This window comes from Aurantivibrio plasticivorans (assembly GCF_055392955.1).
This window is the reverse complement of the sequence record NZ_AP036020.1, coordinates 1,960,833-2,076,175: the sequence shown is the minus strand read 5'-3', so window position 1 is coordinate 2,076,175 and position 115,343 is coordinate 1,960,833. Positions and strand designations below refer to the sequence as shown.

Here is a 115,343-nt window from a genome sequence, read left to right as displayed (position 1 = left end):
TTCAACAATATCGTTGTATAAATTCAGTATAGACAGCTTGGGGTACGGTGCTATTGAAAAGCTTAATGAGAGCACCAAAGTGGCGCTCTCGAAAGGAGAATTAGTGATTGCCCCTACAGGAGAGGCTTTTCACTGACAATGACCCCATTGTTATCTGCGTAAACGTATTCGCCGGGCGTAAATGTGACGCCACCAAAGGTCACGGGAACGTTTAAATCACCGATGCCACGCTTTTCGGTTTTTAATGGGATAGCCGCAAGTGCTTGAACGCCTAGATCGAGTTGCTCAAGTGCATCAACATCACGTACGCAACCGTAAATGACTAGCCCTGCCCAGCCATTTTTAACCGCTTCCTCGGCTATCATATCGCCCAGCAATGCTTTTCGAAGCGACCCACCACCGTCAACCACCATCACTTGGCCATCTCCGGGTTTTGACGCATTTTCTTTCACGAGCGAGTTATCTTCGAAGCATTTTATGGTGACAATTTTTCCACTGAAGGATTCTTTACCGCCAAACGTTGCAAACATCGGTTCGCAAACACGAACAAGCTCTGGATTATCATCACACAAGTCTGGAGTGCAAAACGTCATTTATAAGTCCCCGCAATTAATATTGAATAACGCAACTGAAAGAGTGGCCTAATTTAACAAGCACAAACAAAAAAGCCAGCATGAAGCTGGCTTTTTACGTGTTTTAAAGCAATTTCATTAGATCTTAGATTCTAATTCTGGAACAGCTTCAAACAGGTCAGCAACCAAACCATAGTCTGCAACTTGGAAAATTGGCGCTTCTTCGTCTTTGTTGATCGCAACAATCACTTTACTGTCTTTCATACCCGCCAAATGCTGGATAGCACCGGAGATACCCACAGCGATGTAAAGCTCAGGCGCAACGATTTTACCGGTTTGACCCACTTGCATATCGTTAGGAACGAAGCCAGCATCTACTGCTGCACGTGATGCACCAACACCAGCGTTAAGCTTGTCAGCCACTTTGTACAACATTTCAAAGTTGTCGCCATTTTGCATACCGCGACCACCAGAGATGATGATTTTCGCAGAGGTCAATTCTGGACGTTCGCTCTTCGCTAGCTCTTCACCGACAAATGCAGAAACGCCTGCATCATGTGCAGAACCTAATGCTTCAACTGCAGCAGAACCACCTTCAGCAGCAACAGCATCGAATGCAGTACCACGCACAGTGATTACTTTGATTGCATCCGAACTTTGTACAGTCGCGATTACGTTACCCGCGTAGATTGGACGCTTAAACGTATCAGCGCTTTCTACACCGCTGATATCAGAGATCGCTTGAACGTCAAGCAATGCTGCAGCGCGTGGCATGATGTTTTTGCCAGTTGTTGTCGCTGATGCAAGAATGTGGCTGTAATTTCCGCCAATTTCTGCGATCAATTGAGAAACATTTTCTGCTAGCTGGTGCTCGTAGGCAGCGTTGTCAGCTACCAATACTTTGCTAACGCCGGCAACTTTTGCCGCTTCTTCACCAACCGCACCACAGCCAGAACCTGCAACTAAGATTTCGATGTCGCCACCGATAGCTTGTGCTGCGGCAACAGTGTTTAGCGTTGCGGTTTTGAGGCTTGAATTATCGTGTTCTGCAATTACTAGAATACTCATTAGATCACCTTCGCCTCATTTTTAAGTTTATCGATCAAGGTATCAACGTCAGGTACTTTAATACCTGCGCTACGCTCTGCTGGAAGCTCAACTTTCAACAAGCTAACGCGAGCCGCCGTATCAACACCTAAATCAGCAGGTGTAGTCGCATCAAGTGGCTTTTTCTTCGCCTTCATGATGTTAGGCAACGACGCGTAACGTGGCTCATTCAAACGCAAATCGGTAGTAACGATTGCAGGAAGGTTAAGCGCAACAGTTTGCAAACCGCCATCGATTTCACGAGTAACGTTTACTTTGCCGTCTTCAACTTTCACTTCAGACGCGAAAGTACCTTGAGGCATACCAGTTAATGCGCCAAGCATTTGACCCACTTGGTTGTTGTCCGCATCAATTGATTGCTTACCAGTGATCACTAGATCAGGGCTTTCGTTCGCGATAACTGCTTTAAGGCACTTAGCTACTGCAAGTGGCTCAAGACCAGCGTCGGCTTCAACGTGAATACCGCGATCAGCACCTAACGCTAGCGCAGTACGAATTTGTTCTTGCGCTTGTTTAGGGCCGATAGAAACCACGACGATTTCGCTAGCAGTGCCAGCTTCTTTTAGTCGTACCGCTTCTTCAACAGCGATTTCACAAAAAGGGTTGATAGACATTTTAACGTTAGCTAAATCTACGTCAGTGCCATCAGCTTTTGGGCGTACTTTAACGTTGTAATCAACAACGCGTTTTACGGCTACAAGTATCTTCATGGATAACCCATTCAGTTAGCGATTGAAAGGAATTCGGAGGCGGAGATTTCCGCGATAAATGTGACTTGTGAGGCATTTAGCCTGGCTAAATCACAGCCCATGTACGGGCGAGGCCTCACGAGCGGCGCATATACTGAAGGTTTCGTCGCGTAAAATCAATACCCACTCGATTGACAAGTCCCTGTATTTGCTGACTTTCCGGTATTCACTGGCGAAATATCAATAACCACTTTTTCCGCTCGTTTTGACTAAAAAACAGTCAGAAGGTGTTGAATGCACGGGACTTTTCTATAGAGATGAGTCAAAACCCGCTATATAATGCGCCCACTTTCAAAAAGGCTCGGTCTGGCTGAGCCTGCCTGATTTTACTCAAATCCAGGCTCCCACAGCCGTTTGCGAATCCGGCTTTACATAGCATTAGAGGAGAATATTGTGGAAAGAGAAAGTATGGAATACGACGTAGTCATCGTCGGTGCTGGCCCTTCTGGTCTGGCTGCAGCTTGTCGACTACGCCAACTCAACGAAGAGCTCACTGTGTGTGTGGTTGAAAAAGGCTCTGAGGTTGGTGCCCATATTCTATCTGGTGCTGTTCTCGAACCCACCGCGCTTAATGAACTCTTCCCCAACTGGAAAGAAATGGGCGCGCCATTGAATACGCCCGTGACTCGCGACGAGTTACACGTGTTTCTTACGCAGAAGCACACAGTCAAAATGCCTTACCCCATCATCCCACCAGCGATGCATAACGAAGGCAACTACATTGTCAGCCTAGGTAATGTCTGCCGTTGGTTAGGCGAGCAGGCGGAAGCACTGGGTGTAGAAATTTTCCCAGGCTTTGCGGCGTCTGAGGTCCTCTACAACGAAGACGGCTCGGTTAAGGGTATCGCAACAGGCGACATGGGTATCGGCATGAACGGCGAACAAAAAGACTCCTACATGCCGGGTATGGAGCTACACGCCAAGTACACCCTATTCTGCGAAGGTTGCCGCGGCCACCTTGGCAAACAATTAATCGCCAAGTTCAACTTGGACGCTGATAGCGATCCACAGCACTACGGTATCGGTATCAAAGAGCTGTGGAAGATCCCTGCTGACAAACACGAGCCTGGCCTTGTACTCCACGGCGCTGGCTGGCCTCTAACTGAAAGTGGCACCATGGGTGGTGCATTCTTATACCACCTGGAAGACAACCAAGTCGCCTGTGGTTTGATTACTAACTTAGATTATGAAAACCCACACGTAAGCCCTTATGACGAATTCCAGCGTATGAAGCATCACCCCGCTTTTGCGCAATACCTAGAAGGCGGCGAGCGCATTTCGTACGGCGCGCGCGCACTCATCAAAGGCGGCATTCAGTCATTACCTAAGATGACATTCCCTGGTGGTTTCTTACTGGGTGATGACGCGGGTACTTTGAACTACATGAAGATTAAAGGCTCTCATACGGCCATGAAGACTGGCATGCTGGCCGCCGAACAAGTTGTTAAAGCACTTGCCGAAGAGCGTGCAAACGACGAGGTTACCTCCTTCAAGACGGCGTATGAGTGGTCTTGGGCATACAAAGAGCTCGAGAAGCAACGCAATATCGTTCCTGCACTTCACAAGTTCGGGTTCTGGCTGGGTTCTGCATACACCTTTATCGATCAAAACCTGTTCTTTGGCCATTTGCCTTGGACGCTGCGTGACAAAAAGCCTGATTATGCGGCTTTAAAACCTGCGGCTGACTGCAAGAAGATCGATTACCTTAAGCCCGACGGCAAACTGAGCTTTGATAAGTTGTCATCGGTTTTCCTATCGAACACCAACCACGAAGAAGATCAGCCCTGTCACTTGAAGCTTAAAGATCCTTCGATTCCGCTTGATAAAAACTTGCCGCTATACGACGAACCAGCGCAACGTTACTGCCCTGCTGGTGTTTACGAAATCGTTGAAGAAGATGATGGCAGCAAGAAGTTCCAGATCAACTCTCAGAACTGTGTTCACTGTAAAACGTGCGACATCAAAGACCCGGCCCAGAACATTACTTGGGTTGCACCTGAGGGCACCGGTGGGCCGAACTACCCTAATATGTAAGGCCACCGCCAATTGAATAGCTAAAGCGCCTTTCGGGGCGCTTTTTTATTACATTTCAAAAGCTTAAATTTCATATTTGACGTAACACTTTAACAGCCTCTATTGCCTCACCCCTATATAACGATTGATTTGAACCTCACTCCATAACAAAACTTGTCGATCTCAAAAAGCTCTGCGATACTCCCACCCCGACTCGATTGGAAAGCGTGGGGAAACTGGCAATGGCTAAACGGAAAGACCACAACTGGTTGGAATTCTGGAAATGTCGCTGTGGCTGGGTCGGCTCCACCAAACAGCTATCAGTACTCGTTCAAAACAATACTATTGCCTCTAAAATTTGCCCATCTTGCAGCTCCAAACACGTCAGCAGCCTTTCTAAAGTAACGCCTGTTAATACAACGGGTAGCGAACTTATCCATTAGAGCCCTTAGAAAACTTTCTGCAATTATTCATAGCCAACTTATCTCACCTCGTATGATCACCAAATCACAACGGCGTGTTGTGCTCATTGCAGATTCAAGCTGGGAATCATTTCCCTTAGTTTTTCGACTGGTGGATGTGATTCGCGCTTATGAAGTTTACCTTGAGGGTGGACACGCAGGTTAAAATCTAGAAAGATCCCATGAACAATAGCATCACAAAAGAGACGAGATATGAGCACTGAGCCTACTAACAACGAAATGGACGAGGCGCAAGAAACTGAAAAACCACCAACCTTTCTCCAAATACTAGCCAGCACACTGGCCGCAGCTTTTGGCGTTCAAAGCAACAAGGCACGGGAGCGCGATTTTAAATACGGTAGCATCAAGGTATACGCCACTGCGGGCATTATATTCACAACCATTTTTGTGATTTCACTTATCTTTATCGTTAAGCAAATTCTTAAAAGCGCGGGCGCCTAAACCTGCCTAACTTTTAATATTATATTAGAATCAATAATAGCCTAGACACTCATATTGCTTAAAACCCCCTATAAAAGGGAAAATATTCCCGGCACCCACTTTTAAAAGGTGAAAAAAAAGCCAGCGAAAGCTGGCTTCAAAGTTAACCGTACTACAAATTCGGCTATAGGGGGTTTACTTACTTCCAGAGAGACAAACTGTCAATTCCACTGATTCGAAGCAATTTTTGGATGTTACCTTTAAAGCTTCTGTGCTCAGTATTCGGTAACGCACTCAAAAAATGATCTTGGTGCTCCTGTGCTAACTCATTGAGTTCTTCGATCAACTTGGCGCCTTGGGATGTCATTTTGATGATCACAGAGCGCCTATCTAACTTGTCATGAAGCCGTTCGATAAGCTGTTTATTCTCCAACCTATCCAATAACCTGGTGACCGCAGAACGGTCAATACCAATTTGCTCCGCAATACTCGCTGGTGTCTTTGCGGTCCCTTGGTCCAGTACGTTTAGTACCATCCACTGCGGCCAAGTCACATCTAAGGGCTTAAGACGCTGATTGAATTGATCCTGCAGCGTATTCGCCAGGCGCGAGATCCAAAACGCATAACTGTTGTGCAATACAAATTCGTCTTGCACAGCTGGCTTTTTTCTAAACAAATCCACGGACAGCACTTCCACACCATTAACGTTGTGGGTAGAAATTAGTTGCCTGGAGAATTTGGGTCAAGAAGGTGGAAACGAAGGGTTATTTAGAGAGATGAACGTACGAAAAAAGTATTACACACGACTATAAACGGGTCATTTTTTAATACCCAGGATTCATAAAGGTAAGGCATAAAAAAGGCCCCACCTGATAATCAGGCGAGGCCTTTGACGTTACCTCAAGCAGTTTCTATTGAGAGCTAACCCAAAAAACAACCGTCGTGATGATAATCACTAACAATCCAGCAGCGGCCAATGCATCGTACAAACCATTGCCACTATCTTTTGCAGGGTTACTTTCGTCGGACATTGAATTACTCCTTCTACCCAAATCGATTTTTGCACCCAGTGGTGCTGACCTAAATAATTTCGGCGCACATGATAACCGGTTTTCACACTTTTGGCATACTCAATGGCGTATTTTTATGCCTTTTGGCTATCTAACGATACTTTTTAGTGATTTTACACACCACCGGCTTGGTGCTAATTTACTGCGCTTAGAAATTATCTAGCCGTATCGCCCGATAATCACATTTAGTGTATCCTTCGCGCCTCTTTTTTCACGGGGTACCGGGTGTTTTCTCAGCCTTTACGATAGTTGGCCTCCGCGCTAGTACTCTGTTTTTGTTTTATCAACTTGGGTAGTCAAACGTAATGTACGTATACGATCAACATGATCACGACATCTTGTCACAGCGAATTGCACAATTTCGTGATCAAACACAGCGCTACTTGGCCGGTGAATTGCGCGAAGAAGAGTTTCTTCCGCTGCGGCTACAGAATGGCCTTTATGTTCAACGCCTCGCCCCTATGCTCAGAATCAATGTCCCCTACGGCATGTTGAACACTGAGCAGCTACGACGCCTTGCATACATTACGCGGCATTTTGACAAAGGCTACTGCCATATCAGCACGCGCCAAAACGTCCAATTGAATTGGCCCGAATTGGCGGAAGTACCAGATATACTGGAAGAGTTATCTAAAGTACAAATGCACGCAACACAATCCAGCGGCAACTGCATTCGTAATGTAACGTCAGACCAATTTGCGGGTATTTCTCCTCACGAAATTATTGATCCTCGCCCTTACTGCGAAATTATTCGTCAGTGGTCGAGCTTCCACCCTGAATTTGCATTTTTGCCCCGGAAATTCAAGATTGCTGTCACTGGCTCGCCACAAGATCAAGCCGCGGTTCAGGTTCATGATATTGGTCTACAGATGGCTAAAGACCAGAACGGAAACACTGGTTTTCGTGTGCTTGTGGGTGGTGGTCTTGGTCGCACTCCAGTCATTGGAAGCGTTATTAAAGAATTCTTACCCGAGCACGATATCCTCACTTACCTTGAAGCAATCTTACGAATCTATAATCTTCACGGCCGCCGAGATAACAAATATAAAGCACGGATTAAGATACTTGTTAAAGCGATGGGCGCCGACGCGTTTGCTGAGCAGGTTGAAGCTGAGTGGCAGCATTTAAAAGCCTCTGACAGTGTTCTAACCGCTGAGGAGTTAGCGCGTGCCAAAACCTTTTTTACCGCGCCAGACTATCAGACATTGGATGACGCTTCCCTCAATGAGGAGCTACAAGCTAAGGCCAAGGAAGAAAAAGCATTTGAACGCTGGTTAGAGCGCAATGTAAGTGCTCATAAAATTCCGGGTTACGCAATCGTCACACTATCGCTGAAACCTGCCGGCATTCCACCGGGTGATGTGACCGATGTGCAACTAGAGACGCTTGCTGATTTAGCTGATCAATACAGTTTTGGCGAGGTGCGCACAACACACGAACAAAATATGGTGTTCGGTGATGTCTCGAAGGCTGATCTGTATCCACTTTGGCAATCCCTAAAACAAGCCGGTTTTGCTACACCGAACATTGGCACACTAACAGACATCATTTGCTGCCCTGGTGGCGATTACTGCTCTTTGGCTAATGCTAAGTCAATTCCTGTTGCAGAGGCTATTCAAAGAAAATTCGATGACCTTGATTACATCTATGACTTGGGCGATCTCGACCTCAATATTTCAGGTTGTATGAATGCCTGTGGTCACCACCATGTCGGCCATATCGGTATCCTAGGTGTCGATAAAAAAGGGCAAGAGTTTTATCAAATTCAGCTCGGTGGTAGTACAGGCAGCGAGACTGCCCTTGGCGCGGTTCTTGGCCCATCGTTTGGTCGCGAACAAGTCACTGATGTATTGAGCACGATTCTTGGTGTCTACGTTGATCAACGCCAAGCTGAAGAACTATTTATTGATACCTATCGCCGTATAGGCTTGGCCCCCTTTAAGGAGCGTGTATATGCGAAAGCTAATTAAAAACGGCGAACTCCACACTGATGAGTGGACACTACTAGACCAAGAAGATCTTTCTATTGATGCCCCACCTGAAGGGCCGGTAATCGTTCCGTTAGCTGTTTGGCAAGAGAATGCCGCTGTGTTATCAAGTCGTGGCAATGTATCTGTATGGCTTAACGGGCACGATGATATCAGCGAAGTCAAAAACGACCTTCTCTCTCTGCCAATTATTGCCGTTAATTTCCCAGCGTTTATGGACGGCAGAGGATTTTCAACAGGTCGATTATTACGCGAGCGTTATGGCTTTACCGGCGAACTAAGGGCTGTAGGTCAGTTCATTCGTGACCAACTCTGTTATTTAAAGCGTTGTGGCTATAATGCCTTTAGCTTGCCAGAGGATATCGACGTTGAAGGTGCTTTAAAATCGCTCAATGACTTTTCTGAGTATTATCAGGCAGGTGTCGATCAACCAACTCCCCTATTCCGCCGACGCGCTTAAGTCGCTCAAGCCTCTTATGTTAGATTTAAAAGCCGCACAATTGATTTTGAGCGGCTTTTTCCTTTCTACCCCCTAAAAGTAAGTAAGGGGCTATCTTAAAGTATTGTCTCGTTTCACAAAGTCACCAAACTCGCATACACTGAGCACATATCTGTGATTAGCGAGAGCGTATGCTCTCACCCCGCGACTCTTATAGCCCAAATATGGAAGCAAACCTTTTTCACTCGTTTTTTCTTATTTTCACTGGTGCCGCGCTAATTGCGTCGCTCGCACTGTACTCTCGACAGCCACTTCTGGTTGCCTATATTTTACTCGGTATCTTACTTGGACCACATGTATTGGGCTGGGTCGACAATGTACCGATGTTGACCGAAATATCTCGCATAGGGATTATTTTTCTTTTGTTTCTATTAGGGCTGGATATGCAGCCAAAATCCTTAATGTCCGTTTTGAAAGAAGCTACATTCGTCGGCTTGATCAGCTCGGCTATTTTTGCCATATCCGGATATGGACTTGGAAGAATTTTTGGCTTTAGCCATACGGATTGCTTAGTAATTGGTATGGCGCTAATGTTTTCTAGCACCATCATTGGCATTAAACTCTTACCTACAACTGTTTTGCATCATCGACACACCGGTGAGTTGATGGTCGGTCTATTATTGTTTCAAGATTTCTTGGCAATCGTCTGCCTTCTCGTGCTGCTCAGCGGAGATCTAGGCACCGTTGATGTGAAAAAACTAGGGTTTGCTTTTCTTCAACTTCCTCTAGTTGCTGGTTTTGCGTTTCTATTCGTTCGGTACGTTTTATTAAAACTTATTTTAAAATTTGATCGAATACATGAGTATGTTTTTCTTGTTGCACTTGGATGGTGTCTTGGCTTAGCACAGCTGACTCATGCTATTGGTTTGTCCGCTGAAATTGGAGCCTTTCTCGCTGGCATCACACTTGCCACGAGTCCTATCGCACAATACATCGCCTTGAGCCTTAAACCGCTGCGCGATTTCTTCCTGATTTTGTTCTTCTTTTCGCTGGGCGCATCCATGAATATGGATCTCGTTGGAGAGGTTTTATTAGCCGGTGTTGTTATTGCCAGCGTAGTAATCTTGGGTAAACCCGCTGTTTTCCGCGTGCTGCTTTCAAAACAAAGTGAGAAAAAGCTCATGTCTTGGAATGTTGGATTCCGTTTAGGGCAGATCAGTGAATTTTCCTTATTAATCGCGTTAATTGCGCTAAATGGATCACTCATCTCCGAGCGCGCCTCGACCTTAATTCAGGTAACTGCCATTCTTACATTCCTGGTGTCGAGTTACATTGTTGTGCTCTATTTACCCACTCCCATAGCTGTTAAGGATGAGCTTCGAAGAGATTAAGCTCAGTATCAATAAAAGATAACGACACAAAAAATAATAATTGTATGTCAAATTCAGAAGCCAAACCTAAACCATCCTCAACCGTTGTAATTATGCGCGAAGCAGAATCTCAACTGGAAGTGCTGCTAGTGAAAAGAAACACTCAGCTGAAAACAAATGGTGGGGCCTGGGTATTTCCGGGCGGAGCAATTGACTCTGCCGATCAAACCAGCATTAAAGATGACATTTCAACGGCAGTGAATGCAGCGAGACGAGAGGCACTCGAAGAAACAAATATTGATCTAAGCGCCTCTCGGTTCGAGTCTTATTCGCACTGGGTGACACCTGTCGGTATTCCTCGGCGCTATGCTACGTGGTTTTTTCTATCAAAAGTTCCTTTCGATACGCCCGTGACTGTCGACGGTAGTGAGATAGTTGACTACCACTGGCTTACACCCAAAAAAATATTGACGCAACACCGCGAAGGAAAACTTCAACTAACGCCCCCGACATTTGTTACATTATCAGAGTTGCACTGCTGCGACACACCTGATGCAGCATTACAGTTTGCCGCCTCGAGGAATCCACCAACCTACCGACCAAAGTTGGCGCAATCAGGTCCGATACGAATCATATTATACGAAGACGATGTCGCTTATGACGACTGTGATTTGACATCAGACGGCAAATACCATCGACTAGTAATGAATGGAAACGACTGGCAATACCAAAGACTTTGATACTATTCTTCCACTAGGCTTCATTATTGATAAGGTTTACGGCTCCCAACAATGACAATCAAAGAACAATTCGTAGATTACTTGGACCAAGAAACTGTTTGCGAAGGTTACTCCGTAACACACGCCGATAAAGTACGCCCCACTGTGTTGATCTGTCATATGTGGGGAGGCTTAGGAGATTTCGAAAAACAAAAATGCCGAGAAATTGCAGAACTTGGCTACAACGCGTTTGCCATCGATATGTATGGAAAAGGGATACGCGGTGCGACACTCGACGAAAACCGAGCGTTGATGGCGCAGTACATTGAAGATCGTGAAAATCTGCAACAACGTATTATTGCCGCACTCTCAGCCGCACGCTCATTGGCAACAACCGATACGAACAACATAGCAGCAATTGGATACTGTTTTGGTGGGTTATGTGTTCTAGACTTAGCCCGAACTGGAGCCGATGTGAAAGGTGTTGTGTCTTTCCACGGCTTGTTCGATGCACCAGGCAATACAACTAATAATAAGGTGCATGCTAAAGTGTTAGCGCTTCACGGATTCGAAGACCCAATGGTGCCATCGGAAAAGCTGACGGCATTAGCCAATGAACTGACAAAGGCTGGGGCTGATTGGCAAATACATGCATACGGAAATACCTATCATTCTTTTACCAATCCAGCGGCAAACTCACCCGAGAATGGATCGGCCTACAACAAAGAGGCTGATTCACGATCATGGGAGGCAATGAGTTTTTTCCTTAAAGAAATATTTGCTAGCGATTAGATCTATTCATTCGAGAAATAGATATCACCGTAGAAACTGTTGACAAAACTACTGGTATCATCGGTATCTGTCATTAATGCAATACCGTCGATATAGCGAACGTCAGGCCCTACATATTTTTGTAGATCCTGCAGGACATTCCGTTTTTCGTTATACCAACGCTTAGGGTCATCACTTCCGTCACGTGCGGCAATCATGACAACGTTGTTCCCTGCATACGCATTTGGCCAAGCCGAGCCCTTGGCAAGATTATAAGACCACACGTAATTAATGGCTTTGCTTTTCCAGAATTTCAACCCGCCGTCGATGATTAGATAAATACGAACAGGATAGTCATCACCCGCCTTGGTTTGGTGGTCCCTCTCTGGTAGGCGGTTATTAATCATCCAACTCCAATTTAGGTATGGGTATTGCCACAGGTCTATTCGTACTTTTTTGGTTAAACCAGAGGCGCTAGCACGGCTACTCGCTTGCAGAACGGGAACCCCTAGCTGCTCGACGATTAAGTATTCGGTGTTTCCGCTGAAAGACTCTTCATCCCAACCGACGACTTGCCCACTGGAAAAGTCCCCGACAACGGTTTGTTTTGGTGGCGCTGCAAGTGCCGTTACGGCGATGACTAGAATGAAGGTGAATACACTTATTCGCTGGAGCATCGTATATCCTCAGTAGAAGTAGTCATAGTTTGCACTATGACCAACACGATAGAAAGCCAAGCAATAGTGTCACTGTGCTATACATAAGATAGGTACAACACACTGAGAGGCTATGGCCAATGCTTGAAGAAATTTGGGTGCGCGACTGCATGACCGCCGATGTGATTAGCTGCTCTTTTGATACGTCACTTGAAGAAGTCGTCGCAGAACTCAAGGACCGCCTCTTTTCTTGTTTAGTAGTAGCTGAGAACAACGAACCAATTGGCATCATTACAGAGCGAGACCTAGTTTCCATATTTTCAACACTGCTTGGAAAGGCAGACTGGTCTCAATTGAAAGTCTGCGACTATATGACGAAACCTGCCAGAACGCTTTATGAAGACCTCACCTTGTTAGAAGCCGTGGATCAAATGCGCCTCGATAAAATCAGACACGCCCCTATTGTTGATCAGCAAAATCAGCTCGTTGGCATACTTACACAAAGCGACATAATCCGAGGTTTTCGGCGTACTTTTGGCGAGCTCGGCCAAACCACCTAAATAAGCGAACACTAACGATAGCCAAAAACACGTTAGTATTCACTCAACCGCCTGAATCAATACCCACGGCGCAACAACAACCGCCCAAAAAGATTCTTCCGCCCGCCCATATTCTTCGGCTTGGCCCTCTTGAACACGCTCGAGCTGCCCGCTTTCTAATAGAGCCTGTATTTCTTTGGCGTTATCTTTAGCAAAATGAATAGCGACTTGAACGAGGTCAGTGCCCGGCGACACGACCACTAAGGATCCCATTGCATAATGAGGTTCAAGTCCCTTCCAGTCGATTTTAGCTGTTTCACGATTAAGCTTTTCGAAAAGCTCCGTATCAGAATCTTTATTCATCATAGCGTTTACTATCTGGACTAGCGGTTCATCGACTTACGTCTGTTAGCGGTATTGTGATGGCGTACTGGTCTAATATTGAACGCGCATCAGTCGGTATGGGGTACGCCTTCCCTTCACTGACGTATACCAAGGTGGCATCGCTGGTTCCCACGCAACTACCTAACTGAAACATCGCTGACGACATGGTGTATGAGGAATTCCCTATTCGACTAATACCCACCCCAATTGTCACAGCGTGAGGAAAATGCACCTCTCTTAGGTAGCTAATCCTCATCTCGGCTAATACTTTACTCAGTACGGGACCGTTCCATGGCTGTTTTCGTAAATCACGGAAAATCTCGCGATGACACTGAACTCTAGATTCTTGATAAAGCCCGGCTATAGAGACATTGTTGACATGGCCTTGGGTATCCAAGTCCTCATAGCGTATGGGTAACTCAACTTTAAACGGATAAAAATCGAGCGAATGCTGGGAGTTACTACTCATGGAACGGACCTTATGCACCTGACTGTGCAACTACTCGAGGATTTACTGGATAGAATGATTCGGGGGCGTAAGGGTACAAAAAAAGCCGCCCGGAGGCAGCTTTTATTCAACAGTTTTGATTTAAAAGACGAGCGTATTACGCGGGCGTCGTTTCTTTACTGCTCATGTCGAGCACTACGCAATCAGGTTGGTAGTTTCGATTTAAAATTTGCAAGTAAGCCAACTGTTGGGAATAGACGTAGTTTGGCTTTTTAACCCTGTCCATTTGAGGATTGCCACCACTATCATTGGGAGCCCAGAGCGTCTGCTTCTTTTCGTTAAGTCCCACCCAGCAGTTAGCCGGGGCAAAATAAACCATTTGGCAGATGCCGTAGCGAAAATGGAATATTTCACGAATTTTCAAGCCGTAGGTATCGTTCATATAAGTGACTCATTCACTATGGCAGTAGATACTGCATTAACAGGTGATGCTTCCAGCATCCATGAAAGACTCGAATTCACATTGTGTAGAAAAAAGTTGATTTATACCCCAAAAATGTGAACTAGTACGCCAAATTATAACGGGTTTTTAGAATTGTGTTAGTTTTATATCATTTATTTATATAACGTTTAGCAATCGTTACTAATGCTCTTGATTGCATATTATTTCTAAGAAATGCGACGCGTTTGCGGGAGATGGTGTTAACTAATTGAATTTAAAGAAATTTACGGAGGGAGATATTACGTTAGTAGGCACTTGAAGCACCCACTAACATGTCTTGCAATCATAACAAGCTCTAAACTTAGGCCTATTCATTTAATAATGCAGTGTTTTCCATAATCGGCTGCTTCATTAAAGGACCAATCACCTTTTGGTTTTTCCTCCAACTGCTTACACCATGCATCCGATCCAATCTCCGGCGCACACGCTGTCAGCATCAAGCAGGTAAACAAACCCACAAAAATAGGTAAGAATTTCACCTTAACACTCCTCTTGAATAGTTTTTGCCAAGCGATCACTAAGCAAGCCAGTCAGCTATCTCTTCAGCAAAATAGGTCAGGATTAAATCAGCACCAGCGCGCTTGAACGCTATCATCGTTTCAAGAACGACTGCTTTTTCGTCAATTGCGCCCTGCTCTGCTGCAATTTTGATCATCGAATATTCGCCACTGACGTGGTAAACCGCCATAGGCAATGAAGAATGCGCACGGATATTTGCCACGACGTCTAGGTAAACTGTGGCAGGCTTCACCATCAGTATATCTGCGCCTTCAGCTTCATCTTGAAGGGACTCGGCCAAGGCCTCTCTACTGTTAGACTTGTCTAGCTGATAAGAATCACGAGTACCCTTTAAATGAACATCCACCGCATCACGAAATGGGCCGTAGAACGCTGATGCGAACTTAGTGGAATACGACATGATGGGTATCTGCGAAAAACCATGTTGATCTAGAGCGCCACGTAACGCGCTGATCATTCCATCCATCATGCCTGATGGTGCGATCATATCGACGCCTGCATTGGCCGCAACCACCGCTTGTTTTTGCAGATTGGCAAGCGTTGAGTCGTTGTCGACATCACCATCAACCACGACACCACAATGCCCATGATCCGTATATTCGCAAAAACAGTTGTCGCTTATAACAAGCATTTCAGGTTCTGCTTCTTTGGCAATACGGATGATTCTTGCCATCAAGCCATTGTCATCCCAAGAATCGCTACCGACCCCATCTTTGCAGTGCGAAACGCCAAATAAGATAATTGCTTTTATCCCTTTAGACCAAACGCGTTTTACCAATTCCGCCAGTTCACTCTCTGGATAACGGAACACACCTGGCATAGTCGACAGCTCGACTTTGGTATCGATACCTTCTTCTACGAAAATCGGCAGAATTAAATCATCGGTGCTGAAATGTGTTTGACGAACTAAATCGCGTATAGCGGGCGTTTTTCTTAAACGACGAAACCGGTGTTCAATTGCAAAGCTCATTCTTACCTCGTTATTGAATTTTTTATCTTAGCCGAAGCTCTCATGGGTTAAGCGCGCTTCCAACTCGTTCCCTCACGGCTATCTTCTAGAATAATACCCTGTGCTTTGAGTGATTCTCGAATTTCATCTGCACGGCCATAATCTTTATTATTTTTGGCGGCAACTCGTTCTTCAATCAATGCTTCGACATCCTCTGCACTGATTACATCGCCACTTGCTGCTTGAAACCAGGCTTCAGGGTCTTCTTGCAAGAACCCCATAAACTCTCCTGACTTAAGCAATAGCGATTTGATCTTTGCTTTATCCTGGTCTGCTGCCTTGTTTAATTGTTTTCCCAGTTGATGCAATTCACTAATGGCGATAGGAGTATTTATATCGTCAAGAAGTGCTTGATAAACTTTCGATTCGCTCAAGTCCACATCGATCAAAGGAACATCTTTAGCTTCTCTCAGTGCTGTGTACAATGAATCAAGACTGGACTTAGATTGCTCTAACAAGGCGCCGGTGAAATCAAGTTCAGAACGATAGTGCGCAGACAAAATAGCAAAACGTAGCGCTTCCCCGGTGTGGCGTTCTAGCAATTCATGAACTGTTTTGATGTTACCTAACGACTTCGACATCTTTTCGCCTTCTAAATTTAGAAAGGCGTTGTGCATCCAGTAACGCACATAGGTATCACCGTCATGCGCGCAATGACTTTGCGCTAACTCATTTTCATGATGAGGAAATACTAAGTCTTTGCCACCACCATGAATATCAATCGTGTTACCCAAATGCGCTTCGATCATTACCACACATTCGGTATGCCAACCTGGTCTTCCGCGTCCCCAGGGGCTATCCCAACCTGGCTCATCATTAGAGGATGGCTTCCATAACACGAAATCGCCCGGATGTTTTTTATAAGAAGCGACCTCTACCCTAGCACCCGCCAACATGTCTTCGAGGTTTCTATTGGATAAGCTTCCATACTCAGGCATGGAATCAACCGCAAACATGACGTGTCCATCAGCCACATAGGCGTGCCCTTTCTCAACGAGCAAGGCCATCATTTCAATCATTTGAGGTAAATGATCAGTTGCGTGGGGCGTTATGCTTGGAGGTAAGGTATTTAATGCACCCATATCTTCATTGTAGGCTTTTTCATAGCGATCAGATATGGTTTTTATATCAGTCCCTTCGGCTTTTGCAGCAGCCATAATTTTGTCGTCAATATCCGTGATATTACGAGCGTAGATGACATTGTCATACAAACTCTGTAATACGCGAAAAAGCGTGTCAAAAACGACGACTGGACGAGCATTACCAATATGAGCGTAGTTGTACACCGTTGGACCACAAACATACATCGTAATACGATTAGGGTCTGCAGGGATGAATTCTTCTTTTTGTCGCGATTGCGTGTTGTATAAATATAAAGTCATTTGATTTATTTACATAAAACCTTGTGTATAAAACACTTTAAAAAATTAGCTATCAGCAATTTTAGCCCAAGTGTCACGCAAGCCTATTGCGCGATTGAACACTGGCTTTTCATTCGTTGAATACTTGCTGTCAATTGTAAAGTAGCCTTCCCTTTCAAACTGAAAGTGGTCTCCGACACTGGCGGTAGACAAACTTTTTTCTGCTTTGCAGTTCTCTAATATGGTTAAACTATCAGGGTTTAATAGCTCTAAAAAGTTCTTCCCACCCGCATCCGGGGCTTCATCCACAAATAATCGGTCGTACAACCTTACTTCACAATTAACGTTTTCTTTCGCGTCGACCCAGTGAATAACACCTTTAGGTTTCGTACCGTCTTCTGGATTTTTGCCTAACGTATCTAGGTCGCAACGACAATGTACTTCAATAATATTGCCACTCTCGTCTTTCAGAACGTCTTCTGCCGTAATCACATAGGCATTACGCAAACGTACAGATTTACCTAATACTAAACGTTTATATTTTTTATTGGCGGATTCACGAAAGTCATCTTTATCGATGAAAATCTCACGTGAAAACGGTAAAGCACGTGCTGGGAGGTCGTCTCGATTGGGATGACCCGGTGCAGTGACGGTTTCAGTTCTGTCTTCTGGATAATTAGTTAGAATAATTTTAAGTGGGTTTAACACACACATAGCGCGAGGCGCATTTTTATCGAGATCATCACGAATGGCGTGTTCAAGCATGCTGACATCGGTAATGCCCAACGAACGCGTAACACCGGCGGCATCACAGAAATTACGAATTGACGCCGCAGTATAGCCCCGACGCCGCATTCCAGAAATGGTAGGCATTCGTGGATCATCCCACCCTTCGACATGGTTTTCATCTACCAACTGTTTTAGTTTTCGCTTGCTGGTCACTGTGTAGTTTGGATTTAGTCGTGAAAACTCTGTTTGGTGTGGCTCACTCGGGACTGATAGGTGCTGAATCAGCCAATCGTATAACGGGCGATGATCTTCAAACTCCAGCGTGCACAATGAGTGCGTTACACCTTCAATCGCATCACTTTGACCATGAGCAAAATCGTAAGATGGGTATATGCACCATTTATCGCCGGTTTGGTGGTGGGACGCTTTTTTAATGCGATAGATGATCGGATCACGAAGATTGATGTTAGGCGAACTCATATCAATCTTAGCCCTTAGCGAGCATTGCCCTTCCTCAAAACCGCCGTCACGCATTTTTTCAAACAATGCCAAGTTTTCTTCAGGTGCACGATCGCGATAGGGGCTGTTTTTACCCGGTTCCGTTAACGTCCCTCGGTATTCCCTAGCCTCTTCAGCAGACAGATCACACACATACGCGAGCCCGTTGTTAATCAGTTCCACGGCCCAATTGTAGAGTTGGTCAAAATAGTTAGATGTATATCTAACATCGCCATCCCACTTAAAACCTAGCCATCGGATATCTTCTTGGATCGACTCGACAAACTCCTGATCTTCTTTTGCAGGGTTTGTGTCATCGAAACGGAGGTGGCACTTCCCTTGGTACTTCTCTGCCAGACCAAAATTTAAGCAAATTGATTTGGCATGTCCGATATGGAGATAGCCATTTGGTTCAGGAGGAAATCGCGTGACCAGCTGATTAATCTTTCCAGCTTCTAGATCAGATTTGACGAGTTGCTCGATAAAGTGCAGGGGTTTTTGGTTGTCTGTCATTGGATGCTTATCGTTTAAGAATTGAGCTCTTAGGTGAATTGGAATGTGATTATTTCAGCATCAGGTGAACGTTTAGGTGCGCTAAATCGGCGTGATAACACCCGTTTCGGCGTTTCACTAATAGAGCCACGCACCTCGGTTCGACTATACTTGAGAATCATTTTGAACGGCGTATTATAGCCCGCTCTTTTAACCACAACATCACCTAAATCTAAGATTTTTGGAGCTTTTTTATGATTACCCTCCAGACCAACCAAGGCGACATCGTAATCGAACTGGATTTCGAAAACGCCCCCAAAACAGCCGCAAATTTCAAACAGTATGCTGAAGAGGGTTTCTACGAAGGCACTATTTTCCACCGAGTGATCGACGGTTTTATGATCCAGGGTGGTGGTATGGATGCTGATATGCAAGAAAAGACCACTCGCGAGCCCATTGAAAACGAAGCTGATAATGGCCTAAAAAATGACCTTGGAACGCTTGCGATGGCTCGAACCATGGATCCACACAGCGCCACTGCTCAGTTTTTCATCAACGTTAAAGATAATGGATTCCTCAATCACACCGCCAAGAACAGCCAAGGCTGGGGATACTGCGTCTTTGGCAAAGTAGTTGAAGGTATGGATACAGTTGAGAAAATTAAGGGCGTTGCAACTGGCAACAAAGGTTTTCACCAGGATGTGCCTAACGACCCCATCGTTATCGAAAAAGTAACTGTTAGCGAATCCTAACTTTCGAAGGCATTGATATTGGGTGTCGATATGATAAGCCTGATTGCAGACCTCCATCTCGACGCTCAACGTCCCCATGTCACCAAAGCCTTCTATCAATTCTTAGAAGAAAAGAGCCAGGAACCTGGCGCTTTGTACATACTTGGCGACTTGTTTGAGTTGTGGGTGGGCGATGATGATGACTCCCCTCTCGCACTGGACGTTCAACACCACTTAAAATTAGCGGCACAGCAAGGGCTAAAAATCTATTTTATGCCCGGGAATCGCGACTTTTTGGTGGGTGAAAGCTTTGCCAAGAATTCTGGTACAACGTTGCTTTCAGATCCCCATATCTTAATTCACGAAGGTAAAAAATACTTACTCGCTCACGGCGATGCCTATTGCACTGCCGATACCGCCTACCAATCCTTCCGCCAACAGGCTCGCTCCCCAGTTTGGCAAAACGAAATCCTCTCCAAATCACTGGAAGAAAGACGGGCGCTCGGTCGCCAGATTCGGCTACAAAGCAAAACCATGAATAGTCGTAAGCCAAGCGATATTATGGATGTAACCGACAGTGCGGTTGTCCAAGACCTCATTGCTCACAACACAGATATACTTATTCACGGTCACACGCACAGGCCAAACACGCACAAGCTCTTGTCTGATGACGGTAAAAAACAATTTAGCCGTGTTGTACTTGGTGACTGGGAAACCAGTGCCTGGTGCGTAGAGATAAACGGATCAGTTGAACTGAAGTCTTGGTTAATAGATTCAGATTAGAGCATTTTATTTCGTTCGTATGAACCAAGCAGGAACAAGGACGCTTCAGCCACAACGTAAAAACTCACTGAATGTTTGCGCTTTTTGTGTAATAGGCATGAAAGGCCGAGTCACTTTCTGCTGAGGCCGCCCGAGTAAAAACCCCTGAGCAAAATCAACTCCAAGCTCTACCAACGTATTGAGTTGCGCTTGATTCTCAACGCCTTCGCCGATGGTTTTACAGCCCACCTCTTCTGCTATCCACAAAATAGAGGAAAGAATTTTCTTTTTAACCGGGTTGCTATCAACGTTATTGATAAAATGTCTATCAATTTTGACAAAATCGGGCCTCAACTCTTCCCACAGTCTAAAACTGCTGTAACCTGCCCCGAAATCATCTATCGCTATACCGAATCCTTGATCACGATAAAAATGTATAGCATTTTTAAGGCTATGAATGTCACCCATTGGGTACTGCTCAGAAATTTCGATAACGATTTGATTTGCCGATAAACCGTAACGAGCAAGCACGTCGGATCTAAAAGATGCAGCATAACCCTGGTTCAAGCTCATAGGGCTCGCGTTAAGAAATAGTAGGCAGCTCTCATTTTGGTTACTGAAACTTTTTAGAGATTCATGTCTCGACGCATACTCTAACTGTGAAAGTAACCCACATTGAGAAGCTGCTTCGAACAAACGATAAGGAAAGTGAAAATTAGTGTTGATGGGGCCTCGTATCAAGGCCTCGCACGCGAAGAGGTTTCCACCGTCTAGCTGGACAATCGGCTGAAACAATGCCGATAAAGCATTGTCATTCAATAACCGAATTATTTCTTTTCGTATATTGGTTATTTGTGTTGCCATTTCATACACCTATACCGCTTTACATCAACGTAACACCTGTTGATACCAGTTTACGCTTGTAATATTAAGTGAAGAACTATACCTGACTTCTATGGAGTCACATTCCCGCATGTTTGCGATACTGATTCATCGAATGCATTAGCGATTAATATGCCACATTTACCCGTGAAGGATTAAAGTAATAATTTTGAGTGAAAGATCACAATTCGATTCGACTAGAAGTAAAAATGTCGCTCAAGTTGTGCCAGAACAGCGCAGCTTTATATGTTCGAACTAAAACTAAGACAATGTCATGCGGCATTATTGTGCTGAGTTAGTTGAATTGCCCCAGAATACAACATCCAAGCCGGTTATCATTACGCCTAATTATTTCCACAATATTTCAATAAATATACACCAGATAAATCTTTTCGCATTTTTAGTACGCTGATATAAGCACTCAACCGCCTAAAAGCATGAGGTGGCGCACACATCCAACTCGCGCATAATGTATTTCTATGCGCCACTTATCTAAAACTTGGCTGCAGGTCATCATCTTGTCGCCGGTTTTTTTGATCTTAATCGTTTTAACAATACCTAGAAAGCCAGTCATGGCGTCGTTATCGAGCCACCTAAAATTACTCACCGTCACATAGTTACTAGCAATAATTTTATCGGACACGTAGACAGGGAAGTTTTTGTGGATACATTTAGAAGTGAAGATTAGGAAACGCACTGCCAACAACCAATTATCGATTTCAATCGAGTTGTTGTGATCTTCTACGCTATGGGTTAAATAAATCGCGGAGGTATTAACGCGATTGCTTCAATGACGTCAGAAGCAATGACCAATGTTGTTTTCAGCCGCTGATTAGCCTTTTCACTGGAGTAAAATCTCAAACAAAAAAAAGCCCCTTTGCAGGGGCTTATGACGAGCACGAACAGAATATATTAAAATCGGTAAGAGAGATTCAGGTGGTAGGCGCGCGGTTCGAAGATGTGGAAATGTAAGTCTTCTACAGGGCTTGCTTCAACGTAACCTGAGCGTGAATCATTAATCTGTGATTCATAGACATATTGAATATCTTTATCTTCTGAATTAAACAAATTCAACACATCAAGTGAGAGAGATAACTGCGACGTAATATCATAGTTTAATCGTAGGTTGACAATACTGCTCGCGTCCGCTGTCCTGCCGCCATCCAATGGATACTCATCAAAATATCGCAAGCGAATGTTAGTGTAAAAACTATCGCTCCATTTAGTATTTACGCCGGCACTGATAACATGTTCTAACGCTCCAGGAATATCCGTTGAACCATCCACTGACTCTACAAACGCCGCGTCGCTGTAGGAATATTCCATATCGAAAGTCCAGGCTTCATTTAAATAGTAGTAGCCAGTCACTTCAACACCACGGCGTTCACTTCCCACGCCAGTATCTTCAGTTGCACCCGAATCACCAATAAACACAAGCTCAGAATCAATATCCAATGCCCATAGGGCAATCGATGCATTGAGCTTGTCGGTAAAAAATGCGCGCAGCCCAAATTCATAGCCAAGCGTATCCACTAGTGGATCAACTTTTTCGACTTGCACACTTGCATTCGTTGGGTCGACTTGGATAGTCGTACCGCGCGCATCATTACTATGAAATCCCTGACCAATACTTGCATAGGCTTCTACTTCGTCATTGAACGCATACATCAAGCTCAATGAACTTGTCACAATATCATCCGATGCGTTGCCCCCATTTACTGCCAGAGACGCAGAGTCACCCGCTTCAATTGGATTAACTTCAAAATCGTAATAATCGTAACGAACGCCGACTACGGTACGGAATTTTTCAGTCCAGTTAATTTCGTTTTCCCAGTACAATCCGGTGCTCCATTCATCAACGCTGTCGATACGAAAAACATCGTAGCGCTGCTGTGCCTCGGTTCGATAAATACCAACTTTTGCTATGTCGTCATAACGCATTTGTGTTCCAAAGGTATTCGCCATATCTAAACCAGCTACCTTTGAAAAATGACTCCAAGCTACATCCCACCCGTAGATTGTTCGATCATCAACTTGATTATGTTGATCACCGAGGATTGGGTTATCTAGAAAATAGGTGAAGTCTGCATAGAGGTCTAATTCATAAGCAACCGTATAAACACTTGCGTCCAAACGAGTGTTCTTCGTTTGACGTGACCAATTACCCGATATGCTATAGCGACTGGACTCACCGCCAGAGGTTGTATTCAACGAACCATATTCCGTGATAATTCCCAAATCGACTGCACGCTCAGGAATTTGATCTGCAGAGTTCCAACTATTGTCGTAGGCCATGAACGTGAGTGCAAAGTCACTATCGCCTTGACGCCATTGCTGTTTTAACCAAATATTCTTCTTTTGTAGGTCGGACTCGATATCATCCCAATGGCCATCGGTCGTTTCATACTCAACGCCATAAATAAATTGACTGTAGTCGCCCGTTTCAGTCTGGCCCCAAGCTAGGAATCGATTCCAATTTTCACGGCCAAAATCACTACCAACCTTCATTTGGTGGCCACCTAAAGAATTCGTCGACGCCATTCGCGCCGTACCCGTTCCAGAAAAATCCCCAACGCCTGGGTAGTAAGTGCCTTTTTGATAAACAATCTCGCCTACCAATTCAGGGATAATAAAGTTGAGATCGGTATAGCCCTGACCATGACCATGAGTGCGCATATTCACCGGCATTTTATCGATCACCGTAGCGAAGTCAGTACCATGATCGAGGTTAAATCCGCGCAGAAAATACTGGTTTGCTTTACCGGGGCCAGAATGCTGTGTGGCGACCAATCCCGGTACGGTTTCTAATACTTCACCCGTTCTGAGCAGAGGCCTAATTTCAAGCTCCGCCTGCGAAACCACGCCTTCAGAAGCAGACGATGCCTCTCCGACGAGATTCTGCTTTCGGCCAGTCACTAGGATTTCTTCCATTTCGTTATCTGAATAAGAAGAACCTTGAGCCCACGTGTGGCCCGCTGAGAAAAAAGCCGGGGTGACTAATATAATTACGCCAGTACATCTGGCCACACTCATTAGCATTTTGCGTCCTCTATAAGATCTTTTGATTTAAGTGAAACAAGAAGGCGCAACGTGTTGACAGAAACTACTGCTTGATTAATACCAACGCGTCACGATGCGGCAGCTATTCTGGCCAACGACGCGAAAAGGACACACAGAGGAAATGACAAGTTTTGTTAGCAAAAAACGCCTTTTTTGCTAACACAAGAAGAAAACAGTTGTTGAAACCGTTAATAAAACAGCGCTAAACGTTAATATGTGCGCAAAAAAACGTCGAAAAGACTACCTTATATCCTATTTTGGCGGATCCAAGTTTTCGCCGATGGTTGCGTTAACACGATACCATCCCGTAAGACTGTAACGACTTCGACTTGCAGGTAGTACTTCATGCGGAAAAACTTCACTCAAGAAAATCACCACACGCCCCCAAACCGGCTCAACATTGATAAACGGCTCAGCGACTGAAGGTTGGTACATCGCTAGTTCTCCACCGTCCTTCACATTCCATTGCGGATTCAAATAGAGGATGGTTGATAAACGGCGGTTGGACTGGCCTTTGAACGCGTCTACATGCTTTTTATAGAATGCGCCTTTCGGGTAATGGGCAAAGTGGCATTCGTAATCAAACAACCCAAGAAATAAATCACGGTTAATGCGTTGCCGTAGCGTTTCGATCCATTCGAAATAGCTTTGCGTCTCATCAGGCCCTTTTTCTAACCAACAGATGCGATCACGGCGGGTAAACTCGTTGATTTGAAACCCATTGGCGCGCCCCACACCTGCAGGATGAAACTCATCCTTGTTAATGTCTTTCAGGTAAACAAACAGACGGCTTAACACCTCTTCAGGGAAAGCATTATCGAGCACAATGTACCCTTGCTTTTCGATGCTTTTGATTATCCGGGTGAAGATATCACCATCGCCTTCGGACGGGCCAGTGGGTAGGACTAAAGCGGTCAAGGGGTATGTGCTCTCAAACAAATGCCGGGACGGCTTTATACGCCTATTTTTCCCAACAGCAAAGAATTATCTAAGAGTGCGAGGCCGCCAATTCTAGACGCCGGATACGACTGGCCCACTATGGAAGCGAAACTCAGTATCAGCGCTTTCAATCAAAGACCTTTCTTTGTCTAAGAATTCATCAACACGAGGCGAGATGTCGATAGAAGAAGCCTGTTGCGCTAGATCAAGGTAGTCTTTGAAATGCCGTGACTCAGACTTTAGTAATGACAGATAGAACTTTTCTAGTTCAGCATCCAGAAATGGCGCCAACTTAGCAAACCGCTCGCAAGACCTAGCCTCGATAATCGCGCCAATAATCAGCGTATCAATCAACTTTTGAGGCTCGTGAGTCGCCACCATTTTGTGTAGATGAGCGGCATAACGTGCAGCCGTAATTTGGCGGTACGGAATTCCACGCGCCTCCATAATTGCAATTACTTGCTCAAAATGGCGCAATTCTTCTCGCGCCAGGCGCGACATCTTATTCAGCAAATCCATATTATCGACGTATCGATACATTAGATGCAGCGCCGTACTTGCCGCCTTTTTCTCACAGTTGGCGTGGTCAATCAGCAAAACATCGGGGTTTGCTAGCGCGTTTTGTACCCATTGATCGGGTGTTTCGCAGCGCAAGAATTGGTGGATAGCGGATAAAGACATACTGAATTTGGACAATAAAATGCGCGCTCACGATGAAATGAGCGCGCAATTTTTAGCGACGCAACGAGCTTAAACTACACTCGCTCAAGAATTAATGCGATACCTTGGCCTACGCCGATACACATCGTGCAAAGCGCATACTTACCGCCGCGCTTTTCTAATTCAAGGGTCGCAGTGGTTACTAACCGAGCACCAGACATGCCGAGTGGGTGCCCAAGAGCGATCGCACCACCGTTCGGGTTCATGTTTTCAGCATCATCTGGAATGCCCAGTGCACGAGTGACTGACAACGCTTGAGCCGCAAACGCTTCGTTCAATTCGATCACGTCCATTTGGTCAATGGTTAAACCGGTTTTCGCCAATAGCTTTTGCACAGCCGGTACTGGGCCGTAACCCATAATACTTGGGTCGACACCCGCAACTTGCATACCTACTACACGAGCACGAGGCTTAAGGCCGTGCTTTTCAACACCCGCTTCCGAAGCCACCAAGATCGCGCAAGCGCCATCGTTAATACCGGATGCATTACCTGCCGTTACGCTACCGTTTTCGCGGAAAGGTGCAGGCAATTTAGCCAAACCTTCTAGCGTGGTGCTAGCGCGGACATGCTCATCTTTATCAACGATTAATGGGTCCTGCTTACGGCGAGGGACTTCAACTGCCGTGATTTCTTCAGCGAGACGACCATTTTCTTGAGCTGCGGCGGCGCGCATTTGGCTGCGATAAGCAAAAGCATCTTGGTCTTCACGGCTGATATTGAATTTAGCCGCGAGGTTTTCTGCCGTTTCAGGCATGGTTTCAACACCGTACTGCTTTTTGAGCAACGGGTTGATGAAACGCCAGCCCATTGTGGTGTCTTGTAACTCATATTTGCGGCTAAATGGCGCTTCACCTTTACCCATTACGTAAGGAGAACGAGTCATTGACTCAACACCGCCAGCGATTACTAAATCCATCTCGCCAGTTTTGATACCGCGTGCTGCAGTACCGACTGCGTCAAGGCCTGAGCCGCACAGGCGGTTAATGGTCGCTCCAGCCACATCTACTGGTAGGCCTGAGAGCAAACCTGCCATACGAGCAACGTTGCGGTTATCTTCACCAGCTTGGTTAACACACCCCATAATCACATCATCGATAAGGGTCTGGTCAACTGAAGTATTGCGCTCTAAAAGACGCTTGATGACCAAGGCCGCCAGGTCATCTGGACGAACCGGACTTAATGCACCGCCATAGCGACCAATTGGCGTACGAATAGCATCACAAATAAAAGCTTGGGACATGTTTATCTCCGGGAAATGCAGTAGATAATAGGGGCTGGCCCTGGAAAAGGCCGCATAGTGTATAGGACTGACTGGTTTCTGTTAAGGTTTTCGCTGAGTTTTAGCCGCCTAGGCACTTAAAACAATCTCTCCAGGCATCGATAACTGATACAGCAAAGCATCAAAGCAGAACAGTTTTTTCCTTTAAATTTCAGATAGTTGAAGGACAAAGTTAAAGTATGATTCAGCAGCCAGATATCTCCTCTTTAATCGAGCTTCTCGGCCTAGAACCACACCCATTAGAAGGTGGTTTTTTTAGACGAACCTACACGGCAAAGGTTCACGGAGAGATCAACAATAAAAAGACGCCCATTGCTAGCAGCATCTTTTACCTGTTAACCAGCGACGCACCGTCTGGTGTACTGCACCGGAATAGATCCGACATTATCCATTGTTACCATGGCAAAGGAGCGATCCGGTACTATTTAGTATCTCCCTCTGGGCAATTATCAACTGTGACACTCGGGTGGGATTTAGCCGCTGGAGAACAATTACAACTTGTCGTGCCCGGTGGGTACTGGAAGGCATCCATGTTAGTGAGCGGAGATTATGGGTTGATAAGTGAGGTGGTTGCACCCGCATTTGACTTTGCGGATCATGAAGTAGCCAATTCCACCACCATTCAAAACCTTTCAAAACAGGCTCGCGAGCTACTCAGCCCCTTTGTTTTGGGTTAGTGAAACCACACCCCGGGACTTATTAATAGCAACGTAAGGAAGCACTACACGGTCTGACCGGGAACGACATAACGCTCGTAATATGCGCAAGAAAGCTCGTAAAATTCGTTATCGATTTGCTGCTTTAAATCGACAAGCGACGCATGTTGATATTCTTGCTCTAGTCGAACACCAAATAGCGACAAATCAGTAATCTGCCCTGCTCCAGTTCGGATCAACTCAAACACCCACCAATAGGGCACTTTCGTAAAGTCGCAGCGAATTTGCTGGAATTGAATCTGCTCTTTGAGTAATGCTTCATCGAAAATACAGAATTTGCGCTGCAGGACCTGAATGAGCAACGCGTTGAGTCTGTCCACAACCGCTTGTTTTTCTGCATTACTGTAACCATTCCAGTGAATAACCTCACCAGTGAAGCGTTTGCAGCCTCTGCAGACTTCGTCGCCGATGGCTGTAGAGCAAATTCCAATACAAGGAGTTTTAACTGGAGCGGACATAAAATGGTGTACAACATTAGAATTATCGTCGAGGCGATGCATGATAACCGCTCGATGTGGCCTTTCCTACTAACATTTGGAGGTGATTCTATCGTGCAGCGGGATAGCGCGTCATCAACGCACTAAATACTCGCTATTAGTCAGTAGCGGCTAACTTAACACGCTACACCTGTTGTTGTAGAATACGCGCCCCGAATGAGAGATCGGTGTCACCGTTACTTTCATAAAACCCCTCCCTCTGCCATCGATGTGGGTCATCGATAGCCTCTTTCGTCGGAGATCCCGCCGAGAGAGTAACGAATTACAGAAGGAACCATTATTGTGTTAGAAGCTTATCGCAAACACGTTGCCGAGCGCGCCGCCGAAGGCGTCGTACCAAAGCCACTAAACCCAGAGCAAGTCGCTCAGCTGGTTGAGTTATTAAAAAACCCACCCGCTGGTGAAGAAGAGACGCTACTCGACCTAGTGACTAACCGAGTACCACCCGGTGTTGATGAAGCGGCTTATGTAAAAGCTGGCTTTCTAACCGCAATTGTTAAAGGCGAAGCCACTTCTCCTCTCATCGACAAGCCTAAAGCTGTTGAACTTCTCGGCAATATGCACGGTGGTTACAACATCTCCACACTTACCGAGTTGTTAGACGATGCTGACCTAGCTCCGTTAGCGACCAAAGAGTTGAAGCACACCCTACTGATGTTCGACGCGTTCCACGACGTCGACGAAAAAATGAAAGCGGGCAACGCATTCGCAAAAGAAGTGATGGAGTCATGGGCCAACGGCGAGTGGTTCACTGGCCGCAATAAAGTGCCAGAAAGCATTAAGAGCATCGTGTTTAAAGTGACTGGTGAAACAAACACCGATGACCTTTCACCCGCACCTGACGCCTGGTCGCGCCCTGACATCCCTCTACACGCCAAAGCGATGTACAAAGTACCTCGCGAAGGCATTCACAATGCAGAAGAACAAATCAACGACCTCGAAAAGTCAGGTCTTCCAGTTGCCTTTGTGGGTGACGTCGTGGGTACCGGTTCTTCGCGCAAATCAGCGACAAACTCTGTACTTTGGTACATCGGTGACGATATCCCGGGCGTACCTAACAAACGCGGTGGCGGTATCTGTATCGGCGGTAAGGTCGCCCCTATCTTCTACAACACAATGGAAGATGCTGGCGCGTTGGTTTTCGAAGCACCTGTTGAAGAGCTCAACATGGGCGACGTCATCGAAATTCGTCCCTACGATGGCAAAATCTTAAACGAAGCTGGCGATGTCATTTCTGAATTCGAATTAAAATCAGACGTTCTTCTCGATGAAGTACAAGCTGGCGGCCGCATACCTTTAATCATTGGTCGTGGCTTAACTGCAAAAGCGCGTGAAGCTTTAGGCCTACCCGCTTCTGATCTATTCCGTACACCTGAGCAACCAGCAGACTCTGGTAAAGGCTATACCCTTGCACAGAAAATGGTCGGTAAAGCGTGCGGTGTTGAAGGCGTTCGAGCAGGTACATACTGCGAGCCAATGATGACTACTGTCGGGTCACAAGATACCACTGGCCCAATGACACGCGACGAGCTAAAAGACCTCGCATGCCTCGGTTTCTCTGCAGACCTTACCATGCAATCTTTCTGTCATACCGCGGCTTATCCTAAGCCTGTTGATATCGATACTCAGCACACCCTACCTGACTTCATTATGACTCGTGGTGGTGTTTCGTTACGCCCAGGCGACGGGATCATTCACTCTTGGTTAAACCGTATGTTACTTCCAGACACTGTAGGTACTGGTGGTGATTCGCATACGCGTTTCCCAATGGGTATTTCTTTCCCTGCGGGTTCTGGCTTGGTCGCGTTCGCAGCAGCAACCGGTGTAATGCCACTAGACATGCCAGAATCAGTATTGGTTCGCTTTAAAGGTGATATGCAACCAGGTATCACTCTTCGTGACTTGGTTAATGCGATTCCTCTATACGCCATTAAGCAAGGCTTGTTGACTGTTGAGAAGAAAGGTAAGAAAAACATCTTCTCTGGCCGCATCCTTGAAGTTGAAGGATTACCAGATCTAAAAGTAGAACAAGCATTTGAAATTTCTGATGCATCCGCTGAACGTTCTGCCGCCGGCTGTACCATCAAGTTAGGCGAAGATTCTGTTAAAGAATACCTCACCTCTAACGTCACCATGTTGCGCTGGATGATCGAGCAAGGTTATGGCGATGTGCGCACACTTGAGCGTCGTGCGCGCAAAATGGAAGAGTGGTTAGCGAACCCTGTGTTGATGGAAGCTGACGCGGATGCCGAATACTGCGAAGTCATCGAAATCGACCTCAACGAAATCAAAGAGCCAATCGTTGCCTGCCCTAACGACCCTGACGATGTAAAAGTACTGTCAGAGGTAGCTGGCAACAAGATCGACGAAGTATTTATTGGTTCTTGTATGACCAACATTGGTCACTTCCGTGCAGCTGGTAAATTACTTGAATCGACCGACGATGCATTAGCGACTCGCCTGTGGATTTCTCCTCCCACAAAAATGGACGAGCACCAGTTGATGGAAGAAGGCTACTTCTCGATTTACGGCCGCAAGGGCGCTCGTACCGAGATGCCAGGATGCTCGCTGTGTATGGGTAACCAAGCGCGTGTAAATCCAGGAGCGACGGTTGTATCAACGTCTACACGCAACTTCCCTAACCGTTTGGGTGATGGTGCTAACGTTTACCTCTCATCTGCAGAGCTTGCTGCTGTAGCGGCGGTCATGGGTAAATTGCCAACCCCAGAAGAGTACTTAGCGTATGCCAACAAGATTGACAGCATGTCGTCTGAAATCTATCGCTATCTAAACTTCAACGAAATCGAAGCGTTCCAACAAGCTGCCGATGAAGGGAAGCGTATTGCGGCTGTCGAAATACGGGAAGTTAGTTAAGCCCAGCGCTAGCTTAACTTCAGACTGTTGAGAAAAACCGCAGCTTAGGCTGCGGTTTTTTTATGCGCGTGATCTCTTGAAAATCAGTTTTTCCTTACAGCCATTTTGCGCAACACCTTGCTCGAGAAATATTACCGACTATCTGCGACTACTAGCAGATAATGACTTACCAGGAGAACATGACCGTAGCAATGAGGAATGGCGATAGCGGCCTAAATTTATCCCAACATAAATCGGCCAGCCATAGAAGTATAAATTATCGATTGCATTCGAAATGCTAAAAAGAATTATAACTACGCATTTGTGTTTTCTCAGAGCTTATCGCTACGCGTCGTACTTATCCGGAGAGGAATAATGGAAATACAAGCCAATTTCCAATTCACGAAAGAGCAAATTGAAGAAATTAAAAAATTAGAAAAAAATGGATATTCTGATATCCCTTCAAGCTCGGTATTAACTACCGTTTTCGAAGAAATCGTCACTGAGATTTTATTAGCAACAAAGTTACAAACAGATACGACAACAATCGAACAACCAATATTACGCCTCGTTAGGTAAAGTGCACCGACCACTCCACTCATTGTGACAAAGGCCTACAACAACGCTACCAAACCTTACAACGTCTCGGTTAAAGTCCAAAAAAACCCTGGATCGCTTCCTTCTCCCACATCGCATCCTGGTAACCCAACTCAATAAGCTCGTCGCAAAAGGCTTTCTCAAACAGTAAGTAACTTGCAGCTGCTGAGCCGCCACCCCTTGCAGTTGCTCCCGTCGCGCCCATAAAAAAACGCATACTGCTGGGTAGATAACGCACCTTCCGGCCGGCAATTTTATCTAACTCTTTTGAAGGGGAAATGACTAACGTTTTCACCTCTTTGAGAACAGCCCCACTATCGGTCACCACATCGCCCGGAATCATAGATAGAAGCTTATTAACGCGCTCCAAGTGTTCTATATCCCCTTCCAAAGAATCAATAAATGCGCTGTTAAACATGTGGCCGAGGATCTGCGCCATGGATGGTGAGTGTTTAGGTTTGATGCGTCTTTTCGCCCAATGAGCTGGGTTGCGGTTTCCACTCACACCAATAACTAAAACGCCGGTGGCCCCCAAATGTAAAGCTGGACTTATCGGAGCGAGCTGACGCATCGCTCCATCACCAAAATATTCTCGATTAATTTTGACTGTTGGGAAAATAGTGGGGATAGCAGATGAAGCGAGCAGATGATTCACAGTCAATTTAGTTGGCTGCCCTACCCGCCGATGTCTACGCCAACTCGCTAACGACTCTTTACCCTCGAAAAAACTGACGGATTCACCTGAGGTGTAGCCCAACGCCGTAACACATACGGCATCTAGATCACCAGCATCGATACCTTTCTGGATATTCTCAAACTCTAGAATCTCCAGTAAAAGCTCTTTTAAAGGTGTATTATCAAGTAAAGACAAGGGCCGATCTTTGCCAACCCCTTGGTTAAAAAGGGATGCAAATATCCTCCCCAAGTCTTTAGTATGTTGCCACCAACCAGTCCTAAAGACTTTTTCGATTGCTATTTGTCGCCAAATCGAATCGAGATCACTGGCGGCCTCTCTAAAACTTCCAGTATGCGTGGCAAGCGCCAGTGCATTAATTGCACCAGCGGAAGTACCACAAATAATTGGGAAAGGATTATGGCAATTACTTGGAAGGATCTCATTTATCGCACTTAATACGCCGACTTGATAAGCAGCACGCGCACCACCCCCTGATAAAATAAGCGCATTTTTACTGCCAGGCCCTGCCACTTCCACTGATTACTCAGCTCCTTCCAGTGCTTTTAACTCGCGACGCAATATTTTACCGACAGCAGATTTTGGCAAACTATCAGTAAACACCACAGTCTTGGGCACTTTGTACCCTGCCATGTTTTCTTTGCAATATTCGCGAACGGCTTGGGTTGTCAATTGAGGATTACTACTAACGACATACGCTTTTACAGCTTCGCCACTTTTATCATCGGGTACTGCGATCACACCAGCTTCAACGATATCAGGATGCTCGCACAACACATCCTCTACTTCATTCGGATAAACATTAAAACCTGATACTAGAATCATGTCTTTTTTACGGTCAACGATTCGAACGTATCCATCCTCAGCAATGGTTGCCATGTCACCAGTTTTAAACCAACCTTCTGCATCTAGCACTTTCTCAGTTGCTTCAGGGCGCTGCCAATAACCTTTCATCACTTGAGGGCCACGAATGCATAACTCGCCAACTTCACCGGTGCCGAGGGTTTGCCCTTCTTCGTCTATTACCTTTAGCTCGGTATCTTTTACGGGTAAACCAACTGAACCAAGCTGAATAGCCTCAGGAGGGTTCGCACAAGCAACGGGTGATGTTTCCGTTAAACCATACCCTTCCATTACCGTGACGCCCGTAACTTCTTTCCACCGACGCCCAGTGTCCGTCGCTAGGGCCATGCCACCAGAAGAAGTAATATTGAGGGCTGAGAAATCCAGGCCTTTAAACTCCTCATTATCCAACAGCGCATTAAACAACGTGTTTAAACCAACAAAGCCGTATACTTTTTCGGTTTTAAGCGCTTTTACAAAAGCGTTTATATCACGTGGATTAGGGATTAATAAATTATGATTACCGTTGGAAAAGACGGACATCGCATGCAATGTAAATGCATAAATATGGTAAAGAGGCAAAGGCGCTACGTAAGTATCGACACCTGGTTTGATTAACCCACTTTGACGCTCAAGCAACTGGTCTTTATTTGCAACCAAGTTGGCATGAGTAAGCATCGCTCCTTTTGCTACACCCGTGGTTCCGCCAGTGTACTGCAGCACCGCGATGTCTTCTGGGCTACGCTCTACGCGCTGAAATGAAGAGCTAGGTGTTTTTAAGGTATCGAGAAAAGATGTAAATTTCTTAAAGCTAAAAAGCGGGACTTCTTTCAAAACGTATTTCAGAGCAAAATTCATTGCCATGCGCTTCAAGAGTGGGTGAAGGTCGGCAACCTCTGTCACTACGATATGCTCTATTCCAGTTTCTTCGACAACTTCTGCTAAGGTGTGGGCGACGTTCGCTAGCACCAATATACCTTTCGCTCCAGAGTCATTGAGCTGGTGCTTAAGTTCTCTTGGGGTATATAGCGGATTGACGTTAACGATCACCAGGCCAGCTCGAATCGCACCGAAAAGAGCGACTGGGTACTGCAAGATATTAGGTAACTGGATTGCAAACCTGTCACCTGGTTTCAAGTTTGTTTGCGTTTGAATCCAAGCTGCAAAACGTTTAGATGCCTCATCGACTTCCCCATAGGTAAGTGATTTACCTAAACATGTAAATGCACGATTATGTTTATAATCTTTGACGCTCCTTTCGATAACGTCGAGCGTAGTTTTATCATCAGACATTCAAATTCCAACCTCGTAGTTTTTATACTATAGCGTTAACTATTATTATTCTTTTTTGATTCAATTCTGGCGAGCACCCAACGCACAAACATCGCGAATAGCGCGGCAAGCGCAATCAGTACAACAACCAAAATAACAACAGCCATCAGCTGAATAAGTACCGTATCGACTGAAAAGTTAAAGCTCTTGATGGATAGTACAATGAATCCGATACCCGCAATGGCAGCGATGGAAATTATTGTTAAGCGAGACAACCGATTCGATTTCATATATTTGTTTAATTGAATACCTTATTCAAATAAAGACTGTATTGCATTGGCCACACCATCATCGCCAGCTCGGCCCGTCACATAATTTGCCACTTCTTTAACCTCTAGCGGAGCGTCACCCATTGCAATGCCCAACCCTGCTTTCTTAATAAAAGCAAAGTCAGATTGAGCATCACCAAATGCCATAATCTGACATGATTTTATGCCGTAATAATCGGCTATGCGCTCAATAGATATCTCCCTATTCACTTCTCCGCTTAGGACACTAGCAAACTCCCAGCGTGGGTGAGAGGCCATTTTTGCATAGGCAAAATTGAACTCCGGGTGCAACGTTTCTATAGCCTTAAGTCTAGAACTGGCAGACTTTCCCTCTACGTCTTCGGCACCGATAAGTATCTTCATCACCGGTTGGTCTGCTATGACCGACTCGATAAACGGGCTAACTTTGGGTTTTACCCTAAGTATTTCGCTGTGAGCGCGCGCGACTTCTGAGTCAGAATCGACCCAATATTGATTCTCAGTATAAACCTCAAGATACAATTTATCAGCCTTGACTGACTGGACTATGGAAGAAAGTTCGTTATTTAACGGGTGATGTACCAGACAATACCCCGAACTGGGCTCAAAAAGCATCGCGCCAGCGTAGAATGAGCCCATTGAGGTAAGGCCCAGTGCTTTCTGGAGGTGATGTGTACCGAAAGGTGGACGGCCACTGGCAATAGCCGTACTGACTCCCCTCGACTGGAGGACGCTAATGGCATTCTTGGTTCTTGGCGAAAACTGCCCATCGGGGCCAATTATGGTGCCATCAACGTCAAAGAGCGCGAGACGAATGTTTTGCGCTTTTTCGCGAAGTTGATTCATTGCTAACACGCCGGAGCCTCTGATTATGACAGAACGCTAAAAACCTACTGCGTTTTCTTGGCTCCATTCGCAGTGAACGTGCATATCCGGATCACCGGGGGTGTGGGAATCTTTCAAACTTTGCCAAGTGAATGTGTGCGTACCACTAAGCTCTGTTTCTAAATGGACTGTTGCAGATACCCAGTACATGTTTTTCAGTAGCTCCTCGAATTTCTTTATCCACAACTCCCACTCGTACTCAACCGCTTTATAGGAAGCGCCAAAGTGCATGACTTCGGTTTGATACTGACCGTAATGGCCTTCGACTTGAGGAATGGAAAACATCTCCTGACTTAAAAACGGCCACTCATCCGCATGAGGAAGGCTTAGCATTGCATCACGGTTTACACGGCGGCGTTCCGGCTCGTTATGATAATAACCTGCATCTTTGATGCAGCCATAAACGATTGATTCTTGGTCCATACTAATCCCCAGAGAAAGGCACAAGTCCTAAATCACTATTCACACATAATAACTAAAATGGCCACCAACCATCGCTGTCGAGATCTTTACGGCAAGAGGCTAACTGCGCACCATACTGTTGAGATCGACGCTGCACTTTACTCGCTACGTTTAGCAGCCACTGTTTATTCTTATAGGTTCCTCGAGAAAAACCACCATGTCCTTCGTGATAAGCGAGATACAAACTATAAGCGTCCGTTTTAGATAGCCCTAACTTTCTATGGCTTTGTACATTGTACCAAGCAATAAAATCCATGGCGTCTGAAAAATCGTCGCGATCTCCCCACCCGTTGTCTGCATCTTTTTGATACCACTCCCAGGTTTCATCTTTTGCTTGAGGGTAACCATAAGCACTACTTTTTCGTGGCCCCGGAAAAATCCAAAGAAATTTCGTTCGAGGTGGCTTTGCGTCCGCAACAAAACGAGACTCCTGATATATAAATGCCATCGATACTGGTATTGGCACACCCCATTTTTTTTCCGACTTCACCGCATGCTTATACCAATGATCATGCTCGTAAAATATTTCGCATAAATTATTTTGATTTTTTGGTGGCAAGGTAGTACAGCCGACAACGATGAATAGAAACACCACCATCAACCCGACCGTGAACTTATTCATCAAAGACAAACTCTTCGGGGGCCTCGAGTAAGCGCAGAAACGCGCCCTCATCAATTACCTTAATACCTAGAGATTCTGCCTTCGTTAATTTGGATCCAGCACCTGGCCCAGCAACAACAATACTGGTCTTTTTAGATACACTACCAGACACTTTGGCACCAAGGGATTGTAGTCTTTCTTTCGCTTCGTCGCGCGACATAGATTCTAACGTACCCGTCACCACAAACGTTTTATCATCAAAGGGTAAACCATCAACCGCCACCTCAACATCCGACCATGTCACACCTTGATCTATCAACGCTGCGACAGCTTCTCGACTATCTTGCTGCTCAAAAAATTCTTCAACAAAATGTGCAACGACAGGCCCAATATCCTTAACCGCCTGCAACTCGTCACTGTTCGCTGTCATCAGTTTATCCAGGCTACCAAAAGCAGCCGCGAGGTTGCGCGCTGTAGTTTCGCCAACTTCACGAATGCCAAGGGAGTACAAAAACCGAGCTAGGGTTGTCGCTTTGCTGCGATCGATTGCAGCAATTAAATTCTCTGCTGACTTTTTCCCCATCCGTTCAAGGCCAGCCACCTGCTCTGTCGTCAGCTTATAAATATCTGCTACAGAATGAACCAAACCTTGATCGACAAGCTGCTCAACTAACTTATCTCCTAGACCATCAATATCCATCGCTTTCCGTGACGCGAAATGGCGAATGGCTTCTTTTCGCTGAGCTTCGCAAACTAAGCCGCCAGTACAGCGAGCGACGGCTTCACCAGGAACTGTTTCAACTGGTGATTCGCATACCGGACACAGGCTAGGAAACACGATAGCTTTTGTTGTGTTAGGACGCTTCGACATAACAACAGCCGCAACTTGCGGTATAACGTCACCTGCTCGCCGAACAATTACGGTATCGCCAATGCGCACATCCAAACGTTTAATTTCATCTTGATTATGTAACGTTGCATTCGATACCGTAACGCCACCAACGAACACCGGTTCCAATCGAGCGACGGGTGTTATTGCTCCGGTTCGCCCTACTTGAAACTCTACATTCAACAAAGTGGTCATTTCCTCTTGTGCGGGAAATTTTCGCGCAATTGCCCATCGTGGCGCTCTCGCAACAAAACCTAGTGTTCGCTGCTGCTCCAACTGATTAACTTTATAGACGATACCATCGATATCAAATGGTAGGCTGGCTCGAAGCGATTCCATGTTCTTGTAGTAGGTTATGCACTGTTGAATATTTTCAACAACAGCCATTTGATCGCTAATTCTAAAACCCCAACCCTTTAAATCTCTGAGTGTGTCCGCGTGCGTGCCAGGTAGATCTCCGCCCTCCACCCTACCGACGCTATAGGCACACATTTCTAAACGGCGGCTTGCCGTTATTGATGAATCAAGCTGACGTAAACTCCCCGCTGCGGCGTTTCGAGGATTAACAAATGTTTTTTGCCCGGTACTTCGTGCTTTTTCATTTAAAGCGTTAAAGCTTTCTTTTGGCATGTACACTTCGCCCCGCACTTCAAGTAATCGAGGGTAACCCTTACCACGGAGTTTTAAGGGTATTGAGCCTACTGTTTTTATATTTTGCGTTATATCTTCGCCAGTCTCGCCATCGCCCCGTGTCGCACCTTGGGTTAATACACCATCGACATATAACAAGCTAATAGCGATACCGTCGAGCTTTGGTTCACAGGCGTATTCAATATCACCAGCAAATTTTAAGCGGTCGCAGACACGCTTGTTGAAGTGTACTAGTTCTTCATCTGAAAAGGCGTTATCGAGCGATAACATCGGAAGCTCGTGCTTCACCTGTGAAAATGCGGCCAGCGGTTCTGAACCGACCCGTTGGGTTGGGCTATCAGGTGTTAGAAGTTTGGGGTATTCCCTTTCTATCGACTGAAGCTCACGCATTAGCCTGTCGTATTCAGCATCGGGAATATCAGGGTCGTCTAGAACGTAGTATCGGTAGTTGTGCTCATCAATTGTTTCGCGCAAAGCATCAGCTCGTTGCGCGATGTCTTTGGGAAAATCAGCGGAAGAAGAGTTCGCAGTCAACGATAACCTCAAACGATAGTGTCGTACAACAAATGTTATGCCGGTGCTTTGGATAGCTGTTTACGTTCGAATTCTTTGATTCGACTTCGGTAGTGCTCAATAGTCTGCGAGGTCATTACACTTCGGTTTTCATCTTTCAGCTCACCCCCGAGCTCTGTCGATAACGCCTGCGCAGTATTTAACATTGCCTCAAAGGCTTTTTTACTATCACCTTCGTTTGGCAGTGTCATAAATAAACTCACGCCCGGCGTTCTAAAGGTGTGCATCTCGTTTAAATCAAAAACACCCGGCTTTACGATATTTGCCATACTGTAATAGATTTTTCCTTCACCGCTAGCGGACTCGTGGTGGTGAAAGATATTCATAGAACCAAACCGCATTCCATTGGCTAAAACCACTGAAAGCAGGTCATCGCCATTAAAAAACTGGTCATTTTTTGACATGACATTGAGCACTAAAACATCCTCTGGCTCTGGCAAAGGGTCACTATCCTCTTGAGCAAATAAATCTTCTTGCTCGTCGTTTACCGTGGATCGAGGCCGAGAAGATGACTTTGGCGGCGCTGTTTTTTCCGTTGTTTTAGGTTTTACCTTTTTCTCTTCTTGCGCTGGTTCATCATCATCACTCAGCGCCGGTTCAACGATATCAACATCACTTAATTCATCATCGACGGCACTAAAAGAGGGCTCGATGCGAACATCTTCAGTGTGAGGAGCCTGATTATCTTCTGGCTCGTGCTCTTGCGCTACTGAGTCCATCAGCATTGGCACATGCTCATCAAGATTTAAAGAAACTTGCTCGGGGATTCGGTAGGGTCGCCCTGTGCGACTTACCTTTTCTTGACGTTCAGATTTGACACGATGATTTGTTTCCTGCGCGTCGTCAGGTTTTCGTACAGTGACCACACGCGCGCCACCATTAGGCAACTCACTGCCATAACTATCGAGATCATCTTTGCTGGTGCCTTGATGCATACTCAACGACATTTTGATTGCAGATCGCCGACTATTACGCATGCGACGCAAGCCGTCTAACACCACTGTGACGATTAACAAAACAATAATGACTGTTAACCATTCGCGCATCGTCTAGAATCCTTACTAAACAGCTGCCAACTGAGCAGCTTCGTCGATATCGACTGTTACCATACGAGAAACACCTGGTTCATGCATGGTAACCCCCATGAGTTGGTGAGCAATTTCCATCGCAATTTTATTATGCGAAATATAAATAAACTGTACGTTCTTCGACATTTCTTCAACCAACGCCGCATAACGGCCGACGTTTAAGTCATCTAGCGGCGCATCAACCTCATCGAGCATACAGAATGGTGCTGGGTTCAAGCGGAAAATAGAGAAAACTAACGCAATAGCCGTTAACGCTTTTTCACCACCGGAAAGCAAATGAATAGTACTGTTTCGTTTGCCTGGAGGACGCGCCATAATCGCGATGCCAGTATCCAATAAGTCGTCGCCGGTTAGCTCTAAATAGGCGCTACCACCACCGAATACCTTTGGAAATAGCTCTTGTAAACCTGAATTCACCTGTTCAAATGTTTCCTTGAAGCGGTTACGTGTTTCGTTATCGATTTTACGTATTGCCTCTTCAAGCGTCGCGAGCGCATCCTGTAGATCTTCATTTTGTGTATCTAGGTAGGTTTTACGTTCTAACTCCACCTTGTACTCGTCAATTGCAGCTAGGTTAATAGCACCTAAACGCGAAATCCGCGTCGCAATCTTTTCTAATTCTTCAACGATAAAGGGTAAAGTGATATCGTCAGACAACTTAGACAGCACTTCGTCGTAGGATAAGTCTTCTTGCTTTAATTTCTCATCAGCATTTTCACGCTGCACTCGGAATGTTTGGGCTTCAATACGGGCTTTTTCCAGCTGTTCCCGCAAATTTTGCAATTGCTGTTCAACTTGATGTCTGCCTTGTTCGACTGCGCGGAGCTCATGTTCGACTTCTTCCATCGCACGCCGAGCATCATTTAATTCGCTTTCAACATCCACACGTTTATCGAGCAACTCGGCCAATTCTTCTTTGTTTAGAGCTAAGGGCTCTTGCAATTCTTCCAATGAAATTTGTAACGTTTCACGTCGTTCGGTTAAACGTGTCGATTGCTGCTCTAAACGTTCGATACCTTGCTTGATAGACTCAAGCTGTGTGTGAATCGATTGCGAGCGCATCGCTAGTTCGTGTGCTTTATCCTTATCGTGACGTGCCTTCTGCCGAGCTTGATCTAACGTAGACCTAAATTGATCTCGCTGACTCATTAGGCGCTCTCGCTCGCCGTTGTTTTTCTCCATCTCTTCAATCGCTTCAGAAAGGATGGCGCGAGCCTGACTTAGATTTCGCCCTTCGGACTCCATCTGCTCCCTAGCTTCCTGAATATCTTGTACCAGACGGCGATGACGGTTAAGAGATTCTTCGATACGGACCTTCTTGCCCGAATAGTCTGAGCGAAGTTCGCCTAACTGACTACCACCGACGTCAATTGCTTCGCGCAATTCACCTTGTTCAAGTTCAGACGCACGCAAACTCTCGCGAATCGAATCGCTCTTCTCTTCCAGTATTGCAAGTCCATCTTCAGATTCGGCAATAGTTGCTTGGAGCTCTTCAATTGCTTGTTTGCGTTCTAAAATACCTTGTTCTGCATCCTTACTTTTCGCAACACGCAACCAGTTTGAACCAAACCACAAACCTTCGCGGGTGATAACTGACTCGTTAGCACTTAATCCTTGCCGAAGCGCTATCGCGTCGGCTATAGATTCAGCAATATAAATTCCAGCTAGAAAACCCGACAGATCCCATTGACTAGAAATTTGATCCGATAAGCGCGCGCTCTTTTCAAAGCTACCGCTCACAGTCTGGTTTCCGCTTTCAACGAAAGCAACAGAGCCTTTTTCTAAACTACTACTCAATTCGGCAAAGGGGTCAACACCGTCGACGCATACTGCCTGCAACGTGTCTCCAAGAACGGTTTCAACCGCAACATCCCAACCATTGTTAACGGAAATGCCTTCAGCGAGGCGCGGCTTATTTGCGACACCCTGCTGCTCCAACCAATTGGAAACGGTTTTATCCGATTGCCCTAATGCCGCTTGCTGTAACGTCTCAAGTGAGGTCAACTTACCTTGCAAACGCTGTAAATCGCCACGTTTCGCGTTCGCCGCTTTTTGAGTTTCTTGGGATTCACTCCGTAACTGTTCAATTTTATCGGCAATACCTGATAATTTTTCGCGCTTTTCCTCAAGCTGCAATTCAAATTCTTCTATTTTCGCTTCTAAGGCTTCTAAATCTGTATCAGTTTCGTCAAGAGATATATCGGACTTCTCTGCTTCGAACTTTTCAATCCGCTCCATTAATCGTACTTGGACTTGTTCGATGTGCTGGATTCGCGACTGCTGCACTTCAGCATTTTGTTGCGGTAACGCGGCTTGCTGGTTAAAGCTATCCCACTCTTGTTGCCACTGCTGCATTGAATCTTCTGCTTCTAACAAGAGCTCTGTTGACGATTCTTCGGCCTCTTTAATTAACTCTAACTCGGGCTCGATTTCTAAAAGTTCAGCCTGCCAGGCTTCGGCTTTTTGCTTATCTGATGTTAAATTTTCACTCGCTTCTAAAGCATCACGGCCCGCTTGCTCGATATCTCTTTGCAGTTGCTGTGAGCGCTCTTCTGCGTTTTGGATGCTCTGTTCGATACGCGCAATATCAGCACCCGCTGCGTAGTAGCGGCCCTGCACTTCATTGAATGTATCGTTGAGCTCCGTGTGATTAGTTCGAAGCTTTTCAATATTGGTGTCTTTACCCACTTGATCAGTGACCATAGCCTCGATCTTCAACTCGAGTTCGGTAACTAAATCTTTTGTCGTTTTGGAATGGTCTTCGAGCTGTCTAATCTCCAGAGCCAGTTTTTGAGCTTTAAGCCAACGCTCCTCTTCTTTGTATTCAGTATATTTTTCAGCCGCTTTCGACTGACGTTCTAATCGAGCGATCTGGCGTTCAAGTTCTTCACGGATGTCCGTGAGTCGCTCTAAGTTTTCTAACGTACGATGGATACGGTTCTCTGTATCTCTGCGTCGCTCTTTGTATTTTGAAATACCCGCAGCTTCTTCGATGGTTGTACGCAATTCTTCCGGTTTGGCATCAATCAATTTACTGATCATGCCCTGCTCGATAATTGCGTAGCTACGAGGACCAAGCCCAGTACCTAGGAACAAATCCGTAATATCTTTACGACGACATTTGTTACCGTTTAAGTAGTAGGTATTTTGACTATCACGGGTTACTTTGCGTTTGACGGAAATCTCAGTGAACGTCGCAAACTCTCCAACTACCTTGCCTTCGCTGTTGTCGAAAACAAGTTCGATAGAGGCCTGACCGACAGGCTTCCGCCCACCGGAGCCATTGAAGATAACATCGGTCATATTTTCGCCACGAAGGTTCTTGGCGGACGACTCCCCCATAACCCAGCGCACTGCATCAATAATATTGGACTTCCCGCATCCGTTAGGACCGACAATCGCGCAGAGGTTGCTCGGAAAGGACACATTTGTTGGATCGACGAATGATTTAAAACCCGCCAACTTAATCGATTTTAACCGCATAAACTAGATTCACTTTAATCTTTAACTGCTTGATTTTTTTGATTTTTATTGGGATATCAACAAGCGCTTCCATTGCTCGTATTGGTGCGAGATATCGCTTCACGATAAGCGGAATAGGCTGCCCCCTAAAGGGCTGAGATTTTACACTTTTGTAACACCTTTAGCACGGCTAAAGGTGCTTTTAAGCTAAGGAATTTGTTGGTTAATAATCAGCTCAACTTTCTGGTTAGGAGCTGTTTTGACGGGGCCTACGGTGGCTTGCCAATCACCCGATTGTGCCTGGGCGCTGCCTTGTAGCGACACTCTGGCGACGACCTCCAACTCTTCAAACTGCTTGATTGTCATCTGTGGAGCCATCGCCATCGCTTCGGTTAGCTCGACTTCAGTAGGAAGGTCTTTCACTTGTAAACGCGCCATCGCAAGAGGCATTTTCGCTCCCCGCCAGGCCCTTGCATAGACAAAAACGGTGGTATTTGGATCAAGGCTACCTAAAGCGTCGCCTGCAAAAGACACCTTAACAGCCACGCTAGGGGCTGATGAGCCCTCCCCTTCACCAACAACAGCCTCATTAGAAGCGACCTCAACACCGGTCTTTGCTAGCTCTGATTTCGCTCGAGCGATGGATTGCTGCCATGTCGCGTAACTGGGGTCATTAGGCGGAAGCATTTTGAGTACCGCCTGCCAGTAACTAATTGCGTTCTGGAAATCGCCTGCCTGAAAGGCATCGAAGCCAGCTAGGCCGGGGATTTGGGTGTTAGTCGGATCTAACTCTATCGCTCTATCGAACAGAATTTTTACTTCCCTAGAAAACTTTCTACCCGACCCCAAAAATACGACTTGCGCTAATTCGGTTAACACTTGGGGCGAATCCGGTTTTTCGTTCAATATGGCTTGATAAGCTTCTATGGAACGCGATAGCTCACCAACTTCATAGGCGTTACGCGCCAATACAATCCAATTATTGAGGTTATCAGGGCGTGCATCAGCACGTGCCGATAGCTTTTCATAAAGTTCAAACGCAAGTGGTGAAGGCTCAGTGCGTTGCGCTGTGGTTGATTGCTGGCTATCGAGCAGTGCTTTTTGCTGCAGAAGTTGATGGATTTCCCAATCCGGCGCAGCACCATAGTACCAATAGAGACCAGCGGCCAACAACGGGACGCATATAGCCATTACCACAATACCTACATAAGGACGGCTTGGCGTGTAGCGTTTAGTGACGCTGCTGATATCGTTATCTTGTTCCAATTGTTTGGTTGCTTCATTGACCAACCGATCAGCCTGATCATTGTCAAGCTCTCCGGTTTTACGCTGCGCTTCAATGTCTTTAACGCGCTCTCGATATAGCGCCTCATTAAACGCAAGCTGCTCTGCGATCCCCTGCTCCGCATCACTGTCTGCGTTTTTTTGACGAAAAATAAGCGGCCAAAGAATTACGATAAGCGCTACAGCTAACAGGGCTATAAACCAAAGACTATATTCGAACATTCAAACTTCCAGGTACATCGAGCCGTACGCATGGGCCCCAATGTAATTATTGATTTAATTACTCTTCAGTGGATTGTGCTGACATCTTTCGAAAAAGGATCCACCCAAACACACCAAGTCCAATCAAGATTAAAGCGAGCGGTCCTAGCCACAACAACAGCGTATTACTCTGGAATTGTGGCCGGTATAAAACAAAATCACCGTAACGCGTTACCATAAAATCCAGAATCTCATCGTCCGTTTTACCATCAATGATTAGGCGATGTAGTTCTCGCTTGAGATCTTGCGATATCTGGGAATCAGATCCTGCCAAATTTTGACTTTGACATTTGGGGCATCTTAATTCGTAAGTAAACCGATGAAAGCGTTCACGCTCCGCTTCATTGCTAAAATCGTAGACTTCCTTAGCCAGCCCGGATTGACTGCCAACAAACACAACAACAATTAGGACCGCCTGAAATATGGCTTTCATCTGAATTCAATTCCTTACGGATTAATCAGCGGGATAAAGTCACGTTGCCACACTTTTTCGGTGAGCACGCCAGCGAAACGGTGCAGGACCTGCCCTTCGCTATTAATTAAAAAAGTTTCAGGATAACCATAGACGCCTAAATCCAAGCCAAGCCTTCCCTCCGGATCAAAAGCGCTAAATTTATAGGGGTCACCGCGTTCTTTAAGCCATTGCTGTGCAAGCTCTAATTCATCCTTAGCGTTGACGCCGAATATCGGAAACCCATTATTCGCCAACTTAACCAGAAAAGGATGCTCTTGCCGACAAGGGCCACACCAAGTCGCCCAAATATTAATGAGCGCAAAGCCGTGCCCCTTTAACTGCTCCTGATCAACGATACGAGTCGTATCCTGTACCGTAGACAATGAAAAGTTAGGCACTGGCCGGCCTACCAGCGCAGACGGCATTTTATGTGGATCGATACCGAGCCCTAAAGTAAACAAAATCGCCAACAACACAAAAATGATAAGAGGTATAAACAGCTTTAATCGCTTCATCACAGCTACCCGATTGCACCTTGAACAGTGTTTGTCGACGACGTTTTGACTGAACCTGCTACACGGGAACGATAACGTTTATCCCACAACGCCATAAAACCACCACCAGCGATCAACAACATACTAATCCAAAGCACGCCAATAAAAGGTTTCACATAGACTGTGATAATCCACCCACCGGCTGATTTTGGCTCGGCCGCTTCACCCAAAGAGACATATAAATCACGCCATAAATTTCCTTCAATGGCCGCTTCGGTTGTGACCATTGCGCCTGACATGTAAAAGCGCTTTTGTGGATTCAAGGTAGCAACACGCTCTCCGTCGCGCACCACGTAGATGGTTCCTTCTTGAGCTGAGTAGTTATCTTTTACAAATTCACGCACACCATCGAACCCCCAGCTGTAACCGAATAACGGTTTTTCCTGACCTGGCAGTAAAATAATATTGCGTTCATCAGAGTAAATTGAGGTAAGCCCAGCTGAAAGTACCAGCAAACCCACTCCAAGGTGAGCGACTAGCATCGAATAAAACGACAAAGGTTGCTGTTTAACTCCCGCGAAAAAGCTCGGAGCGTTCCGCGTTTGTTTCAAAAGCGCCGAAAAACTCACGGCAAAAATCCATACCGTCACTGCAACTGTCAAAGCACCACCGAGATGGTATTTCTCACCATAGAAAAATGGGAAAATTCCACCGACAATTAGACTAATTAAGAGCGAAGGAGTGAGGTACTTTTTAAAAATACCGGGTGACGTTTGCTTCCATTGTGTCAACGCACTGATTGCCATCAACAACGTTAACGGGATGGTGAACAAAACCCAGAAAAAATTGAAGTACGGGGCTCCCACAGAAACCTTACCCCAATTCATGTAATCAGCCAGCATGGGATACAAAGTCCCTAATAGAACTGTTGCCATCACAACGGTTAACAACACATTATTCAACAACATAAAGGTTTCGCGCGAAGACGGTTTAAAGCGCGACAAGCTTGCCACTGTCGGCGCGCGAAGTGCGTACAACAAAAAGGAACCAGCGGCAATTATCACTATATAAGCCAACAAGTAGGCGCCGCGCTCTGGATCATTTGCGAACGCATGAACAGAATTCACGATGCCAGACCGGGTTATGAAAGTACCAAACAAGACCAAACAATACGTGGTAATCGCTAGCAGGATAGTCCAGGTTTTAAATAAACCACGTTTTTCCGTCACGGCCAACGAGTGCACCAATGCGGTTGCCGTTAACCAGGGTATTAGCACATTGTTTTCCGTTGGGTCCCAACCCCACCAGAAGCCCCAACCTAATTCGTAATAGGCCCACCAACTCCCCATCCCCATGCCAAGGGTGAGAAACGCCCAACCAACATTGGTCCAAGGCCGCGACCAACGAGCCCAAGCGCTATCCAAATGGCCCGACAACAATGCGGTGATTGCAAAAGCAAACGGTACAACCAAGCCACTGTAGCCGATGTACAACAAAGGGGGATGAATGATGAATCCAATGTCTTGTAATAGAGGGTTAAGGTCACGACCATCAGGCGGAGGTCCTGGCAAGAGTCGCAAAAAAGGATTCGATGAAAGTAATGTAAATAAAATTATACCCGCCGTTGCCAACGCCATAACAGACAATACGCGTGTACGAATAACCAGCGGTAAACTTCGCGCAAATAGACTGACAGCAAACAGCCAAATACAAAGGCAGAAAATCCACAACAACAAGCTACCTTCATGGCCGCCCCAAGTCGCTGTCAATTTGTAATGTAAAGGTAGTATTTTGTTTGAGGTATTCGCAACGTACTCTACCGTAAAGTCGTCTTGAACAAACGAATAGACGAGAGCAATAAATGATACGCTAACAAATACAATTAAACCTATCGATAGAGAATGCGCTGATCGCATTAACATAACATTGTTTGTGTACGTACCGTAAAGAGGAAATACAGCAATCAGTAAACTAAAAATTAACGCCAGTATAAGCGCGAAGTGACCTAGCTCAGGAACCATAGTCTAGGCCCTCACACGTTTTCGCATGATCAACCTGCCCTTTCATACTATCGGCAACTTCAGGCGGCATGTAGTTTTCGTCATGCTTTGCGAATACTTTTGTCGCAACAAACTCACCGTCGCCATTCAATTTACCCGTCAACACAACTGATTCACCTTCTCCGAACAAATCGGGCAAAATTGCCTCAGTAGAAACCTGCAGCTGGGCCGCACCGTCGGTCACGCGAAAAGACTTTTTCAAGCTGTTTTCATAACGGACGATAGTGCCTGGAATCACGCATCCTCCCGCTCGAATTTGCTTATCTATAGGTGCTTCACCCGCTACAATTTTCGACGGGGGATAAAACAAATCGATATTTTCTCGCAGAGAATAGGCCAACAGCCCAACCGCGATGGTCGAGAAAACAATAATAAAACATACAAAGACTAGACGTTGCTTGCGAACCGGGTGCATCGCCATGAATACACTGACCTCTTAAACTACTTTATTGAACGTTGTCGAATTTACTGCTTGTTTCGCTGCGCTATCTGCTGCTCTTGAAGCTGAATTCTTTTTTGCTGCTTAACAAACTGCTTGAACTGCCAATTCGGTCGGAAGCCGAAATACAGCATGCCAATCAATACAATTGCGTAACTAATCCAGACATACATGCCATGCCCTTCCATACTGAGCAACGCACTGAACGAATCGAATTGAAATTTCATGAGCTACCTATTATTTGTTTTCCGCGGCAATTATTTGTTTCACCCAATCAGTCCGATATTCTCGCCGGAGGATCTCGATACGAATAGCTTTAATGAGTGCCCAGGCAAAAAAACAGTAAAACCCGACCATCATGACAAACAATGGGTACAACATAGAGCCATGCATAGTTGATTCTTCGGTCAACTTTATCGTTGCAGGTTGGTGCAACGTATTCCACCAGTCCACCGACCATTTGATAATCGGAATATTGACCATTCCCACAAGTGCCAACAAAGCACTAAATCGATCGGCCATTTGCTGGTTCTGATAGGCATTTTGTAGCGCCACAACACCCATATAGAGAAAAAACAAAATCAGGGTCGATGTGGTTCGACCGTCCCACACCCAATAAGTGCCCCAGGTCGGTTTGCCCCATAAGCCCCCGGTCACAAGGGCTAAGAATGTGAATGCAGCTCCCATTGGCGCGATGCAGCGCATTGACATATCAGCTAGCTTCATTCGCCAGATAAGGCCAATTGCACCACTGATGGCCATGGCATAGTAGCCACCCATCGCCATCATTGACGTAGGCACGTGAAGGTAAAAAATCCTAAAGCTGTGGCCCTGCAAATAGTCTTTGGGCACAAATGCCATGACCCAGAAGATAGTCCCAGCGATAATCAAAAAAGCCAACCAACCTAACCAACGCACCCAAGCCTCGGTTTTTTGATAGAACCAACGAGGAGAACCTAATCGATGAAACCACTGCCAACCCATTAATCACTACCCATTTAAACTGATTCTCAATGCACTTGCCGTCACCATCGGGGCAAATGCGATAGAAAACGCCAAAAAGGCGCCCATGATAGACATCAAACTCATAAAGGGAAAGCCATCTATAGCGTAAGTAACCGCTCCGGTGCCAAGCACTAAAATTGGGATATAGAGTGGCATAATGATCAGCGAGATTAGAATCCCCCCCTTGCGTAAGGTGACTGTTAAGGCAGCGCCAATTGCACCAATGAGGCTTAAACAGGCGGTGCCAAGTAAGAGCGAGAGAAACAACGGCATATACCCCTCTGCGGGCAGCGAAAGCCACATACCCAAAAGTGGTGACAGTAGCGCCAGCGGCAATCCGGTAATCAACCAATGCAGCAACACTTTGGCGAGCACCATGAGGTACAACGGGTGTGGAGTGAGTGAGAGTTGTTCAAGCGTTCCGTCTTCATAATCTGCTCGAAAAAGACCATCAACCGATAGCAAGGTGGCCAACAACGCCATTACCCAAATGACACCAGGCGCAATAAGGGATAGCAGGCTGGATTCTGGGGATACACCCAAGGGAATCATGGCGACCGCAATGAGGAAAAACGTTAATGGGTTAAGCAATTCACCTCGGTTTCGGAAGGCGATTAACGCATCACGTTTAAATTGAGCACTCAACGCTGGCAGTAAACCCGGTGAAGCCATGGGTGAGCTGTTTTCATTCATCGCTCACACTCCAAAAATCTTGCAAGTTTAGATATTTAACGTCTTTTATATCTAGCTCCTGATGGGAGGTCAGGATAACAATGCCGCCGCCGCTGGTGTGTTCAGTAATACGGGCTTGAAGCATGGCAACGCCGCCTACATCAATCGCGGTAAAAGGTTCATCCAAAACCCAAAGCGGCGCTGGCGTAAGAAACAAGCGCGCGAGATTAACTCGACGCTGCTGCCCTGCTGACATACTCTGACAGGGCACATCTTCGTATCCGGCGAGGCCAACCTCGGCTAATGCTTCTGGAATACTAAGTTGCGGTACACCGGCATGAAAACGAGCGTACCAATTGAGGTTTTCTTCGGCAGTTAAAGCCTTTTTGATGCCCGGTAAGTGGCCTATGTACAATAACTGACTACGAAATGCTTGGAGGCTTTCCCGGAGGTCGCGGCCGCACCACTGAATTCGCCCTAAGTAGTCCGACGATAAACCCGTGAGAATTCTAAGAAGTGTTGTTTTCCCTGCACCATTTGGACCACGAATCTGTAATACCTGGCCAGCTTCGATCTCCATAGACAACTTGGAGAAAAGAAGCCTGTCGGATCGTTCGCACGAAAGGTTCTCAATTAAAATTGAGGGCTTAACTACCAAATCGGACAAAATTCAACCCACTCCAAACAGGATATCGGCACTGCCTCCGTCGGAGGTCCGCGCCAGTGTCTATACTCAAGCTATCTATCAAAGATGGGCGATTATACCTGCTATGACCCCATTTGGTCAGTGTTAGCGACGCACAATGACTCTCAGCTTTAAAAATGGAGGGAGTACGCGGTGATTATCGACCCACGCAGCCTAATTCCCCTCCGTAGCAAAGGGACTTCTGCCCCAGACCGTTCAGCTACACAGCTCAATAATTCCACAAAACTTACCACTGCCTCAGCTGCAACTGCTGCAACTGCTGCAACTGGTGCAACTGTTACAACTAAAGCATCACCAGCGCCAAACACGCCGCTTCTAACGGCGATCAATTTCCTGCAGCAACAGCGGCAATCACTAGTTTCCGCTAGCCACATAAAAAGCCAAGCAGCCATGGCGACCTCGGTTAACGTTGTCATAAGCGAGAGTCAGCAAGTCTCACCGGAACAAGCAACGAGGTGGTTGAGCCAGTATAAAAACCTACCCACTGACGTGAAACAATTGCTCGCGCAACCACGCGCTTTTTTATTGACGCTCAAATCGGGTGAAAAGGTCATCACTAATACGTCGCTGACTCCAGGCGATGCGACACTGACACTGTCATCAAGCACGGAGAAACACAGCTTAGCTCGCGTTTTGTTAACGCACTATACTCAATCAAAAATCAGCACTGACCCAGCGCAGGGTAATACAATATCGAACAGAACTAACGCTCAATCTGCAGAGAATAGTATTGTCGCCACAAACGCGTTGCGGACACTCCTACCAAACGTAAGAAGCGATACAATACCTAAAGCATTCAATATTGCTGACAAACTCCTGCAACTACCGCAGCCGTTACAAAATAAATATCTCAGCGGCAATGAGCAACTTTTAACGAAGCATTTTCTATCACTAGCAAAAGCACCTAGTGAGCTAAGCAACCCGTTGTCAGTGAAGCAAAGCATTCGTGATTCAGGTTTATTTCTTGAAAACAGGGCGCAATTGTCGTCAGCTAACGGCGGTAGTAGCTTAAAACTGTCTTCTGCGCCTCAGACACCACAGCCCACTGTATCCAATTTATTACAGTCTATTCTCGACAAGATTCTCCCGCGCACGATGCTGGCAGATAAATTTGGCGACCACTTTACGCCAAACAAAGCAACAACCAACAGCTCACCTAGAACCAATACTGCGCAAGGCAATTTACAGCCGAATGTAAACGACCACGTTCAACAACCGATGGAAAAAATCACCTCCAAAGACCTAAAGGCTGCACTATTAGTGCTAGCCAGTGAATTAATCACCCCAAACGCAAATACAAGCAACGCAACTCTTCCAAATAAAGCCTCGCAAGAGGCCTCAGTAGAAAAATTACTGAAGCAAATTCTGTTCTCGAAAAAAAAGAACACTAGCGTAACAGCAGCGAGCATCAGTAGCACAACTGAAAAATTAAGAAACCAACTTCAACAACACGTTTCTTCGGCTATTTCAAAAATACTGTTAAACCAACTACAAACGCTTACTGGGCGATCCTCTGTAGGGAATGAAATAACCGCGTCATCTCCAATTAATCTGCAACTTGAAATCCCTATTCGCTATCAAGAACAGTTCTTCACTCTTCAACTTTTTATCGAAGACGAATGGATAGAGACAGATGAAAAGGAAAACAACGAAACAGAAAAGAAGAGACTATGGAGCGTCATGTTGTGCTTTGATTTGCCTAATGAGCAATCTTTTTACGCGCAAATTCGATGCGTAGAAAGCCAGGTAAACATTAAATTTTGGACACGACACACTGCACTACTAAAGACGGCGAAAGAGAAGCTAGTTTCTTTAAAATCACAACTACAAGAGCAAGGTGTACAGGTCAATGAAGTACACTGCATTGCAGGCACCCCGCCAATCAAAGAAAACAAAATCGATTATTCATTAATCGATATAAAAACCTAAGATTACAGTATGTCAAATAATCAGATTGACCTAGATGAAATTGAGAAAGCGATTGCACTCTACTACGATGGCGAATCTGCACCGATACTGACAGCCAAAGGAACTGGAAGCGTCGCAGAACAAATTGTCAATATTGCAAAAGAATCGGGTGTACCACTCTGTGACAATGAAGGTCTAGCAGATCTACTGATTCAGCTAGATATTGGCGATGAAATCCCTGAAGCACTCTATTTAAGTATCGCCTACATCATTTCATTTGCGTATCAACTTCAAGGAAAAGAACCAAAGAGGTAACAAAAGCTCTTGGAAAGCAGACCTACCGAGTAAAACATCAGCAAGCCTGCTACGCATTACCGTGCAACTATGCCGGTGTTTTTAATAAACGATAGAACTCTTGCTCTTGTTCATTTAGCACCAAGGCCTTAAGTGTTGCCAGCGACACCGTAGGAATCACAACGAGCGGAATCCCGATTGCCGCGTACAGCACCATGGTCATATCGGTTTGAACATAAAACGTATTTAAAAACCATGTACCCACAATACCGGTAAACGCTAGCAACACTCCCCAGAACACGCCTTCATTAGTCGTAGCAGGCATAAACCTCAAATAAACCTTTCCGATCATCAATGGTGCGGCAAGCGCAGCGAGATAAATGATCATATCGTCAGATGACACTCCAGCAAGCTTGCTAATAGCAAAAACAGCTAATAGGCCTGCAGCAAGCAGCACAAAACTTCGAATAATCGCTTTATTCGCATGTTCATTTTTTTCCGCTTGAGCCCACAGCGACATATTCGGAATGAGTACCAATGGAATTAATGTTGTGAAATAAGCGGCAACGTCAGATTCAGACTTGAACACTAGGTTATTTGCTGACCAAGCAATCAATCCTAATGCATAGCCAATCACTATGCCCCAGTACACGGAAGATTCCGTTGTCGCTTTCACATAGAAAATGTAGCCAATTGCGATCGCTGGGGGGACGACCATGGCGTACCCTAGCAGCAGCCATTTTAATACCGATGCAGTACCCACTACGTAGCCAAAGTAACAGGCGATCACGGCAGCAACAAGGCCATATATAACGGCGGTAATACGATACGCCTTTAGTTTTTTATCCGGTGAATAGTCCTTTGAAGAAGGAATCCAGTCGTTAACAAACATTGTCGAGCTTGCCAACAAAATCGGGCCACCGGATGAAATCAAAGCAGCGAGGACAGCCGCTAGCGCAACGCCACCTATAAACGGGCCAGCATCAATAGCAATTTTGGTAATACTGTTGTAGCCGGCTATACCTGAGTTTGATCCATATTTAGCGAGCGCTTCCACGCCTATGACAGCCGATAAAAATGGCATCGTCGCAGCAACGACCCCGGCCAACAAAAACGCAGGCAATAAAATACTTTCACGTTTGGCAGAACTGGAATAATTCACGTATACCGACGCCGCTGGCGTATGGATTGTCGCAGAGAAGAACATGGCAATGATGGGAAACCACCCTAAACCAATGAAACTCCACCAACTAGAAGAATCTTTTCCAGACTCAGCTAGCGCCGCATTGGCTTTATCGATCACGGCACCCCATCCTCCCAACTGGCCTGCCACAACAACACCTACAGTAGCCAAACCAAAAATAATCACAAAACAATGGATTATATTGGTCGACGATGTTCCTTTTAGTCCAGACGATGCTGTTGCAGCGATAATAACGAAAGCACCGATGAAAATTCCCACAACAAGCGGAATTCCTAAAATATTACTGACAATAACGCCAATCAGTAGTGGTTCGATAACGTTGACGACAAGGTATTCGGTCTGAACACACAAACTCGTAAACCAACCACTACGAGATTTACCGTAACGCTTTCCAAATAGCTCGGCTACGGTAGTTAAACCCAAGCGGCGATACGGGATGGCAAAGAAAGCGCCAACCAATGCCAGTGCAAGGAATGTGTTAACCCCATACCATACATTCCAAATACCAGTATTCATTACATCGCCCGCTACGCCGTATGAACCAGCTCCACCGATGCGCGTACCAGCAATGCCTGCGGCAATCATAATGACACCCATCCCGCCTGCACCTGTGGCCCAATCGGATGAACTTTTATTGCGCCTTGCCAGCAGTGTGCCCACACCGGTAACAACTAATAGATAAACAATAACGGTAATGGCAGAAGTACTCATGCGTTCCTACTTAATACTCTTGAGTGGGTGAATTTACAAAATAAAGTCTAGAACCCGGTTGTCGCTTTCAAAGACACCGTGTATTCCAGTGCTAGCAATGCCAGACTTGAGTTTGCTGACAGAAAAAATAAAACGTGAACGCCTTTTTATAACGACGCCATTCTCTTGACTTTTAACAGTTACACCAGCGAGGTCCCATCGTGTACCATCGCTTTCAATACCCCGTAGCCCTTGCAGATCGACATTTGTCATCGAGACGATTGACAACTCACTTTGTATTGCAGTGCCGCCAGCGTTGTTTACACCGACATTAACCATTGATACTTGCGACCTATTCATAATAATTTGGTTTGCGGTCAGGTTTACCAGTGTGACGCCCTGGCAATTCTCAATATATACCGCTTTATAATGCCCTGAATAACGACCACCGTGCTGATCACGACAATATAAAATGTTGCCTGTATGGCTTGCCGGTACCGGCGATGTTGCAAAACGTTTATTTAAATCTGGCTCAGAGTTTAAAGCCGTTTCTAACAACATCTGAAACATCTTTGGGTGCGTTTTCATTGGCACATGCGCCGCACCGTCTATAACGCGCAGCTCAGCTTGCTTTAGCCTTCCCAACAACAAGCGACCTGTTCTCAGTGGCGCGACAGTATCGTTTCTTCCCCAAATCAACCAAGTCGGTTGCTCTACACTATCAATCGCGCTTGAAAAATCATGCATAATCAACGCTAGGCCAGCATTCGCATTGACACGCCCTTCAAACAAAAAGCGCCACGCCTCATCGCTCGCACTAATTGCCGGGATTGGGTCTGGCGTAGTGCTAGTCCACTCTACAAGCGATTTAGCAAACTGATTAAGCTTTCGTGCGAAGTTTGATATCGGACTAGGCGTTCCTTTGGGCACCACCGGAAAGTTAACATTCTCTTTCAACAACGCAGTGCGTTCGAGCACCCCAGCCGTATCAACAAGCACGAGTCGCTGGACCAGGTCCGGATAGTCTGCGGCGAACTGCAACGAAATCGCCGCTCCCATTGAATGACCTATCACTACGAGAGGTGACCTCGCTGCCTCATCGGAAACCCAATGCAAAAACTTTGAATAGTTCTGAGGCGAAAGCTGGGTTAATGGTTCTTCTGAACGACCAAACCCAGGCAGATCCACTGCAATAACATGATACTGCCCAGCCATGAACTTAATCACGTCAAGCCAATCAGTAAATGATCCGCCTATACCATGAACCAACAATATACTTTGCTTATGCTGCAAGCCTGCCTGCACAACGAAACTTTGGGTTTGCCATATGGGCTCTTCCACATAAGACCAGTGCCAACCTGATGGCAAGGTGGAGAGATCAAACTCTGCCTCTTTAGCTGGTTGCTCAGCCTGCCCGCAAACGCCAATCGACAATACAGCACAAAAAATCATCGAGGCTAAACGTATTGCTTGCCTAAAGCGGCGCGCGATTATACTTATGCTTTTCTGAGGTTTCTGCTTATAATTCAATGATTTACAAAACATAACAATATGCCAAGGAAGCTAACTGCAGGAGCGAACGATAGCGACTATAGATTGCCAGAACAAGAAAGTGCATCAAACAACAGATATTATTACAATGCGCGCGCCACCGATGGGATTCAAACGGAGACATACGTGCTTTGAGCACTCACACCAGTAACAGGTTTAACTTAACCTCTTTACCCCTGCCATATACCGACGATGTCAGCGATTATTTTCTGCGCATCAGGCATTTACCTTACGCCATATGGCTAGACAGTGGTCGCCCCAGTGGCAATTTCGGCCGCTACGACATTATTAGTGCAGCTCCACAGAAAATCCTCAGCGAGCAACTCACAACCACAACTAATAGCCCAAACGTCCAAGCTGCCACACAAATTTTTGATGAACTGGATGCTGCGCTAGAAGAATTTGGCCACCCTGCTTCAGCCTCAGATCTTCCTTTTACAGGAGGTGCTATTGGCTACCTCGGCTACAATATGGGCTCAGCAATAGAACCCTCGGTGGGCAGCAAGCAACGCGACATAGCGCTTCCCGATGCATGGTTTGGCATATACAACTGGGCGATAATTATCGATCACCCGTCCTCGACGGCGACTCTAACATTTACCGACCACTGCTCAACCTCCCTTAGGTCCGAAGTGTCTGATGCCCTGAGGAGCGAAACGTTTAATCCCCTCAACAAATTTTCCTGCGAACCTCCCCAAGGAGAGCTAACAAAAGGAGACTACCTCCAGCAAATCAACCGCATACAACACTACATTGAGGCTGGTGACTGCTATCAGGTGAATTTTGCACAGCGGTTTAAAACCGCCTTCCAAGGTGATCCCTTAGCACTCTATCTCTATACGAGAAAGCGCCTTCCCTCCCCCTACTCTTGTTACCTTGAATTAGAGGGCAACGCGGTGTTGTCGTTTTCACCGGAGCAATTTCTAACTGCGGACAAATCACGCGTCGAAACCAAACCGATTAAAGGCACTGCGCCACGAAAAAAAGAAATCAAAGATGACGAGCTAAGCGCCCAAATACTGTTGAGTAGCAGTAAAGATCGAGCTGAAAATATCATGATCGTGGATTTACTGCGCAATGATCTGAGCAAACACTGCGAGCCACATTCGGTTAATACGCCACAGATCGCGTCGTTAGAGAGCTACGCTAACGTTCACCACCTAGTCAGTCGAGTGACGGGCATACTTAAACCAAACTGCAACCACACACAGGTTCTGCGCGATTGCTTCCCAGGAGGCTCCATCACCGGGGCCCCCAAAATTCGGGCGATGCAAATAATTAACGAGTGCGAGCCTGTCGAACGGTCGATTTATTGCGGAAGTATTGGCTATCTCAGCTCAAATGGAAAAATGGACACTAATATCGCTATCCGAACCATGGTGCTCTGCGAGGGCGATGTGTATTTTTGGGGAGGAGGAGGAATTGTTGCCGATTCTGACGCCGATGCTGAATATCAAGAGACGCTAGACAAGGTGAGCCCCCTGTTCGAAGCGCTCACCTACTTTTCTAATACAAATTAGTACACGGCTAATAGAAGACGGGGTCCTTACAGAATTAAGTCCCGATTGCTCGCCGCGATAAACTCTTTCTTCAAGTCTTCGTAAGTATGCACGGCTGGGAACTGAGGAAACTCATCGATCACATTCTGTGGAGCTTTAAATAGAATACCGGCGTCCGCCTCACCGAGCATCGTAGTGTCATTATAGGAGTCACCCGCTGCAATCATGCGATAATAAAGTGTTTTAAGCGCAAGAATCGACTGACGCTTAGGGTCTTTTTGGCGCAACGTGTAATCGACCACTTTACCACCTTCTCCGATTTCGAGGCGATGGCAGAACAACGTCGGCCAACCTAACTGGCGCATTAAAGGTTGAGAGAACTCATAGAAAGTATCAGACAGGATAATGACCTGAAAGCGCTCTCGTAACCAATCCACAAACTCCCGAGCCCCTTCTAGCGGCGTGAGCGTCGCAATCACCTCTTGGATTTCATTAATACCAAGACCATGCTTATCAAGAATAGCCAGGCGTTGCTTCATCAGCACGTCGTAATCTGGAATATCCCTTGTCGTCGCTTTTAGCTCCTCTATACCCGTTTTTTCCGCAAAAGCTATCCAGATTTCTGGGATCAACACACCTTCAAGGTCTAAACACGCCAATTCCACGATCTTCTCCACACCTTAATTTTAAAAGGCGCCAATCTACAGATAGGCCCAATTAAGTGCAAGCACCGCCCCCTAAATACTTCACCTACAAAGCAACAATTACCACTCCAACTAAAGTTATCCACTTAAATAGACAGCTTATTCACAACGTTTTCACGTGGAACACTTAAAGTAACACTTTAACTTTTGTACGCAACTAACACATAGCGTCTAGCGCCCAAACGGCACAGACCCCCTTGATACACAAGAAAAATAACCACATGTGGTGCTAAAGCGATTACTAACCGAGCACATATTGTGCGCCGTTTAGGCAATTAGATAAATTAACCGTCAATGTTCCACGGGAAGTTTTTCCGCGCTGTGGATAACTTTCACACTCACACGCCACCTAGTTTTCGCTATAAGCGTATCGTTATTGATTATTTCTATCCCCTGCTATTGCCTGCTATTATGCGCGCCCCAGGAGTAGAACGCCTTGCCCTCGCCATAAATCGCGGCAAGCGCACACAACCTGGAATCCCATCGAGAAACCTAGGACTTACGAAATGCCAGAGTTAATCAACACCCTCGACGTTGATACCCAGCTTCAAAAGGAGCCGCCTCACGCTATCCTTCAATATGCGCTCAATAATTTCGACAACATAGCAATTTCCTTCAGCGGAGCTGAGGACGTAGCGCTAATAGACATGGCATACCAAATTCGTTCTGATATTCAGGTTTTTTCACTGGATACTGGCCGCCTCCACCCCGAAACTTATCGCTTTATCGAAAAGGTTAGAAAACACTACGGCCTGAAAATTGATGTGTTAATGCCTGACGCAGCTGCCGTAGGGGACCTGGTACGCGAAAAAGGTTTATTCAGTTTTTATGACGACGACCATAAAGAGTGTTGTAGTATCCGCAAAGTAATGCCGCTACGTAACAAGCTGCTAACCATAGACGCTTGGATTACCGGACAGCGTAAGGATCAAAGCCCAGGTACACGGACCGCTATTCCGGTTATTCAGGACGATCTAGCTTTCTCACGCCCCAATGAAAAGCTCGTTAAGTTCAACCCGTTAGCGAATTGGAGCTCGCGGATGGTTTGGGACTACATTCGAGGCAACCAAGTGCCATACAACGAACTTCACGACAAAGGCTTTGTGTCTATCGGTTGTGAGCCCTGTACAAAATCATTGGGCCCCAATCAACATGAACGTGAAGGACGATGGTGGTGGGAAGCAGAAACTCAAAAAGAATGTGGATTACACGCAACCAACCTTGAAGACAAATAAGGGTTGTATCCCCACAAATTGACGGTAAAAATAGCCGGGTAGTTACATTTACAAACAGCCATTAAATTGCCATTAGCCAGGAGACACTATGAAGATCACCTTAGTTAAAAAGATTCTCGCCGATGGTTCTCCCTGTAAAAAGTGTGGGGATGTACTCGAAAAGCTAGAGAGCACTGGTAACATGGAGCGCATTAATGAAGTGGTGGTTGCCGATGAAAGAGATCCTGATAGTCCGGGGTTGGCGCTGGCAAGAGAATACAACGTTGACCGTGCCCCCTTCTTTGTCGTCGAGGAAAATGGCGCTCCGACTCAGATTTATACCGTATACCTTAAATTCGTCAAAGAGGTTCTCGATCAAGAACAGTCGGCAAAGGACGAGGCAAGAGAGATTTTAGACAATAGTGCAGACCTCGATTTTATTTAAACACTGGCATTTTGGTTAGTAAAAACAAACCCCGGTAGGTCGACCTACCGGGGTTTGTTTTTACTAACAATAGAGCAGACAACTTAGTAAGTTGGCAACTCGACATTCTGGAATAACTCTTCCAACTCAGATCGGCTATGTCGCTCGTACGCATCGTTGACCATATCCTTGGTTAGATGCGGCGCAAACTCTTCGATGAATTCATACATAAAGCCGCGCAAGAAGGTGCCGCGACGGAAACCAATCTTAGTAATACTGGATTTAAATAGATGACTCGCATCTAGCGCTACTAAATCGCTATCCTGCTCCTCATCGAACGCCATCTTGGCAATAATTCCGATACCGAGACCTAAACGCACATAAGTTTTAATGACGTCAGCATCAGCGGCGGTAAAAACAACTTTAGGCGCCAATCCTTTATCGAGGAATGCTTCATCTAATTTAGAACGCCCGGTAAAGCCGAACACATAGGTAACGATGGGGTGTTTAGCCACCTCTTCTAACGTTAAACTCGAAAGTTGACATAAAGGGTGGTCTTTCGGCACCACAACGCAACGATTCCAACGATAGCATGGCATCATGATAAGGTCTGAAAACAGTTCCATTGCTTCTGTCGCAATAGCAAAATCGACGGTCCCGTCAGCTGCCATTTCGGATATCTGCATCGGTGTACCTTGATGCATGTGCAAAGAAACATCCGGGTAACGCTCAATAAATTTCTCTATCACCTGAGGTAACGCATAACGTGCCTGAGTGTGGGTGGTCGCGATAGAAAGCGTCCCCTTCCGCTCGTTACTATATTCTTGAGCAACCTGCTTAATACTTTCGACCTTACGCAGGATCTCACCAGCAGTCTTGAGAATAGCTTCCCCGGCTGGAGTAATGCGAGTGAGGTGTTTACCACTTCTTGAGAACACTTCGACACCCAGCTCATCTTCAAGCAGGCGGATTTGCTTGCTAATACCAGGTTGTGATGTGTACAAACTTTGAGCGGTTGCCGACACGTTGAGATCGTGGTGTGCAACTTCCCAAATGTATCTTAACTGCTGCAGTTTCATATGCCCTCCAATTGGCCGCGCAGTGGGTGGCTTTTAAATTATATAAATATAAGAAATTATTCTTTTGCAGAATAGTAACAAATCCCTATATTTACCAGTCGAATTTCATTCTTTTACCGTTAGACCTCGTTAATATAACTGTAGCGCAATATTATGGACTTTATAATCTATATTCTAGCGGGAGCTGCTGTCGGCGCTGCAATTGGAATAACGGGCGTTGGTGGAGGCTCATTAATGACCCCACTGCTAATTTTATTTGGATTTCCATACCACGTTGCCATCGGCACTGATCTGCTTTACGCAGCCGTTACAAAGAGCGGTGGCGCAATCTCACATTATCGACGAGGTAATGTTCGCTGGGATTTGGTTGGCATACTCGCCGCAGGCAGTATCCCTGCGGCCTTTCTCACTACCCTTTTGCTCAGTACCGTTTTTGGTAGTCCAGACGAATACAAGCCTGTATTGACTAGTGCATTGGGCGTTATGCTAATTCTGACGTCAGTTGTGTTACTACTGAAAAAGAGAATAGAGAGATTTACTCAAAGGAAAGAACTTCAGGACAGTGAACCTTGGTTTAGGCACCACGCGAAAGCAATTACCTTTGTCAGTGGCTTATTGCTCGGGACCTTTGTCACATTGTCGTCGGTAGGAGCAGGTGCATTTTGCGCAGCTTTACTTCTTATTCTATACCCAGCCTTACCAGCAATAAGAGTTGTGGGAACAGACATAGCCCACGCAGTACCTCTAACCCTAGTCGCTGGTTTGGGGCACCTTATCTTTTTAGGCAACGTGGATTTCGTCTTGCTCGGATGCCTCCTAATCGGCTCATTACCCGCAATTCACGTTGGCACCTATCTCGCAGCAAAATTGCCCAACCGCGTTATGCACCCGCTGCTTGCTTCTTTGCTGCTATTACTTGGATGCAAGTTCGCGTTTTTTTAGCCCGATAGCGTTTTAGATACCGCCACCAGCTTGAGATAAACCAGACCTGTTGTGCGCTTTGGGAAGCATAGGAACGGTGTAAACAGGCACTTTTGACAGCTGTAAGACTCTATTTGCAACTGACCCCAAACTATAACCATGGACAAAATCCGGACTATGAGTGCCAACCATTATCAGGTTAGCATCTCTGGCTTCTGCAACTTCCAAGATGACATCGGCAGGTTTTCCCGGAACGACCACAACTTCCGTGTTCTGAGAATACTGAGCATCCGCATCTAAAAACTCGTCTGCAATAATGTCTATGATGCGTTCGCGAAGAGAGCTAATCACCTCCATAGTTCGAGCATCTTGCGACTGAAGGTCTTCGCTTTCGGGGAGGTAATTTTTCACCATAGCGGCACCGAGAGTCCCTAAGGGCTCGATCGCATGTACAACGACAACTTTCGCCTGAAGCCTTTCGGCTAGTTCTAGAACGTGGTTTACGACGTAAGGAGTAAAAACGCAGAGATCCGTTGCGAATACAATGGTCTGGATCATATATCGGGATACCGCTACTACTTAATCTCAATCGTGATCAACCGAGCCAGACTCAGTAAACACGAAGCCTGCCAGGTTAATCATCCATAACTTTGAGCATAGCAGCGGCTTGGAATAAGGGTAATGGCACTATTGCAAAGAATGGCTTAAGAGGTCGCTTTTATATTGGCAATACCATGCGGTACATGGCCCGATGCGACGTGCTCGCTGGCAATATCACAGTGTTGTCGCTGATCATCGAAGAAAACATCCGCGCCATAGGCTTGTAAAAAAGGCCCTTTGGTTAGCCCGCCAAGAAACAATGACTCATCGATTCGGATATTCCATTCACGTAACGTCCGTATAACCCGCTCATGCGCTGGTGCAGAACGCGCCGTAACCAGCGCCGTTCGGATTGGGGGGTGCTCTTCGTCCTTAAACTCCGTTTGAATGCCATGTAACGCCTCAAGAAAATGTTTGAACGGCCCAACTTTCAGCGGTTTTTTCGCAGCCGCTTTTTCACTGGTAGTGAAAGCTTCTAGCCCTTCTCGCTTGAAGATCTGTTCTGCCTCATCTGAAAAAAGCACTGCATCACCATCAAAGGCAAAGCGTAGCTGATCGCCATGAGAGGCTCGAGGCTCTTGATTCGTCCTAGATTTGGGCGCAATCAGCGTGGCAGCCGCGACACCGTGATCTAAAGCGCTGCGAACATCTTCGCCGTGTGTGGACAAAAAGAGGTGACAACCGAACGGTTGAACATAACGATATGGGCTTTCTCCACTACAAAACACAGCCCGAGTTACCGTTAAACCGTAGTGCTCAATGGAATTGAATACCCTCAAACCAGTGTCCGCGCTATTCCGTGACAATAGGATCACTTCAACCCGCGGCTCCCCGCCCAGTCGCTCATTAATCCTCAATAGCTTTTGAACCATTGGGAAAGCATCCCCGGGCTCCAAGACATCATTCTCATGAGCCACTTGGTAAGCCGAATAAGCAGCTAAGCCTTCTTGCTCGTAAACATTATTGCTGTCACTCAAGTCAAATAACGCGCGTGATGAAATAGCAATAACAAGCTTGTTACCAAAACCTGCGGGCATGATAATATTCCTCAACTGCTAACGTTAGCAGGCGTTAACTCTAGATCGCCGAGTTATTAGAAGTTTCGTGCAGCGACCCAATAGCGCTACCTCTCATTCCTACACCTTAGCTCAAAAACCACTGTATAGACAACCACTATGACACAGCAGCAAAGCGCTTTACTTCAGCGGCTGGCATCGCACTTCAAAGATCAACCATTATCACTCACACCATTACACGGCGGCGATATTAATCGAACCTATAAGCTACAGGCCGATTCAGACGTATTTTGCCTGAAATTTAACGAGCACTGTCCAGCTGACTTTTTTCACGCTGAGGCCCATGGCTTATCTCAATTACAAACCCACTCGCCGTTGCAAGCCCCCTCCGTCATCATTGCTGAAGCTGATTTCCTGGTACTTGAATATATCAATCCTGCACCGCGCTCTAAAGATTACTGGCGCGCGCTCGCTGAAGGGTTAGCTAAGCAGCACACCAGCACCAGCGGTAACTTCGGCTTATCACGAAACAACTATTGCGGATTAACACCGCAACCCAACAAGATGATGAATAACGGCTATGATTTTTTTTGTGAAATGCGGCTTGGTTACCAAACGAGAATGGCATATGACGCCGGACGATTGAGTTCTGCAGTGAAAAACAAACTCGACAAACTGATGAATAACATCGACGCCGTAATACCAGCACAGCCAGCTTCCTTGCTCCACGGTGACCTTTGGTCTGGCAATATCCATAGTAATTCTATAGGAGAACCTGTCTTAATCGATCCGGCTGTGTATTTCGGCTGGAGGGAAACAGACCTCGCCATGACACATCTATTCGGCGGGTTTGGTGAGGAGTTCTACGAAGCTTATCAGGAAATTTATCCTATGGACGATGACTGGCGGTCTCGACTCCGCCTTTACAACCTTTACCACCTCCTGAATCATCTAAACTTGTTTGGAGAAAGTTACCTACCTCAGGTGGAACAGATCGTAAAGCGATTTACCTAAGTGCTCGTTAATGTTGTTTGCAACTTTGTGCAACCCATTCCTTCAGAAACACACAGTCCAGCCGATATGCTTCATTGTGAGAGCAACATTTATCAATATAACGAACCTGACTCAAACTTATGATTAACGTTGGACAACCTATTCGTGACTTGGGATTGCTTCTTTCATCGAAGGTTGTTGCTGTACCGTTAATATTGTTATTGCTTTTCAAACTCTATACGTTAGACAACAGCAGCGTCTTCTACGCAGTCACTCTAGTAGTTTTAACCTGCTTAGGTTCGATGCGATGGTGTATTCATCTCATTGCAAAAAACAAACTAGAGTTTCTCGGTATCTACCGTTCAATTCAACACCAACAAAAATCACGCTAATTATGCGCCTCTTTTTGCTTAGCTTTGAAATATTCTCTGGTCAGTTTTGCCACGACGCTAGAGAGAAGAATTAAAGCAATAAGGTTTGGCAACGCCATGAAGCCGTTTAACGTATCGGCTATAACCCAGACTAGATCTAGACCGACCACACAGGCGCCCACGGGGACCATTAACGTCCATAAAATTCTGAACGGTTTTTCGACCTTAGTACCAAATAGAAATTGCGCACAGCGTTCGCCATAATAACTCCAGCCTAGAATTGTTGTGAACGCAAAAAATACGATACCTATCGAAATTATGACTTCTCCGTATGGCAATGAAGCCCCGAACGCAGCCTGAGTCATCGCAGCACCTTTGACGCCATCATCCCAAACACCGGTAACGACAATCGCCAACCCCGTGATAGAACAAATAACTAAGGTGTCGATAAATGTACCAAGCATAGCGATTAAACCTTGACGAACAGGGCTATCAGTTTGTGCAGCTGCATGCGCAATAGGAGCACTCCCCAATCCAGCTTCATTAGAAAACACGCCTCGTGCGACGCCAAACTGCAAGGCCATCATAATGCTCGCGCCAGCAAAGCCTCCCGTCGCTGCCACAGGGTTAAAAGCGCTTTTAATTACCAAGGCAACCGCAGCAGGAATTTGAGGAAAGTTCAAAATCAGAACCAGTACTCCGGCAGCGAAATAGGTAATACTCATAATGGGCACAACTTTTTCAGCAACATGCGCTATCCGGCGAATACCACCCAGTAATACCGCCCCTACCAATAACATCAAAATTATCCCAACGACTAGCTTGTCTGCGTAGACGCCCATAATTTTATATTCGGTTCCAATGACAGTATGGATGGCATCGGCAACTGAATTTGCTTGTACCGCATTACCAATACCAAACCCCGCCAGGCTACCAAATATTGCGAAAGCTACAGCGAGCCACATCCAATTTTTACCCAAGCCATTTTTGATGTAATACATCGGACCACCCGTGTGCATTCCATCTTCATCTGTTTCTCGATAATGCACTGCACACACTGCCTCAGCATATTTGGTTGCCATACCCACCAGTGCGCTACACCACATCCAAAACAAAGCGCCAGGTCCACCTAAGCCAATTGCTGTTGCCACACCGGCAATATTCCCAGTGCCTATCGTTGCAGAAAGCGACGTCATTAACGCCTGAAACGGTGAAATATCCCCTTCTCCACACCCGTTTCTTCCCTTATACAAGAGTGAAAAACCATAGCCGATCTTTCTCAACGGAATTGCACCTAAACGCAGCATCAGTAGCGCGCCCGTTCCGAGAATGAGCCCAATCATGTATGGGCTCCATGCGAACCAATTAAGAGTGTCTAAAAAAGCCATTAAGTTGCCTTATCTTTATTGTTCCTGTGAACTGTTAAGGAGCTAAAGTACTTTATGTTCAAAGCCGAAACTGTGTCTCTGCGCCATTAAACCGAATATGCCACCAGTGTGGACGAAAACAATATCGTCTCCTTTCCTAAAGCTCCCGCGCTGGATTTCTTTTACCAAACCATGAAAAGCTTTACCGGTATAAACCGGGTCGAGAACTATCCCCTCGTTTTGCGTCAACCACGAGATAGTATCAAAAACTTCTTTTTCAGCTTTCGCATAACCCGGTCCGATATAATGATCATTTACCCGAACCTTCTCAGCGGGTATAGCCTTCTGAATGTTATATCGCTGCTGCCATTTTTTGATATCACTAGACACTTTGCGCTTAAAATATTGCTCATCATCACACACTGCAATTCCAAGCACCTCTGTCCCCATACCACAAAGGTGAATACCGGCAGTTAAGCCAGCTTGTGTACCACCTGAGCCAGTCGCAACAACAATAGACGCTGGCTCAAATCCGAAAGATTCGCAGTTCTTCTGTAGCTCGTAGGATGCATTGATATAACCCCAAATACCAATTTCATCACTGGCACCCGTTGGAATGATAAAACCCTTACCGCCCGCCTCGTCTGTTAACGTTTTTTGATCTATTAGTAGATGATCTAATCGCTTGCGATATTCTCTCGGCGGAAAGATATTAACTTCAGCTCCGGCTAAAAAATCGAGAAACAAATTACCATCGGCATTTAGCTTGTCCCCCAGGTCGTTCCTCAAGACCAATTTTACTTTGAGACCGAGTCTTGCCGCAGCCAACGCCGTTGCTCGGCAATGATTACTTTGTACACCGCCACAGGTAATTAATGTATCGCAACCATCAGCGATCGCTTGCGCAATTACAAATTCTAGCTTTCGGACTTTATTACCACTCAAACCTGAGCCAGTAAGGTCATCACGCTTGATCCAAATTCTTGGTCCGTTCAGTTCTGACGACACGCGCTTTAGTTGTTGCAAAGGTGTTGGCGTTTGAGCAATCTGTGTGTACGGAGGAGGACGACTTACAATGTCGTTGAGATGTGAAAGGTGGGCCATGTAATCTCCGATACGTGACGACGATGGCCCTTAGGATACGTAAGTTTGGTAGATCCGTGTAGTGGAATTGTTCCGTTAATCACAGATCCGAAAATTAAAGAAAAACTTATATTTCTTTAATGGTGCCCTTGGGAAGAACAGCATGGACGGCAATTTTCTGAAATTTAAGTTGGTTATTGTTGCCGGCGTCCAAGGTGACATAGCTGTCATCAACCTTTTCGATCTTACCGACTAAACCACTGTTCAACACGATTTCGTCACCCTTCTTCAAGGATTCGACTAATTGTCGATGCTCTTTTTGTCGCTTTTGTTGTGGACGAATCATGAACAGATACATGAATACAAAAAGCCCGCCCATCATAATTAAGAAAGACCAAGAACCTTGCTGACCTGCAGCGCCTTCTGCCTGCGCCATCGCTGCTGGGATGAAGAAATCCATGAATAACCTCGTATATTAACTTATTGGAAAAGCGCACTGTAAGCCCGCTAGAAAGCGGCAACTCTACCTGTTTTGAGCAGTGGGGGCAATTGAAATGGCCGCTTTTGAAGCGGCCATTGAAGGGGGGAATCGGAGAGTATTAGGGTGTTATGCGTAGTCGCGAAACAGCTTTCTAAAAGTACTAGGCGATAGGTTCGTCCATCGCTTAAAAGCGTTGGTAAAGCTAGTTCGATCTGAAAAATCCAACGCATTCGAGATCGCATCGATGCTCATAGTATTGCGCACTAAATAATCAATTGAAAAATGGAACCTTACCTGGTCTCTAAGTTGAGCAAAGCTAACATTTTGTTGCTGCAAACGGCGCTGCAACGTACGCTTTGATAAATTCAGTTCTTCCGCAATATGGTCAATTGCCAGTGGATGCTCGCCAATGCGGCGCTGCAACACCTCTATAACACGACCAGACACGCCATACGCTTCAGGAAGGCGCGCTTGGTTTACATACTCTTCAAGGGTTTTCAAACCGGGAGTAGCGAAACCACGGATATCTTCTATGCGATTTTTTTCTTGTGTGTTTTGGATATCAATCATCCTGGCTACTCCTTCTGCCATCAGTTCTATTGTTTCGAGGTCGTTCGGATCCAACTCAAAACGGTGAGATGTGTAAAAGCAGATAACACCACAGCGGCTACCGCTCAACACGACGGGTATACCCAAAAACCGAAGAGTTTCGCGAGAATTATATGCCACGCTGCCTCTTTTGGCACCTTTCACAGGTGCTGAATCCGTCAGATCGTGACAAGGGTCATAAATCTGATCAAAAAGTGTTTGCTCAATCTCACCCAAACGAGTTTCAAAACGCTTCTCGGTCTTGTTAAACACCAAGGCATTTCGATACAGAGAGCCACAGCTTGATGCAATAAAGCCCGCTTCACAGTTGAACATCTCCACCCCGCCCCGAAGGTACAACTCAGACTGCCGATTTATATTGTTTTGGGGGTTAGCAAGCACTTTATGAAGAAATTTAAGTCGGCCAGCGAAGCTCGAGAAGTCATAGCCTTCTAGCGCAGAATGTTGATGAGTTGTATGTGTTAAATCCATGCCGTTTCGTTAGTACTCGTTTAGTCTGGAGGACACTAGCTATGCTATAGCTACTTTTATTTATTATATTGACGCCTTTTCATTTAAGAACTGTAAACTATTCCCAATTGCGCCTGAGTTCTATCCCTGTAAACGTCAGTTTGTTTATTAGAGCGACAATAGTTATAACTGGCGACGATTTCCGCAACTTTTCCCTGAGCGTAGATTACATAATGATCATTCTGTTGTAACTAAGCTAGGGCATTACCAGAAAATTCTGGTCACGCCGCCTCGTTATAATTAAAAGTTATTTTATTAGCGGCGCATGTGCAATTAAAGATTTACTAAAACAGATACTGAATCGAAATAAGTCTTGGGGAGTTTATTATTAATTGTTAGAGGAGGTATATACCTCCTCTCTGTGCTCATCAACGCTTGGCTATTGAACCCCCAGTTCGTCTAATTCAACCAACAATGTTTCATGATGGGATTTCGTTTTAAATTTATCCATAACCTTCAGTAACCGCCCATCTTTTCCGATAATGAACGTGGTCCGAATTAAGCCCATAAACTCTTTACCCATAAACTTCTTAAGCCCCCAACAGCCGTACTTGTCGGCAATCTTGTGGTCTTCATCAGACAATAAAGTGAAATTAAGCCGTTGTTTTTCAATGAATTTAGGCAACCTTTCGACCGGATCCGGACTAACCCCAAGCACTACAACGTCACGCTTATCGAAGTCCTTTTTATGATCTCTGATACCACAGGCTTGCATAGTACAACCAGGTGTCATGGCTTTGGGGTAGAAATAGAGGACTACTGTGTTCTTCCCCTTAAAATCTTTTAAGCTAACTTTGTTGCCATCTTGATCTTTTAGTGAGAATGCCGGTGCCAGGTTACCGACTTTGGGAAACGTCATACCAATACCTCTCGTTGGTTAATGCTGATTTTACATCTTGAAGGCAAAAAAAAGCCGCGATATTCGCGGCTTATCGGGTTAATAACTACTTCTTAGTTAGGGAGCAACTCTGCTACGCCATCACGCTCTTCAGAAAGCTCTGCTTCGGTTGCTTCCATTTTCTTACGCGAGAATTCGTTAATTTCAACGCCTTGAACGATTTCCCAGTCGCCGTTTTTGCATACACATGGGAACGAGTAGATAAGACCTTCAGATATACCGTAGCTGCCATCGCTGTATACACCCATGCTCACCCAGTCACCTTCTGGTGAACCTAATGCCCAGTCGCGCATGTGGAAGATCGCTGCGTTCGCGGCAGAAGCAGCAGAAGACGCACCACGAGCATCAATGATCGCTGCGCCACGTTGTTGTACAGTTGGGATGAAGTCATTTTCGTACCAAGTTTGGTCGATAAGGCCCATTGCATCTTTGCCATCAACCAACGTTTGGTGGATATCAGGATATTGAGTTGAAGAGTGGTTGCCCCAGATAGTCAACTTAGTGATGTCATTGATTGAAGTACCAGTCTTTTGAGCCAACTGAGTCAACGCACGGTTGTGATCCAAGCGAGTCATCGCAGTGAATTGACGTGGGTTGATATCTGGCGCATTGCGTTGTGCGATCAATGCGTTGGTGTTTGCGGGGTTACCAACAACCAACACTTTAATGTCACGTGATGCGTGGTCGTTAATCGCTTTACCTTGTACAGAGAAGATTGCTGCGTTGGCTTGAAGGAGGTCTTTACGCTCCATGCCTGGCCCACGTGGACGAGCACCTACTAACAGTGCGTAGTCAGCATCTTTGAAAGCAACGTTTGGATCATCGGTGCAAACCATACCCGCAAGTAGTGGGAATGCGCAGTCATCCAATTCCATTGCAACACCTTTAAGGGCGCCTAACGCTGGTGTAATTTCAAGCATTTGAAGGATTACTGGCTGATCTTTACCCAGCATTTCGCCGGCAGCAATACGGAACAACAATGAGTAACTAATTTGGCCGGCCGCTCCAGTGACGGCAACTCGAACTGGTGCTTTCACAGATATATCTCCATAGTCAGGGTGTAGAAGAATTCGATACGGCGTCGGCCTTTTTGGGGAGAAATGATCGGTCGAGTCGTTGGCTAGACCAGGAACCCGCCGACGCGGTGCGCATTATAGGGAATCGGCTAGTTTTTTCACTATCTAGCCGTACTTTTTCGTTAATTATTCACCAATTAACGTGGTTTACGCCGGGGCAGTTTCGTCATAGCGCTCTTTTAAGGCGCTGTAGAGACGATCTTTGTAATCACTCGCAGCTGAATCGAGACTACTACTGAGCTCCACCAGATGCTCGTTATCTTCTCTGCCGCCCCACTCTTTACGATAAGAGCCATCTTTATAGCCGTGATCTTGTCGGAAAAAGTTGAGTACGTTTTTACCGACATAACGCACATACAGCTCATCGAAAGACAGGTTAATGGTGTTCATCAATGCTGCAAAGCCTTCGATATCAAAGCTTTTGGTTTGGAGCGTCACCGCCACGAATTGCTCTAACGCTTCACCAAACTCTTTATCGCCTGTCTGGCTGAGGCTGGTTTGCAGCTTCGCTTCGATAGCATCAGCTTTAGCACCTTCAAGAATTAGGATGCTCAGCCCAAAATGCCAGATATCCACGAGTTCAAGCACCACCTGATCAATATCCGGCGTTTGCTTTTTCCACCACTTCCAGCCGTAATGATCGAGCATTTCTGCACTTTCAATCCAGATAGCACGATACCAGGCAAAACCTTTAGTCACCCAGTCGGTATTGACCTTGGTGTTCATGTCATTTTGCATGGAAAGCATGATTTCAAGCTGCTGTTGCATTCTGGGTGTCCTGTTGGTGTTCGCTATTGGTGTCTGGCTTAGCCATTACCGACTGGCGCAAGGTGGGTTTTCGCCTTGGGAAATAATCGAAAGTAGTTATCGGCGGTTATTGTAATCAGTTCTTCGTAGGAAATGCCGCGCAGCTCTGCAATAAACTCTGCCACCTGACGAACATAAGCAGGCTCATTGGGTTTACCACGGTATGGAACCGGCGCCAAATAGGGGGAATCGGTTTCAACGAGTAAACGATCGAGAGGCATCTGATTTACCACATCACGAATCTGCTCAGCATTTTTGAAGGTCACGATACCAGAGATGGAAATGTAGTAGTTCATGTCCATGGCACGCTTGGCCATGTCCCAATCTTCAGTAAAACAGTGCAGCACACCCGCGATGCTTGGATCGCCATGCTCTTTGATCAGCGCTAAGGTGTCTTCTTTTGCGGAACGCGTGTGAACCACCAGTGGTAACCCGCTGACTCGAGAAGCCTCAAGATGGATAATAAAACTATCTTGCTGCTGAGTTTTAGTGTCTTCGGAATAATAGTAATCGAGGCCTGTCTCACCGAGCGCCACGACTTTGTCGTGTTTTGCCCATTCAACCAGCTGACCAGCCGTAGCTAACCCTTCTTCGACATCTAACGGATGCACACCAACCGATGCAACCACATCGGAATAAGTCTCAGCAATACGTACCACATCCTCTTTATTGCCGAGACTGATACCGATACACATCATTCCCCCGACACCCGCTTGGCGCGCGGCTTCCAAGGCTTTGACAAGTTCTCCGTCGTAACGACCAAGCTTCAGCCGATCGAGGTGGCAATGCGTATCAATTAACATAGGGGAATGACTACGAAGTACGACAACTACATGGTGTGAGTGGGACGATCTGACTCTAAAGAGCCCGCGAGATAAGTCTCTATCTTACTGGTAGCGTTGTTATCTTGATCGTTGAACTGAACACCAATACCGGCAGCGCGATTACCTTGAGCGCCTTTAGGTGTGACCCAGACCACTTTACCAGCGACGGGGATTTTCTCGGGCTCGTCCATTAGATTAAGTAACATGAACACTTCATCACCAAGCTTGTAGCTTTTGTTGGTTGGAATAAACAAACCGCCATTTTTGATGAAGGGCATATATGCTGCATAGAGCACTGCCTTATCTTTAATGGTTAACGATAGTATTCCGTTGCGAGCTCCGCCGCCTAGCCCTTTCATAGCCACCTGTATTTATTTTGTGAGGGGTCAATACCCAAAGTATAGTCGGGATTCAGTTCCGACAGTCCCTATTGTATTCCAATAGTCTGTATTCAACCAAGCAGCCAAAGACCGAGAAACGACCGCTAAAGAGGTCGAGCCTTCTTATGGGTACGCATTTTGTAGCTATTCACTTGCTGCCCCCAATCAATCATTAAATCTTCAAGCGCAAGCTGAGGGTTAGGGTTAGCACCGCTTAGTAGCAGTCGCTTGGTCTCCAAAATCTGGGTTCGCATGTCAAATAACAGCTGCTGAGGAATGCCGTTAAGAGCATCGCTCGTGGTAACGGAGGTACCAGAGACCTCAGCTCGTATTTTCGACTCAAGCCACACAAGAATCGCTTCAACAATCTGCGGGGGCTGGTACTCCAGCAGCTGTTTCGATGCCGCTGGAACCGCTATCTGCCCTTCTAAACAGCCACTAAACACCGCCTGAATATCGCCCCAAATGTCCAACCAATTCTCTCGAAACGCCTGCTCCGCACGCAAAGGCGCTCCATAGGTCGCATCGAGCAATGGTCCCGCCTCATCACCTACCTTGGCTTTCAACCAAGATAAAGCCTCTTCTCTTGAAGGCGTCGGTAATGCCACTTGATGGCAGCGGCTCCTGACCGTCGCTAACAATCGACTAGGCTGAGATGTCACGAGTATTAAGATAGTCTCGCCTTGTGGCTCCTCCAAAGACTTTAGAAGCGCGTTGGTTGCACTCACATTCATCGCATCGGCAGGCGAAATGAGAACGACCTTTCTTCCGCCCTGTTGAGCCGTTTGTGAAAGGAAGATGGTTAATTCTCTAATTTGACTGATTTTGATCGCTTTGCCCTTGTCTTCGGGCGCAACAGATAAAAAATCAGGGTGCGTCGCGGCAAAAAATAACTGACAACTTTTGCATTCCCCACACGGTGCAACTTCACCAGAAGAACAAAGAAGTGCGCGAGCGAAACGCTCAGCAAATACAGCTTTGCCAATACCTTCCACACCTTTAAGTAACACGGCATGCGGAAGTTTTTGAGCTTTACGCATATTATCCAGCTGTTTCCAGGTGTGAGCCAACCAAGGAAACACTATGCCCTGCCCTTCGCTATTCACCTAGTCAACACCCAATAGTTCATTCAGTGATTGCTTAATCGATGCCTGAACCTTCTCTAAGGCAGGCGCAGCATCAATCAAAGAGTACCGTTCAGGGTGTCGGGCCGCCAAAGACTTATAGCCATCTCTGACGCGCTCAAAAAAATCAACCCGCTCTAATTCAATACGGTCCAGAGCGCCACGGTTACTTGCCCTAGACAAACCCGTCTCGACATCTACATCAAGAATAAAGGTATGATCGGGTCTGAGGTCTCGCTGAACGAGCTCTTCAAGCATTTTAATAACATCTATCGGCAAACCACGCCCATGGCCTTGGTAGGCATAGGTTGCATCAGTAAACCTGTCACTCAACACCCAGTTACCGGCCTCTAAATTTGGCTTTATCAAAGCCTCAAGGTGTTGAGCACGAGCGGCAAACACCAACAGCAATTCAGTAAGGTGTGACATAGGCTCGTCACGGGCAGCCAGAATAATTTCTCGAATATTTTCCGCTAATGGGGTACCACCTGGCTCGCGCGTGACGACCACGTTCACACCGCGTTCTCGCAAGTAACCTTCTATAAATGACAAGTTACTCGATTTACCGACACCTTCAGTGCCCTCAAGCGTTATAAATTTACCTAAACGACTATTCATTTTAGATTTTGACAAAGTACAATTAATTTTGAGGTGCAGACTGGTAATTCTCTACACGTTTACGCACCTGATATTCCTGAACCGCGTTATTATGCTCTTCCAAGGTCGTGGAGAAATGGTGACTACCATCGCCTTTTGCAACAAAGTATAACGCCTCTCCTTCCGCAGGGTGAAGTGCTGCGTAAATCGCTTCACGCCCCACCATCGCAATAGGTGTTGGCGGCAAGCCTTTTATTACATAGGTATTGTAGGGTGTAGCCTGCCGCAAATGAGAGCGTCGAATATTCCCATTGTATTTATCGCCTAGTCCGTAAATTACAGTTGGATCGGTTTGTAGCCGCATATTTTTTTCAAGACGTCGAACAAAAACGCCGGCTATTTGTTCTCTCTCAGACGGGGTTCCCGTTTCTTTTTCAATAATTGAAGCCATGGTTAGTGCTTCGTAAGCATTTTCATACGGTAAATTACTAGCTCTACCTTCCCACTCTGTCGAGAGGACATCACGCAATCGATTATGGGCTCTAATTAATATATCTGCATCAGATTCACCCTTAACAAAGTGATAGGTATCGGGAAAAAACCACCCTTCAGGATTTTCGTTAGGAAGGTCTAACTGGGATAAAAAATCAGCGGTCGCATCTTTATCTACCAATGTGGGTACTAGGCTTTCCTCTTGCTTTAAATCTACTAAAGCTTCATTAAATGTTTTACCTTCTATTAAAGTAACCGAATAATGAATAACGTCACCGTCATTCAACATATCCAAAAATTCTTCCGGGCCAACACCCGAAACCAGTTCGTACTCACCCACTTTAATATTGGTTTGGTCTCTTAATCTACCAAGCAACACAAGTAAACGTGGCCACTTTAATGCCCCCTGAACTGCAAGCTGTTGGCTAACGCTATGAAGAGAAGCTCCCGGCTCGACTACGAACACCGATTTCTCCTCACTAAGGGATAGAGGCGTGCTTAGCCAACTCACAAACATAACACCTACTACGATAGCTACGCATAGAGAAAAAACAGTCAATATGTAAAAAACCTTCTTCATAAACTCGATTAAAAGTCCAACTAAACTGGAAACAGTAATTCAATTAATTATAGCCATACTTTCTTGCTAAGCATTCTCTTGTCGCTGCTGTAATAGGCCTACTGACTGGGAGAATGGCTGCATCAATTGCACGTACAGGCCAAATACCCGTTACACTATTACATAAAAACACTTCGTCTGCGCTAACAACATCATCTATTCGAATATTTTCGACGTAGCAAGACAGCCCCAGCTCATCGCATACCTCTATCAGAACACGCTCTCTAAGCACACCCAACACACCGCAATTTTCTATAGGGGGAGTATACAAACAACTATTTTTCACCACAAAAATATTACGACTAGTCGCCTCAACGATGTTGCCCGCCTTGTCACAGAGCAAACCTTCCTGAAAACCCTCGGCTCCCCACTCTTTCGCGGCGAGCACATACTCCAGTTTATTTAAATGTTTAATACCTGCCAGGCTTTTACTACTTGACAACGTGTTCGAACACACCGTTATATCCACGCCTTGCTCGACATAACAAGCAGGAAATTCTGGCTGAGAAAAAGTTGCGATTACTGTGGTCGCATTATCGCAACCTACGGGACTATATCCGCGACCACCAACACCACGGGTTAAAATCAACTTTATAACTGCATCTGATACTTCAGAGCGCTGAAGAAAATCAATCGCTTTAGCTAAACGACGCGAGATAAGATCACGATTGAAAACAATTGAGAGTACGCGACAACCCCTTTCAAGTCTTGCTAAATGAGCCTCTAATAACGGAACTTGGCCGTGACTAAAACGCATAGTTTCAAACAAACCATCACCATAAGCCAAACCTCTGTCGAGGGCTTTGATGTTGTCTGACAGATCGTCATCAACCAAAATAAAGGAATTATGTTCCATGGTCTTTTAGCAATCGGTTAAAAACACAATGTTAAATATATTGCACAAAAAAAGGGGCGTTAGCCCCTTTTATCAAACGTTATAGCCTTTAGCTTACCTTTGAAAAAATCAGCGTTCCGTTGGTACCACCAAAACCAAATGAATTCGACAAAGCAATATTGATTGGCTTTTCTTGTGCGGTTTTAGGCACGAAATTCAAATCGCAACCTTCACCAGGATTGTCTAAATTGATTGTTGGAGGCGCCACTCCATCACGGATCGACAAAACGGCAAAAATGGCTTCCACAGACCCTGCTGCGCCAAGTAAGTGGCCAATCATAGATTTTGTGGAACTTACCGCGAGGTTTTCTGAATTAGCGCCGAACACGCTTTTCACTGCAGTACACTCCGCTTTGTCACCTAACTGAGTGGACGTACCATGCGCATTAATATAATCAACCGAAGACGCGTCTATTTTTGCATCGTTGAGCGCGTTGGTCATCGATAGCGCGGCACCTGCGCCACTTTCTGCTGGCGAAGTGATATGGTAAGCATCACCACTCATTCCGAAGCCTGTAAGTTCTGCATAAATTTTCGCACCACGGGCCTTAGCGAACTCATATTCTTCCAACATAAGCATGCCTGCGCCATCTCCCAGCACAAAACCATCTCGATCTTGATCCCATGGCCGACTTGCGGCTTGAGGGTCATCGTTGCGCGTTGACAAAGCACGTGCGGCGGCAAAGCCACCAAGCCCAGCAGGTGTTGTTGCCATTTCGGCACCACCTGCGAGCATGACATCAGCGTCGCCATTCATAATCATACGAGCGGCCATACCGATGTTATGCGTACCTGTGGTGCAGGCAGTAACGATCGCAATGTTCGGCCCTTTGAAGCCGTATTTAATTGAAAGGTTACCCGCGATCATATTAATAATCGCGCCTGGCACGAAGAACGGAGACAGTTTTTTAGGCCCTCTGGTTTCTATGGTCTTAGTTACTTCCTCAATAGAACCAATACCACCGATTCCAGCGCCGATAGCAGCACCCACGCGTGGAGCAATTTCTTCAGTGACTTCCAGACCAGAATCTTCAAATGCTTGGATACCCGCAATCATTCCATATTGAATGAATGGATCCATACGTTTAGCGTCTTTTAGAGGTATGTACTTACCTACGTCGACGTTTGTAACTGAAGCGCTAAAATGGGTGGTGAATGCGGTTGCATCAAATGTCTCTATCGGACGAACACCACTGCGGCCGGCAAGAATACCTTCCCACGTGGACTCCACTGTATTGCCCAGCGGGCTAAGCATACCTAACCCGGTTACAACAACGCGTTTACGTGACAAAGCGACCTCCTAAAATTAACCTTACTCAAGCTGCACGGAATATATGCACCGAGAGCCAACGATAGCGGTTATTTAATCCCGATTACAGCAACCGATCAATTGAAACTTGTGCAACAGACTGTCCCATTTTGGAACAATAAACTGTATATGCTGGGAACTGAACGAGCGACGCGAATGTCGCCACCCAGAAAGTACAAAAGCCGCTCTACTTTCGTAGATACGGCTTTTGTGACACGACTTACACTCTACGAAATGTAGCGTATATTAAATTACGCTAAGTTTTCGTTGATGTAGTTGATAGCAAGCTGAACAGTAGTGATCTTCTCAGCTTCTTCATCTGGAATCTCTGTTTCAAACTCTTCCTCTAGAGCCATAACTAGCTCTACAGTATCTAAAGAATCCGCACCCAGGTCTTCAACGAAAGATGCTTCATTCTTAACATCTTCTTCTTTAACACCCAGTTGCTCAGCAACGATTTTTTTTACGCGTTCATCAATGCTGCTCATAATAGTATTCAACTCCTAGTCGATGGAAACCGGCTAACGCCGCCAAAAAATTTAAGTTAGTTCGGGTTAATCCCCAGGGGCGGCCCAATTTGAGCGCGCATTTTACATCTATTTTCCCCAGGTTGTAACGCATCACCTTAAAAAACTTGAGAATTATGTGCTTTTTTCTTATTTATCAAGAAGTTAGCACATATATAAACCGCCATTTACCTGTATAGTTTCACCCGTAACGTAGCTTGCTGCGTCACTTGCGAGAAAATTTACGACACCTGCGATCTCAGCTGGATCACCAAGTCGCCCCAAAGCGACCTTTTTTAAAAGCTCTTCTCTTTGCGATTCTGGAAGCTCTTTTGTCATATCGGTATCGATAAACCCTGGTGCAACGGTATTTACTGTGATACCCCGAGACCCCACTTCTTGCGCCAAAGAGCGGGCAAACCCAGCCACCCCAGCTTTAGTTGCGGAATAATTTGTCTGCCCAGCGTTACCCATAGAACCAACAACAGAACTTATGTTAACAATGCGTCCCCAGCGCGCTTTCATCATACCTCTCAAGCATGCTTTGCTCATTTTAAACACTGCGCTAAGATTTGTACCAATGACATCGTTCCATTCATCATCGCTCATTCTCATCAATAAATTATCACGCGTGATACCGGCATTGTTCACAAGAATTTGTGGCGCACCAAACTCATCTTGCACCTCTTTTACCAATGCTTCAGCAGCACCCGCTTCGTTTACATTGAGCACCTTACCTATTCCGTTAATGCCCTTCTCGGCAAAACGCGCAGAGATGGCAGTGGCACCATTTTCAGAAGTCGCCGTGCCAATAACAGTTGCACCTGCTGCGCCTAGGGTATCAGCAATTGACGCGCCAATTCCTCGACTTGCCCCAGTAACAATCGCGACTTTTTCCTGAATGCTCATAATGTAGTTCCTAATCAGTATGCTTTTTTAAATTGAAGTTTGAACGCGTTTCTGCAACATGTGAAATACACCAGATGCTCTGCCAACATACGTTTCACCAGCATAAAATGTACACGTCACAAAGGTTAGCCTCTTACCTTTCTTTTCTATATTGACATGTGCCTCTAACCAATCGCCCACGGCGGCTCGCCCCAGATAGTCGACAGTTAATGAAGCAGTAACCGCCGACGTCGGCGGTTCCTCACTAAAAGCGACATTATAACCCATTGCGGTATCAGCAATGCTACTTAGCACTCCTCCATGTACGTCCCCGCGCGTATTACAGTGTTTTTCCGCAATTCTTAGGCCAATAATGTGACCAGTACCATCGCGCTTATGATAGAGCGGGCCAAGCAACTGGACATAATTACTCTCTCGATAAAGGTTCTCAAAACCTGTCGGTACTTCTCGTTCAGACATAATGAATTAATCAGATAGGTAGGCGTTTAAAAAGGCTAGTTATACAAATTTGTAAACTGGGCGTTAATTTTTTGAGGGATTTGATTTTCAACGTGACGCACCGCCATTTCGATAGCGTAGTAGAAGCTGAGTTCATTTGCGGCTCCATGGCTTTTAATAACGGTACCTTGCAAACCAAGCAGAGAAGCACCATTGTAACGCGCCGGATCAAATTTCGCACGAAACTGATTCACAACTGGAGCTGCCAACAACCCCATAAAGCGTCCGTACCACTGGTTACTGAATAGCCTGTGAATACTTTGCGCTAAAAATTTGGCTGCCCCTTCACTGACTTTAAGTGCAATGTTACCCAAAAATCCATCACACACCACCACATCCACATTACCTGTGTAAATATCATCTCCCTCAACGAAACCAACATAATTAATTTTTTCGTTTTGCTGGAGTAGCAGAGCGGCTTCTTTAACAGGCTCAACACCTTTGATATTTTCTTCACCGATATTTAACAAACCTACTTTCGGGCGCGCACAACCTTCAGCGACTTGCGCCAATACCGCCCCCATTGTCGCGAATTGCTCCAGCTGCTGTGCAGTACAATTTATATTTGCCCCTAGGTCTAATAAATAGCACCGCCCGTTAGTAGCAGGCAGGGGCTTACAGATGGCAGGTCGGTCAATCCCCGAGTACGTTTTAAGCAAATGCCTTCCAATAGCCATCAACGCGCCGGTATTACCAGAGCTTACACACGCATCTACTTGTTGCGACTTGACTAACTCCAGCGTTTTCCACATCGACGATTGTTGGCGATGACGAAGAACGGTTGCTGGCGTATCGTCCATCAAAACGATGTCACTCGCATTGAATGTTGAGAGGTTTGTTGGCAGGTTTGATAACAGGCTGATATCTAACGCATCGAGTTGCGCCACGAGAATGATATCTATTTGGGGGTGAGAGGATGCGAAGCGCCGGGCAGCTGACAGGATAGGATGAGGACCAAGGTCCCCACCCATAGCATCAATCGCGATTCGGATTTTAGATGCTGGACTCAAACTTATTCTGAATCAGTCTCAACCACTTTTTTGCCACGATAAAAGCCATCAGCAGTCACATTGTGACGACGATGCTTTTCACCAGTGGTTGGGTCGACAGACAAAGTTGCTTGAGATAGCGAATCGTGAGCGCGACGCATACCACGCTTAGAACGCGTTTTCTTGTTTTGTTGAACGGCCATGACAAACTCCTGGAATATAAATCAAACTTTTAACACAGCTTACTCAAGCTGAAATGTATCTAATACCGCCAGCCAATTTAGCTATCGGTCGTATTCTTTAGATTTTTCAACACATCAAAGGGGCTTGGTTTTTCTTCCGCCTTTTCTTCAACGACCTCGTCTCCACTAGAGTACAAACTATCGTCAATGCATTGATAATCGTGATAAGACACCATCGGCAAATCTAACAGTAGCTCATCTTCGATGACTTCGTAGAGGTCGCAATTACCCTCTACGTCGGCCAACAACCAAGGCTCAATATCTCTTGGTAGTTGCTTTGCCTCGTCTTCACTAGCGACCACACCGACTAATAGTTGGCCTTGTATAGACAGGGGCACGCTTTCCATGCATCGCTGGCAAGTCACCTCGACTTCAACGTTAACCTCACCGGACACAATACGATGTCGGCTATCATCAACTGAAAATTGAAGTTTTGCATGCACGGGCTGTACAACTTGAACCACTGCATCGGCCAAACGCGAGAGCTGATCACGCGCTATAAAACCCTCCATTTCAACGCCCTGATATGCAAATTTGCGGGCATCTACCCAGCGTGGTAAGGCTTGTAATTTGGGGGCTTCCGACATAGCGGCGCAATAATAGGGATCGACCTTAAGTCTGTCAAAGGTAAATAGCCCTCGGAGTGCAAAAAATCACCATATTTAGTGGTTTTGGGCACCTCTCAAGCTCGTGAGGGCGATTATTGTATGGAATTGACGCTCAATGGGTCCAAACCGACGGATTGCAACATACCCGTCAATGCGATGAGAGGTAACCCAATAAGGCTCGTCGGGTCATCGCTTTCTATACCTGTAAACAATGAAACCCCTAACCCTTCGACCTTAAAGCTTCCTGCGCAATCAAGGGGTTTCTCACGGTGGATATAGTTTTCTATCTGCGCCCGCGTCAGCTCACGAAAGCTAACTTTGGTTGAGCTGATGAAAGCATCAATCAGTTTGGCATCGACACCCGCACCCAAGGAATACAAACACAAGCTAGTATGAAAACACACTTGGTGACCGCTACATCGTGACAGCTGTTCGATTGCCCTTGGGACACTGTTTGGCTTACCCAAAAGCTCCCCGTTTAAGCTGGCCACTTGATCAGAGGCAATGACCCAGGCTGTCTCAGCTAGGTCAGCCCTGTCAACCGTGAAACCGCTACGGATTGTAGAAATCACGCGCTCTGCCTTGGACCTTGCGAGCCGATCTACAAGCGCTTCTGGCGCTTCACGAGGAAACGGAGATTCGTCGATATCGGGGCTTAAATGTAAAAAAGGCAAACCTAAACGGGATAACAGCTCTCTCCGATATACCGAGCTGGAGGCCAACACCAAGGAAGGCTTTTGATCCCCAAAATTCACCTGCACTACCCTTTCCAGGCCAAGATTTCGTCAAACTGGTCCATACACAATACCGGTTCATAGGGGATAAGCCTATCGATACTGTGAGCGCCGTAACTCACCGCGATTCGGGGCATATCAAGCTGCTGCGCCATTTCCATATCGTACTCTGTATCTCCTACCATCACCGCCTCCTCTGCTTTCATCGATAATTCCTCAAGCAACTCTTCGAGCATGAGCGGGTGAGGCTTTGATTGAGTTTCATCGGCGCAACGCGTTCCATGGAAGGTGCCATCTAAACCCATCTCTACCAGCACTCTATCGAGGCCTCGACGACTTTTCCCCGTAGCCACCGCTAGGTGATGTCCATCGTCCAGTAATTTTCGTAATGTCTCCTCCACCCCGGGATAAAAATCAAGTGGTGAATGAGTATCTGCGCGGAATTGGCGTGAGTAGGAATCTACCATCGCCTGCATCAATACTTCAGAGATCCCTGGGAAAATGCGTTGGATAGCATTTGGCAAGCTTAAACCGATAATCTCCTTGACCGCATCCTCTTCGGGTACAGGAATCCCCAACTCTTGGGCGGCAATTTGTGTGCACTGCACAATTTTATGTAGTGAATTACACAGCGTTCCGTCCCAGTCAAAAATGTATAACACTAGTCATCCTCGCCGCTAAACAAATTCCCCATTTTTAGAGCAACTCTAATGGCTTGAGCAACTCCGCCGGCAACGGCGCCTCGACCGTAAACGGTTTGCCGCTGTCTATGTCAGTAATAGTTAGACTCGCCGCATGCAAAAATAGTCGCGCAAAGCCTTTTTCACGCATCTTCTTATTTACATCCGCATTCCCGTATTTGTCATCTCCCACAATCGGATGCCCTGTGAATTGGCAATGAACTCTTATTTGGTGAGTTCTTCCTGTTACCGGGCTTGCCTGCAATAACGTCGCCTCATCGAAACGCTGCAAAATTTTAAAGCGTGTTACAGAAGGCTTTCCAGACTGGGTTACCTGAACCATACGCTCACCGCTTTTTAGCTGATTTTTGAGCAACGGCGCGTTGACCTCAACCACATGCTTTGGCCAACTCCCTTCAACTAGCGTTTGATAATGCTTTTGGACAGTTTTAGCCCTAAACTGGTCTTGCAATTGGTTTAATACACTTCGTCGTTTGGCAAGTAACAAACAACCTGACGTATCACGGTCGATGCGGTGCACTAGCTCTAATTTCTTAATACCAAGGGCATAGCGAAGCGTTTCAACCACGCCCAAATTTATCCCGCTACCGCCATGAACGGCTATGCCGCTCGGCTTGTTTATGATCAACATTTGATCATTCTCAAACAACACGGAACCCAACAACAACTCACGAAGCCGTTCGCTAGGGACAGGGGCTGGGGCAGTTTCAGACGTACGAATAGGGGGAATACGAATCGAATCTCCAGAACACAATTTATACTCCGGCTTAATCCGCCCTTTGTTAACCCGAACCTCACCTTTGCGTAAAAGGCGATAAATCCTAGATTTAGGGACACCTTTTAAATGGGTTAACAAGAAGTTGTCGATTCTTTGCCCTGCTGAATCCGGCTCCACTTCGACAAACGATACCCGTAGTTGATCTTTGCTATTCGTCATTCAGGCATAATACCAACTAGACTCTTCTGACGCTTGAATTTTCTAAGTATTTGAAGGACTTATAATTTAGTGCTATAGTCAGGCCGCTATATGTCTCGAGTGTCAAGCCAGAAACGCACTCCTTTCGATGGCGCATCTGATTAGCACATCTCTTTCGCTAGCCAGCTCGCGCGAACTTAAACATCAAAAGGATCCATTCTTGACTTTCGTGCAATAGCATTCAGATTCGGGAAGACTGCAAGCACTGGTTGTTGCTCTTCAACTCTGTTCTGTAAAGCCTCACAGATTAAGGCCTTGTTACAGCCGAATAGAAAAAGTTCTAAATTACGGATTGCTTTAGCAGCATTTAATAAAGGCAAAGCAAACCCTCGTTAAAAATGATGCGCGAGTTAGCGCGGTTAAGACAGAAAGAAATTTTAGGTATATAGAAAGTATTACGACGACACGTTACTACCAATTTAAAAGTGATCAAATTTACGCGTTATTCGTAACTAGATCCACGTGTTGTTCCACAGGTAGCATTAAAGACAATAGTTAAGTTATACACGTTGTGTTTGCTTAAAACATAACAACTATTAATAAACAAGCGTTTACGGCTTTATTACAGATGCGGTTAGCAACGACATTGAAATCCAACACTAATACACCATGCACCTATGTGCTCTTGGTGTTTTTTGTGTTTTGGGGATTATTTGCCTAATGCATACTGCCGCATCACGTTAAAAGTCTGCGCTAACGTTTTTCCAGCGCCTGTTGATACCTTCATCGCTCCCCGATTAATCGTCGATTAATCGCGCCTAAATTCCTATCATTTTAGCCTTCTACTCGTGCCTAATGTTATGAGTTAGTCACATGAAAAGAATGTTAATTAATGCCACCCAGCCAGAAGAGCTACGTGTAGCGCTCGTCGATGGACAGTGGTTATATGATCTCGATATTGAAAATCGCACCAGAGAACAGAAAAAGGCCAACATTTACCTCGGTAAAATCACACGAATCGAACCTAGTTTAGAGGCCGCGTTTGTCGATTACGGCGCAGAGCGCCACGGTTTCCTTCCGCTAAAAGAAATTTCACGCGAATATTTTATAAAACAACCTAAGGATATCGAAGGTCGCATCAAGATAAAGGATGTCGTAAAGGAAGGCCTTGAAGTCATCGTCCAAGTTGATAAAGAAGAGCGCGGGAATAAAGGTGCTGCACTGACAACCTTTATAAGCTTAGCTGGTCGTTACCTAGTATTAATGCCAAACAATCCACGTGCGGGAGGCATTTCACGACGCATCGAGGGTGAAGATAGATCCTCTCTCAAAGAAGCCTTGAGTAGTGTAGATATCCCTTCTGGGATGGGTGCGATAATCCGTACAGCGGGTGTAGGGCGTTCCTCTGAAGAGTTACAGTATGACCTCAATTGGCTAATTCGCCTCTGGGACGAAATTAAGAAAGAAGCAACTGATAGTAAAGCGCCGCACTTTCTGTTCCAAGAAAGCAATGTCATTATTCGAGCGATTAGAGATTACCTTCGCGAGGATATCGGCGAAGTAATCGTCGATCAGCCAGATGCTCACAATCTCGCGTCGGCATTCATCCAGCAGGTAATGCCTGATTTCAAAAGCCGCATCAAAATTTATGACGACGACGTCCCTCTTTTCAACCGCTATCAAATAGAAAGTCAAATTGAGACAGCCTTTGAGCGCGAAGTAAAACTGCCATCAGGTGGTTCTATTGTCATAGATGTTACAGAGGCCTTAATCTCGATAGACATCAACTCTTCGCGCGCGACAAAAGGTGGGAGTATCGAAGACACCGCCTTACAAACCAACCTTGAAGCAGCAGATGAGATCGCTCGTCAGCTACGCTTGCGAGATATGGGCGGTTTGGTAGTTATTGACTTTATTGATATGCAGTCCAGCCGCAACCAGCGAGAAGTCGAAAATCGCATGCGGAACGCATTAGACATGGACCGTGCGCGCGTCCAGGTAGGCAAAATCTCTCGCTTCGGCTTGCTTGAGATGTCACGCCAACGCTTGCGCCCTTCGCTCGGTGAAACCACCTCAAAAGTCTGTCCACGTTGTAGCGGACAAGGCACAATTCGCTCGACGAAATCGCTAGCACTTTCGATTTTGCGTTTAGTTGAGGAAGAAGCACAAAAAGAGCGTAGTGCGGAAATTCGGGCCATTGCCCCCGTCCCCGTTGCGACCTACCTGTTAAATGAAAAGCGAAAAACGATATCGAGCATCGAAAACCGTAACAATATTCGCGTGGTAATCGTTCCCAACAGTGAAATGGTTACACCTCACTTTGAAGTGCTCCGTTTACGCGACGATGCCACCGACACCCTAGAGACGAGCTATAAAATTTCTAGCACTGCCGATGCTGCCGAGGAAAAAGCAAGCGAAACAGCACCCACCGCCCCGGCGAAGGTGGCGCGACCAGCGATCCAGCAGGTAGCTCCCGAGCAACCCGCGCCTAAACCTGTAAAACCCGCAAAACCAAGCCTGTTATCGCGACTATTCAAAGCACTCGGAGAATTATTTAGCGATTCAGACAGCAAAGACTCAAAGAAGAAAAAGCCACAACAAAGGCGCTCAGGTAACCGCCAAAATAACCGTAACCAGCGCAACCGCAGCGGCAACAGAAACCGTCGCCAGAACAACGATAGTCGCGAAAACGGCAATCGTAGCAACAATCGCAATAATCGAAGTGGTAATCGCGATGATAACCGTCGGGACGACAACCGCCGCGATAATCGCAACCGTGGACAAAATCAGCGCGATGAGCAACAGCGCACACAGGCGGTTAATGAAAAGTCAGCCGGGTCGCAGAACGATTCGACTGAAAGCGCCAACAATCCACCAAAGCGACCCGCAAACAAACGTGGCCGCCCGCAACAACGTCGCAAAGGTCGCCGTGAAGACTTAGTTCAATCGGCGGAGGCCAACACCAACGAATCCAGCTCTGCGGAAAATAAGCCGGCGAAAGCGCCCGCCCAGGAAACAGCAACAGCGCCCGCGCAGACTCCACGTAGCGATAGCCCAGCGCCATTAGCAGCCGACGCTAAAGTGGCCTCAGAGGGAACGCAAGCAAAAGCTACTGATATGTCTGAAGCTACAAAACCCAGTCAGCCAGTGGCCACAAAGCCGGCAGAAGGGGCACAGCCTTCACCAGCATCGGAAGCTAACGCTTCTACCAAACCAGAGGTCCAAACTGAAGCGACCAGCGTGTCGTCAGGCACAACTGATAATGACATAGCTAAACTGAGTGCTGAACCAGCTGTTGCAGCTAAGCCAAGCGGAGATATCACAGCAGAACCGTCTACTGAAGAGAGCGTCCAACCAACTCCCGCTGTCGCGGAAGACGAAGAGGTTAGCATAGCGCCAGCTACCGAGGCTGCCAGCGATTCAGAAGCGGCCGATAAAGCGTCATCCTCGGCAGAAACTCCCCTGCAAAGCGATGAGGCCGCTATTGCCGCGGCGAGCACTGAATCTTCAGAAGATTCCGAAGCAACCCCAACAGCGCAGGACAATTCGAGTCAGACTCTCGAACCTCAACGAGCAGCGAATGACCCGCGACTCAACCCGAAGCCGGTTACAATGGTGAAAATTACAACCCATAACGTGACCATCCCTGCGAGCCGAGCATTAGACACTTCGCTTGAATCGCCGGTACCGCATAATCCACGCCCCATAGCACGTCCGGCCAATGATCCAAGAAATCAAAAGCAAGGGCTTACTGAACAGGAAGGTTAATGCAATTAAAATAAGGCGTTATAAAAGCCTTATAAATCATCAATTTGGTGCTGATATAGACAGTTTTTCTCGCTCGCCGGAAACTTAGCATTTTCGGACTTGCGAGCGAAAAGGATAACTGTATAATCTGCGCCTCTTCCGGTGGGGTGGCTGAGTGGTCGAAAGCGGCGGTCTTGAAAACCGTTGAGTGTAACAGCTCCCAGGGTTCGAATCCCTGCCCCACCGCCATATTCAAAACCCGGCACCTGCCGGGTTTTTTTATGGCAGTTTGAGGCGTGAAGACCGCCCTTCGTTTCCACACGCTCGTGGCAGACAAAACGCCCTGTTTGTTATGCCTGGTAAATACCACAACGCGCCTAGCAATTTGCTCTGAGGGCATCGCAACGAGCAGGTCAGCACGAACACTACAGGGGCTAAACGGCAGCAACCTGTTTAGGTTAATCTCTACCACGATAGAACACATTAGAACGCCGCTTCTGAAGCGCTTGTCTGCGCAGTGTCTATTTCGAAAAAACATCCTTCAGAGATAGCAATAGCGATTAGACGCTAATCATCACACATAATTGTTCCAATATTTCGCCCTCACCTTGGTGCAACTATGAAAGCGATAGTACCCCCTACTTTTATCCGGTTTTAATGCCGATTTGCCACCTTTTATCAATATCCCACTATCAACAGCTAAAATTAGAACCATTATTTCTACGTACTTCTTGAAACCAAACAGGTCCGCCACAATCTAACCTGCAGTGAGTCCGAAATTTCCAACTAATTGTTTGAAATTAAAGGCGAACTTTGTATCATGCTAGAAAATTGACTACGATTTCAGAATCCATCTGAATCTCAAACGGAGACTTACATGCAAGAACTCTACACTCAAACGGCAAGCACAGAAGCAAGCTCGCTTGAAATCAGTAAAGTACTGCGCAATACCTATACCCTGCTAGCACTATGCTTTGCATTTAGTGCGGTTACAGCGACCATCGGCAGTATTGTCGGTATGCCTCATATGGGTCTTCTTTCATTAATCCCCTACTTCGCACTGTTATTTGCCGTTGAGAAAACCAAAAACAGTGGCTGGGGATTAGTATGGGTATTTGCATTAACCGGCTGGCTTGGCCTAACCATCGCTCCACTCTTGAGCTTTGTTGTTGCTACAGCAGGTATTGAGCCTATTTTGATGGCGCTTGGCGGGACTGCATTAATCTTCTTCGGTTTATCTGGTTATGTACTGGTTAGCCGCAAAGATTTAACCTTCATGGGTGGTTTTTTAGTCGTTGGTATTCTGGTTGCGTTTATCGCCGGGATTGCCAATGTGTTCTTCAATATTCAAGGTCTTCACCTTGCAGTGAGCTGCATGTTCTTGTTGCTCTCTTCCGGCATAATTGCGTGGTATACCAGTGTCATTATCCATGGCGGTGAAACCAACTATATCAGCGCAACAGTCATGTTATTTGTTGCCATCTATAACGTGTTCGTTAGTTTGCTACAGTTGATTTTAGCGTTTTCCGGTGACGATTAAGCGACGGTTGCATCGTGACACACAAAAGCCCTGCTATATGCAGGGCTTTTTGTTGGGCGGCACTATATCTTCATCTTCGCTATTCATTACTGCCCATGAAAAGTTAAGCGCAATTCAAGAAAAATGTCGGCTACAGGTTATCAATGATCTACGCGATTAATATTTTTTGTGAGCCAACAACACCAGCCTCATCAATCGCAGCGCGGTTTACAAAGCAAGTGATTTCAGAAGGCCATGGTGTTTATCGGTTATTCTTTTACGGGGACGGCGTGTCAAATCTATTACAACGAGAAAATCCACTCGCTAGCATATGGTCTGAGTTAATAACTCAACACAACATTGATGCTGTAGCTTGCGTCTCATCGCTTAACGCAAGACACCCAGGTGCCGATAGCGCGCAACCAGAGACGCTCATCCCCAATATTTCGGTATCAGGCCTTGGTCAGTACATCGACAGCCTTCTTCAAGCCGATCGTGTAATCAATTTCGGCGGATAATACAATGCAGCAATTCGCTATACTTATCCGCCAATCAGACAACGCCAACAAAGCATTAGAGTCTCTCGATGTATTAATCACAGCCTGTTTATTTGACTGCTCGGTTAAGGTCATTTTTTTTAAAGAATCTCTTAGTTTACTAAACACCGCCCCATACAAAGAAAAAATTTCGCAACTTCAAGATTTGGGTGACACATCATTTTTTAGCGTCGGCGATAAGATTCCCCACGTAGCACCCACGAACGAATTTCTGCAAATCTCAAATATATCTGACAGTTCTTTTCAATCGATCATACAAGCTGCCGATAGGGTTATTTCGCTGTAATGTTACATATTCTTAATTTAAACAAACATTCTCTACGCAATGTCAAGGATTGTAGAGCTGCCTTAACTCCCGGAGATGAGGTAGTAATACTCGATTCTGCTGAAATCGGCTGCAATCAACACGTCATAGATACGATTGCAAAGGTGGAAGGTAATAAGATCTATTGGCTAAAAAGCGATGGAGAACATAACCGCTTCAATACTTTAGAGTGGGAAATGACCGCCATAGACATGAAAACCTTTGTAAAGCTAACAGAGAGTCACACAAAAAGTGTCAGCTGGTTTTAATATGAGCTCATGGAATCAAAGAATAAATTTCACCAGCACTAAACACGTTGGCACTCTCATTTTCGCCTTCTGATAAAGCCTGCTCAACGAGTTCATAGTAAACGTTGCGATTAATTAATGCGGGGATGTTTCGACGTACAGTGGCATAGGGTGCAAGGTCAGGTTCGGCAGAGGCACGTTGGCTATTTCTTTCTTCTACCCATAGCGGGTGCTCTTTATCAACGATGAATTGATCGTCCATATTTGTCGTTAACATTATGATTGGCTGAGATTGCGCCGAACCATTAACCGTCGCATGAGAAAACTCACATTTCGTCACGACTAATGGGGCATCTTCAACCTGGATTCGCCACTTTTCAACAGGCGTTACAAGAAAATAGTCATCCCCTTCCCGCTTTAAGATCCCTGCAAACAATTTTTTTAGCGCATAACGGCCAATCGGATCGCCTTGGTAAAACCACTCTCCACTGCGATCAATTCGCATATCTAAATCCCCGCTCAGCTCAGGGTTCCAGCTGTCTACCGGTGGTAATCGCGTCTCGTATTGAGCTTGGAGTTGCTCAACCGACTTCAAAAAATCAGACATAGTAATAATCAGGAAAGGCTTAAAGAATGGATGTAACTGTTATCTTATATCGCCAACTTAGTGGTAGCAAAGGAAAGAATGCGCATTACTGCTGAATAGCTACACTATCAACATAAAGTCGAATTGACTTCTGAACCAAGTCACTTGGACTACTTGCCGCGAAAGACAAGAAAGACGTCCGACTGGTGACTAAACTGGTATCAACAAGCTGAGCAGACCGCACATCCCAAATGGACACTTTTAGTCCTAATTGATCAAACCCTAAATCGGAGAATTGATCGACCCCATTGTCAAAATCTCCAACACTCGCAACTTGGTCCTCATCTAGCACCACGTCTAAGTCAAAGAGAAAATCGCAACGTTGTCTCGCCGCGTTTAACATGGCCTCTCGGTGAGAGGAAGCCATTTGCGGACCGTCTACCGATCGATATAAATAACCAAGCTCCTGCGCAAGTACTTGGCTTGCTTCTGCGCGTAAATCTGCCGGTGTTAATGTAAATGGACGACTGACACAGACGCGATTGAATCGTGGAATAGTATGTCTGCGGAGGCTGGTTACGTTGTGGTGAGACTTCAATTCTAAGCGCTTCAACCACTCATCGGTTGAGCTGTTCATATAATGATAGGAGCAAGCTCCTAACGGCAAGAGCAAAAACAGAATAAACGGAGTTTTGAAAATAGCGGAAAGAAATCGATTCATTGTTTCACCTCCTCTTGTATATCGGCCAAGAGGAGGTGAAATTGAGTAAAACTTTACTTGTTCTATGAGCGCCGCTTGTCACCCATGTGGACACCGACCTCCATGATAAACCGCATGAGATCACCACCGCTTTCATCGATTTTGGAGAACGTTTTCGAATGAAACAACTCAACAGCTCCCTGGGTCAAGGCCCAGTAGGTATAGTAATAGAAGTGTGGTGGTACATCTTCCATGTAGCCTTCTTGAATGCGCCTGGTAAAGAGGTCGTTCATCGACTCCATGATGTCATTCCGCATCTTGTGGAGTTCCTCAATCATCTCAGGCGCTTGCTTTAGAGCGATGACTTTCTCCTCCAAACGTTGGAAGAGACGATCTTTGGTAGGGTCTGACATCCGAGATTCAAAGTACGCCCTAGCCGGTGCCGCATAGTTCCCCGCTTCTGCCTCCCGTATCGCATCGCGCAAACGATCAGCCAACTGGCTTTCATAATCCAACAAGAGGCGCATGTAGATCTCGACCTTTGATGTGAAATGCTTGTAGATCGTGCCTTTGCCAATATCGACATGATTTGCAATTTGTTCGACAGTCACGGTTTCTTCACCGTGTGTAATAAGAAGCTCAAGTGCCGCGTCGAGAATTCGTTGCTCACGCTGCCTAAATTTTTCGATCTTACGTTGAGTTTTTTCCATACCAAACCTCGTGTAACGTGGAATACGTCTTATTGGGTCTCTCTCTCCTCCTTTTGCCAGAACAGTCACTAGCCATTGGCGCTAGCAGACTGAAAGGTAAGGAGAGCAGTATCTACACACAAATAACAAAAGGGGTAGAAACGTGACCGCTTTATTAAATTTGGTTACGAATCTAGCACTAGACATCATCAGCCGCAAGCGCTAACAGACGTGAGGTTCCATATTTTGGAACCAACCTAGAGCCACCAATCGGGTCGTCGTACTTGTTATAATCTTACGTTCTCAAAAATCTCAATTCTCGAACTATGAGCTTTCAATCCTATGTTGCAGCTCCCTCCAGGTGTTATTGACGCCTAAACGTACCTATTCGTTCTATATATACCCCTGCCTAGGCACTGTTGTACAAAAATATGACAAATAGTTTTAAAAAAAAGCAACCAGGACCTGGACGGATCGCAAATTTGTACGATACTTACAAATAAGTCGGCGGCACACATCCCCCCAAGTGTTAGTGGCGCTGGCTGGATCATGAAGATGATCCGAACTTTAAGGAATGTATCCTTAATGTTTCACTCCTAATGGTCTTGACCCGATGCTCTCCCCCAGGTCATCGGGTTTTTTTTGCCTGCTTGGTCCCTACCTCGACCACACTTAACGTTTTTACCCCGGCCCACTATAATCTCAAGCAAAACGCCAGGGGCCATCATGACTAAACCGAAAGACAAGACAGTCTCAACACAAGTCTCTAGTCAACAAGACATCACGCAGTTTATCGATCAGATTAATAAGCTCCCCGTTACGGCAAGTGAAAAGCCCGGGCGTATTATCTTTGCCATTGACGCCACAGCAAGCCGCCAGCCAACCTGGGATACCGCGTGCCAAATACAGAGCGCGATGTTCACACAAACGCAAAAGCTAGGCGGGATTCTTACTCAACTATGTTACTACCGAGGCTTTCACGAATTTCAGTATTCTCCTTGGCATCGCCAATCTCAAACGCTCATGCGTGATATGCAAAGTGTCAATTGCCTTGGCGGTCATACGCAAATTGGCCGCCTGCTACAACACACCCTTGACGAGTCTAGGCGGCACAAAGTTAATGCTTTAGTATTTATCGGTGATGCGGTGGAAGAAGCAGCAGACCGACTCTGTGATCTAGCAGGGCAACTGGGATTGGTTGGTGTCCCGATTTTTATCTTCCACGAAGGCGGAAATCCGAATGTTGGCAATATATTCAAACAATTAGCCACATTATCTCAAGGTGCATACTGCCCATTTGACCGTCATAGCCAACGTCGTCTTGAAGAATTGCTTGGTGCCGTCGCAGTGTATGCAAGCGGCGGAATGACTGCGTTACTCAATCTTGCAGAAAAATCACCCGAAGCCGTAAAGCTATTAACCCAGCAAATCGCGAAATAAGTTTTCAGTATGATTCTACGCACTCTTCTCGCCGCACTAGTAACCCTTATTTTTTTCTACGGGTACTACAAATATAGCAATGCGCCGAAAGCACAACGCAAGACCATCTTAATCCAATGGGGTGGAGCCCTACTCGCGTTTATTTTACTGACACTCGTTGCGTTTGGTAAATTACACTGGATCGGTGCTGTTTTTGCTGCCCTAATTCCAATCGCTCGCGCTCTATTCCCGCTACTAATTAAAGCGTTCCCGATCCTTCTGCATACGCTTAAACACAAAGCATCTAGTACAGTTCACTCAGGCAATAACTCTCAAGTAAAGACCGCTTACCTAACGCTAAACCTTGATCACGATAGCGGCGATATTTCTGGCGAAATGACAGACGGATTATATAAATCACGTACTCTAGCCTCGCTATCCATTGCAGAAATAAAGAAACTATTAGGGTATTACCAAACAAACGATCAAGAATCATTCCGATTATTGATGGCTTACGCGCAAAGAACATATCCTGATGAAACATTCGAGGGCAGCACGAACAACAGCGCAAGAGCACCCGCATAAAACGAAATGAATAAAAAAGAGGCTCTTGAAATACTGGGCCTCGTAGATGGCGCTTCAAAGGAAGAGATTACGCACGCACATAAAAAACTTATGCAACGACTACACCCAGACCGTGGAGGAAGCCACTATCTAGCAGCTAAAGTCAACGAGGCCAAAGATTTTTTGCTGAAAACACACTAACCGGGCTTGCGTAGCAAGACATGAATATAGCGACCTAAACGCATAAAAGGCATAATGCGAGAATATTCCAACTCGAGCTCTAAAACTTTTTCGGGCTCTCTTTCCCTATCGGTTTTGTTAAGAATATAATCGTGAAACGTACGAATGCCACTTTCACAGATGAATTCAAAATCAGATTCATCGATCCAACGCATCACAGTCTCAGGTTCAAGTGGGTTTGACGGCGTTAAACTTCCTCTATATCCACCCCATTGTTGCTTGGCAAATTTTTTGAAATTTGTTCTCAATAAATTTTTATAATGAGACCCATGAATATTGTAGTAACTGAGCGACAAGTAGCCTCCAGGTTTAAGGCACGTTAAGCAATCGTCGAGTAATTGTTGAGGCTCATCCACCCACTCCATCACGGCATGACATGTAACCACATCAAAGTGCTGAGGGAATTGCTTCGCTACATTCTGTATAGCCAGCTGTTTTATTTCAATGCGAGAATCTAAGCCAAGCTGCTTGTTCTCCTCGTCCGCAAGTGCCAACATATTCTCGGAAATATCACACAATGTCACGTTATGCCCGCGCGTCGCAAATAGCCGCGCCATCTGCCCTAACCCGCCGCCCGCATCGAGAACAGTGATAGGTTCTTCATCTTGTGAACACTCGAAAATCGGCAAATATTCGCGAAAATCTCGCTGAAGAATAGCTAAACGAATCTCCCCTTTTAAACCTGAATATACATTTCGCTGAAAACGATGGGCTAAATCATCAAAATTTCTATCTGCCATTTTGCGTCAATTCTCACTATGACTACTCAAAAACCGGGCTGCATTGTGTTGACTCTTCTCTAGCATTGCAGCGCCTAGATCAATACCAGCTTTATCCGCCAAGACCAACAGGTAGATAGCAATATCAGCCATCTCCTGTGCTACCGCGTTTTTACTCTCAACGATGGTGTCGAAACCTTTGTCATCTGACCATTGAAACAACGCCAACAGCTCTCCAGCCTCTACACTAAGCGCTGCAGCCAAGTTTTTAGGTGTGTGATTAGGATGCCAGTTTTTGGCATCGGCTATCGCATAAAAATTGTCTAAAAGCTGCAACTTTTCATTATCATTGAATACTGCGTTTGACATTCCCAAGCCTCTTTTCTGATACTATGAGATCAAGTAGCACACCGGACGCCGTAATAATCGCTGCTCCAGAAGCTGATAGAAAGTGACACCGTAGCGACCACTTATTTTTGCATGAAGTTTAACCGCAAATGCTAGAAACCCGACAGTTACCCTCAACCCGCTGGTTCATTTATATTCTCGAAACCCATTCTGGCAAACTGTACACAGGTATTACCACAGACGTCACACGGCGCTGGGAGGAACACTCCTCGGGGAAACGAGGCGCGAAGTCTTTGCGTGGAGACAAACCGGTAAAGCTCCTGATGGTTGAGTCTTCAACTGACCGAAGCAGCGCGAGTAAACGGGAAGCAGAGATCAAACGGCTAAGGCCCCTGCAAAAACGTCTTTTGATTAATACTCAAAGCCCGGTATCTTTGCTGAGCTGACCGTTATCTGCTTTCTGGTTAACAGATAACCAATGCATACCTATACCGCGCTAGTATAGGTTCGCCTCCAGGTCCTATAACACCTATAATAGTTCTCCATACATTCATCACTAATTTGCGAACACAGTACTTATGACACATTCTGCCGCTCAGCCGTTTCACCTAGTACGCAGTCAGGAAGTTGCTTCTTTAAACTTAACCATTGAAGAGTATCAGCATAAGGCAACCGGCGCCCAGCATATACACTTAGCGTCTGACTACGACGAGAATGTATTCTTGGTGGCACTGCGCACGGTACCCAAAGATTCAACCGGTGTGGCTCACATCCTTGAGCACACGGCCCTATGCGGTAGTGAAAAATACCCAGTTCGCGACCCCTTTTTCATGATGATTCGGCGCTCGCTTAATACCTTCATGAATGCATTCACCAGTTCCGACTGGACGGCCTACCCGTTTGCAAGCCAAAACAAAAAAGACTTTAACAATCTTCTGGACGTTTACCTAGATGCAGTATTTTTCTCACGTCTAGACCCTCTAGACTTCGCCCAAGAAGGACACCGTCTTGATTTTAGCGAGGCAGGCAACAGCAAATCTGACCTAATGTACAAAGGTGTAGTGTACAACGAAATGAAAGGAGCAATGAGCTCCATCAATTCTCAACTATGGCAGACCTTATCGAAATATTTATTTCCGACAACCACCTATCACTACAATAGTGGCGGTGACCCAGAAAGTATTACCGATCTTAGCTATGACCAACTGTTAGCTTTTTATAAAACACACTATCACCCTAGCAATGCCATATTCATGACTTTTGGCAACATTAGTGCAGCTGAGCACCAAGCAAAATTTGAAGCTCAAGCTCTCAAACGTTTTGAAAAACTAGAGGAGCATATTTTTGTTCCCGAAGAAAAGCGCTATTACTCACCAGTGCGTGTTATGGAGGGCTACCCCTACAACGACGCCAAAGAGCAGGAAACAGAGTCGCCCCAAAGCCTATCAGAAAAAACCCACATTGTTATGGGATGGCTGTTAGGTAAATCCACTAATCTAGTCGAGGCTTTAGAGGCGCAATTGTTATCAAGTATTTTATTCGATAATAGCGCCTCACCGTTGCAACATGTATTAGAAACTACGGATTTAGGGAATTCACCTTCGCCTCTTTGTGGGTTAGACGATTCACAACATGAAATTAGTTTTGTTTGTGGAATTGAAGGAAGCGACATTGACAAAGCGGATGCCTTTGAACAGTTGATCCTCGATACCTTGCAACATGTTGCCCAAAACGGTGTACCGCAAGAAGATCTTGAAGCAGCCTTGCATCAACTTGAATTGCAACAACGCGAGATAAGTGGTGACAGCTACCCTTATGGGTTACAACTCATTTTGACAGCGTTAAGTGCAGCAACACATCGTGGCGACCCAATTGGTTTACTCGATATCGACCCGGCTATTGTTAAATTAAGAGACGCCATCAAAGAGCCTGACTTTATCCAAAACTTGGTACGCAAATTACTATTAGACAACCCTCACCGCGTCCGCCTAACACTAGCGCCCGATGAACACATCCAAGAGCGCAAACAAGCTGCCGAACGTCGTCACCTAGATGAATTAAAAGCGTCGTTAAACGAGCAACAGAAACAAGCTATTATCGATCAAGCGAAAGCGTTAGAAGCTCGCCAGCAACAAAAAGATGACATGTCTGTTTTACCCAAAGTGGGGATAGAAGATGTACCGGCCAACATGCACCATGTTACCGGGGACTTTAGTACAACGGAAAACTTCCCTGTTGCCTCTTACCAAACTGGAACAAATGGGCTAGTGTATCAACAGGCTATTATTGACATCCCGTCTTTAACCGATGAAGAATTGCAAATACTCGGTATTTATTCAGCGTGTCTCAGTGAGCTAGGCATCAACGAGGAAGACTACCTCAGCGTACAAAAACGTCAGTCTCAGATAGTTGGCTCACTCAATTGCTTCACCTCAATAAGAAGTGATGTACACGACCCGCAAAAAAGTCGAGGCCACATCATCCTTTCTGCAAAAGCACTTGCCAAAAATCATATCGCTATGACTGACTTGATGGCGGAAACATTACATGGCGTTCGATTTGACGAACATAACCGTATCAGAGAGTTGGTTGCTCAAATGCGCGCCCGCCGAGAGCAAAGTGTGACGGGCAGCGGTCATAGCTTGGCAATGTCGGCAGCTACCGCGAACATGTCTCCGCTCAGTAGTTTGAATCACAGAGTCTCTGGTCTTGGCGGAATTCAATTTATTAAGTTACTGGATAAACAACTGCAAAATCCAGAGGGAATGGAGAAATTTTCTGCCACATTACTCAACCTGCACAAAAAAATTACCCAACAGTCGATGCAGTTTCTACTCGTTAGTGATGAAACTAACCTGCCCGCACAACATTCCCAATTAATCGATAGTTGGCGTAAACACTATACGATACAGCCCGCTCGCATGGATGGCGGTGAAATCGAATTACAACAACCCGATACCACGAATGTTCGTCAGTCGTGGTTAACCAATACGCAAGTAAATTTCTGCGCAAAGGCATTTCCAACTGTCGCTATGACTCATGCGGATGCTGCACCACTGACAGTGCTGGGTGGATTTTTACGTAACGGTTACCTTCACAGAACTATCCGCGAACAAGGCGGTGCGTACGGAGGTGGAGCCCAACAAGATAGCAATTCTGCCGCGTTCAGATTCTATTCTTACCGAGATCCTCGTTTATCCGAAACGCTCGAAGATTTCTCTCAATCTATCCAGTGGCTAAAAGATACCGACCACGCCTGGCTAAGCGTTGAAGAAGCCATTTTGGGGGTCATAAGCTCAATCGACAAACCAGGCTCCCCTGCAGGTGAAGCCAAGCAAGCGTTTCATGCTGAATTAAATGGACGCACAATAGAACTTCGCGAGACCTTTAGAAAGCAAGTCCTGGAAGTCAAAGAAGAGGATTTAAAACGCGTAGCAGATAAGTATTTATCCAATGACGATACAGCAAGTATCGCAGTCATTGCGCCGCCTGAAAATAAACAACAATGTGAAGATAATGGCCTTGCCAGTCTTAATTTATAAGGCGACTAATTAATTGACCATTACGGCAGGCGCATAATAAAGCGCCCACCGCCTAGCGTCCCGCCATTAGCTAGTGAAATGGAGCCGCATTGGTCATTTTGGACATGTAGTGCAGCGACTTTCGAGGCAAAGTACAAACCAAGATTTGTACTGCCGCTTTCAAAACTAACACCGCGGTCCTCATTAATCGGAGCGTCAATCATCGCTGAAGGATAGCCACCACCGTCATCTGCAATCTCAATACATAATTGGTTGTTTTCAACGACGGCAGCTAACACTATTTTTTCACGAGTATAGCGGGCACAGTTAATGAGAATGTTGTGGATCACACCGCCGACAAGCTCATTGTCGTAATACCAACGTAAGTTATCATCACACTCAACATCTACCTGAATACCTCGCGTTTGAAATAACATATCATTGCGTGCGATTTGATCATCGAATGTATCCATCACAAAATTTTCATCAATTTGCACTGGCAGACGTTGATCCTGCATGCGATAGATAGACAGCAACTGGATTAACTCTCCGCTTATACGAGAACCTTCATACTGTAACGTCGCAATTCTTTTTTCTTGAGCAGGATCAGTCTCGTCTGATTCGTGAATATACTCTTCTAAGGAATTTAATAACATCCCTACTGAGTTTTTCATGTCATGAACACTGGACGCCAAAATTAGGCTAAAATCCAGTGATTCTCTGGAGTTTTCCATAGTCAGTTCCTTTATACCTCTCGACTGTGTGCACCAATCATATCCTGCAACTGTAAGTATCGATCGTACTGCGGATGATCACCGGTAATGTTTCGCTTAACGATGTCAATAATTCGCATCGCTTTGTAATAAGTTTCTTTGTCATACCCCCTAGCCCTGAGTTCACCATCAATAGATTGAACTAAATTAAGTTGTATACCTATATGATTGGGAAAAAGCTTTCTTGCGCTATCAAAGCAACGTATTGCTTCTTCGAATTTATTGGCTTCATAAAAGCCAATACCACGCTTGTTGATCGAAGTGACTGTACCGCGATTACGCTGACTAATGGGCTCATCGAGATAAGGATCGATTTTTTCTAGTGCGGATTGATCGTTTTTATATTCTTGCACTAGCCTAGACAGAACCTGGTCGGAGGCCTCTTTGTTCCCAGTATCTTTTAACGCTTGAGCCATACTCAAATCAGTATCTAGATCACTTTCTGTCTCTAGCTTAGAGTACTTTTCCTCAGCCATTTGCAATACTTCTTTGGCTTTACGGGTATTACCCTGTCCCGCAAGCACCTGGCTTTCAACGAAAAGTGTCATTACTGACTGCTCTTCACTCATCGCAAAGCGGGAACCAACCTCTTCTAAATCTTTAATCACTTCACGAGACAAATCTACCGCAGCACTTTGATCATCTCGCAAGAGCTGTGCGGTTGATCTCCCAAACTGAATATGATTATCAAGCTTGTCGTGAACGGAGTTGGTTCCAAGTCGAACAGTTTGTCTAAATGCTTGCGCCGCAGTGAAGTTGTCATTCACTTTTATTGCGTGTTTAGCCAGTGACTCTTGACGTAAAATCGCCATCGGAGATTGCTCAACCGCAGATTTAAGGATCTCAGACAATGCCTCGTCATCTTCCTCTTTTCGGTATATACCGGCCAGTGCATCATACGCTTGCATGCACAACGGGTTTTTCTTAATGATCTCTCTGAGGAAAGTTTTAGCTTCTCCCTTATTGCCCTGCAATTCTCGAACCTTAGCCATGCCCACCTTAGCCCAATCGAGTGTTCGCACTTGCAAGGCGCTCCGATAGATATCTTCAGCCAGATCTATCTGGCCAGATTCCAAATAGAGTTCTCCCAATAGTTTTTGACAGGGGGTACTGATTCGACTGCCTGCCATAATCTGACGATTGAGTAAATCCGTGGCTTTGGGAAGGTTTTTATCGTCGATGGCTTGGTAGATAGGTAACATTTCGTCGCGCTGCTGCAACAATCTGTCTAAACGCTGCTTTAGCGCTTTACCGGTGATCGGCTTAGCAAGGTAGGCATCAGGCTCATAGTCGTAGGCAGACATGACGATGGCTTTACTCGATTCTGCCGATATCAGTATAAAAAGTGTCTTACGTGACAGAATTATTTTATGCCGCAACTCTTCTAAGATTTGCTGGCCGTTCTTTCCTCGGCCAAGGTTGTAGTCACATAGAATCAGGTCCAAATCCTTCTCCTGGCACCAACGCATGACTTCGTTACCTGTCACAGCACTGTCAATCGACGCGATACCAAAGCTTTCGAGCATGTTTGCCAACATTTGCCGAAAGCTCTCAAAGTCATCTACAACCAATGCTTTTATGTTTTGATAGCCAGAGTACGCCATACCGCCCATTCACTACGCAAAAATATCCAAAATACATATCATTAGCATAGTCAATATCACGTTCTCTATTGAACATTGTTAGAGCAAATCGCGATAATACGATGCAGAAATAACAGATTCCGTCTAAAATCAGCAGCGCTCAGCTAACAATAGCGCACCATTGATTTCTAACGACCCGATTTATCGGATTAAAGAACTAAAAGCCAGCATGACTCAACGCGATACCATCTACTCCAATCCTCTTTCAGCCGTTGCTGGATTCGAATTTAATGACGATGTTGTCAAGGTCTTTCCGGATATGATTCAGCGCTCCGTGCCTGGATACGAGTCTATTGTGTCGATGATCGGAGACCTGGCTCAACGTTATGCTCAGCCTAATAGTAAGTGCGTTGATCTCGGCTGTTCGCTTGGCGCATCAAGCCTGGCAATGGCCGGTAGAATCGATCAAGCTGACTGTGAAATTATAGGTGTCGACAATTCACCCGCCATGGTCGAGCGATTTACTGCCATTCTCAATGCTCACCCTCCCCGAACGCCTGTGAATGTCGTCTTGGGCGATGTGAGATCAACTAACATCGACAATGCATCGGTCGTAGTATTGAACTTTACGCTGCAATTTATACCGGTTGCAGAACGCGACCAGCTTATTAAAAACATTTACCATGGAATGAACCCAGGCGGAGTGCTCATTGTCTCCGAAAAGGTCAGCTTTGAAGATCAAGCGCATCAAGAATTAATGATAGAACTACATCATAATTTCAAACGTGCAAACGGCTATTCTGATTTAGAAATCGCTCAGAAACGGTCGTCCTTAGAAAATGTACTCATTCCTGAAACACTCGCGCAACATCGCAAGCGTTTTCAACAAGCTGGCTTTTCAAGCTCCGATGTGTGGTTTCAGTGCCTCAACTTTGCCTCCATGCTCGCCATTAAATAACATGAATTACTTTTCAGATTTACAACACTTCCTAAGTTCACATACCGCGCTCAAAAGTTGGGGAAGCGAATTACCCGCTATTATTGCAAAAGGTTTAAGCATAGAGCGTTATGGTGATCTGCCAGGATGGAAAGCGGCTTTAGACTCGCTCCCCAACGTCACCTCCGAGTCTATGGAACTTGCGACACAGGTGAGATTTGGTGAGACTTCCGAGACCGATTCCGACACCAAGCAAAAAATTAAAGAAGCTCTCGAAGCACTTATCCCTTGGCGCAAAGGGCCCTTTTCTATTCACGATACGTTTATCGATACTGAATGGCGATCTGATTGGAAATGGGATCGATTGATCGATCATATTGCACCTCTCAACAATAAACTCGTTCTCGATGTTGGTTGTGGCAATGGCTATCACTGCTGGAGAATGCTGGGGGCTGGAGCACAACGCGTCATTGGTATCGACCCGTCTCCTCGGTTCGTCATGCAATTTTACGCTACAAAACACTTTGCTCCCGACGCACCCATTGATGTCATTCCCGCGACATTGGATGACTTTTCACAGCTACACCGAAGTTTTGATAGCGTGTTTTCGATGGGCGTTCTCTATCATCGTCCTTCACCAATCGATCACTTGAAGCAATTAAAAAGTACTATTCGCCAAGGTGGCCAATTGATCTTAGAAACCTTAGTAATCGAAGGTAAACTGGGTGAGACACTCGTCCCTGAAGGACGTTACGCTAAAATGAATAACGTGTGGTTTATTCCTACGCCGGAAACATTAGTCAGTTGGTTGAAAAAGCTAGGCTTTAAAAATCCTCGCGTTGTCGACATCAACCAAACAACGATACAAGAACAACGCGCAACCGAGTGGATGAAGTTTCAATCGCTTCCGGACTTTTTAGACCCTGCTGACTACAACAAAACCATAGAAGGTCACCCTGCTCCGCGACGAGCTATTATTGTTGCTGAATGTCCTTGAGCAAAATATCAATATCAGCATCTATGCGCTGAGTCATGTCCCGTAGTGACGTTGCGTGATATCGTTATCGAACTCACTGTTAAGACGGGGACTCGCGATATGTTTACTAATTGGTTAGCAGGCGCTCAATTCAACACGGCGAAATGGCTAATTGTATCCATGGTATTCAGTACGCTGTTTTCACCACTCCTTGCTGCCGATCAAACAACTGACGACAAGGTGAGTAACGATGTCAGCGGCCTGCTTAATGTATGCCACAGCTGCCACATGACTAACGAAGGCGAGCTGGCACGTTGGCCGAACCTCAGAGGCTTGGATCAGCAGGCAATCGTTCAAAAACTCACCGCTCACCGCGCACAACTTATAGAAGATGGCACGATGAGCCGAGTCACTAAGCACCTAAGCGATCAAGACATAACCGATATCGCACATATTTTAAGCAAAACCACACAACCAACACCAAATTGACCCGGCCTTTCATTAACGAACTGAGCAACTAAACGCGCGCCAAACGGCACCGCTACAGCTTATAACCAATTGTTATAGAGTCTTCACTCGCCCTTGGATTCCTATCTGTTTTCTAACCGATTAGTATGTAACCTATAGCAATGTGAGGTGCCAAATTCATTGGCAATTTAGGGGGGCCTCACAAAAATAACGTCCAACAATCAAACTGCGCGCTTAATGAATTCGCGCTCAGATTTGGTTCCTCCCTTGGCACCTTCTATCCATGATGACCTTAAAAAGGTTCGCGGATTACTGCAACTATAGGATGTGTATGTAATGAGCAATAAACTACCCCAGTCGGGTACTTTTTTAGCTAATGCCGTGAAAGCTCGGCTAGACGCCGGGAAACATGAAACTGATCGATTGCGAGACCTATCTGACGGGCTCGATTGGCTCAAAGATGTTATCGACGGCGAACGTGAACGCATCGTTAATTCAAAACTTCTGACTTTCAAGCTTCTCTATTCCGGCTATTTTGGCACCAAAGGTCGCAGTACGAAATTTGCGCGTAATCCATGCGCAATTCGTGAAGCGCTAAAATTCTGCCGCACCAATGGCCTCCCCGCCCCGGACTGGGTAATGAAATACCTCTACGACTTGATGGCAGGTAAAGAGCAGGCACCAACGACTCAAGATGAAAAACGTTGGAACAACTTGATGAAGTTACTCGATTTGGCCAACGAGTGGGATAAAAAGTCAAAACAAGGCATGAAAGATGCCGAAATAGAACGTTATTTCAAACGTAAAGGCGTGGGTGATACACCGCTTCGCTATGCAAAAGCGTTCGTTAATCCCGAAACAAAGAATGTGGTATTCGAACACGCGAAATCGCTCAACGATGAACCTCTGATTGACCTAGACAAATATGCCGGAATCTTAAATCCTCGCGACTTAGACGATGAAGATGACGACGCTGATGACACGAAAGCAGACAGCAAATCTGATTCTAAAAAAGCAGCAAAAGAGGCCACCGCGCTGTATCAGCCGGCATCAACCAAACAACCTAGTGAAGCTCACGATGCTGAAGAGAAAACCGAGGAGCCTCGCCCAGAACTGCATAGCGTTGCAGGCTAACAAATCGATTAAGTTTACAAAAAACCCGGCTTAAGCCGGGTTTTTTGTGCTGAATTATCCACAACTCACAGTGACTTCAAATACTCAACCAGCGCCCAACGCTCATCTTCATTCAGCGCAGGTAGTACCCTGCCATCCAGCTGTGGCGTCCGTCCAGCGCCATATTCGTGACCACTATTTAAATTCCCCAGCTTATCGGTAGACAACGTAAAACCATCGTAGCCGTCGTAAACGAAACCAACGCGCTCAATATCGTATTCTCTCTTACCCACTTGAAAACTCTCTGGGCGGTACTCCCCTTCATCGGGATCGCCTTCACGTTTCTCTGGTAGCAAGAGGTCGTATAACGTAGGGACTGAGCCATTATGTAGGTAAGGCGCGGTTGCCCAAATACCATTTAAAGGCCTAGCTTTATAGGATAGTAGCGAGTTAAAAGGCAGCGCCGTTGTATCTGGATTGTAGTTGCCGTTTTTAACACTGTAAGCAATTTTGTTGTCGAAGAAAGACATTCCCAGTGTATATAACCAATCTAACCAACGACGTACAATAAATTTGTCGGGGTCAGGTGTTGTCACTACGCCGCGCGTCGCAGCGGTCAACAACAACGCAACGGGAGCTGTTTCACCCATTGCTACCGGACCAACATCTGTGGATTGAACGGTATATTGGAAATTGCCGGAGTTCCCGGAGCGAGCAACACTGTTGTTTGCCATCGCTGGGTCGGTACCAATGAAATCAACGTTAGACATCTTCGAGATAATCAAACGATCAAAATCAGTGCGATCAACAAGCTCATGGCAAGACCGACAATACTGCGCGTAAATCTGCTTACCTTGCGCCCATTTTTTTTCATCAATTTCGCCAAAAATCTCAGTCGGCCATTGAGGTGAAGTCAAACTAATCATGTGCGATTCAAGGCGTTTTAAATTAACCAAATCAATTGAAGAAGAGAAATCAATTTTTTTCTTCTTCGCGGTTTGGCCGCTAGCTATTTCAGCAAGGTAATCAACCGACAAGCCAGGTTCAGTCGCTCGCCAATCCAGCTTTCCAAAAACCCCAACCACTTCACCGGCGTTACGCCCTAGCGGCCCCGCATGTGCATTGTTTGCTAAACCATTCCATTGCACGTAATCAGAATGTGGGACATCCCATAGGTAGGGATAACTCACGGGCGCGTCGGCTTCGTTAAATAATTCATTGCTGATAATTTCAACTTCTTGCAATGACAATCCTGGGTAGCCTGGATCGGTCGACATTGCACGCTCTAATGCCTGCGCCAAACCGTCTGAACCAAGGATAGTTTCATCTAACCCATCAACCACTTTTTCAACTTCACTCGGCGTTAACAGGTTCTCTTTGTCCGGACCAATCGCGGCCAACAATACGGCCTCTAGCTGTTGTTTGTTGATGACGTGCTCTAAAACGCGGTTAAAAATGCGACCAAATGCATCAAGTCGAGCGTAGCCATAATCGACATCAGTGCGATTGATATAGTTGTAGCGAGAAATGGTATCTGACCATTTTTTAAGGTCTGCTAAGACCAATTCTTCACGGCTATAATCGTTGTCCAATGCCAATACGGCATCAACAAAGCGTTTCTTTTTCGCGTCGTCCAGTAACGTAGCTTTCATTGATGCTTCAAGTTCAGTCAAGAAACCCACCATGTTGGCCATGGAGGGACCACCATCAATACGAATCGCCGTGGTTTTTTGGGTATTTTTGTCGGTATAGTTGATTTGTGCTGTGTGGCAAGCTGCACAGGTGTAGCCTATATAATCGAGCTTTCTATCACTTACCGGGCCTTTATACGTTTCTTTTACGAACCCTACGGGCAACGCATCTGGATTAAAGAACGTGGCCTTCTGCGGTAAATAACGGAATTTGTCGATGTTCTTATCAGACCGGAATGACGTCTGTGAATTGGGTTGCTCCAAGGAAACAAAAAGATCATAAGGCATCAATGCGGAGCCTTGGGTGGTATTGTAAAACCATAGGCTATCAGCTTCGCTCCAACCTTGATCAAGATAAATCGGCGTTTGGTAGCTCTCTCCAAACGCTCCATCAGTCATCTCGATTGCGCCTCTATCGGGGTCGTCATCCCAGTGTTGCCAGATCTTGCCGATAGCTAAGCTAATCAACATAAGCCCCACTGTCCCGGCCAATACCCACGCGAACGCTTTGAGGTATTTGCGGATAATCATTTTTAGTATTCTTATAATGTTCTTAAACATATGCACGTCCTTAGTCTCGGCCATCCCGGCCTCCCAAATACCTCGCGCGATGCCTCATGAGACTGATACAGCTCGCACCCCAAACGGCGACATTATACACTTGTCCGGCACTTTCGAAACGCCAAATCAACTTTAAAAAGTACCGCTAGTCTACTGTTTTTAAACAATATTTAGTGATTACCACTCCGTGTGGAACCGCTTTTATAAAAGTGGCTAATAACCTCGAATTAATTTACATGGCTTGCCTCTAGACCAATCGGTCTATATGTTGTACGCAACAACTCTACACCCGTCATCCAAGGACTTGCCATGACCGCGCCAGCCAAAGGTTTCGAACCTCTCTTTCGTACCAGCCCATATTTGGACTTAATCGGCCCCATCTTTTGTCGTAAAAACGCGTCAAAGGACACAGGCCCACTGACTATTGGTTTCACCGCCCAAGAAAAGCACTGCAATGCCAATGGCAGTGTTCATGGTGGAATCATCGGCGGCATAGCCGATATAACCTTGGGCTACAACAGCTCGTTATCCGTGAGCCCGCCTATAAACATGGTCACAACCAACCTGACTATCGATTATGCCGGCAGTATTCGCTGTGGGGATTGGGTTGAGGTTGATGCCGATGTCCAAAAGGTTGGTGGACGTGTAGCGTTCGCAAACTGTTATTTCATGGTGGAGCAACAACGCATCATCCGAGCCAGCGGGGTTTTCACCGTATTGAGATAACCCCCCAGCCACTAAAGATAAATTGACTTCATACTACAATCCACCTACAGTGCGCGCAGCATTTTGGTGTCCCAGTTGTCATGAGCTATTTTTTACAACTGGCCTTAAATGGGAAGTCTGGTGAAAGACCAGCGCTGCCCCCGCAACGGTAATCAGTTTAAACCTGAAAGCCCGATACCAGCCAAATGTGTTTACGTTGATGGAGCGGAGGGCTACCATCCTGGTCTGATAGTTATCCCCGGACTACTTTTGTTCGCGGCCTTATCTTCCTTGTGATGCCTCCCTCAATTGCTTAACTTTTTAGCATTGAGGCTTAAAATGAAACCACACTGTGTAAAATTGGGACTACTGAAAAAAGCAGTAGCACCTACCCTATTATCATCCTGCATTCCTTTTTCCACTTTTTTGTCAGCGCAAGAACAGCTCGACGAAATTGTCGTTACCAGTTCGCGTGTCGAAATGCCCGTCCGGCAAATTGGTAGCTCAGTGTCTGTAATTTCAGATAGTGACATTCAACTAATGGGTTATGCATCAGCAACCGACCTATTACGCACGCAACCTGGTATTACCGCAACGAACAGCGGTGGTCAAGGTAAGGTATCCGCCATTCGGATACGCGGTGAAGAAAGTTACCGGACATTGATGATGCTCGATGGCATCGATCTATCAAACTCTACCGCGCCAAAAGTAACACCATTGGTTGAGCACTTTGGTGCAACCAGCGATATTAGTCGCATTGAAATTTTGCGTGGACCTCAAGGGTTTATTTACGGCGCGGATGCAGGTGGCGTCATCAATATGTTTACGCGCTCCGTCAATGATGGCTTTGAAGGTCGAGTCAGCATGGAGCAAGGGCGTTACAACACGCAAAACATCAATGGCTACATTGGCGCAGGGTCTGAGCAATACGATGTATTCTTTTCCGCTTCTGATCAATCAACGGATGGGTTTAACGCTCGCTCCACTGATGTCTCAGGTGAGTCAGATGGCTATGAAAATCGCACACTACACGGCAAAGTAGGCGTGAATATAAGTGATAACCTGCGAGCACAATTAGTCGTTAGAGATATCGATACAACCAGCGAATACGACAATTGTTACCCTGTGAGTAATGATTGTGAAAGCCTATACAATCAACGCATAGGACGTGCTTCCATAGATTATTCAACAGAACGCAGCAAGCATGGCGTCGGCTTTGCGATAAGCCAGTTTGAGAGCGACTATTTTACAAACGGCTTAAGAAGCTATGGAAACAGTGGCGACATTGAAAAAATCGATTATGTCGGTCAATTTACTCTAGGTGACTCGATCACTTGGGTTGCAGGCAGTGATTTTCAACAAGAAAATGTCGACGTGCAAGGCGATGACGATCTTGAGCAAGATCAGTGGGGCGTATTCACCGAACTGCAAATGCAGTTCTTAAAACAACTGTACATCAATGTCGGCACACGCTGGGATGACAACGAAGACTTTGGTGAACACTTGAGCCATCGTGCATCCATTGCCTATATTCTTCCACTGGGCGCATCTGACCATTCGCTTAAACTACGTTCCAGTTACGGAACTGGGTTTAGAGCACCAAGCCCTTATGAAATCTCGACCAATAAAAATGCTACCTTTGGCTTAGCGTCAACGACCAACCTCGAAGAAGAGACAAGTGAGGGTTTAGACGTTGGCATCGACACGTACTTTTCAAATGGTAGCGAGCTCAACCTAACCTACTTCAACCAAAGAATTAATAATGAAATATCCTATGAGTACCCAGGTTATATCCAAGAAAAAGGGGAAAGCAATTCTAAAGGTATTGAACTCGGTTTCGCGGTACCCCTATGGAATATCATAGTTGTCCAGGGTAATGCACTGTATAACGATACGGAAACCGATGCTGGATTACAGCGTATTCGGCGACCAAAGCGTTCGGGGAATATCGGCGTTCGTTTTCACCTATTTGATGAGCGTTTAAATATATTGACGAACTATCGAATATCAAAGGATGCTATCGATAACGGTGATATTCCACTGGACGATTATAGCGTCTGGGATATCAGTGCGAACTATAATGCCATCGCTGGTCTAGAAATATTTGCCAGGATCGAAAACATCCTCAACGAAGACTATCAAGAGCTAACAGACTACAACACGTCCGGTCGAGCAGGCTTTGCAGGGCTTCGATACAACTTCTAGCCTTGCATACGCAGAACCTAATAACCGTAAGCGCTTTGGCTTGCGGTTATTTATCGCTATTGAAATGAAGAACTTAAATGGAAGACGACAAGAAAAACGCCAAACACAAAGCCGCCATGGAGAAACAAAAAGCCAAGGTGGACGACAATATCCAAAAAGCCGATATTGAACGTGGAGTTAGTGTCCTCTTAACGGGTGATGGTAAAGGCAAATCCAGCTCAGCCTTTGGCATGGTAATGCGCGCATTAGGCTATGGCCAAAAGGTCGCGGTGATTCAATTTATCAAAGGTCAGCAGTTATCCGGCGAGGAAATCTATCTTCGTGACCACTGCCCGCACGTTACATTTCATCAAATGGGTACGGGTTTTACTTGGAACACGCAAGATCGGACGAGCGACATAGCCGCAGCAGAAAAAACATGGGCAATCGCGAAACCGTTGCTGGCAGATTCCAGTTATGATCTTGTGGTGCTTGACGAACTGACCTACATGATTGCGTATCAATACCTCAACGAAGCCGAAATATTGGACTCCATAATCAACCGCCCGACAAACCAAAGCGTCGTCGTCACCGGCCGCGGTGGTGGTAGCGCATTGCGCGATATAATGGATACCGTATCGGAAATAAAAGATATCAAGCATGCTTTTCGTGCCGGCGTTAAAGCGCGACAAGGTGTCGATTACTAAGGAATTGACGAAAATGCTTTCTGGCACATTGATGGTTCAAGGGACCACATCAGATGCAGGTAAAAGTGTATTAGTCACTGCACTGTGTCGTTTGCTATCGCGAGCCAATATTTCTGTTGCGCCTTTCAAGCCTCAAAATATGGCGCTCAACAGCGCTGTAACGGAAGACAATGGAGAAATTGGGCGAGCACAGGCATTACAAGCACAAGCTTGTCATATTCCATCACACTCCGACATGAATCCTGTCTTGATCAAACCCTCAAGTGACACGGGAGCACAAATTATCGTGCAAGGGAAAGTGATGGGCGAAATGAACGCTCAAAACTTCCACCAATTCAAACCCCGAGCGAAGGACGCGGTATTTGATTCCTTTAATCGCCTACACTCTCGCCATGAGGCCATCATCATTGAAGGTGCAGGAAGCCCCGCAGAAATAAACCTACGGGAAGGTGATATCGCCAACATGGGGTTTGCTGAAAAAGCGGACTGCCCGGTAATCATTATTGCTGACATCGATAAAGGTGGCGTATTTGCACATCTCGTCGGCACACTCGAATTATTATCACCAAGCGAGCGAGCACGAGTCAAAGGGTTCGTCATTAATAAATTTAGAGGCGACATTCAATTGCTCAACCCAGGCTTAGAATGGCTGCATGAACGCACCAATATTCCAGTGCTCGGCGTGCTTCCGTACCTACATGACTTATACCTCGATGCGGAAGACGCCATCGATACACAACAACTAACATCATCTAAACGCTTCAAAGTAGTCGTACCGGTACTACCTCGCATTAGTAATCACACGGATTTTGATGCATTGCGTCTACACTCTGATATTGACTTGCAGTTCGCGCCAATCACGGCGCCCCCTCCTCCCTGTGATCTATTAATTTTACCCGGCAGTAAAAATGTACGAGGTGATATTGAATATCTCAAGCAATACCAATGGGATCAAGCGATTGCAAAACATCTTCGTTACGGCGGAAAACTTATTGGCATCTGTGGTGGCTACCAAATGTTGGGCCATTCGATTGATGACCCACTCGGCATTGAAGGCAAGCCTGGTTCGAGCCCTGGTCTGAATTTTTTACCCTTGAGCACAACGCTTACCAAGAACAAAGCTTTGTCAAACAAGACTGGTCATCTGATTATTGAGAATGCATCATGCCCCATCAGTGGCTATGAAATTCACCACGGCATAACAACTCCACTAGCGTCTAGAAACAACGAAACTCATCATATGGCGCCGAACAATAACGCTGCCGCCATAGCTTTTTCAGATGGTAGCTACGATGGTCACGTAAGTGATGACAACCTTATCTTCGGCACCTATTTACATGGGCTGTTTGATAACGCCGAAGCGACTAATTTCATTCTGCAATGGGCCGGGCTTACAACCACCAGGCAAGTCGATATAAAAGACGTTCGCGAGCAAGCCATTAATCGCGTTGCAGATCTGGCAGGTCAGCATCTAGATTTAGACAAGCTTTCTGACATTTTAGCCCTACCGATCACATTCAAAGAAAACACTCAACCTACGACGGAGTGTTTGGTTTGATGCAATTTTCTCATCACATCAAGCAGTTTTTACCTCGCTACTGGACGCGGTTGCTCTTCGCAATGCTCGCGTCACTCATTGTTGTTACTCTGATCTCTCTCAGTTTTGGGGCGACTCCAACGAGCTTCAAAGAACTAGTTTTGTGGCTTATGGGCGAGAGCGATCTCCAATCACACATTATTATTCAACAACTACGCCTTCCCCGCGCTTTACTCGCATTATGCATTGGTAGCCTACTGGCAACCTGTGGTGCAATCAGCCAAGGGCTTTTTCGTAACCCGCTTGCCGATCCATCATTAATTGGTGTCAGCGCTGGTGCTTCAGCGGGTGCAAGCATCGCGATTGTTTTTTTAGCTGGCGCACAATGGTCGCTATTTAGCTTATCGCTAGTGTCTATGGGTGCGTTTGTCGGTGGAATACTATCGGTTTATCTGGTGTATCAGATTGCAACCAACACATCCGGAACATCCGTATCAACCATGTTGTTAGCGGGTATTGCCATTGCATTTATTGCAGGCGGCGTTTCAAATGCCTTAGAGTTTTTCGCCGACAACGATATGCTGCGGCGCATGAGTTTATGGCGTATGGGGGGTCTAGATTCCGCGAACACACCGCGCGTTATTATCGCAGCGACTGTCGCTGGGTGCATATTCTGCTTAATGCCCCATTATTATTCACCTCTCAATGCGTTACTACTGGGCGAATCCGAAGCGCGTCACCTGGGTATTGATGTGAATCGAACAAAACGACATCTCGTTATTCTCGTCGCTGCTGGAGTTGGTACATCAGTAGCATTAGCAGGCACAATTGCTTTTATTGGTTTAGTTGTACCCCATATGGTGAGACTCGTCATTGGACCCAATCACCGATTTTTACTTCCCATTAGCGCATTTATGGGAGCGTTACTTCTACTCGTTGCTGATGCTTTTGCTCGCACGGTGATCGCCCCTACAGAAATACCTGTGGGACTTGTCAGCGCATTACTGGGCGCACCTATTTTTATTTCTCTGTTACGAAAACGCCATCATTATGGTCTTCAGGAATAGATAAATGACAATAGAACCGACGAACAGCGATAAAAATATTACCATGCCTCTGACAGTGTCGAATATGTCGGTTACCGTATCGAACGAGCACGGCGACACAACCATACTTCAACCAACTAACCTCACTATTCAAAGCGGTGAGATACACGCAATCATCGGCCCCAACGGCGCGGGAAAATCAACGTTGTTGAAAGCCATCTCAGGGGACTTAAAAATCTCCACAGGGGATGTGACGTGTTGTGGTTACAACCTAAGGCAATTACAAGCACGTGATCAATCGTCAAAAGCTAAAGCCGTGGCTGCGCTGCCGCAATTTAGCCTTTTAAATTTCCCTTACACGGTTGAAGAAGTGGTGGCACTGGGCAGAATCCCCCATAATAGTGGGCAGCGTGTGGATGCCCAAATTGTTGGAGACGCGATGGACCTGCTTGATATTGGTACGCTCGCGAAACGTAATTACACCCAGCTTTCGGGCGGTGAAAAACAACGTACGCAACTAGCGCGCGTCATGGCACAAGTTTGGCGAGCCCAAGATGCCACTACCCGTTTATTGCTATTAGACGAGCCCACCACAGCACTAGACCTCGGGCATCAGCAACAATTAATGAAGATAATTCAAGATTTCGCCAAACAAGGCGTCGCTATCCTTATGGTCGTGCACGATATTAATCTAGCGGCCAACTATGCGGATTACACGTTAGCATTGTCAAACGGCAATACTTTTCGTCAAGGGCCAACAGCGGATGTGCTCAAAGAAGATATGTTATCCTCCCTTTTCGACGCCTCTATATCCGTTATTCATCATCCAATTACTCATAAATCAGTTGTACTCTCATGAATACTTCTCGCTCCGGCAGTGGAACAACGACACAAATTGACCTTTTACGCCACGGTGAATGTGAAGGCGGCGAAATTTTTCGTGGCAGCACGGATGTAGCATTATCCCCTGAAGGGCTTGCCCGAATGCAACGCCATGCTGACACCGTTAATGAGGAATGGGAGTCTATTTTCACCTCGCCGCTTATTCGTTGTCGGCATTTCGCTGAAACTATCGCTGATAAACTTAACGTGCCGATATCTGTCGACGAACGTTTACGGGAAATGCATTTTGGTGAATGGGAAGGTCAAGTTGTTACCGATATTTTTCAGAACGATCGCGAACGTATGAGTGCCTGGGGGAAAGACCCTGAATCAAACCCACCACCCGGAGGTGAGCCGCTCAACGAGGTGCATCAGCGCGTGTCTGCCTTTCTATCGGATA

114 protein-coding genes, 1 tRNA gene and 1 riboswitch (1 of these 116 only partly in view) are annotated in these 115,343 nt (G+C 46.0%); of the genes, 42 read left to right on the top strand and 73 right to left on the bottom strand.

Going from position 1 to position 115,343, the window contains the following annotated elements:
* Positions 1–113: 113 nt before the first annotated feature.
* The 3 genes from rraA to ACZ5NB_RS09250 form a co-directional block, all read right to left on the bottom strand.
* Entirely contained in the window at positions 114–593 is a 480-nt protein-coding gene (rraA, locus tag ACZ5NB_RS09260) for a ribonuclease E activity regulator RraA (protein ID WP_460232974.1), read from the bottom strand.
* A gap of 117 nt (positions 594–710) precedes the next feature.
* Entirely contained in the window at positions 711–1,640 is a 930-nt protein-coding gene (locus tag ACZ5NB_RS09255) for an electron transfer flavoprotein subunit alpha/FixB family protein (protein ID WP_460232973.1), read from the bottom strand.
* Complete coding sequence (locus tag ACZ5NB_RS09250) at positions 1,640–2,389, bottom strand: electron transfer flavoprotein subunit beta/FixA family protein (protein WP_460232972.1); 750 nt, start codon at positions 2,387–2,389, stop codon at positions 1,640–1,642. The genes ACZ5NB_RS09255 and ACZ5NB_RS09250 overlap by 1 nt, the downstream gene beginning before the upstream one ends.
* 432 nt (positions 2,390–2,821) lie before the next feature.
* On the opposite strand from ACZ5NB_RS09250, the gene ACZ5NB_RS09245 reads away from it, so the two are divergent.
* On the top strand, positions 2,822–4,462 hold the full coding sequence (locus tag ACZ5NB_RS09245; protein ID WP_460232971.1) for an electron transfer flavoprotein-ubiquinone oxidoreductase: 1,641 nt from the start codon (positions 2,822–2,824) through the stop codon (positions 4,460–4,462).
* 653 nt (positions 4,463–5,115) lie between these two features.
* A complete protein-coding gene (locus tag ACZ5NB_RS09240) occupies positions 5,116–5,364 on the top strand; it encodes a DUF2970 domain-containing protein (protein ID WP_460232970.1) in 249 nt (82 codons plus the stop codon).
* Between the two features lie 178 nt (positions 5,365–5,542).
* Here the strand turns inward: ACZ5NB_RS09240 and ACZ5NB_RS09235 are convergent, their stop codons facing one another.
* Complete coding sequence (locus ACZ5NB_RS09235; RefSeq protein ID WP_460232969.1) at positions 5,543–6,025, bottom strand: MarR family winged helix-turn-helix transcriptional regulator; 483 nt, start codon at positions 6,023–6,025, stop codon at positions 5,543–5,545.
* A 693-nt stretch (positions 6,026–6,718) separates the two neighbouring features.
* Between ACZ5NB_RS09235 and ACZ5NB_RS09230 the strand changes: the two genes are divergently transcribed.
* The 5 genes from ACZ5NB_RS09230 (at position 6,719) to ACZ5NB_RS09210 (ending at position 11,721) form a co-directional block, all read left to right on the top strand.
* Positions 6,719–8,383, top strand: coding sequence for a nitrite/sulfite reductase (locus ACZ5NB_RS09230; protein ID WP_460232968.1), 1,665 nt, complete (start codon positions 6,719–6,721; stop codon positions 8,381–8,383).
* The gene (locus ACZ5NB_RS09225; RefSeq protein WP_460232967.1) at positions 8,367–8,861 is read left to right on the top strand and encodes a DUF934 domain-containing protein; all 495 of its coding nucleotides are present in this window, start codon (positions 8,367–8,369) and stop codon (positions 8,859–8,861) included. The genes ACZ5NB_RS09230 and ACZ5NB_RS09225 overlap by 17 nt, the downstream gene beginning before the upstream one ends.
* A 203-nt stretch (positions 8,862–9,064) precedes the next feature.
* Positions 9,065–10,231, top strand: coding sequence for a cation:proton antiporter domain-containing protein (locus ACZ5NB_RS09220; protein WP_460232993.1), 1,167 nt, complete (start codon positions 9,065–9,067; stop codon positions 10,229–10,231).
* A gap of 44 nt (positions 10,232–10,275) precedes the next feature.
* Positions 10,276–10,950 (top strand): NUDIX hydrolase, encoded by a 675-nt coding sequence (locus ACZ5NB_RS09215; protein ID WP_460232966.1) that lies wholly within the window; start codon positions 10,276–10,278, stop codon positions 10,948–10,950.
* Between the two features lie 51 nt (positions 10,951–11,001).
* Entirely contained in the window at positions 11,002–11,721 is a 720-nt protein-coding gene (locus ACZ5NB_RS09210) for a dienelactone hydrolase family protein (RefSeq protein WP_460232965.1), read from the top strand.
* A gap of 2 nt (positions 11,722–11,723) precedes the next feature.
* Here ACZ5NB_RS09210 and ACZ5NB_RS09205 read toward each other — a convergent pair whose 3' ends face one another.
* Positions 11,724–12,377, bottom strand: a complete 654-nt coding sequence (locus ACZ5NB_RS09205) for a DUF3047 domain-containing protein (RefSeq protein ID WP_460232964.1) — start codon at positions 12,375–12,377, stop codon at positions 11,724–11,726.
* Between the two features lie 119 nt (positions 12,378–12,496).
* Here ACZ5NB_RS09205 and ACZ5NB_RS09200 point away from each other — a divergent pair, with 119 nt between their 5' ends.
* Entirely contained in the window at positions 12,497–12,916 is a 420-nt protein-coding gene (locus tag ACZ5NB_RS09200) for a CBS domain-containing protein (RefSeq protein WP_460232963.1), read from the top strand.
* 39 nt (positions 12,917–12,955) lie between these two features.
* On the opposite strand, the gene ACZ5NB_RS09195 is transcribed toward ACZ5NB_RS09200, so the two are convergent.
* From ACZ5NB_RS09195 to ACZ5NB_RS09165, 7 genes are all read right to left on the bottom strand, one after another.
* Entirely contained in the window at positions 12,956–13,261 is a 306-nt protein-coding gene (locus ACZ5NB_RS09195; protein ID WP_460232962.1) for a DUF2288 domain-containing protein, read from the bottom strand.
* A gap of 25 nt (positions 13,262–13,286) precedes the next feature.
* Positions 13,287–13,748 carry an acyl-CoA thioesterase gene (locus tag ACZ5NB_RS09190; protein ID WP_460232961.1) on the bottom strand — a complete coding sequence of 154 codons (462 nt, stop codon included), beginning with the start codon at positions 13,746–13,748 and terminating at the stop codon, positions 13,287–13,289.
* 136 nt (positions 13,749–13,884) lie between these two features.
* Positions 13,885–14,169 (bottom strand): hypothetical protein, encoded by a 285-nt coding sequence (locus tag ACZ5NB_RS09185; protein ID WP_460232960.1) that lies wholly within the window; start codon positions 14,167–14,169, stop codon positions 13,885–13,887.
* A gap of 371 nt (positions 14,170–14,540) precedes the next feature.
* Positions 14,541–14,708 (bottom strand): DUF3012 domain-containing protein, encoded by a 168-nt coding sequence (locus ACZ5NB_RS09180; protein WP_460232959.1) that lies wholly within the window; start codon positions 14,706–14,708, stop codon positions 14,541–14,543.
* Positions 14,709–14,746: 38 nt separating this feature from the next.
* On the bottom strand, positions 14,747–15,718 hold the full coding sequence (gene hemB, locus ACZ5NB_RS09175) for a porphobilinogen synthase (protein WP_460232958.1): 972 nt from the start codon (positions 15,716–15,718) through the stop codon (positions 14,747–14,749).
* A 47-nt stretch (positions 15,719–15,765) separates the two neighbouring features.
* Complete coding sequence (gene cysS, locus ACZ5NB_RS09170; RefSeq protein ID WP_460232957.1) at positions 15,766–17,139, bottom strand: cysteine--tRNA ligase; 1,374 nt, start codon at positions 17,137–17,139, stop codon at positions 15,766–15,768.
* A 45-nt stretch (positions 17,140–17,184) separates the two neighbouring features.
* Positions 17,185–18,858: a glutamine--tRNA ligase/YqeY domain fusion protein gene (locus ACZ5NB_RS09165; protein ID WP_460232956.1), complete on the bottom strand. Its 1,674-nt coding sequence runs from the start codon at positions 18,856–18,858 to the stop codon at positions 17,185–17,187.
* Positions 18,859–19,091: 233 nt separating this feature from the next.
* Here ACZ5NB_RS09165 and ACZ5NB_RS09160 point away from each other — a divergent pair, with 233 nt between their 5' ends.
* Positions 19,092–19,589: a peptidylprolyl isomerase gene (locus ACZ5NB_RS09160; RefSeq protein ID WP_460232955.1), complete on the top strand. Its 498-nt coding sequence runs from the start codon at positions 19,092–19,094 to the stop codon at positions 19,587–19,589.
* Positions 19,590–19,619: 30 nt separating this feature from the next.
* A complete protein-coding gene (locus ACZ5NB_RS09155; protein WP_460232954.1) occupies positions 19,620–20,351 on the top strand; it encodes a UDP-2,3-diacylglucosamine diphosphatase in 732 nt (243 codons plus the stop codon).
* 45 nt (positions 20,352–20,396) lie between these two features.
* Here the strand turns inward: ACZ5NB_RS09155 and ACZ5NB_RS09150 are convergent, their stop codons facing one another.
* The 5 genes from ACZ5NB_RS09150 to pcaF form a co-directional block, all read right to left on the bottom strand.
* On the bottom strand, positions 20,397–21,194 hold the full coding sequence (locus ACZ5NB_RS09150; protein ID WP_460232953.1) for an EAL domain-containing protein: 798 nt from the start codon (positions 21,192–21,194) through the stop codon (positions 20,397–20,399).
* A 930-nt stretch (positions 21,195–22,124) separates the two neighbouring features.
* Complete coding sequence (locus ACZ5NB_RS09145) at positions 22,125–24,245, bottom strand: TonB-dependent receptor (RefSeq protein ID WP_464107908.1); 2,121 nt, start codon at positions 24,243–24,245, stop codon at positions 22,125–22,127.
* A 279-nt stretch (positions 24,246–24,524) separates the two neighbouring features.
* Positions 24,525–25,190 carry a 2OG-Fe(II) oxygenase gene (locus ACZ5NB_RS09140; RefSeq protein WP_460232949.1) on the bottom strand — a complete coding sequence of 222 codons (666 nt, stop codon included), beginning with the start codon at positions 25,188–25,190 and terminating at the stop codon, positions 24,525–24,527.
* Positions 25,191–25,283: 93 nt separating this feature from the next.
* Complete coding sequence (locus tag ACZ5NB_RS09135; protein ID WP_460232948.1) at positions 25,284–25,892, bottom strand: MiaE family protein; 609 nt, start codon at positions 25,890–25,892, stop codon at positions 25,284–25,286.
* A 74-nt stretch (positions 25,893–25,966) separates the two neighbouring features.
* Complete coding sequence (pcaF, locus tag ACZ5NB_RS09130; protein ID WP_460232946.1) at positions 25,967–27,172, bottom strand: 3-oxoadipyl-CoA thiolase; 1,206 nt, start codon at positions 27,170–27,172, stop codon at positions 25,967–25,969.
* Between the two features lie 218 nt (positions 27,173–27,390).
* On the opposite strand from pcaF, the gene ACZ5NB_RS09125 reads away from it, so the two are divergent.
* Positions 27,391–27,888 carry a cupin domain-containing protein gene (locus tag ACZ5NB_RS09125; RefSeq protein WP_460232945.1) on the top strand — a complete coding sequence of 166 codons (498 nt, stop codon included), beginning with the start codon at positions 27,391–27,393 and terminating at the stop codon, positions 27,886–27,888.
* A gap of 44 nt (positions 27,889–27,932) precedes the next feature.
* On the opposite strand, the gene ACZ5NB_RS09120 is transcribed toward ACZ5NB_RS09125, so the two are convergent.
* A complete protein-coding gene (locus ACZ5NB_RS09120; protein WP_460232944.1) occupies positions 27,933–28,427 on the bottom strand; it encodes a DUF1289 domain-containing protein in 495 nt (164 codons plus the stop codon).
* 279 nt (positions 28,428–28,706) lie between these two features.
* Here ACZ5NB_RS09120 and acnB point away from each other — a divergent pair, with 279 nt between their 5' ends.
* Positions 28,707–31,298, top strand: a complete 2,592-nt coding sequence (acnB, locus tag ACZ5NB_RS09115; protein ID WP_460232942.1) for a bifunctional aconitate hydratase 2/2-methylisocitrate dehydratase — start codon at positions 28,707–28,709, stop codon at positions 31,296–31,298.
* Between the two features lie 354 nt (positions 31,299–31,652).
* On the top strand, positions 31,653–31,856 hold the full coding sequence (locus ACZ5NB_RS09110) for a hypothetical protein (protein WP_460232940.1): 204 nt from the start codon (positions 31,653–31,655) through the stop codon (positions 31,854–31,856).
* A gap of 70 nt (positions 31,857–31,926) precedes the next feature.
* Here the strand turns inward: ACZ5NB_RS09110 and ACZ5NB_RS09105 are convergent, their stop codons facing one another.
* The 18 genes from ACZ5NB_RS09105 to ccmA all read right to left on the bottom strand — a co-directional run bounded on the left by ACZ5NB_RS09105 (position 31,927) and on the right by ccmA (position 50,929).
* Positions 31,927–33,087 (bottom strand): patatin-like phospholipase family protein, encoded by a 1,161-nt coding sequence (locus ACZ5NB_RS09105; RefSeq protein WP_460232939.1) that lies wholly within the window; start codon positions 33,085–33,087, stop codon positions 31,927–31,929.
* A 3-nt stretch (positions 33,088–33,090) separates the two neighbouring features.
* Positions 33,091–34,704: an AMP-binding protein gene (locus ACZ5NB_RS09100; RefSeq protein ID WP_460232937.1), complete on the bottom strand. Its 1,614-nt coding sequence runs from the start codon at positions 34,702–34,704 to the stop codon at positions 33,091–33,093.
* 35 nt (positions 34,705–34,739) lie between these two features.
* A complete protein-coding gene (locus ACZ5NB_RS09095; RefSeq protein ID WP_460232936.1) occupies positions 34,740–34,973 on the bottom strand; it encodes a hypothetical protein in 234 nt (77 codons plus the stop codon).
* Between the two features lie 21 nt (positions 34,974–34,994).
* Entirely contained in the window at positions 34,995–35,837 is an 843-nt protein-coding gene (locus tag ACZ5NB_RS09090; protein ID WP_460232934.1) for an HAD-IIB family hydrolase, read from the bottom strand.
* Between the two features lie 36 nt (positions 35,838–35,873).
* Positions 35,874–36,299, bottom strand: coding sequence for a hypothetical protein (locus ACZ5NB_RS09085; protein ID WP_460232932.1), 426 nt, complete (start codon positions 36,297–36,299; stop codon positions 35,874–35,876).
* Positions 36,300–36,351: 52 nt separating this feature from the next.
* On the bottom strand, positions 36,352–36,960 hold the full coding sequence (locus ACZ5NB_RS09080; RefSeq protein WP_460232931.1) for a transglycosylase SLT domain-containing protein: 609 nt from the start codon (positions 36,958–36,960) through the stop codon (positions 36,352–36,354).
* On the bottom strand, positions 36,953–39,013 hold the full coding sequence (ligA, locus tag ACZ5NB_RS09075) for an NAD-dependent DNA ligase LigA (protein ID WP_460232930.1): 2,061 nt from the start codon (positions 39,011–39,013) through the stop codon (positions 36,953–36,955). Before ligA ends, ACZ5NB_RS09080 begins: the two co-directional genes overlap by 8 nt.
* Before the next feature lie 35 nt (positions 39,014–39,048).
* Positions 39,049–40,098, bottom strand: coding sequence for a cell division protein ZipA (gene zipA / locus ACZ5NB_RS09070; protein WP_460232929.1), 1,050 nt, complete (start codon positions 40,096–40,098; stop codon positions 39,049–39,051).
* A gap of 15 nt (positions 40,099–40,113) precedes the next feature.
* Positions 40,114–43,623 carry a chromosome segregation protein SMC gene (smc, locus tag ACZ5NB_RS09065; protein ID WP_460232928.1) on the bottom strand — a complete coding sequence of 1,170 codons (3,510 nt, stop codon included), beginning with the start codon at positions 43,621–43,623 and terminating at the stop codon, positions 40,114–40,116.
* Between the two features lie 186 nt (positions 43,624–43,809).
* Positions 43,810–45,108, bottom strand: coding sequence for a c-type cytochrome biogenesis protein CcmI (gene ccmI, locus ACZ5NB_RS09060; RefSeq protein WP_460232927.1), 1,299 nt, complete (start codon positions 45,106–45,108; stop codon positions 43,810–43,812).
* 58 nt (positions 45,109–45,166) lie between these two features.
* Positions 45,167–45,580: a cytochrome c-type biogenesis protein gene (locus ACZ5NB_RS09055; protein ID WP_460232926.1), complete on the bottom strand. Its 414-nt coding sequence runs from the start codon at positions 45,578–45,580 to the stop codon at positions 45,167–45,169.
* Between the two features lie 14 nt (positions 45,581–45,594).
* Complete coding sequence (locus ACZ5NB_RS09050; protein ID WP_460232925.1) at positions 45,595–46,116, bottom strand: DsbE family thiol:disulfide interchange protein; 522 nt, start codon at positions 46,114–46,116, stop codon at positions 45,595–45,597.
* A gap of 5 nt (positions 46,117–46,121) precedes the next feature.
* The gene (locus ACZ5NB_RS09045) at positions 46,122–48,116 is read right to left on the bottom strand and encodes a heme lyase CcmF/NrfE family subunit (protein ID WP_460232923.1); all 1,995 of its coding nucleotides are present in this window, start codon (positions 48,114–48,116) and stop codon (positions 46,122–46,124) included.
* Entirely contained in the window at positions 48,106–48,570 is a 465-nt protein-coding gene (locus tag ACZ5NB_RS09040; RefSeq protein ID WP_460232992.1) for a cytochrome c maturation protein CcmE, read from the bottom strand. Before ACZ5NB_RS09040 ends, ACZ5NB_RS09045 begins: the two co-directional genes overlap by 11 nt.
* 50 nt (positions 48,571–48,620) lie before the next feature.
* Positions 48,621–48,821, bottom strand: a complete 201-nt coding sequence (ccmD, locus tag ACZ5NB_RS09035; protein ID WP_460232922.1) for a heme exporter protein CcmD — start codon at positions 48,819–48,821, stop codon at positions 48,621–48,623.
* A gap of 10 nt (positions 48,822–48,831) precedes the next feature.
* Positions 48,832–49,578: a heme ABC transporter permease gene (locus ACZ5NB_RS09030; RefSeq protein ID WP_460232921.1), complete on the bottom strand. Its 747-nt coding sequence runs from the start codon at positions 49,576–49,578 to the stop codon at positions 48,832–48,834.
* 6 nt (positions 49,579–49,584) lie between these two features.
* Positions 49,585–50,292 (bottom strand): heme exporter protein CcmB, encoded by a 708-nt coding sequence (gene ccmB / locus ACZ5NB_RS09025; protein WP_460232919.1) that lies wholly within the window; start codon positions 50,290–50,292, stop codon positions 49,585–49,587.
* Complete coding sequence (gene ccmA / locus ACZ5NB_RS09020; RefSeq protein WP_460232991.1) at positions 50,285–50,929, bottom strand: cytochrome c biogenesis heme-transporting ATPase CcmA; 645 nt, start codon at positions 50,927–50,929, stop codon at positions 50,285–50,287. The genes ccmB and ccmA overlap by 8 nt, the downstream gene beginning before the upstream one ends.
* 180 nt (positions 50,930–51,109) lie before the next feature.
* Here ccmA and ACZ5NB_RS09015 point away from each other — a divergent pair, with 180 nt between their 5' ends.
* Positions 51,110–52,906, top strand: coding sequence for a hypothetical protein (locus tag ACZ5NB_RS09015; RefSeq protein ID WP_460232918.1), 1,797 nt, complete (start codon positions 51,110–51,112; stop codon positions 52,904–52,906).
* A gap of 9 nt (positions 52,907–52,915) precedes the next feature.
* Positions 52,916–53,200, top strand: coding sequence for an EscU/YscU/HrcU family type III secretion system export apparatus switch protein (locus tag ACZ5NB_RS09010; RefSeq protein WP_460232917.1), 285 nt, complete (start codon positions 52,916–52,918; stop codon positions 53,198–53,200).
* Between the two features lie 67 nt (positions 53,201–53,267).
* Here ACZ5NB_RS09010 and ACZ5NB_RS09005 read toward each other — a convergent pair whose 3' ends face one another.
* Both ACZ5NB_RS09005 and ACZ5NB_RS09000 read right to left on the bottom strand, forming a co-directional pair.
* Complete coding sequence (locus ACZ5NB_RS09005; RefSeq protein WP_460232916.1) at positions 53,268–55,094, bottom strand: sodium:solute symporter family protein; 1,827 nt, start codon at positions 55,092–55,094, stop codon at positions 53,268–53,270.
* A gap of 33 nt (positions 55,095–55,127) precedes the next feature.
* On the bottom strand, positions 55,128–56,525 hold the full coding sequence (locus ACZ5NB_RS09000) for an alpha/beta fold hydrolase (protein WP_460232914.1): 1,398 nt from the start codon (positions 56,523–56,525) through the stop codon (positions 55,128–55,130).
* Between the two features lie 230 nt (positions 56,526–56,755).
* Here ACZ5NB_RS09000 and pabB point away from each other — a divergent pair, with 230 nt between their 5' ends.
* Positions 56,756–58,144, top strand: a complete 1,389-nt coding sequence (pabB, locus tag ACZ5NB_RS08995; protein ID WP_460232912.1) for an aminodeoxychorismate synthase component I — start codon at positions 56,756–56,758, stop codon at positions 58,142–58,144.
* Positions 58,145–58,170: 26 nt separating this feature from the next.
* Here the strand turns inward: pabB and thrH are convergent, their stop codons facing one another.
* A complete protein-coding gene (gene thrH, locus ACZ5NB_RS08990; RefSeq protein WP_460232910.1) occupies positions 58,171–58,788 on the bottom strand; it encodes a bifunctional phosphoserine phosphatase/homoserine phosphotransferase ThrH in 618 nt (205 codons plus the stop codon).
* A gap of 545 nt (positions 58,789–59,333) precedes the next feature.
* Between thrH and ACZ5NB_RS08985 the strand changes: the two genes are divergently transcribed.
* Together ACZ5NB_RS08985 and ACZ5NB_RS08980 are read left to right on the top strand one after the other, a co-directional pair.
* On the top strand, positions 59,334–60,062 hold the full coding sequence (locus ACZ5NB_RS08985; RefSeq protein WP_460232909.1) for a phosphoadenylyl-sulfate reductase: 729 nt from the start codon (positions 59,334–59,336) through the stop codon (positions 60,060–60,062).
* An 88-nt stretch (positions 60,063–60,150) separates the two neighbouring features.
* Positions 60,151–60,486 carry a hypothetical protein gene (locus ACZ5NB_RS08980; protein ID WP_460232907.1) on the top strand — a complete coding sequence of 112 codons (336 nt, stop codon included), beginning with the start codon at positions 60,151–60,153 and terminating at the stop codon, positions 60,484–60,486.
* Positions 60,487–60,569: 83 nt separating this feature from the next.
* Here ACZ5NB_RS08980 and cysB read toward each other — a convergent pair whose 3' ends face one another.
* A complete protein-coding gene (cysB, locus tag ACZ5NB_RS08975) occupies positions 60,570–61,544 on the bottom strand; it encodes an HTH-type transcriptional regulator CysB (protein ID WP_460232906.1) in 975 nt (324 codons plus the stop codon).
* 153 nt (positions 61,545–61,697) lie between these two features.
* Between cysB and ACZ5NB_RS08970 the strand changes: the two genes are divergently transcribed.
* Positions 61,698–62,486: a sulfite exporter TauE/SafE family protein gene (locus ACZ5NB_RS08970; RefSeq protein WP_460232904.1), complete on the top strand. Its 789-nt coding sequence runs from the start codon at positions 61,698–61,700 to the stop codon at positions 62,484–62,486.
* A 12-nt stretch (positions 62,487–62,498) separates the two neighbouring features.
* Here ACZ5NB_RS08970 and ACZ5NB_RS08965 read toward each other — a convergent pair whose 3' ends face one another.
* Together ACZ5NB_RS08965 and ACZ5NB_RS08960 are read right to left on the bottom strand one after the other, a co-directional pair.
* On the bottom strand, positions 62,499–63,023 hold the full coding sequence (locus tag ACZ5NB_RS08965; RefSeq protein WP_460232902.1) for a universal stress protein: 525 nt from the start codon (positions 63,021–63,023) through the stop codon (positions 62,499–62,501).
* A gap of 146 nt (positions 63,024–63,169) precedes the next feature.
* Positions 63,170–64,102: a 5'-nucleotidase gene (locus ACZ5NB_RS08960; RefSeq protein ID WP_460232901.1), complete on the bottom strand. Its 933-nt coding sequence runs from the start codon at positions 64,100–64,102 to the stop codon at positions 63,170–63,172.
* A 138-nt stretch (positions 64,103–64,240) separates the two neighbouring features.
* Between ACZ5NB_RS08960 and ACZ5NB_RS08955 the strand changes: the two genes are divergently transcribed.
* Positions 64,241–65,095, top strand: a complete 855-nt coding sequence (locus ACZ5NB_RS08955) for a fructosamine kinase family protein (protein WP_460232899.1) — start codon at positions 64,241–64,243, stop codon at positions 65,093–65,095.
* 367 nt (positions 65,096–65,462) lie between these two features.
* On the opposite strand, the gene ACZ5NB_RS08950 is transcribed toward ACZ5NB_RS08955, so the two are convergent.
* From ACZ5NB_RS08950 to rluC, 23 genes are all read right to left on the bottom strand, one after another.
* Positions 65,463–66,833, bottom strand: a complete 1,371-nt coding sequence (locus ACZ5NB_RS08950; protein ID WP_460232897.1) for an alanine/glycine:cation symporter family protein — start codon at positions 66,831–66,833, stop codon at positions 65,463–65,465.
* 42 nt (positions 66,834–66,875) lie between these two features.
* On the bottom strand, positions 66,876–67,916 hold the full coding sequence (locus ACZ5NB_RS08945; RefSeq protein WP_460232895.1) for a D-cysteine desulfhydrase family protein: 1,041 nt from the start codon (positions 67,914–67,916) through the stop codon (positions 66,876–66,878).
* Positions 67,917–68,022: 106 nt separating this feature from the next.
* Positions 68,023–68,355 (bottom strand): preprotein translocase subunit YajC, encoded by a 333-nt coding sequence (yajC, locus tag ACZ5NB_RS08940; protein WP_460232893.1) that lies wholly within the window; start codon positions 68,353–68,355, stop codon positions 68,023–68,025.
* Positions 68,356–68,502: 147 nt separating this feature from the next.
* Positions 68,503–69,456: a helix-turn-helix domain-containing protein gene (locus ACZ5NB_RS08935; protein WP_460232891.1), complete on the bottom strand. Its 954-nt coding sequence runs from the start codon at positions 69,454–69,456 to the stop codon at positions 68,503–68,505.
* Positions 69,457–69,874: 418 nt separating this feature from the next.
* A complete protein-coding gene (gene bcp, locus ACZ5NB_RS08930) occupies positions 69,875–70,354 on the bottom strand; it encodes a thioredoxin-dependent thiol peroxidase (protein ID WP_460232889.1) in 480 nt (159 codons plus the stop codon).
* Positions 70,355–70,446: 92 nt separating this feature from the next.
* Positions 70,447–71,430 carry a malate dehydrogenase gene (locus ACZ5NB_RS08925; RefSeq protein WP_460232887.1) on the bottom strand — a complete coding sequence of 328 codons (984 nt, stop codon included), beginning with the start codon at positions 71,428–71,430 and terminating at the stop codon, positions 70,447–70,449.
* A 186-nt stretch (positions 71,431–71,616) separates the two neighbouring features.
* On the bottom strand, positions 71,617–72,237 hold the full coding sequence (locus ACZ5NB_RS08920; protein ID WP_460232885.1) for a dUTP diphosphatase: 621 nt from the start codon (positions 72,235–72,237) through the stop codon (positions 71,617–71,619).
* A 38-nt stretch (positions 72,238–72,275) separates the two neighbouring features.
* Positions 72,276–73,079, bottom strand: coding sequence for a TatD family hydrolase (locus ACZ5NB_RS08915; RefSeq protein WP_460232883.1), 804 nt, complete (start codon positions 73,077–73,079; stop codon positions 72,276–72,278).
* A gap of 26 nt (positions 73,080–73,105) precedes the next feature.
* Positions 73,106–73,459 (bottom strand): PilZ domain-containing protein, encoded by a 354-nt coding sequence (locus tag ACZ5NB_RS08910; RefSeq protein ID WP_460232881.1) that lies wholly within the window; start codon positions 73,457–73,459, stop codon positions 73,106–73,108.
* A gap of 125 nt (positions 73,460–73,584) precedes the next feature.
* Positions 73,585–74,586 carry a DNA polymerase III subunit delta' gene (locus ACZ5NB_RS08905; RefSeq protein ID WP_460232879.1) on the bottom strand — a complete coding sequence of 334 codons (1,002 nt, stop codon included), beginning with the start codon at positions 74,584–74,586 and terminating at the stop codon, positions 73,585–73,587.
* On the bottom strand, positions 74,587–75,222 hold the full coding sequence (tmk, locus tag ACZ5NB_RS08900) for a dTMP kinase (protein ID WP_460232877.1): 636 nt from the start codon (positions 75,220–75,222) through the stop codon (positions 74,587–74,589).
* A gap of 22 nt (positions 75,223–75,244) precedes the next feature.
* Positions 75,245–76,273, bottom strand: coding sequence for an endolytic transglycosylase MltG (mltG, locus tag ACZ5NB_RS08895; protein WP_460232875.1), 1,029 nt, complete (start codon positions 76,271–76,273; stop codon positions 75,245–75,247).
* Between the two features lie 43 nt (positions 76,274–76,316).
* Positions 76,317–77,168, bottom strand: a complete 852-nt coding sequence (gene pabC / locus ACZ5NB_RS08890) for an aminodeoxychorismate lyase (protein WP_460232873.1) — start codon at positions 77,166–77,168, stop codon at positions 76,317–76,319.
* 88 nt (positions 77,169–77,256) lie between these two features.
* Positions 77,257–78,498: a beta-ketoacyl-ACP synthase II gene (gene fabF, locus ACZ5NB_RS08885; protein WP_460232871.1), complete on the bottom strand. Its 1,242-nt coding sequence runs from the start codon at positions 78,496–78,498 to the stop codon at positions 77,257–77,259.
* Positions 78,499–78,767: 269 nt separating this feature from the next.
* A complete protein-coding gene (acpP, locus tag ACZ5NB_RS08880) occupies positions 78,768–79,004 on the bottom strand; it encodes an acyl carrier protein (RefSeq protein ID WP_460232869.1) in 237 nt (78 codons plus the stop codon).
* Positions 79,005–79,187: 183 nt separating this feature from the next.
* The gene (gene fabG / locus ACZ5NB_RS08875; RefSeq protein WP_460232867.1) at positions 79,188–79,931 is read right to left on the bottom strand and encodes a 3-oxoacyl-ACP reductase FabG; all 744 of its coding nucleotides are present in this window, start codon (positions 79,929–79,931) and stop codon (positions 79,188–79,190) included.
* Positions 79,932–79,958: 27 nt separating this feature from the next.
* Positions 79,959–80,390 carry a PaaI family thioesterase gene (locus ACZ5NB_RS08870; protein WP_460232865.1) on the bottom strand — a complete coding sequence of 144 codons (432 nt, stop codon included), beginning with the start codon at positions 80,388–80,390 and terminating at the stop codon, positions 79,959–79,961.
* Between the two features lie 35 nt (positions 80,391–80,425).
* Positions 80,426–81,439 (bottom strand): phosphate acyltransferase PlsX, encoded by a 1,014-nt coding sequence (gene plsX, locus ACZ5NB_RS08865; protein ID WP_460232863.1) that lies wholly within the window; start codon positions 81,437–81,439, stop codon positions 80,426–80,428.
* 2 nt (positions 81,440–81,441) lie between these two features.
* The gene (rpmF, locus tag ACZ5NB_RS08860) at positions 81,442–81,621 is read right to left on the bottom strand and encodes a 50S ribosomal protein L32 (RefSeq protein ID WP_460232862.1); all 180 of its coding nucleotides are present in this window, start codon (positions 81,619–81,621) and stop codon (positions 81,442–81,444) included.
* A 77-nt stretch (positions 81,622–81,698) separates the two neighbouring features.
* Positions 81,699–82,247, bottom strand: coding sequence for a YceD family protein (locus tag ACZ5NB_RS08855; protein WP_460232860.1), 549 nt, complete (start codon positions 82,245–82,247; stop codon positions 81,699–81,701).
* Between the two features lie 113 nt (positions 82,248–82,360).
* Positions 82,361–83,029 carry a Maf family protein gene (locus ACZ5NB_RS08850; protein ID WP_460232858.1) on the bottom strand — a complete coding sequence of 223 codons (669 nt, stop codon included), beginning with the start codon at positions 83,027–83,029 and terminating at the stop codon, positions 82,361–82,363.
* Positions 83,029–83,664, bottom strand: a complete 636-nt coding sequence (locus ACZ5NB_RS08845; protein ID WP_460232857.1) for an HAD-IA family hydrolase — start codon at positions 83,662–83,664, stop codon at positions 83,029–83,031. Before ACZ5NB_RS08845 ends, ACZ5NB_RS08850 begins: the two co-directional genes overlap by 1 nt.
* A gap of 34 nt (positions 83,665–83,698) precedes the next feature.
* Complete coding sequence (rluC, locus tag ACZ5NB_RS08840) at positions 83,699–84,640, bottom strand: 23S rRNA pseudouridine(955/2504/2580) synthase RluC (RefSeq protein ID WP_460232856.1); 942 nt, start codon at positions 84,638–84,640, stop codon at positions 83,699–83,701.
* 852 nt (positions 84,641–85,492) lie between these two features.
* On the opposite strand from rluC, the gene rne reads away from it, so the two are divergent.
* The 6 genes from rne to ACZ5NB_RS08810 all read left to right on the top strand — a co-directional run bounded on the left by rne (position 85,493) and on the right by ACZ5NB_RS08810 (position 91,015).
* Complete coding sequence (rne, locus tag ACZ5NB_RS08835; protein WP_460232855.1) at positions 85,493–88,387, top strand: ribonuclease E; 2,895 nt, start codon at positions 85,493–85,495, stop codon at positions 88,385–88,387.
* Between the two features lie 140 nt (positions 88,388–88,527).
* Positions 88,528–88,615: transfer RNA gene (locus ACZ5NB_RS08830), tRNA-Ser, on the top strand.
* A gap of 628 nt (positions 88,616–89,243) precedes the next feature.
* Positions 89,244–89,906, top strand: a complete 663-nt coding sequence (locus ACZ5NB_RS08825; protein WP_460232853.1) for a Bax inhibitor-1/YccA family protein — start codon at positions 89,244–89,246, stop codon at positions 89,904–89,906.
* A 143-nt stretch (positions 89,907–90,049) separates the two neighbouring features.
* Positions 90,050–90,403 carry a DsrE/DsrF/TusD sulfur relay family protein gene (locus ACZ5NB_RS08820; RefSeq protein WP_460232851.1) on the top strand — a complete coding sequence of 118 codons (354 nt, stop codon included), beginning with the start codon at positions 90,050–90,052 and terminating at the stop codon, positions 90,401–90,403.
* Positions 90,404–90,407: 4 nt separating this feature from the next.
* Positions 90,408–90,728, top strand: a complete 321-nt coding sequence (locus ACZ5NB_RS08815) for a hypothetical protein (protein ID WP_460232849.1) — start codon at positions 90,408–90,410, stop codon at positions 90,726–90,728.
* Positions 90,728–91,015, top strand: a complete 288-nt coding sequence (locus ACZ5NB_RS08810) for a DsrH/TusB family sulfur metabolism protein (protein ID WP_460232848.1) — start codon at positions 90,728–90,730, stop codon at positions 91,013–91,015. The genes ACZ5NB_RS08815 and ACZ5NB_RS08810 overlap by 1 nt, the downstream gene beginning before the upstream one ends.
* A gap of 7 nt (positions 91,016–91,022) precedes the next feature.
* On the opposite strand, the gene ACZ5NB_RS08805 is transcribed toward ACZ5NB_RS08810, so the two are convergent.
* The 3 genes from ACZ5NB_RS08805 to ACZ5NB_RS08795 form a co-directional block, all read right to left on the bottom strand.
* Positions 91,023–91,601, bottom strand: a complete 579-nt coding sequence (locus ACZ5NB_RS08805; protein WP_460232846.1) for a DUF1285 domain-containing protein — start codon at positions 91,599–91,601, stop codon at positions 91,023–91,025.
* An 85-nt stretch (positions 91,602–91,686) separates the two neighbouring features.
* Positions 91,687–92,301: a DUF4823 domain-containing protein gene (locus ACZ5NB_RS08800; RefSeq protein WP_460232844.1), complete on the bottom strand. Its 615-nt coding sequence runs from the start codon at positions 92,299–92,301 to the stop codon at positions 91,687–91,689.
* A gap of 62 nt (positions 92,302–92,363) precedes the next feature.
* Positions 92,364–92,990 carry a TetR/AcrR family transcriptional regulator gene (locus ACZ5NB_RS08795; protein ID WP_460232843.1) on the bottom strand — a complete coding sequence of 209 codons (627 nt, stop codon included), beginning with the start codon at positions 92,988–92,990 and terminating at the stop codon, positions 92,364–92,366.
* Positions 92,991–93,695: 705 nt separating this feature from the next.
* Between ACZ5NB_RS08795 and ACZ5NB_RS08790 the strand changes: the two genes are divergently transcribed.
* Genes ACZ5NB_RS08790 through ACZ5NB_RS08780 form a run of 3 tightly spaced genes read left to right on the top strand, consistent with a single transcriptional unit; the run spans position 93,696 to position 95,153 of the window.
* A complete protein-coding gene (locus tag ACZ5NB_RS08790) occupies positions 93,696–94,409 on the top strand; it encodes a VWA domain-containing protein (RefSeq protein WP_460232842.1) in 714 nt (237 codons plus the stop codon).
* A gap of 9 nt (positions 94,410–94,418) precedes the next feature.
* Positions 94,419–94,973, top strand: coding sequence for a hypothetical protein (locus ACZ5NB_RS08785; RefSeq protein ID WP_460232840.1), 555 nt, complete (start codon positions 94,419–94,421; stop codon positions 94,971–94,973).
* Between the two features lie 6 nt (positions 94,974–94,979).
* Positions 94,980–95,153, top strand: coding sequence for a DnaJ domain-containing protein (locus tag ACZ5NB_RS08780; protein WP_460232839.1), 174 nt, complete (start codon positions 94,980–94,982; stop codon positions 95,151–95,153).
* Here the strand turns inward: ACZ5NB_RS08780 and ACZ5NB_RS08775 are convergent.
* Together ACZ5NB_RS08775 and ACZ5NB_RS08770 are read right to left on the bottom strand one after the other, a co-directional pair.
* Complete coding sequence (locus tag ACZ5NB_RS08775) at positions 95,150–95,932, bottom strand: methyltransferase domain-containing protein (protein WP_460232838.1); 783 nt, start codon at positions 95,930–95,932, stop codon at positions 95,150–95,152. The genes ACZ5NB_RS08780 and ACZ5NB_RS08775 overlap by 4 nt on opposite strands.
* Before the next feature lie 6 nt (positions 95,933–95,938).
* A complete protein-coding gene (locus ACZ5NB_RS08770) occupies positions 95,939–96,280 on the bottom strand; it encodes a nucleotide pyrophosphohydrolase (RefSeq protein ID WP_460232837.1) in 342 nt (113 codons plus the stop codon).
* Between the two features lie 128 nt (positions 96,281–96,408).
* On the opposite strand from ACZ5NB_RS08770, the gene ACZ5NB_RS08765 reads away from it, so the two are divergent.
* Together ACZ5NB_RS08765 and ACZ5NB_RS08760 are read left to right on the top strand one after the other, a co-directional pair.
* On the top strand, positions 96,409–96,705 hold the full coding sequence (locus tag ACZ5NB_RS08765; RefSeq protein WP_460232836.1) for a GIY-YIG nuclease family protein: 297 nt from the start codon (positions 96,409–96,411) through the stop codon (positions 96,703–96,705).
* A gap of 132 nt (positions 96,706–96,837) precedes the next feature.
* Complete coding sequence (locus ACZ5NB_RS08760; RefSeq protein WP_460232835.1) at positions 96,838–99,801, top strand: insulinase family protein; 2,964 nt, start codon at positions 96,838–96,840, stop codon at positions 99,799–99,801.
* Between the two features lie 20 nt (positions 99,802–99,821).
* Here ACZ5NB_RS08760 and ACZ5NB_RS08755 read toward each other — a convergent pair whose 3' ends face one another.
* Entirely contained in the window at positions 99,822–100,514 is a 693-nt protein-coding gene (locus ACZ5NB_RS08755; protein ID WP_460232833.1) for a sensor histidine kinase, read from the bottom strand.
* A gap of 11 nt (positions 100,515–100,525) precedes the next feature.
* On the bottom strand, positions 100,526–102,157 hold the full coding sequence (locus tag ACZ5NB_RS08750; RefSeq protein WP_460232832.1) for a response regulator: 1,632 nt from the start codon (positions 102,155–102,157) through the stop codon (positions 100,526–100,528).
* Positions 102,158–102,365: 208 nt separating this feature from the next.
* On the opposite strand from ACZ5NB_RS08750, the gene cmoA reads away from it, so the two are divergent.
* The 4 genes from cmoA (at position 102,366) to ACZ5NB_RS08730 (ending at position 105,651) form a co-directional block, all read left to right on the top strand.
* Positions 102,366–103,094 carry a carboxy-S-adenosyl-L-methionine synthase CmoA gene (cmoA, locus tag ACZ5NB_RS08745; protein ID WP_460232831.1) on the top strand — a complete coding sequence of 243 codons (729 nt, stop codon included), beginning with the start codon at positions 102,366–102,368 and terminating at the stop codon, positions 103,092–103,094.
* A gap of 1 nt (position 103,095) precedes the next feature.
* A complete protein-coding gene (cmoB, locus tag ACZ5NB_RS08740) occupies positions 103,096–104,070 on the top strand; it encodes a tRNA 5-methoxyuridine(34)/uridine 5-oxyacetic acid(34) synthase CmoB (protein WP_460232830.1) in 975 nt (324 codons plus the stop codon).
* Positions 104,071–104,115: 45 nt separating this feature from the next.
* Positions 104,116–104,538 (top strand): c-type cytochrome, encoded by a 423-nt coding sequence (locus ACZ5NB_RS08735; RefSeq protein ID WP_460232829.1) that lies wholly within the window; start codon positions 104,116–104,118, stop codon positions 104,536–104,538.
* A gap of 315 nt (positions 104,539–104,853) precedes the next feature.
* The gene (locus tag ACZ5NB_RS08730) at positions 104,854–105,651 is read left to right on the top strand and encodes a hypothetical protein (RefSeq protein ID WP_460232828.1); all 798 of its coding nucleotides are present in this window, start codon (positions 104,854–104,856) and stop codon (positions 105,649–105,651) included.
* A gap of 65 nt (positions 105,652–105,716) precedes the next feature.
* Here the strand turns inward: ACZ5NB_RS08730 and ACZ5NB_RS08725 are convergent, their stop codons facing one another.
* Positions 105,717–107,882, bottom strand: a complete 2,166-nt coding sequence (locus ACZ5NB_RS08725) for a di-heme-cytochrome C peroxidase (RefSeq protein WP_460232827.1) — start codon at positions 107,880–107,882, stop codon at positions 105,717–105,719.
* Between the two features lie 309 nt (positions 107,883–108,191).
* Between ACZ5NB_RS08725 and ACZ5NB_RS08720 the strand changes: the two genes are divergently transcribed.
* The 7 genes from ACZ5NB_RS08720 to cobC all read left to right on the top strand — a co-directional run.
* Positions 108,192–108,608: a PaaI family thioesterase gene (locus ACZ5NB_RS08720; protein WP_460232826.1), complete on the top strand. Its 417-nt coding sequence runs from the start codon at positions 108,192–108,194 to the stop codon at positions 108,606–108,608.
* Between the two features lie 47 nt (positions 108,609–108,655).
* Positions 108,656–108,808, top strand: a riboswitch (cobalamin riboswitch).
* A 118-nt stretch (positions 108,809–108,926) separates the two neighbouring features.
* Positions 108,927–110,792, top strand: a complete 1,866-nt coding sequence (locus ACZ5NB_RS08715; protein ID WP_460232825.1) for a TonB-dependent receptor plug domain-containing protein — start codon at positions 108,927–108,929, stop codon at positions 110,790–110,792.
* A gap of 77 nt (positions 110,793–110,869) precedes the next feature.
* A complete protein-coding gene (gene cobO, locus ACZ5NB_RS08710) occupies positions 110,870–111,478 on the top strand; it encodes a cob(I)yrinic acid a,c-diamide adenosyltransferase (RefSeq protein WP_460232824.1) in 609 nt (202 codons plus the stop codon).
* Positions 111,479–111,491: 13 nt separating this feature from the next.
* A complete protein-coding gene (locus ACZ5NB_RS08705) occupies positions 111,492–113,036 on the top strand; it encodes a cobyric acid synthase (RefSeq protein WP_460232990.1) in 1,545 nt (514 codons plus the stop codon).
* Positions 113,036–114,082, top strand: coding sequence for a FecCD family ABC transporter permease (locus ACZ5NB_RS08700; protein ID WP_460232823.1), 1,047 nt, complete (start codon positions 113,036–113,038; stop codon positions 114,080–114,082). The genes ACZ5NB_RS08705 and ACZ5NB_RS08700 overlap by 1 nt, the downstream gene beginning before the upstream one ends.
* A 4-nt stretch (positions 114,083–114,086) precedes the next feature.
* Entirely contained in the window at positions 114,087–114,920 is an 834-nt protein-coding gene (locus ACZ5NB_RS08695) for a heme ABC transporter ATP-binding protein (protein ID WP_460232822.1), read from the top strand.
* A protein-coding gene (gene cobC, locus ACZ5NB_RS08690; RefSeq protein ID WP_460232821.1) for an alpha-ribazole phosphatase crosses the window boundary here: on the top strand, positions 114,917–115,343 show its 5' portion. Its footprint extends 203 nt past the window's final position; the window shows 427 of its 630 coding nt (coding positions 1–427); the start codon lies at positions 114,917–114,919; its stop codon lies beyond the right edge, outside the window. The genes ACZ5NB_RS08695 and cobC overlap by 4 nt, the downstream gene beginning before the upstream one ends.

What these genes read in the sequence shown, in the direction of transcription:
- ACZ5NB_RS08790 (WP_460232842.1), top strand. Translation starts at nt 93,696, where the DNA reads ATGACTAAACCGAAAGACAAGACAGTCTCAACACAAGTCTCTAGTCAA.
- ACZ5NB_RS09200 (WP_460232963.1), top strand. Translation starts at nt 12,497, where the DNA reads ATGCTTGAAGAAATTTGGGTGCGCGACTGCATGACCGCCGATGTGATT.
- ACZ5NB_RS09145 (WP_464107908.1), bottom strand. Translation starts at nt 24,245, where the DNA reads ATGAGTGTGGCCAGATGTACTGGCGTAATTATATTAGTCACCCCGGCT.
- ACZ5NB_RS09055 (WP_460232926.1), bottom strand. Translation starts at nt 45,580, where the DNA reads ATGAAAGCCATATTTCAGGCGGTCCTAATTGTTGTTGTGTTTGTTGGC.
- smc (WP_460232928.1), bottom strand. Translation starts at nt 43,623, where the DNA reads ATGCGGTTAAAATCGATTAAGTTGGCGGGTTTTAAATCATTCGTCGAT.
- ACZ5NB_RS08705 (WP_460232990.1), top strand. Translation starts at nt 111,492, where the DNA reads ATGCTTTCTGGCACATTGATGGTTCAAGGGACCACATCAGATGCAGGT.
- ACZ5NB_RS08805 (WP_460232846.1), bottom strand. Translation starts at nt 91,601, where the DNA reads ATGTCTGATTTTTTGAAGTCGGTTGAGCAACTCCAAGCTCAATACGAG.
- ACZ5NB_RS09150 (WP_460232953.1), bottom strand. Translation starts at nt 21,194, where the DNA reads ATGGCAACACAAATAACCAATATACGAAAAGAAATAATTCGGTTATTG.
- ACZ5NB_RS08855 (WP_460232860.1), bottom strand. Translation starts at nt 82,247, where the DNA reads ATGTCGGAAGCCCCCAAATTACAAGCCTTACCACGCTGGGTAGATGCC.
- ACZ5NB_RS09255 (WP_460232973.1), bottom strand. Translation starts at nt 1,640, where the DNA reads ATGAGTATTCTAGTAATTGCAGAACACGATAATTCAAGCCTCAAAACC.
- ACZ5NB_RS08935 (WP_460232891.1), bottom strand. Translation starts at nt 69,456, where the DNA reads ATGGATTTAACACATACAACTCATCAACATTCTGCGCTAGAAGGCTAT.
- ccmD (WP_460232922.1), bottom strand. Translation starts at nt 48,821, where the DNA reads ATGAAATTTCAATTCGATTCGTTCAGTGCGTTGCTCAGTATGGAAGGG.
- ACZ5NB_RS08815 (WP_460232849.1), top strand. Translation starts at nt 90,408, where the DNA reads ATGCAGCAATTCGCTATACTTATCCGCCAATCAGACAACGCCAACAAA.
- ccmI (WP_460232927.1), bottom strand. Translation starts at nt 45,108, where the DNA reads ATGTTCGAATATAGTCTTTGGTTTATAGCCCTGTTAGCTGTAGCGCTT.
- ACZ5NB_RS08755 (WP_460232833.1), bottom strand. Translation starts at nt 100,514, where the DNA reads ATGGAAAACTCCAGAGAATCACTGGATTTTAGCCTAATTTTGGCGTCC.
- ACZ5NB_RS08770 (WP_460232837.1), bottom strand. Translation starts at nt 96,280, where the DNA reads ATGTCAAACGCAGTATTCAATGATAATGAAAAGTTGCAGCTTTTAGAC.
- ACZ5NB_RS09120 (WP_460232944.1), bottom strand. Translation starts at nt 28,427, where the DNA reads ATGCATCGCCTCGACGATAATTCTAATGTTGTACACCATTTTATGTCC.
- ACZ5NB_RS08915 (WP_460232883.1), bottom strand. Translation starts at nt 73,079, where the DNA reads ATGTTAATTGATACGCATTGCCACCTCGATCGGCTGAAGCTTGGTCGT.
- ACZ5NB_RS09240 (WP_460232970.1), top strand. Translation starts at nt 5,116, where the DNA reads ATGAGCACTGAGCCTACTAACAACGAAATGGACGAGGCGCAAGAAACT.
- ACZ5NB_RS08955 (WP_460232899.1), top strand. Translation starts at nt 64,241, where the DNA reads ATGACACAGCAGCAAAGCGCTTTACTTCAGCGGCTGGCATCGCACTTC.
- ACZ5NB_RS08985 (WP_460232909.1), top strand. Translation starts at nt 59,334, where the DNA reads ATGCCAGAGTTAATCAACACCCTCGACGTTGATACCCAGCTTCAAAAG.
- tmk (WP_460232877.1), bottom strand. Translation starts at nt 75,222, where the DNA reads ATGAATAGTCGTTTAGGTAAATTTATAACGCTTGAGGGCACTGAAGGT.
- ACZ5NB_RS08970 (WP_460232904.1), top strand. Translation starts at nt 61,698, where the DNA reads ATGGACTTTATAATCTATATTCTAGCGGGAGCTGCTGTCGGCGCTGCA.
- ACZ5NB_RS08980 (WP_460232907.1), top strand. Translation starts at nt 60,151, where the DNA reads ATGAAGATCACCTTAGTTAAAAAGATTCTCGCCGATGGTTCTCCCTGT.
- ACZ5NB_RS09000 (WP_460232914.1), bottom strand. Translation starts at nt 56,525, where the DNA reads ATGATTTTTTGTGCTGTATTGTCGATTGGCGTTTGCGGGCAGGCTGAG.
- cmoA (WP_460232831.1), top strand. Translation starts at nt 102,366, where the DNA reads ATGACTCAACGCGATACCATCTACTCCAATCCTCTTTCAGCCGTTGCT.
- ACZ5NB_RS08715 (WP_460232825.1), top strand. Translation starts at nt 108,927, where the DNA reads ATGAAACCACACTGTGTAAAATTGGGACTACTGAAAAAAGCAGTAGCA.
- ACZ5NB_RS08965 (WP_460232902.1), bottom strand. Translation starts at nt 63,023, where the DNA reads ATGATCCAGACCATTGTATTCGCAACGGATCTCTGCGTTTTTACTCCT.
- ACZ5NB_RS08750 (WP_460232832.1), bottom strand. Translation starts at nt 102,157, where the DNA reads ATGGCGTACTCTGGCTATCAAAACATAAAAGCATTGGTTGTAGATGAC.
- ACZ5NB_RS08785 (WP_460232840.1), top strand. Translation starts at nt 94,419, where the DNA reads ATGATTCTACGCACTCTTCTCGCCGCACTAGTAACCCTTATTTTTTTC.
- ACZ5NB_RS09165 (WP_460232956.1), bottom strand. Translation starts at nt 18,858, where the DNA reads ATGACAGACAACCAAAAACCCCTGCACTTTATCGAGCAACTCGTCAAA.
- ACZ5NB_RS09195 (WP_460232962.1), bottom strand. Translation starts at nt 13,261, where the DNA reads ATGATGAATAAAGATTCTGATACGGAGCTTTTCGAAAAGCTTAATCGT.
- ACZ5NB_RS09215 (WP_460232966.1), top strand. Translation starts at nt 10,276, where the DNA reads ATGTCAAATTCAGAAGCCAAACCTAAACCATCCTCAACCGTTGTAATT.
- ACZ5NB_RS08820 (WP_460232851.1), top strand. Translation starts at nt 90,050, where the DNA reads ATGATCTACGCGATTAATATTTTTTGTGAGCCAACAACACCAGCCTCA.
- ACZ5NB_RS08795 (WP_460232843.1), bottom strand. Translation starts at nt 92,990, where the DNA reads ATGGAAAAAACTCAACGTAAGATCGAAAAATTTAGGCAGCGTGAGCAA.
- ACZ5NB_RS09005 (WP_460232916.1), bottom strand. Translation starts at nt 55,094, where the DNA reads ATGAGTACTTCTGCCATTACCGTTATTGTTTATCTATTAGTTGTTACC.
- cmoB (WP_460232830.1), top strand. Translation starts at nt 103,096, where the DNA reads ATGAATTACTTTTCAGATTTACAACACTTCCTAAGTTCACATACCGCG.
- hemB (WP_460232958.1), bottom strand. Translation starts at nt 15,718, where the DNA reads ATGAGCTTTGCAATTGAACACCGGTTTCGTCGTTTAAGAAAAACGCCC.
- ACZ5NB_RS09210 (WP_460232965.1), top strand. Translation starts at nt 11,002, where the DNA reads ATGACAATCAAAGAACAATTCGTAGATTACTTGGACCAAGAAACTGTT.
- ACZ5NB_RS08700 (WP_460232823.1), top strand. Translation starts at nt 113,036, where the DNA reads ATGCAATTTTCTCATCACATCAAGCAGTTTTTACCTCGCTACTGGACG.
- ACZ5NB_RS08825 (WP_460232853.1), top strand. Translation starts at nt 89,244, where the DNA reads ATGCAAGAACTCTACACTCAAACGGCAAGCACAGAAGCAAGCTCGCTT.
- ACZ5NB_RS08760 (WP_460232835.1), top strand. Translation starts at nt 96,838, where the DNA reads ATGACACATTCTGCCGCTCAGCCGTTTCACCTAGTACGCAGTCAGGAA.
- ACZ5NB_RS09050 (WP_460232925.1), bottom strand. Translation starts at nt 46,116, where the DNA reads ATGAAGCGATTAAAGCTGTTTATACCTCTTATCATTTTTGTGTTGTTG.
- ACZ5NB_RS08765 (WP_460232836.1), top strand. Translation starts at nt 96,409, where the DNA reads ATGCTAGAAACCCGACAGTTACCCTCAACCCGCTGGTTCATTTATATT.
- ACZ5NB_RS09080 (WP_460232931.1), bottom strand. Translation starts at nt 36,960, where the DNA reads ATGAATAAGTTCACGGTCGGGTTGATGGTGGTGTTTCTATTCATCGTT.
- cobO (WP_460232824.1), top strand. Translation starts at nt 110,870, where the DNA reads ATGGAAGACGACAAGAAAAACGCCAAACACAAAGCCGCCATGGAGAAA.
- cysB (WP_460232906.1), bottom strand. Translation starts at nt 61,544, where the DNA reads ATGAAACTGCAGCAGTTAAGATACATTTGGGAAGTTGCACACCACGAT.
- pabC (WP_460232873.1), bottom strand. Translation starts at nt 77,168, where the DNA reads ATGGAACATAATTCCTTTATTTTGGTTGATGACGATCTGTCAGACAAC.
- ACZ5NB_RS09045 (WP_460232923.1), bottom strand. Translation starts at nt 48,116, where the DNA reads ATGGTTCCTGAGCTAGGTCACTTCGCGCTTATACTGGCGTTAATTTTT.
- ACZ5NB_RS09030 (WP_460232921.1), bottom strand. Translation starts at nt 49,578, where the DNA reads ATGGGTTGGCAGTGGTTTCATCGATTAGGTTCTCCTCGTTGGTTCTAT.
- ACZ5NB_RS08920 (WP_460232885.1), bottom strand. Translation starts at nt 72,237, where the DNA reads ATGCAACAGCAGCTTGAAATCATGCTTTCCATGCAAAATGACATGAAC.
- zipA (WP_460232929.1), bottom strand. Translation starts at nt 40,098, where the DNA reads ATGCGCGAATGGTTAACAGTCATTATTGTTTTGTTAATCGTCACAGTG.
- bcp (WP_460232889.1), bottom strand. Translation starts at nt 70,354, where the DNA reads ATGACGTTTCCCAAAGTCGGTAACCTGGCACCGGCATTCTCACTAAAA.
- ACZ5NB_RS08775 (WP_460232838.1), bottom strand. Translation starts at nt 95,932, where the DNA reads ATGGCAGATAGAAATTTTGATGATTTAGCCCATCGTTTTCAGCGAAAT.
- ACZ5NB_RS08730 (WP_460232828.1), top strand. Translation starts at nt 104,854, where the DNA reads ATGAGCAATAAACTACCCCAGTCGGGTACTTTTTTAGCTAATGCCGTG.
- ACZ5NB_RS08945 (WP_460232895.1), bottom strand. Translation starts at nt 67,916, where the DNA reads ATGGCCCACCTTTCACATCTCAACGACATTGTAAGTCGTCCTCCTCCG.
- ACZ5NB_RS09155 (WP_460232954.1), top strand. Translation starts at nt 19,620, where the DNA reads ATGATAAGCCTGATTGCAGACCTCCATCTCGACGCTCAACGTCCCCAT.
- yajC (WP_460232893.1), bottom strand. Translation starts at nt 68,355, where the DNA reads ATGGATTTCTTCATCCCAGCAGCGATGGCGCAGGCAGAAGGCGCTGCA.
- ACZ5NB_RS09135 (WP_460232948.1), bottom strand. Translation starts at nt 25,892, where the DNA reads ATGTCTTTATCCGCTATCCACCAATTCTTGCGCTGCGAAACACCCGAT.
- ccmB (WP_460232919.1), bottom strand. Translation starts at nt 50,292, where the DNA reads ATGAATGAAAACAGCTCACCCATGGCTTCACCGGGTTTACTGCCAGCG.
- ACZ5NB_RS09250 (WP_460232972.1), bottom strand. Translation starts at nt 2,389, where the DNA reads ATGAAGATACTTGTAGCCGTAAAACGCGTTGTTGATTACAACGTTAAA.
- ACZ5NB_RS09040 (WP_460232992.1), bottom strand. Translation starts at nt 48,570, where the DNA reads ATGCACCCGGTTCGCAAGCAACGTCTAGTCTTTGTATGTTTTATTATT.
- ACZ5NB_RS09125 (WP_460232945.1), top strand. Translation starts at nt 27,391, where the DNA reads ATGATTCAGCAGCCAGATATCTCCTCTTTAATCGAGCTTCTCGGCCTA.
- ACZ5NB_RS09205 (WP_460232964.1), bottom strand. Translation starts at nt 12,377, where the DNA reads ATGCTCCAGCGAATAAGTGTATTCACCTTCATTCTAGTCATCGCCGTA.
- ACZ5NB_RS09100 (WP_460232937.1), bottom strand. Translation starts at nt 34,704, where the DNA reads ATGTCTGATGATAAAACTACGCTCGACGTTATCGAAAGGAGCGTCAAA.
- ACZ5NB_RS08695 (WP_460232822.1), top strand. Translation starts at nt 114,087, where the DNA reads ATGACAATAGAACCGACGAACAGCGATAAAAATATTACCATGCCTCTG.
- ACZ5NB_RS08800 (WP_460232844.1), bottom strand. Translation starts at nt 92,301, where the DNA reads ATGAATCGATTTCTTTCCGCTATTTTCAAAACTCCGTTTATTCTGTTT.
- ACZ5NB_RS08870 (WP_460232865.1), bottom strand. Translation starts at nt 80,390, where the DNA reads ATGTCTGAACGAGAAGTACCGACAGGTTTTGAGAACCTTTATCGAGAG.
- ACZ5NB_RS08780 (WP_460232839.1), top strand. Translation starts at nt 94,980, where the DNA reads ATGAATAAAAAAGAGGCTCTTGAAATACTGGGCCTCGTAGATGGCGCT.
- ACZ5NB_RS09110 (WP_460232940.1), top strand. Translation starts at nt 31,653, where the DNA reads ATGGAAATACAAGCCAATTTCCAATTCACGAAAGAGCAAATTGAAGAA.
- rraA (WP_460232974.1), bottom strand. Translation starts at nt 593, where the DNA reads ATGACGTTTTGCACTCCAGACTTGTGTGATGATAATCCAGAGCTTGTT.
- rpmF (WP_460232862.1), bottom strand. Translation starts at nt 81,621, where the DNA reads ATGGCCGTTCAACAAAACAAGAAAACGCGTTCTAAGCGTGGTATGCGT.
- ACZ5NB_RS08910 (WP_460232881.1), bottom strand. Translation starts at nt 73,459, where the DNA reads ATGAAAGGGCTAGGCGGCGGAGCTCGCAACGGAATACTATCGTTAACC.
- ACZ5NB_RS08810 (WP_460232848.1), top strand. Translation starts at nt 90,728, where the DNA reads ATGTTACATATTCTTAATTTAAACAAACATTCTCTACGCAATGTCAAG.
- cysS (WP_460232957.1), bottom strand. Translation starts at nt 17,139, where the DNA reads ATGACTTTATATTTATACAACACGCAATCGCGACAAAAAGAAGAATTC.
- mltG (WP_460232875.1), bottom strand. Translation starts at nt 76,273, where the DNA reads ATGAAGAAGGTTTTTTACATATTGACTGTTTTTTCTCTATGCGTAGCT.
- ACZ5NB_RS09160 (WP_460232955.1), top strand. Translation starts at nt 19,092, where the DNA reads ATGATTACCCTCCAGACCAACCAAGGCGACATCGTAATCGAACTGGAT.
- ACZ5NB_RS09185 (WP_460232960.1), bottom strand. Translation starts at nt 14,169, where the DNA reads ATGAACGATACCTACGGCTTGAAAATTCGTGAAATATTCCATTTTCGC.
- fabG (WP_460232867.1), bottom strand. Translation starts at nt 79,931, where the DNA reads ATGAGCATTCAGGAAAAAGTCGCGATTGTTACTGGGGCAAGTCGAGGA.
- ACZ5NB_RS09085 (WP_460232932.1), bottom strand. Translation starts at nt 36,299, where the DNA reads ATGGACCAAGAATCAATCGTTTATGGCTGCATCAAAGATGCAGGTTAT.
- ACZ5NB_RS09225 (WP_460232967.1), top strand. Translation starts at nt 8,367, where the DNA reads ATGCGAAAGCTAATTAAAAACGGCGAACTCCACACTGATGAGTGGACA.
- ACZ5NB_RS08950 (WP_460232897.1), bottom strand. Translation starts at nt 66,833, where the DNA reads ATGGCTTTTTTAGACACTCTTAATTGGTTCGCATGGAGCCCATACATG.
- ACZ5NB_RS08960 (WP_460232901.1), bottom strand. Translation starts at nt 64,102, where the DNA reads ATGCCCGCAGGTTTTGGTAACAAGCTTGTTATTGCTATTTCATCACGC.
- ACZ5NB_RS09190 (WP_460232961.1), bottom strand. Translation starts at nt 13,748, where the DNA reads ATGAGTAGTAACTCCCAGCATTCGCTCGATTTTTATCCGTTTAAAGTT.
- ACZ5NB_RS09220 (WP_460232993.1), top strand. Translation starts at nt 9,065, where the DNA reads ATGGAAGCAAACCTTTTTCACTCGTTTTTTCTTATTTTCACTGGTGCC.
- ACZ5NB_RS09090 (WP_460232934.1), bottom strand. Translation starts at nt 35,837, where the DNA reads ATGAATCAACTTCGCGAAAAAGCGCAAAACATTCGTCTCGCGCTCTTT.
- ACZ5NB_RS09230 (WP_460232968.1), top strand. Translation starts at nt 6,719, where the DNA reads ATGTACGTATACGATCAACATGATCACGACATCTTGTCACAGCGAATT.
- ACZ5NB_RS09095 (WP_460232936.1), bottom strand. Translation starts at nt 34,973, where the DNA reads ATGAAATCGAATCGGTTGTCTCGCTTAACAATAATTTCCATCGCTGCC.
- ACZ5NB_RS08725 (WP_460232827.1), bottom strand. Translation starts at nt 107,882, where the DNA reads ATGTTTAAGAACATTATAAGAATACTAAAAATGATTATCCGCAAATAC.
- ACZ5NB_RS08720 (WP_460232826.1), top strand. Translation starts at nt 108,192, where the DNA reads ATGACCGCGCCAGCCAAAGGTTTCGAACCTCTCTTTCGTACCAGCCCA.
- rne (WP_460232855.1), top strand. Translation starts at nt 85,493, where the DNA reads ATGAAAAGAATGTTAATTAATGCCACCCAGCCAGAAGAGCTACGTGTA.
- acpP (WP_460232869.1), bottom strand. Translation starts at nt 79,004, where the DNA reads ATGAGCAGCATTGATGAACGCGTAAAAAAAATCGTTGCTGAGCAACTG.
- rluC (WP_460232856.1), bottom strand. Translation starts at nt 84,640, where the DNA reads ATGACGAATAGCAAAGATCAACTACGGGTATCGTTTGTCGAAGTGGAG.
- pcaF (WP_460232946.1), bottom strand. Translation starts at nt 27,172, where the DNA reads ATGTCCCAAGCTTTTATTTGTGATGCTATTCGTACGCCAATTGGTCGC.
- ACZ5NB_RS09010 (WP_460232917.1), top strand. Translation starts at nt 52,916, where the DNA reads ATGTCAAATAATCAGATTGACCTAGATGAAATTGAGAAAGCGATTGCA.